The following is a 94,055-nucleotide window of genomic DNA, read 5'->3' as shown; positions in this document are numbered from 1 at the left end:
ATGTGGTACAACAGTAACCGATTGCATTCCTACTTAGGGTATCAAAGCCCAAATGATTTTGAATTTAAAATTAATGAGTTAGAAAAAGTAGCTTAACTAGGGTGACTGAATTTAGTTGACCAGGTCAACTCTCAACAAAGTTATTTTAAATTTTTAATATAAAGCTTTAGTCGCAATAAAATAAAAAGGCAAAAAGAAAAGACCTCTATTTAATCAAAGACTCCAAAAAAAAATAAAAATCTAAATACAATAGCAATTACTAAGATTGATAAACCTAGATAAAAAGCAATTTTAAGTGGAAAAAGAACATTACCTTCATACTTATGTTTACTATAAAAAAATAAAAAAAATGTATTTATAGCAAAAAGCAGAAGATAAATATAAAAATGGCTCTTTAACGTCATCAATAACACCACTAATTGGATTACAAGAAAAAACCAAGCTAAAGCTTTCATAATTATCTCCTTAATTTTTTATTCCTGATCAAATGAATTAGCCCATGAGTCTATTCGAATTGGTTTTAAATCCACAGGAGTAATTCATTTTGCTAAAATGAACTGGTGTCTTAAAAAAGCATCAGGAAAGTATTCACTTTGAATACTAAAATCCCATTGTAATTTTAAGTCGTCTCCCCAATTCAATTTATGCAACTCAACTGTAAGCAGTCTTGCTTGTTGTCCGCAGCCAAGGTAGCTAGCTCCAAAAAAACTTTTTATATTATTAACTACACCACTTCCATCATATTTCTTTCCACCATCAATCATTTCCTGAACTTTAGTTTCAAAGGTATCTTCTAGGGGAAAAGAATAGGGTCGCGTCTTGCCTTTTGCCTGTCAACTATCTTTAAGTAGTAAACTAGAGTAGAAAATATGACACCCGTAGTTAATTGTTAACTTAAACGCAGAGCGATATTTATTATGGGTAATATTAGCAGCAGACTAGGTTACTTAGTTTTATTACTGTGTAATATCAATATTTGACAATGCTGATTTACAGACTACTGTTTTTATATACAGCTATGGTTGTATGGCTAAAATGAATTGTTTTTTGTTAAATAAAGCGTAATTAGTAAAGATAGATAAGAGAAAGCTTTCGAGTAACGCAGGGGTGTAAAATGGATAGCATTCGTATTATTGCAGATGATCGTGAGCGCCGAAGTAATACCCTTAGTGTTTTAGAACAAAGAACAGATATTTTATTGACGGTTGAACGCTTAACTGTTGGTGATTATTTCATTAATAGTTGGTTGCTAATTGAGCGAAAGCAAGTCTGTGATCTTGTTGATTCGCTTATTTCAGGACGGTTATTTAATCAAGCAAATCGTCTTGCTAACTCGGGCTTTAAGACCGCGATTTTAATAGAAGGTAATGCGCGCGATATAGCTAACTATAAAATACACCGGCATTCAATTCTTGGAGCTTTGGTGACGCTAACAATCGTATTTGGAATCTCAATTTTACGTGCAGCTGATAGCCGAGAATCAGTTGCTTTAATGGTTTTTGCAGCACAGCAGCAAGCTAAGCAGTGCAAACTTGACTTACCCCGTTTCGGGCGTAGATCAAAAACAGCTAAAGCTAGGAAGATCTATATTTTGCAGGGGCTACCTAGTGTCGGGCCTGTACTTGCAAAGCGACTTTTGGCTCATTTTGGTTCAGTGAAAGGTGTATTATCAGCTGATGTTGATGCATTACGTGGTGTTGAAGGTGTTGGTAAAGAAATAGCGACTAAAATAGTTGCAGTAATATCTTAGCCGATAATTTAAATAAAGTTGTATGTTATTAAATACTACTATTACTAAGGAGTACTCATTGTGCTCCTTAGTGATATTTAACCTTAGGTATCTTGTTTTTTAGGCACTTCAATTTTAAACAGCACGGTATAAAGTACTGGCACCACGATTAAAGTGAGTATGGTGGCAAAGCCTAAACCAAACATAATCGTCACTGCCATTGACTGGAAGAACACATCAAATAATAATGGGATCATTCCTAAAATAGTGGTGATTGCTGCCATCGCAACAGGGCGCACACGGCTTACACCGGAGTCAAATACTGCTTGATAAGGCTCTTTGCCTTCACTGAGCTCAAGGTTGATTTGATCTACCAACACAATGCCATTTTTAATCAGCATACCGCTTAAGCTTAATAGCCCAAGTAGCGCCATAAAACTAAATGCGGCGTTCATCACTAGCAAGCCGGCGCTAACACCTATGATTGCTAAAGGTACAGTGGCCCAAATAACCAGTGGTTTTTTTACTGAGTTAAATAGCAACACAGTGACTGCAAACATTGCTAAATAGCCCAGAGGTAACGAGCCAAAAATAGCTTTTTTTGCCTTTGTAGATGATTCAAACTCACCACCCCATTGTAATTCATAGCCATTGGGGAGCTTAATTGCTTCAATACTTGGCCTGACTCTTGAAAATAGTTTCGCGGGTGTTTCATCACCTATTACGTCATGATCGGCCATTACTGTGATAGTACGTTTGCGATCGCGGCGCATTATTAGGCTGTCTTCCCACTCTACAACAAACTCATCTACAACTTGAGTAACTGGCACGAATACGCCTAATACTGGGCTGTATATTTGTAGATCACGTAGGCTTTCAACATTAAGACGCTCTTGTGCCGGTGAGCGGGCAATAATAGGGAGCTGTTGAGTACCATCTTTGTAAATGCCGACTTTTTTACCGGAAAAACTAGTTAATAAGAGTTGATCTAAGTCTGTTTTAGCGATGCCCAGACGCCGCGCTTTTTGTTCATTAAGTTGCGGGCGAATGAGTTTTGAACGTTCACGCCAATCATCACGAATATTATAAGCACCGGCATCTTTTGCTAGCACTTCTTTTGCTTGTTTAGCTAATTGGCGAAGCACCACTGGATCAGCCCCCGAAAAACGTGCTTCTATTTTAGCATCAGTAGAAGGTCCTATTTCCATGCGTTTTATTTTAAGCTTGGCATCAAATACGTGGCTGTATTCATAGTCGCGAACTTTTGCAATCATCGCTGCCACTGCTTCTCGGTCTTTTACACGGATAATTAATTGACCATAAGCTGGGTATGATTTTTCAGGTGCGTAGGTCAACATAAACCGTGGTGCGCCTTGGCCTATCGTTGACGTTACTTCTTCGACCAGCTCATCTTTTTGTAAGAATGCTTCGAGTTTAGCTACGCCATCTAAAGTGGCATGAATATCAGCCCCTTGTGTATGCCAATAATCTACGTAAAACATTGGCGTGTTTGAGGCTGGAAAAAACGCTTGTTTAATAAACTTAAAGCCAAAAACAGAGCTAGCTAATAAAACAACCATCAACAATAAAGTGGTTTTACGAAAACGCATTGAGGTGTTTAATAAAGTTTTATATAAATTAAAGATCACACCTTGATATGGGTCTTCATCATGGCTTTGCTGCTTGAGCTCAGTTTCTTTGAACATTAAGTCAGCAAAGAAAGGAGTTAAGGTGATGGCAGTGATCCAGCTTAATAATAATGAGATAAATAATACCCAAAATAAGCTGCCGGCAAATTCACCGCTAGCGTCAGAGCTTAAACCAATTGGCGCAAATGCAGTAATAGCAATCACGGTAGCGCCAAGTAAAGGCCATTTTGTTTGCTCGACTATATTAGCCGCTGCTTTAAGCTTTGTTTGTCCTCGCTTTAGGTTTATTAAAATACCTTCGGTGACTACGATGGCGTTATCAACTAACATCCCTAATGCAATGATCAGCGCACCTAAAGAAATACGTTGTAAATCAATCGCAAACAGTTTCATAAAAATAAATGTACCCAATACGGTCAGCAATAAAATTGCCCCTATCAGTACACCACTTTTAAAGCCCATAAAGACTAGTAGGACAATAATAACAATCGCGACAGCTTCAAGTAAGCTGATGATAAAGCCATTAACTGATTTTTCGACTTCAACAGGTTGGTTATAAACGGTATTTATTTCCATGCCATGGGGGCGCTGATATTCAAGCGATGCCAAATGCGCTTGAATGTTATCGCCTATATCCACCACGTTTACGCCACTACTAAATGATACGCCAACTAGCAAGGTTTGCTGTTGGTTAAAGCGCATTACATTATTAGGCACTTCAGCGTATTCACGAAACACTGTTGCAACGTCACCAAGGTAAATCAGTTCATTTTCACCTGGTTTTGAGATCAGTAAGTTTTCGAGTTCTTTTACGTCTTTGAATTCGCCTGTTGGATGCAGTCTAATTGATTCATCGCCTACGCGTATTTTACCGGCATTAGAGACGGTATTTTGTGATTGCAATAATTGATAAATTCTAGTCGGTGCAATTCCAAGTTGCGCCAGCTTCCGGGTCGATATTTCAACCATCACCTGTGCTTGCTGTTCACCACTGACGGTCACTTTACCTACGCCGTCAACGAGTACCAGTTCACGTTTTAAGTAATCAACATAATCTTTTAGTTCGTCGTAAGAGTAACCATCGCCGGTGATCGCATACATTACGCCGTATACATCGCCAAAATCATCTAAAATGGAACTTGGGTATACACCGCTGGGCAGTGATGAAGCGTTATCGTTAATCTTACGTCGTAGCTCATCCCAAATTTGTCGTAAGTCTTGTTTTCGATAGTTGCTTTTCATTTCAACGGTAATTTGTGATTTACCAGGAGATGAAATGCTGGTTACGTAATCCACATAGGGCAATTGTTGAATTGCATTTTCAATCGGAAAAGTAACTTCATCTTCTACCTGTTGTGGTGAAGCGCCAGGATATAAAGTGATCACCATGGCTTTTTTTATTGTAAATTCAGGATCCTCAAGCTGACCAAGTCCTAAATAAGAAATTACGCCACCGATTAACAGTAATAGTGCGCACATCCAACTGACGACTTTTTGCTTTATGGCAAGTTCAGCAATGCTCATTTTATAAGCCTCGCTCTTTTTGCCATGGGCGTACTTGCATACCTTCTTTGAGGAAGTGAACGCCAGCTGCGACCACAGTTTGACCTTGCTCTAAACCAGCAAGCACTTCAATGCCACGTTGATGTAGTTGGCCAACTTCAACAGCTTGCTTTTTCACTTTGCCAGTCTGTGGCTCGTATAGCCAGACATAGCTGTTATTAGCAGGCTGTGTTGGTTCAGAAAACACCGCTTCAACAGGGAGTAAAATATAGTGTGATTGCGAATGAGTAATCTTGCTTAGATCAATATCTACACTGCCGGTCATGCCTGCCAACAGGTTAAAATCCTTAGGTACTGGTAATGAAAATACCACCTTGTAGGTTAACGTGGCTGGATCTGCTTGGGTGTCGAATTCTTTAATTATTAAGGTATATGATTTATTTGGAAAGCCGTCAAAAACCACGCTTGGCTGATAGTCAATGTCTTTATCAATGCGGGCGATTAGTTTTTCAGGTACTTGAATGATCACATCCATTAAATCACGGGTTTCTAAGCGAAGAATATTTTGTTTTGCTTGGATATTTTCAAAGTTTTTAACAAAAACTTTGGAAACTGTGCCGCTAAAAGGGGCACGTAATTCGCTATTATCTAAGTTGGTTTTTGCAATTTTTAATGCCGACTCAGCTACCTGTTTATTGGCAAGTGCCTGATCAAGTTCGGATTGACTGGTAATTGATTTATTAAATAGCTTTTGTACGCGTTCAAGTTGCGAGTGCGCCAGCTCAAAACGTGCTTTTCGCTCATCATATTGCAGTTGAAAGTCTTCAGGGTCTAATTTGGCAAGGAGCTGACCTTTTTCAACATGTTGACCCGCCAGTACAGGGAACTCTAATAACTCACCGTTAACTCTAAATGCTAAATAAGAGCCTTGATTTGCCACTACTTCTGCCGGAAAACTGCGTATTGTCTGATCTGAGTTAGTATTAATTTCAAATAGTTTTACTGGACGAATGGCTTGCTCGACATGAGTGTCGGTATTTGACTCTTTACAGGCGACTAAACTCAGTATTAATGTTGATATAATTAAAGCTGGCGACAGTTTCATGGTCTTCTCCGTGGCTATGAAAACATAAATTAGGTGCAGCATACGCCGTGAACATATAAAATAAAAATTATTAAATTTTAAAAAGATCATAAATAAAAATTATAATCTTAAATTGGAGTATTATGAACTTAGTACAGTTAAAAATGCTTGATGCCATTGTTCGCACTCAAAGCTTGTCGCAAGCTGCTTTAGCACTGTATAAATCGCAACCCGCTTTAACGCTAGCAATCAAGAAACTTGAAGCTGAGCTTGGTTTTGAGTTGTTAGATCGTAGCCATTATCGATTGCAATTAACTGAAAAAGGTCGTATTTATCACCGCGAAGCGACATTATTATTAGATGCTCAAGCACATTTAGCACAACTGGCCAGTGAGCTTGCACTTGGTAATGAAGCAAATTATAAGATTTGTTATGAGCAGTTATGTCACCAATCACTTTATAACGATATTATTTGCAATGCTTTTATTAAACATACCAGCACCGAGTTTAGTGTAACCAGCGGAAAACGCTTTGTTTCTCTTGAGCAAGTTAATAAAGGGCAAGCTGATTTAGGGATTGGTCCGTGGTTTGATTTATTTCATGCTACAGGCGATTTAGAAAGTTTACCGATTGGCAAGCTCGATATTGGTATCGTTAGTGTGAGCGGATTAGTGCCAGTTCAGGTAACTTATCAACAATTACAGGACTTTCCTTGTTTAGCGATGTTTGAAAGCGATATGAGTTTTGACTCAGATCGTTTATCGTATTCAAAGGGTTCTACGATGATGAAAATTGATGATATCTCAACTTTAAAATCGTTTTTATTATCGGGATCTGGTTGGGCAATGATGAGTTTAGTGCATTGTCAAAATGAGCTTGAAAGTGGTGTATTACAACAAATTAAAATACTAGATAGAGAAAATACATTTAGCGCACAGATCAGAGTTTTTCGACAAAACGCCACTCATCATGGGCCTGTGGCAAGAGCCGTGTGGGAAGATTTTAAACAGTTAAGTAAAACGTTTTTAGGATCGTGAATGCAAGCCAGTAAAGAAGACAAAATTTATACTGTGATGGCGAATATACCGCCAGGAAAAGTAGCCAGTTATGGACAAGTAGCGGCAATGGCAGGGTTACTAAATAATGCTCGGCTAGTAGGGCGGTTATTAAAGTTAATGCCAAAAGATTCCAGTATACCTTGGCATAGAGTGATCAATAGCCAAGGTAAAATTTCTTTTCCTGAAGGGACGGCGCAGTACCAAAAGCAATATCAACTACTGCAAAGTGAAGGGGTAATTTTTAAAAATGGTCGTGTTAATATGCGCCAATTTCAGTGGGACTAATTAATAATTTAACCGACTGTAATAATATAGCGGCTGATTGCAATATAGTGACAAACACAGCCAGCAATCACAAATACATGCCAAAGTGCGTTCACGGGCACATTTAAATAAAGTGGGTTCAACCGACATGAGATACTCATAGTAAAACATTAATATGGATTTGAGTGTACAAGTGCACGCTGAAACTTTCAGTGCTTATTTATTGACTATATTTTGGTTTTTTTAACCACTTTAGATGGTTTTAAAATTTATGACATCAATTGATTATCTGCTTATTTAATTTAAAGTTCATAAAAAACAATCGGTTAAAATTCAATTCATGATTGGCACAACCTTTGATTAAGTAATAGCGACTAACTTAATAACACAATAGGGAATACCATCATGAAAAGCATTATTAAACTATCTGTTGCAGCACTTTTGGTTGTTGGTTCTACACAAGCAAGTGCAAATGACGGTCAATTAGATATTACTCAAACGCTATCAAACAGCATTGCACATTATATTGAAAGTACGAGTGATGAATTACAAAGCAAATTAAAACAGTCATTGTTTAGTGATTCGCAAAAAATGTTAACCGAACTGCTTTCACAGCATAGTGAGCCATCAGCTAAAGTTGCGGAAAATACATCACAACTCGTTGCAACTAGCAATGCAGTAAAAGTTGAGGATTAAGGCAATGAGCAGCGAATTAGGATTATTAGTTTTAATGTTAGCACCTGTAGTGAGCTTATTAAGTGTGTATGCCTCAGTTGAATTATTACGCAACGTAGGGCAGTGGTTAAATATAGGCTAAGGGGATAGCGATAAGTAATAATCAGTAACGTTGATCTTATTTGCTGCGGTGCACGTAACGTAATGCATAGTTAAACTGATGTAGTAAGCCTTATGAAACGTGCAATCTTTCCATTACCGGTATTTATTCTACCAAGCGGGTATACGCGGTTACGTATCTTCGAACCTCGCTATCTTGATATGGTTAAAGAATCACTTAAAAATGATCATGGTTTCGTACTTTGCCAGTACGATGTTGATAGTTATCTCAACGTTCCTAAGTATGGATGCTTAGTTGATATTATTGACTTTTCACAAGATCAACAAGGACAACTATTAATTGATGTGGTGGCCAAATCTATGGTTGAGTTAACTGATATAATTCAAGATAAACAGCAACTGCGTTTCGGTCAGCTATCTGCACCTAAAACATCTCTTTGGTTTGAATACCCTCACAACTTAGCGCGCGATGATTCATATTTAGTAATGGCACTAGAGCAGTTGTTTGCTGCTAATCTAGAGTTAACCGATTTATACCGCCAGACACACTTTGATGATCTGAACTGGGTGCTTGCAAGATGGCTTGAATTATTACCTATCTCAATTGATAAAAAACAACAACTTGCCTTTAAATCTGACTTTGCGAATATTCACTCTTTCCTCCATACTGTGATCAATAACGAATTTTCCTAATTAATATGATCCCTCTGTATTTTTGCAGCGTATTGATCCTGTAAGGAAACTAATAGGAATATTATGATGGTAAGTCAACAACTTTCAACACGTTGTGAACCTAACACAGGTAATTACACTGCCATGCCACAAACGCCAAGCAAAGAACTTGCAGATGCATTATCTGCGGTTGCAGCTAATCGTGATAAACGCGCTTTTGCTTATTTATTTGCGTACTTTTCACCGAAAATAAAACGCTTTGGTATTAAGCAATTTAATTCAGAAGCGCAAGCGATGGAATTAGTGCAAGACACGCTTACCTCAGTGTGGCGAAAAGCACATCTTTATAATAATAATAAAGGTGCAGCTACAACGTGGGTATATACCGTAATGCGCAACGCATCATTTGATATGCTCAGAAAAATGAAAAGTAACAAAGAAGACAATATTAGCGAAGATATTTGGCCGCTAGTTGAGCAACATGATAATGCCGACTATGAATTTAGTGATCATCTTGAAAATCAGCAAATCAAAAATTACCTCGATAAATTACCTCAAGCTCAACGCGATGTTGTTAAAGGCGTTTATTTTCAAGATATGTCACAAGAGCAACTTGCAGATCAATTGAATATTCCAATTGGTACTGTGAAGTCACGTTTACGTTTAGCGTTACAAAAATTACGCAATGAAATGGGAGACCGCAATGATTAAACATCACCCAAGCGATGCGCTATTAGCGCAGTATTGTAATGCGTCATTAGCGTCGAGTATAAGTGTTGCTGTCGCTATTCATCTAGATATGTGTAGTTGCTGTAAAGATAAAGTGAAGCACATTGAAGCACAAAATGCAGACGCGATTTTTACTCAATCTGATTTGTCTATTGATGAAGAACTGAGTGTTGATGCGATGTCATTATTTGATGCAATCACAGCCAGCGATGATGTTGATGATGTATATAAAATGACGCCACAAACTATCCTTGTTAATCAGCAAAGCTATCAATTACCTCGTGCTCTTGCCCGCATTCCACATGGTAAGTTTATGCAAATGGGTAAGTTATCACGTTCTCGGATCAGCCTCGAAGATGGTTCGCTGCGCTCGAGCTTATTGCACATCGATGCAGGCGGCGAGATCCCTGAGCACACCCACACAGGCTTTGAGTTAACTCTATTACTTGATGGCGAGTTTGGTGACGAGGATGGTGATTATGTTGCTGGCGACTTTATGTGGCTCGATGGTCGTCATCAACATACCCCAACGACGAAAGAAGGTTGCTTATGTTACACAGTTGTCAGCAGCGCACTACACTTTAACAAAGGGCTGAGTAAGTTACTCAATCCAATTGGCAATTTGATTTACTAGGAGTGTATATGCAGCAATCGACTATTCAAATAGGTATCAGTGCGTGCCTTGCTGGTGAGAAAGTTCGGTTTGATAGTGGCCATAAAAAATCAAATTTTTGCATGGATGAATTAGCAAAACATGTTGAATATAAGCGTTTTTGTCCTGAAGTGGCGGTAGGTCTACCGATCCCAAGACCAACAATTAGACAGGTTAAAGTAGGCGCAATTATTAAAGTGTGTCGTCCTGACGGCAGTGGTGATGTTGGCCCACAATTGACAGAGTATGGTAAAAAAGTCGCTACAGAGCAGGCTGTACAATTAAGCGGTTTTGTTTTTTGTGCGAAAAGTCCAAGTTGCGGTATGGAACGGATCAAAATATACAATGAAGCAGGCACTGGTAATACATCTGAAGGTGTGGGCTTGTTTGCTGCGCAAATTATGGCTCACAACCCATTGTTACCGTGTGAAGAAAATGGTCGTTTAAATGATATGCACTTGCGTGAAAACTTTGTAATGCGAGTGTTTACTTATAAAAACTGGCAGTTGTTGCGTCAACAAACAGTTACTCTGCATCGGTTAACACAGTTTCATGCGCAATATAAGTACTTGTTAATGGCTCACAATTATCAGGCATATAAAGATCTTGGTAATTTATTGGGCACCTATGTTGGCGATGATTTTGAGCTGCTTGCTGATGATTATATTGCAGGGTTGATGGCAGCGCTGAAAGGACCTGCATCCCGTAAAAATAACAGCAATACATTAATGCACTTACAAGGCTACTTTAAAAAACACTTATCTAAAATTGAAAAACAAGAATTGCGTGATGCGATTGATGAGTACCGTGATGGTTTAGTGCCCTTGTATGTACCGCTGACACTGTTAAAACATCATTTAAAAGTGCATCCAAACGAATACTTAGCAAAGCAGGTGTACTTCAACCCTTATCCAAACGAATTAAAATTACGCTACGGAATTTAATGAACACTGTATTTTGGTTTAGGCGCGATTTGCGCCTTTTTAATAATCATGCCCTTTATCACGCAATCGAGAATGGTTGTAAAGACGCTATATTTTTTATTACTGAGCAACAATGGCAGCGCCATAGCGTTGCTTCAATACAAATTGATTTGTTAAAACGAAGGTTAAACTTCTTAGGTCAATTACTAGCTGATAATGGCATCACCTTGCATATCATTGAAGCGGGTGATTACGCCGAATGTGTGCAGCAGTTAAGTGAGTTCTGCCAGCAACATTCAGTAACGCAGTTATTTGCCAATAAAGAATATGAAATTAATGAAGTTGAGCGCGATAACGCATTTTCACATCATGCTGATGAACTTAAAGTATCAGTTACCTTGTTTGATGGTGACGTGGTTGCACCGCCTGGAACGGTACTGAATCAAAGTGGTGAGATGTTTAAGGTGTTCACCCCTTTTAAAAATGCCTGGCTAAAGCAATATCAAGATACTCATTTTTATTTTCAAGCCCCCCCGACAATGTTTAGCCCAATACCTTGGCAAGGTTCAGGGTTACTTACTGGCGATGATTCTTCACATAAGTGGCCAGTTGATGATGCGTCATTGAGTCAAATCTGTGCCCGCTTTATCAGCGATAAATTACTCAGCTATAAAGATCAGCGAGACATTCCAAGTATTAAAGGCACATCAGGATTAAGCCCGTATTTAGCTTTAGGAATTGTCAGCGTTCACCAATTAATTACTCTTGTACAACAACAATATGTCGATGTGTTAAGTAGCTCTAAAAGTAACTTATTTACTTGGGTTAACGAGTTAGTGTGGCGTGAGTTTTATCGTCACTTAATTGTGGCTTATCCAAAACTTAATAAATATAACAACTTTAATGAGAAATATGACCCAGTAAAGTGGCGTACTAATGAGGCGGATTTTATTGCTTGGTGTGAAGGTAAAACAGGCTACCCGCTTGTTGATGCTGCCATGAGGCAACTTATTCAAACAGGTTGGATGCATAATCGTTTACGTATGGTGGTTGCCAGTTTTCTTACCAAACACTTGTTAATTGATTGGCGTAAAGGTGAGCGTTTCTTTATGCAACATTTGATCGATGGCGATTTAGCGTCTAACAACGGCGGTTGGCAATGGGCTGCAAGTACTGGGTGCGATGCCCAGCCATACTTTAGAATATTCAACCCGATCACTCAAAGTGAACGATTTGATCCTAACGGTCATTTTATTCGTAAGTATATACCGGAGTTGGAAAATGTGCCGAATAAGCAAATTCATTTTCCACATCAATATTTAGCGAAAAGCGGCAAAGCAAAAGTAGTTTATTGGCCTGCAATCGTTGATCATAAAACGGCTCGCTTACGAGCGCTTGATGCATTTAAGGTATGATATGAGCAACCACAGAACAGATAAATTTATCGCGACATACCAAAAGCTTAATAAAGAAAATCTACATTTACTGAGTGATATTTATGCTGCAGACATTCATTTTTCTGATCCATTGCATGAAGTCGATGGTTTAGCTGACTTACATCAATATTTTGCTAAGCTTTATAGTAATGTTATTGAATGCACGTTTGATATCAGTGATGCTGTTAGTGTAGGCGATAATGCCTTTGTTTACTGGACTATGTATTATCGCCATCCAAAGCTTAGCAATGGCCAGCAAATAGCCGTAGCTGGCCATAGCAAGTTAACATTTACTGGTGAAAAAATCAGCCTTCATAAAGACTACTTTGATGTTGGTGCATTACTTTATCGACATATCCCTATTCTCGGTTCAATTATTAAATACATAGATAATAAGGCTGCGGAATAATGATCACGCTTATAACAGGTGCAACATCAGGTATTGGTGAACAACTTGCGAAATTGTATGCGCAAGCCGGGGATACAGTGATCGCTTGTGGGCGTAACCAAGAAAAACTAAACGAACTTGCGCAACTAACGAATATTGAAAGTTGTCAGTTTGACGCTACTGATTTACAAGCTATACGTAGTAGTACTGTTGCTTATACGCAATTTGATCGCGTTATTCTTAATGCTGGCAATTGTGAGTATATCGATGATGCGCATAATTTTGACAGTGCATTGTTTACCCGCGTTGTTACTACTAATTTGCTTTCGATGGGTTATTGTCTTGAGGCTTTACTACCGAGGATAAAGTCTGGTGGTCAGTTGGTGATTGTCAGTTCAAGCGTAACTTATTTACCGTTACCGCGCTCTGAGGCATATGGCGCATCAAAAGCTGGGGTCAGTTACTTAGCAAAAAGTTTAGCCATTGATTTAGCTGATATTGACGTAACCTTAGTGCACCCTGGGTTTGTTAAAACACCGTTGACTCAAAAAAATGATTTTCCAATGCCAATGGCAGTTACTGCAGAAAAAGCGGCAAATTATATTATCAAAGGGGTCGCTAAGCGCCGCAAAGAGGTGCATTTTCCTTATCGTTTCACCCTTATTTTAAAATGTTTACGCATGTTGCCGCTGCCAATTTGGCTCATGCTTGCAAAAGGATTAAGTCGTTGAAAAAAACCGCAATTATAGGTTCTGGTATTGCAGGATTAAGCTGCGCGCATTTATTGCACAAAAAGTATGATATTACGGTATTTGAAAAAAACAACTACATAGGTGGGCACACCGCAACGATAGATATACAGGTTGATGGTGTTAAGCGTGCTATTGATACTGGCTTTATTGTTTTTAATGATCGCACTTACCCTTATTTTGAAAAGCTGTTAAAGCGCATCGGCGTTGAACGTCAACCGACAGAAATGAGTTTCAGCGTACATAATCAGCAAACTGGTTTTGAATACAATGGCCACACCTTTGCCAGTTTGTTTGCTCAAAAGCGCAATATATTTCGTCCGCGTTTTTGGAAGTTACTCAGTGATATTGTACGCTTTAACACCTTGTGTAAAAAACTATATCATGACAACGACTACCAAAGTGAGCAGATGTTAGGTCAGTTGCTCGATAAACACGGTTTTAATGATTTTTTTCGTTACCATTATATTTTGCCAATGGGCGCGGCTATCTGGTCAACAAGTATTAAAGAAATGAGTAATGTAGGCGTTGAGTTTTTTGTCAAATTCTTTTTTAATCATGGCTTATTAGATATTACTAATCGCCCGCAGTGGTATGTTATTCCCGGTGGTTCAAGGGAATATATCAACCCATTGATCAGTGGTTTTAAAGATAGAATAAAATTGAACACGGATATACAGTCTATTTTTCGCACCCCAGATCAGGTGTTGATCCGGCTGAAAAATGGCACCGTTGAGCAGTTTGATCACGTTATTTTTGCTTGTCATTCTGATCAGGCCCTCGCTTTACTTGAAAACCCTAGCACAGATGAAAAAGCAATTTTATCAGCCATCCCTTACACTGAAAATTCAGTGATTTTGCATACTGATACAGCCTTACTGCCAAAACGCAAAGCTGCATGGGCCAGCTGGAATTATCTACTTACCGATAATCTTGATAAAGCGGCCATTGTGACCTACCAAATGAATATTTTGCAAGGCATAACAAGTAAAACGCAATTTTGTGTCACGCTTAATCACCGCCAAGGAATTGATAAAAATAAAATACTTCGAGAATTTACGTATCATCATCCAGTATTCAATAAAACGTCGATTGCTGCTCAGCAGCAAAAACAGCTTATTGATGGGGTTAACAATAGTTATTTTTGTGGCGCTTATTGGTATAACGGATTTCACGAAGACGGCGTGAAAAGTGCTGTAGATGTTGCTCGCAAACTTGGAGTTGATTTTGAATAGTGCACTTTTAGTCGGACATGTTCGCCATCACCGATTAGCAATTAAAGCGCATTGCTTTAATTATCAGTTGTACATGATGTGGGTGGATCTTAATGCTCCTCAGCAACTAGATGGTGTTCACCCTTGGCTTGGAACAACAGGCTTTAAAGCGCTTAAATTCAAACAATCCGATTATCTTAATCGTGATTTAGATACTCAACAACCAATAAAACAACGTGCAATTAATAAAATTGTCGAGCTGGGGATCACTGATCCGTTTAGTAATGTCTACATGCTCGGACAACTGCGCTGTTTTGGAGTGTATTTTAGCCCAGTTAATTTCTTCTTTTATGAAACGGCCGATGGTGATTTTCCCTACATGGTTGCTGAAGTAAGTAATACGCCCTGGAACGAGCGACATTATTACTTGGTTGATTTACACAAGAAAGTGAACTTTCAAAAGGCTTTCTCCGTATCACCATTTATGAATTTAGATATGGATTACCACTGGAAAGTGCGTTTAACAAAGCAAAACACTTTGATCCATATAGAAAATAAAAAAGACAATACGCTATTATTTACTGCCAGTTTGCGTTTACAACGCCAGTCACTCAGCCGGACTGCGGTTACTGCGTTACTGAAACGTTTTCCTGCCATGACCATCACTGTGATGAAAGGAATTTACGTCCAGGCGTTCAAACTATTTTGTAAGCGAGTGCCTTTTTTAGGTCACTCAGGCAAGAATTGATAAGCTAAAATAATGAAGGTCATGAGATGGAAAAAGTATCCAGTTTAGCTGATAACGCATCAAGTAGCTTGTTAAGTAAGCTGTATAAAAAGTTAGTCATTGGTGCGTTTGATAGCATTGAAGTCGGCGCAATTACCCTAGTTGATGGTAACGACGTTCAACACTTTGGTGATCCTCAAAGTCACTTACAGGCTAAAGTAGTTGTTAATAATCCGGCAATGTATAAAGCATTTGCGCTCTCTGGCAGTGTCGGAGCTGGCGAAGCTTATATTTTAGGCCAGTGGGAATGTACTAACTTAACTCCGTTGATTGAAATTTTTGCCATTAATCAGGCTCAACTGGACCAATTTGAACGTAAGTTTGCGTTTATTAGTAATCTTTACAATCGAATAAACCACCGTAAAAACAAAAATTCTGAGCAAGGTTCAAAGAAAAACATTGTTGCTCATTACGATTTAGGCAATGAGTTGTATTCATCATTTTTAAGCACTGAAATGCTTTACTCAAGCGCTGTATACCCATCAAAAGATGCTTCTCTTGAGCAAGCACAAAGCCATAAGCTTGATTTAATCTGCCAACAAGTAGATTTACAACCCGGTGAAACAGTTATTGAAATTGGCACAGGGTGGGGAGCGTTTGCCGTTCATGCTGCAACACATTATGACTGCCACGTTACTACTACAACTATTTCTGATGAGCAACATGCGTTTGTGGCAGAAAAAATTACCCAGTTGGGGCTTGAAGATAAGATAACCTTATTGAAACAAGATTATCGTTTACTCGAAGGCAGTTACGATAAGCTAGTGTCAATAGAAATGATAGAAGCGGTTGGTCATGAATACCTACCCAGCTTTTTCAAAAAATGTAATGACTTACTCAAAGACAGTGGTGCAATGCTGATCCAAGCAATCACAATTGCTGATCAACGCTATCAACATTACCTGAAAAATTCTGATTTTATTCAGCAATATATTTTCCCTGGTGGTTGTTTACCGTGTATTGATGAAATGAATAAGCAAATAAAAAATCAATCAGACATGGTGGTACACAGTATTAGTGATATCGGCGTTCATTATGCAAGAACCTTAGCTGATTGGCGCACCCGGTTTATTGCAAGCTGGCCAGAAATCGACAAAGTTAAGTTCGACCAGCGTTTTTATCGATTGTGGTTATTTTACTTAGCTTACTGTGAAGGCGCATTTAGGGCGCGAGTAACCAGTACAGTGCATTTAGTTGCTCGTAAACCGCGTTTTAACCATTCAAGTGATGACATTGCGCTCAGTTATTAATTTTTTGCTGTTTCAAGGAGTGTGGCTTTTAGCATTATTCCTTGAGCAGCGCGCTATTATACCGATTTTATTAATCATCATACTAATGCTATGCCTGTCGCAGCAAAAGCAACAAGATATGCTGTTACTGTGCTATGGCTTAATGATCTCGTTAAGCTTTGAATATTTGATGGTTGAGGTTGGCTTTTTATCTTTTAGTATATCCCCTTTTCCATTGTGGTTTATATTACTTTGGTGTGCCTTACTCTTAACCATTAATACGTCAATGCAATTTTTGCATCGCACGCCTTGGTATTTAGCGATGTTGCTCTGTGCTGTTTTTGCCCCCGCAAGTTATATTGCTGGTGCGCGTTTTGGGGCGTTAGAGGTTCATCCTGTAGTTTGGCAATTTTGGCTTATATATGGTTTTGCTTGGTCGCTTATGTTCAATTTTATCAGGGTGATAAACACATATAGCAAAAAGTACCTGTTAGTTTCTGAACACAAATGAGCATACAGGTGTAACTATTTAACTTAGAAATTTGGAGTCCGGTAATGATAGCAAGATTAACTAAAGGGCTAATCATTTTAATTGTATTGATATGCAGCCGAAGCTTTGCAGCTGATTTTAAAGTGGTCGGTGAGGCTCGTTTTGAGTATCTATTTTGGGATGTCTATCAGGCGCAGTTAGCAAACCCATCTGGGACCTATCAGTTTGGTAATCATCCCACTAAACTGACATTGACCTATTTACGCGATTTTGCTGCAAAGGACATAATCAAAGCGACAAACGAACAATGGCAGCATTTGGGTAAAAAAGAGATTATTAGTAAATACGATGCACAGTTAGCTGCGCTTTGGCCAGATATCAAAAAAGGTGAATCGCTATCCTTCATTACGGATGAAAATGGTATTGGCACATTTTATTTTAATGGTAAAAAGTTAGGGGCTATAGAGCAAAATGGTTTTGCGGATAACTTCTTAGCTATTTGGCTTGACGCCGATACCTCTGAGCCACAAATGCGAAAACAACTAATAGGGCAATAACATGAAGCGAATTACTACATTATTTTTACTTAGTTGCACATTTTTATTAAGCAGTTGTGCTGCGCCAGATGTTGAGTATTACCAAGGAAGTCAGCCAGAATTTAATTTTAAACAATTTTTTAGTGGCAAATTGAAAGCCTATGGTGTTGTCCAAGACTTTAAAGGTGAAGTAACCCGTAAGATGGTTGTTGACATGAATGCGAGTTGGGATGGCAATAACGGCGTTATAGAGGAAGATTTTGTTTACGATGATGGTGAAACCCAACGCCGAGTGTGGAAAATAACACTCAATACTGACAATACTTTAACTGGCACCGCAGGTGATGTGATAGGTATCGCGAAAGGAAAAAGTAATGGCAGTGTATTTCATTGGCAATATACGCTTAAATTACCTTATGGAGATGACACCATTGAAGTTAATTTAGATGATTGGATGTACCTGGTAACACAATCGCGCTTGATTAACCGTACAGCTATTGATAAGTTTGGCATTGAGGTTGGGGAAGTGACCTTAGTTATCGAAAAAGTTGAATGATAAACAAATTGTCATATTGATTTATTACATATTGCGTAAATTCATTGTTGGTTAATCTTTAAATCAATATTTATTTGGGCAATTATTTAAAATTTACTCATTTTTTAAGAATTTACGCGAAAAAAGCATTTTGCTGTTGCCAATACTTAAAAAATGCATAAAGATAGGTTTTGCGAAGGCAAAATAATAACGAATAGGAATTTAACAAATGAATAAAGCTCAATTAGTTGAAAAAATCGCTACTGATGCAGAAATCTCTAAAGCAGCAGCTACACGCGCACTTGACGCATTCACTGGTGCTGTTACTTCTTCTTTAAAAGAAGGTAATTCAGTTGCACTAGTTGGTTTTGGTACTTTCTCTGTAAAAGAGCGTGCTGCACGTACTGGCCGTAACCCACAAACTGGTGCCGAAATCCAAATTGCAGCGGCAACTATCCCAAGCTTTAAAGCAGGTAAAGGTCTTAAAGATCAAGTTAATCCTTAATCAATTAGATTGGTTAAATAAAAAAGGGCTAATTAGCCCTTTTTTTGTATCTGGTTATTAATCTATGGTTTAAGCTTTTAGTGCTTTATCACCGCGGCCAATACCTACCGCACCAGAGCGTACCACTTCAATTATGTCACTCTCATGGCGTAAGGTATCTAAAAACGATTCAATTTTATCTGTGCTACTAACAAGCTGTAATGTATAGCTGTTGCGACCCATGTCTAAAATAGCGCCTTGGAATACATCTACCACTCGCGTTACTGCAGCACGTTTAGTCTCATCTTGAGCAAATACTTTTACTAATAACAGCTCACGTTCAATATGCACCATTTCAGTGAGATCAATAATTTTTAATACATCAACTAATTTATTGACTTGTTTAGTGATTTGCTCAACCACACGGTCATCACCTAAGGTAGTGATAGTAATACGTGATAAAGAATGATCGTCAGTTGTGCCAACAGTTAAACTATCGATGTTGTAGGCGCGTTGTGAAAACAGGCCAACGATACGCGATAAAGAGCCTGGCTCATTCTCAAGTAGAATAGATAATATACGACGCATTATGCTTTCACTCCTTTACGCAACCACATGTCATCAACTGCCCCTAGTTTAATTTGCATCGGGTAAACATGTTCATTTTCATCAACCAAAATATCTAAAAACACTAAACGATCATTTATCTTCATCGCTTTCTCAATAGCGGGTTGTAGTTCTTCAAGGGTATTAACGCGAATACCTACGTGGCCATAACTTTCAGCAAGTTTGACGAAATCAGGTAATGATTCCATATATGACGACGAGTGACGACCACCATAGACCATATCTTGCCATTGACGCACCATACCCAAAGAGCGGTTATTCAGTGACACCACTTTTACAGCCAAGTTATATTGTAAACATGTCGAAAGCTCTTGAATGTTCATTTGAATCGAACCATCACCGGTGACACACACTGATTCTTTATCAGGAAACGCGAGTTTTACTCCCATAGCCGCTGGCAGACCAAAGCCCATAGTGCCAAGACCCCCTGAGTTGATCCACTGACGAGGATTTTTAAACGGGTAGTACTGCGCTGCAAACATTTGATGCTGACCTACATCAGAGCTTATATAAGCGTCACCATTAGTGGCTTTATAAATTGCTTCAATGACGGCCTGAGGCTTTATTTTATCGCCCGCAGTGCTGTAGCTTAAACATTTTTGTTCACGCCAGCTAATGATTTGACGCCACCAGTCTTCTTGTGCGCTACGATCAATTTTAATAGGGCTTTTATCTATCGCTGTTTGTAATTGCTCAATTACGGTTGATAAGCAACCGACTACTGGAATGTGGGCTTTGATCGTTTTTGAAATAGAGGTTGGATCAACATCAACATGAACAATCGTCGCATTGGGACAAAATTTCTTCACATTATTGGTTACCCTGTCATCAAATCGGGCACCTAGCGCTAAGATCACATCGGCATTTGCCATCGCCTTATTTGCTTCAAGGCTCCCATGCATACCTAGCATACCAATGAAATTAGGGTGAACACCGGAAATACCGCCCAATCCCATTAAGGTATTAGTGATTGGTGCATTGAGTGATTCAACCAAATGAGTCAGTTGCTCTGAGGTGTTAGAAATAATAATCCCGCCACCTGAGTAAATGACCAGTTTTTTGGCTTCTAAAATAGCGGCAACGGCTTTGCGAATTTGCTTTGGGTGGCCTTTGATGTTTGGGCTGTAGGTTCTCAGCTCTGTGGTTGTTGGACACTCAAAATCAAATTTAAGTGCAGGGTTTAACATATCTTTTGGCAGTTCTACGACCACAGGGCCTGGGCGTCCAGTACTTGCAATATAAAATGCTTTAGCCAAAATTGTAGGGATATCTTTTGCGCTACGACAGTTAAAACTGTGCTTTACTATTGGCCGAGAGCAACCGACAATATCAGTTTCTTGAAATGCATCATCACCAATTAAGTTAGTCGGCACTTGACCGGATAGCACTACCATAGGAATCGAATCCATATAGGCTGTAGCGATCCCCGTGATACAGTTTGTCGCACCAGGACCTGATGTTGCTAATACGACGCCCACTTCACCTGTGGCGCGTGCATACCCATCAGCCATATGGGTTGCTGCCTGCTCATGACGAACTAAAATATGTTCAACATCATCTTGCTGAAATAATGCGTCATAAAGATCTAATACAGAGCCACCTGGGTAGCCAAATATATATTTTACCTGTAATGCCCTTAATGCCTGAACAACTAGTTCGGAGCCATTATATTGTTGTGTACTCATCCTCATTCCTCTGCGTGCCTGTTACCTGTTGATTATTGTCATGAGTAATAATGTGCTCTTGCACGCACTCCCCATTTATTCTATGCAATTACCGTGTAATTTAAATGCATAAAAAAACCCCCGCTTAGGGCGGGGGTTTTTAAAAAGCTATTTCACCTTCTAATACATCCCCGCTGGGCTTAAAACTAAGACCAGTACGAGTACAGTGACTAGGTGAAATTGATATTTCATAATATTTTTTCTTCTCGGTAGTTGTTATACAAGCTTTAATGAGTTATTACGTCGTGATAGCCAAACAACACACTAAGTCTACAAATTTAATAGCCTTATTTTTAAATGTTTTGCTAACTAATGTCAACAGTTAAAATGACAGTGCTGCATTAAAATTCCAAATTATTTATTTTTATATTTAAAAGTTGCTTTAAGCTGCGATTTTAACCGAAAAATAAAAGAAATTATGCGTTTTTGAGGTGTTTGCGGTGTCTATATACCCAAGCCACCTCAATATGCAGAATTCAGCGTTTCACAGGGGCTTAATATCAAGGCGTTACTTTTATTATAAGGGACTGATTTTAACTATAGAGTCACTATTACTTGCGATCAATGCCTTGTCTAAATCGCTGTTAATTCCAACGACGCTCGCATCTTGAGATAGTTTGGGTATATATCAGGCGGTCAAGCACCTTATGACTATGCGTGGCAATTAGGTGGTAGCGGCTAGTAAGCATAAATTAAGTTGCAAAAAAGCCAGTAAATACTGACTTTTATTATCATGCTAATAATCTAGGTTTAGTTTATAAACGATCGATAACAGCTTGAGTGAAGTCAGTCGTACCGTGACTGCCACCTAAATCGCGAGTTGTACGATCACCTGATTTAATTACGTCTGCTACAGCGCTGCGGATACGCTCTGCAGTTTCGCCCATTTCTAAATGCTCTAACATTTGAATGGATGCCAAGATAACAGAGGTTGGATTTGCTAGATTTTTACCTGCAATGTCAGGTGCGCTGCCGTGAACGGCTTCAAAGATAGCTGCATTTTCACCGATATTAGCGCCAGGTGCCATACCTAGGCCGCCAACAAGACCCGCACATAAATCTGATAAAATATCACCAAACAGGTTTGTAGTAACGATAACGTCAAATTCTTCTGGGCTCATTACCAGTTTCATACAGGTTGCATCAACAATCATCTCAGTTGATTCAATTTCAGGATAACGTTCCGCAACTTCACGGGCTACTTTTAAGAATAAGCCTGATGTTGACTTTAAGATGTTAGCTTTGTGAACCGCGGTTACTTTTTTACGGCCTTCACGAACAGCTAGTTCGTAAGCAAAAGTAACGATTTTTTCAGCACCTTCACGAGTGATCATAGACATCGCTTGTGCTTCGTTACCATCTTCAGATGTCACTTGGCCTAAACCTGAATACATGCCTTGCGTATTTTCACGTACAGTGATGATATCAATGTCTTCATAACGTGCTTTAGTGCCAACAAATGATTTAACTGGGCGTACATTGGCGTATAAACCAAACTGCTTTCGTAAAGTTACATTGATTGAAGTAAAACCTTCACCAACAGGAGTGGTTAGTGGGCCTTTAAGAGTAATTTTATTACGCGCAATAGTATCAATGGTATCTTGTGGTAATAATTCACCGGTTTTTTCTAAGGCAGCAAGGCCTGCATCAACGAATTCATAATCAAAATCGCACCCTGCGGCTGTTAAGATCTCAAGGGCTGAATCAATAATACTCGGACCGATGCCGTCGCCTTTGATCACTGTGATGGTTTGTTTGGCCATGAACTTTTCCTATTACGAGTTAGAGATGCACGTAAATGTGACGCATTATTAAACTGCGATAATGTGTTAGATTATTTACGTGAATGAGTTTGAAAATATAAGCGGCTTTTATAGCAATTTATTCAACTTTTTGCCAGTAAAACCCACGAAAACGCACTAAATTAGTCACTATGTCTAATAAATATTCATACGCTATTGCTTAAACCTAAGCTTGGTAGCTGAGCATAAAAATCCTCGCAGGACGGCCAATCTAAGCGTTTTAATACTTGCTCAAAAGTGTGTGTTTGCCAACTACTTTGTATTGCGTTGGGTTGATACACCTTAATAACGACGAGTTTTATTGCAACCCATAATTGTGCCTCAGCAGATAAGTGTTGCTTCTTTTGCCGTTCTGCATCTAAGAGCGCTTGTGTCCATGGGTTATCACCAAGCAATTCAAGTAAATAAGCCGATAAATGCTCACTATCGTGAACCGTGACACCGAATAGCCACGCAAAAGGCATGCTGACATCACTTTTAGGTGAGAGTTCATACATTGTTTTACGGCTAATTGTGGTACTACAGTATTCGATCAAATAATTTACGTAACCATAAATAGGCAGAGCTAGGTGCTCGAACTGGTTGTGTTGATCACGACTTACCAGTTGGTTTAATAAATTTATGATTGCCTGTAAGCGCAAGTGTATATGTTGCATTAATGGATGGGCTTGGTAGTTTACTAATTGCTCAAAGAGTACCCGTTGAATGATCGCTGGCGCATTATATAAGCCAACCATTGATAAACAATGGCGTAAGTCTTTGCCTGGTAGCTGCTCTTTATTGTAAGGCTTTACTGCTTCACGAAGTAACTCAATTGTCGCTGGATGATCGTTGAGTAATTTAGCAAGGGCGCTATATGTGTATTCTTTTTGTATTTTAACTTGGCGTATCAACATTAGTAATTGTTGTTTATCAACGTTTTCAATTTCAATAGGAGGGGCTATGTGCTCATTGAACCATACGCTAAACAATAATCGCTGGTCTCTACTTGGTCGTTGTTTTGAATATGATTCTAGCTTTGCTTTGGCACTGTACCATTTAGCTTTTTGCTGTTCATGTAACGCAATTAATAAATCCCGTTGCTGATGGTTTTTACCAATATAAATGAGCTGCTGCTCGCTATAATTTACCAAAGATCCTGGCAGGTAGGGGCCAAAATGACCGATTAATGCTTTTAAGGCTTGTTGAGCAAACAGGTTCGGGGTACGGATATAAATATCAGCCACTGCTTTATAGATATCGATATGATCATGTTGGTTACGGTAGGTGATGTTCATCGCAATAATATTGGCTAACGCAACTAACGTTGTTGGCCCATCATAGATCATGATTTTTGGCGTGCTTAACAAGGCCTGCTTATATTTATTCAAGCGTGCTAAAATACATGTGATATGGTCAGTGAGAACATTAGCAGATTGCAGTAATTTGACTGCTAGCTGATGACGAGATTGCCATTGTTTTTTTTCTTGTTGGGTAAGTGGTTGGCGCAGAGCCAATTTATTGGTTTGTGTTTGCACACATAAATAGTTAGTTAAACAGACACAAATAAGCAATTGGCTGATTTTACTGTCGTAATTTAAACTACGACAAAAAGCGGCGACAATGACACATTGATTGACCACTAAGTTGGTTGTATAACCGTGGGTTTCTACATACAGAGTAAGTTGGGCTTGCATCGCATTTGGATGTGAATTATAGAGTTTATAATATTGCTCAGCGAGTTGTGTCAATAGCGAATAAATTTGTGGCCACTGACTTTTATTATGATAAAGCCTTAATACTTTGTGAGTTTTTTCAAATAGGCTGGTAAGATCTTGTGCGCAGAGTTTATCCATAAGTAATCAATTACCCGCGTTGCTCAAATGCATCAAATGCACTTGGCCCCCACAAAATCAATTCGCCATTTTTAAACAGTAAACCAGTACACTCATCCATAGTCGTGATCCCATCTGATTTGATATGTTGAGTACGGTAAAAAATAACTTGCCATACCTCTTTGTTATCACGTTTAGCGAATGTTAGGTCTGGACTGCCTAAATACTCTAATACAGTGTTTAAGTTAGTCGGTGTTTCGATACTTAATTTAGCGATATAACGCTTATTGAACGCTTCTCGGTCTTGCCAAATCATCGCCTGCGGATCATCTTTGTAAAAAGTAATGACCAAAGTAGCGATCAAGGCGTATACACCTAAACCTAATATGAGATAGCGAAAAACCTTCTTAAACATTGTGCACTCTTACGCTGAGACTTGAATTGAGTATACGCATAGTTCAAATTCAGTGCTACGTGAATGCGATTAATTGAGTCTTAACTGCTTTAAACTAAAGCCTAAGTTAATATCTGTACGTAAACCAACCAAATGTTTAGAGGTAATATAGTCTGCCATGCCAGCTGCCAACTTTTTACGCACCGCTGCAGAGAGCGTCTTATCCTTTACCGCCAATGTTATATCTGCGTGTTTACTAATAATTTCTTGTGCTGTTTTAGTACCAATTCCCTTAATACCCGGGATATCATTCGTTTTATCACCAGCCATTGCCCAAAAATCAATGAGTCGAGCTTGCTCAACGCCAAAACGTTGTACAATGGAGTGATGATCTAAATATTCTTTTTTAAAATAATCATACACATTAATATAATTATTTAAGCTAGGTAAAAACCCTTTATCAGTCGAGACAATTGTACAATACAACTGGTTTTGCGCCATTTTATGGGCTAATGTGGCAATAATATCATCTGCTTCATCGTTTACTGGGGCAAACACTACAATTCCCGTCTGCTCAATCGCCTGTTTAAATTTATCTAATGAATTTTTCAGAGTTTCAGGCATGGGAGCACGACTGCTCTTATACTGAGCGTAGTAATGATATCGCCAGCTTTTATCACCATCAAATACTGCAATAGCATGTGTTGCTTGGGTGATCTTTATGAGTTTTTCACAAGCGTTAGCTACCCGCGCGCAGCAGGTATTTATCATTTGCTCATCACTGCCTTTGTTTTGATTACTATCAACTGCATAAATGCGCCTAATTAAATTAAGCGCATCGATTAAAAGTAACTGACCTGACACGAATACATTAACCCTTATGCTTTGACTTCATAACATGGAACATATTGACTGCCTGGGAGCTTCATTCTTCCTTGCTCAACAAATGCTTGCAGGAGTTTGTCCATGGCTTTCATTAAAGTCGGCTCACCGCTGATGATAAACCGGCCATGTTGTTTAATGGCTTGTATGCCTTCGTCTTTAACATTACCAGCAACAATACCGGAAAATGCACGGCGTAAATTAGCGGCTAGTAATTGTTTTTCTTGATCTAAATGTAAATCAAGCCCAGCCATATTGGCATGAGTTGGTGCGAAAGGTTGCTGAAATTCATGTTCAATTTTTAACGTCCAGTTAAAGTAATAGGCATCACCTTGGCTCTTGCGGTAATCACGTACATTCGCCATTGCAGATTTAAGTTTCATCCCAACTAATTCTGGGTTATCTATAATAACTTCAAATTTATCAAGTGCTTCCTTGCCTAAGGTCATTTCAATAAAGTGACATAATTCGCTAAAGTAATTTTCACTTTCTTTCGGCCCAGTTAAAATAACCGGTAACGACTGTTTGGCATTATCAGGGTGAAGTAAAATGCCAAGTAAATACAATAACTCTTCAGCAGTACCCGCACCGCCAGGAAAAATAATTATCGCGTGGGCGGTGCGAACAAAAGCTTCAAGGCGTTTTTCAATGTCTGGTAAAATAACTAGTTCATTAACTATCGGATTTGGTGGCTCTGCGGCAATAATGCTTGGCTCTGTTAAGCCCAAATAACGGTTATTGGTGTTGCGTTGTTTTGCATGTCCAATGGTTGCACCTTTCATTGGGCCTTTCATGGCTCCTGGGCCACAGCCAGTACAAATATTTAAGCCACGTAAACCAAGCTCGTAACCTACTTGTTTAGTGTATTTATATTCGTTTTCGTTAATTGAATGACCACCCCAGCAGACAATCATACTAGGATCGCTATTAACACGAAGCGCTGCGGCATTACGCAACATATCAAAGACCATATGAGTAATGGCTTTTTGTTCGGTTAAATCTTTTTCGTATTTTTGACAAATAAATAAAATATCACGAATAACAGAGAAAATATGTTCGTGGATCCCGGTGATTATTTCACCATCAACAAAAGCGGTAGTTGGAGGATTGAGTAGCTCAATTTTTATGCCTCGCTCACGACTCAGTAAGCGAATATCAAAATCTTGATATTTATTATAAATCTCTGAACTGGAGTCAGTATGACTACCCACATTGAGAACAGCTAGTGCACAGTTTCTAAATAACTTATAACGTTCACTGGTAGACGATTGCTCTAATAAATCAACTTCGAGCTGCGACAGTAAATCTAACACACCTGTCGGGTTTAACTGTATTAACATAGGCGTTCTCCTTGCTATAAAAAGCACGAGGTCGGTTGCTGTTATTTATTGATATACAAGCGATCACGACCGGTATTTTTTGCTTTGTAGAGGGCGTCATCGGCACGGTCAAAAGCGCCCAAGGGGGTATCGCCTTTTTTAAACTGAGTGGCACCGACGGAAACCGTTATCTCTACTTGTTTATCTTTGAACTTAAACGGAATTCCTTTCACCGCTTTTCTTAGTTTCTCAAGAGGTTTATTGGCATGTTCTAAGGGCATACCCGGCATTAATAAAACAAATTCTTCACCGCCGTAGCGGGCTATAAAATCAGATTTACGAATTGACATTTGCAACGTTTTGGCAATCACTTGTAACGTTTTATCACCTGCGCTGTGACCATACGTATCGTTGATAGACTTGAAGTGATCAACATCAATCACCACTAAGGTGACATCGGATTCTTGTACTGCAAACAAATGAAATTCGTGATGAAAACGTTCGTCAAATGCGGCTCGGTTTGGCAGTTTGGTAAGGCCATCAAGCAAACATTTAAAGCGTTGCTCATGCAGGCGCTTTTTATATTTAGATAATTTAGATTCAAGGCTGCCAATACGGTGATTGATCGCTTGAAAACTGTTTAGCAACATATCGCGATCTTGCTGCTCGAGGCGCTCTTTTTCTATTAAGTCTTCACTTAACGATTGTAATTCGTAATCAACTAACGCTTTTAATGATGAAATTGACGTGGCACTTTGGGTTTGTGCTGTCAGATTATTAATTTTATCTTCAATACGCTTGTTCAATGCAGTAAATTCAGCCCCCATTGCTTCTGAATGTTTACTTGTTGAAACAATTGAATGGTGTAGTTCTTCGAGCGTTTGGTTCAATGACACTAAAAAGCTTTGTGCAGATTGACGCTCTTTACTAATATTACTAGCAATGATGCGAATAATATCGATTGCAGAGGTTAATAAATCATCCACTGAATCGGTTTCAGAGATATTATTTTTTATGGTTTTTACTTGATCTGCAGTTTCATCTTCAAATACTAAATCATTAGCTAAATTTAGTAACTCTTTTGCTAAACTTGGTTGCATGGCACTTTGCTGGCATTCAGGAATAGTCAGTTTTACTTGTAAGGCTTGATGATAAATCGTTACTAGACGATTAAGAAGTGGAATGAAATCCCGTGTAGATTGCACATTATTCAGTTCATGGTCCAGTAAATGGCGCAGTGTTCTGCGGGCATCATCCGGTAACCCTTTGGTTTTTTGCAGTAACTTACCAGCATCAAGGACACTGTTATGAAGTTCACGCTGATGTGAAGCCTGTTGTGCCTCTTGATTTTTTAGCAGTGTGAGAATTTCACCGATCTGAGGAGCAAATAATTCAAAATCCACTCCTTTCGCTAGCGCACTACGAAACTTAGCTAAGCGATTATCAAGTTCAATGTCCATCCCTTTACAACTCAACGATAACTTAGCTGCAAAGTGTGTCAATGTATCTACCTGATGTTTACGTGCATGTTCAACGACCATGCGAGTATCAATGGCTTGTTTAAGTTTTTTGTTTAAAACTTCGAGCTGTTGTGACACTAATAGTTACCGCCATTGAATAAATCTCTATTGCGTAAGTTTACAACAAAATTTACACAAATGTAGTTACTAAGTCAAAAACTAAGTATTTGTTGATGATTTTTATTCATCGAACCTATCTGCACGTGTATTTATCGCTTTTAATTCACATTGCTCATCATCGTTGTTAGGCTCAAACACAAATAAAATGACTTGATAGAAGAATTAAGAGCCTTTATGAAAAAGTTTTTAGCTTTGTCGGTATTAGCTGCTTTATCTCACTCGGCATGGGCCGATGTTAATTATTCACTTACTGTTACTCAACCTGAGCATCATTTGGGCAATGTGAGTGTTGAATTTCCGCAAACTGCGCAGGCACATTTAGACGTAAAATTACCTGCTTGGCGGACCGGCCGTTACGAAATTTTAAATCTTGCCAATGGCGTGCGTTTTTTTGAGGCTAAAGACGAGAATGGCAAAGCATTAAAATGGAAAAAAGTGGATGCCAGTACTTGGCGAGTTCATCTTAATGAACCAACCGAGGTAAATATTGATTACCAAGTTTATGCTAATGAGCTTGGTAAACGTGCACGTCACATCGATGACAGCCACGCTTTTATCGATGCATCGGGCTTTTTTATGTTCAGTGAATCATTTCGTCAAGAGCCTGTTACCGTTAAACTTGATGTGCCAGCAGCATGGCGCTCAGTCTCTGGTATGGATAATGCGGGCTCAAAACATAGCTTTAAGGCCGCAGATTACGATGTATTAGTTGATTCGCCGATTGAAACGGGTGTTAATGAGCTCCGTAAGTTTGCCGTAGATGGCCGCGATTATGAATTAGTGATTTGGGGCGAGGGCAACTACGATGTTGAACAAATGCTTACTGATCTTAAAAAGTTAGTCGCTACTGGCAATATTATTTGGGATGCATACCCATATCAGCGTTATGTATTTATGGTGCACGCGACCTCAGGAGCCGGTGGTGCAACAGAGCATTTAAATTCAACGATTATTCAACGTCCTCGTGATCGTTTTGGCTCACGTAAAGATTACCTTGCGTTTATTAGCACCGCTGCACATGAATTCATCCATACTTGGAACGTAAAAGCATACAGACCTGAAGGTTTAGTTCCTTATGATTACACGCATATTAATTACGATAAACTATTATGGATAGCGGAAGGCTCAACCAGTTATTTTGAAGATCACTTAATGGTGCGTTCAGGGATTGCGACGACGGATGAATTTTTAGACGTGTTAACGAAAACCGTCAACCGTCATTTATCATCACCTGGGCGCGAAGTACAAAGTGCCACCGCAACCAGCTTTGATAAATGGATAAATCAAGGTGGTGACCATGCGCGTAACTACAGTACTAATATTTACTCAGAAGGCGCATTGATTTCGATGGCCCTTGATATTGATTTACTAGAAAAAAGCCAAGGTAAACAGAGCTATCGTGATGTTCATCGTGCACTTTATAATCAATATAAAATGCCGCATGGCTTTACAGCAACTGACGTGAAAACTATTTTAAAACAGTTAACGGGTCGTGATTATGGCAAGTGGTGGGCAAATAATGTTGATGCTCCAGCAGATATTGATTTTGAGGCACTGTTTAAAAAAGTAGGCTTAGTGTTAACGCGTCCACAAGATGCAAAAGCCGTTGCCAGTGTTGATGCGATGGCAAAAAATACTGGTGAGTTATTGGTTCTTACTCATGTACGCCGCGATGGTGCTGCATGGCAAGCGGGTTTGACCACCGATGACAAAATTGTTGCGATTAATAAAAAGCATGTTGGCAAAGATTTAGAATTGAGCTTAGAAACCTTCAAAGCAGGTGATAAAGTAATCATTGACTTTATTCGTCGTGATGCATTGCAAAGTACCACGCTAACGCTAGCACAAAGCTTTGATAAAGATAAAAAGCTGGTTGCGGATAAAAATGCAACAGCTGAACAAATGGCACTATTTAAAGCGTGGATGGGTGTAGAGCATCCAAACCTCGCTAAAAAATAAAGACCATTCGATCATTCTCGATTATGAGTAAAAAGGAGCTACGGCTCCTTTTTTGTACTTAGGATCATCGGGTAAAGCACGCTTAGTCTTTTTGATAAATGCCGCCGTTGCAAAGTGATTATTTACCGCGCTACTGAGTTGCTGATCTTTACGGGCTAAAAACGATTTTTTTACGCGGGCATTGCTACGCGACTTTATATCACTTACTTGCTCACAATCTTGAGAGACTGGATACGGCAGTAATGAATAGCCTGTTACTTGAGTTTCCCATATATGTTGTAGGTCACAATCAACAGGGCGGGCAAATGTCTTAGTAGCTGCTAATAATTGTTTTGCACCTTGATAACTGATTGCAGAAGCACAACATCCTGTCATCAACTTTTTATGGATCACTAATTTTTGCTCAAACTGCAACGGCACTTGATAGGCGATTTTGCGAGTACGGTTTTGATAAGCTGAGAGTTTTATCAGTTGCCAAGTGAGCGGTAATTGTTCAATATTTTTAATTGCACTATTAATACTCGTATCTAAGATAAAGTCATCTTCGAGCACAATTGCGTAATCAAGTTTTCTATCGACAATGGTTTGCCACGCTTTGCGATGGCTCAAGTAACAGCCAATCTGCCCAGCACTGAGCGAGTAATGGTATTTTTGTTTGTTGAGGCTAGGACTGTAATTAATTTCTTTTTGCGCTTGTGAAAGCATGGCGCCATCAATTGCATCTATACGCTCAAAACTTAGCCTATGTGCAGCTAATTGTCGCTGGCTGTTTGCTAATCGCTCCGTTGAACGAGCGAGGTTGATCAAAAAAATAGCAGTCATAATTAGGCCGTGCATTATTAATAATATTTAAATCCTAGCTATTGAAAATGACCAAATGATTGCATTGTTGTGTTGTTTTTATTGCCAATAGAGCTCGAAGAAGTATTTGTTTTCAGTATTTTGTTACACAATAGTGCAGCTATTTTGTCGCAGAAATATTGACCTTGCTAAGGCTGCACGCGTAACCTGTTATAGAAACAATAAAAAGGATAAAAAAATGCGTTTAAAACCACTCATAGCATCACTTGCTATTGTAGTATCGGGCACAACATTTGCTGATGAAGGCATGTGGCAACCACACCAACTTCCTGATCTAGAATCGATTCTAAAAGCCAAAGGATTAGAAATTGATGCAAAATCGATTTCTAAATTAACCGAGTTCCCAATGAATGCAGTGATAAGCCTTGGTGGCTGTACCGCATCATTTGTATCGCCAAAAGGGCTGGTGGTTACTAATCATCACTGTGCATATGGTTCGATCCAATATAACTCAACACCAGAGAACAATATTTTAGAAAATGGCTTTTTAGCAAAAACGCCTGCTGAAGATCTACCAGCTGCACCAGGCTCACGTGTTTATGTAACAGAAACAGTTACCGACGTGACCAAAAAAGTAATAAAAGGCACTGAAAAACTCAGCGCAAAAGCACGCTACGATGCGCTAGAGAAAAACGAAAAAGCGCTAGTCGCCGAGTGTGAAGCTGATAAAAACTACCGCTGTAATGTGTATTCATTTCACGGTGGTTTAGAATTTTATTTGATTAAATCACTCGAGATAAAAGATGTACGTTTAGCGTACGCACCAGCGATGGGCGTAGGCAAATATGGTGGCGATATAGATAACTGGATGTGGCCGCGTCACACGGGTGATTTTTCTTTCTATCGTGCGTATGTAGGTAAAGATGGCAAACCGGCTGAATTTAGCGAAGAAAATGTACCTTATGTGCCTGAGTCATATCTCAGTGTCAGTGCTAAAGGCGTGCAAGAGGGTGACTTTGTAATGGTGACAGGTTACCCAGGGCGGACAAACCGTTACCGCATTGCTGCTGAAGTTGATTATGTATTTAATACCAGCTACCCCAAAGCACGTGAGCATAATTCAAAATATGTCGCTTTGATTGAAGAAAACTCAGAAGATGGCAGTAAAGCGCGTATTGCTTATGAAAGCACTATTGCAGGTTACAACAATTACATTAAAAACTATGGCTCAATGATCGAAAGCTTTAATAAAGGCACTATGTATGAGCGTAAAAAACAGTTTGAACATGATCTAACTGCGTGGATAAACAGCGACCGTAAGCGTAAAAAACACTATGGTTCTGTGTTAAATGATTTATCAACGCTGGTGGCTCAGTCGCAACAGCACAATGAACGTGATCGTATGCTTGGTTATGTGCACCGTTCACAAATGATCAGTACCGCACGTAGTTTATATCGCTTAGCGTATGAGCAACAAAAACCGGATAGTGAGCGTGAATCTGGTTATCAACAGCGTGATTTACCTCGCTTTGAAGCTGGTTTAAAACGTATGAGTAGACGGTTTGATGCAGACGTTGATAAAGCAATTTTACTGCACTTTTTAGAGCTTTATGCTGCATTGCCTAAAGAAGAGCGCTTTGCTGAGGTGGATAAAGCGTTTAACTTACAAAATGGCTTTGATAAAGCCAAGCACAGTGCATTACTATCGAAAATGTATGCTAATTCAACACTTAATGATGAAGACGTTCGCATTGCATTGTCTCAGCAATCATTTACTGAACTTGAACAAAATCAAGACCCATTCATTCAATATGCAAAAGCAATTTTTGCGGTGATGAAAGTAGAAGAAGACGAAAACAAAGCACTTACAGGTAAATTACAAGCAGCACGCCCACAATTAATGGCGGCAATTATTGCTTACAATAAAGCGCAGAATAAACCTGTGTATGCCGATGCTAACAGTACGTTACGGGTAACCTACGGCACCGTTGGTGGTTATTCACCACAAGACGGTTTGGTAGCAACACCGTTTACAACACTTGAAGGGCTACTTGCAAAAAACACCGACGTTGATCCATTTAACGCGCCTGAAAAACTGCAACAGCAAATCAAGGCTAAAATATTTGGTGACTACACCGGTGGTATGAATACCGTACCGGTTAACTTCTTATCGAATGTGGATACTACCGGTGGTAACTCAGGTTCACCTACGCTTAATGGCAAAGCCGAACTGGTAGGCTTACTGTTTGATGGTGTGTACGAAAGCATTATTGGCGACTGGGATTACAACCCAGCACTTAATCGCTCTATCCATGTTGATTCACGTTACATGCTATGGGTGATGGATAAAGTAGACAACGCACAAAACTTATTAGACGAAATGAAAATCGTAAAATAAGTAATGAGTGAAATAGCAGGGCGCTTACCTTAACAGGAAGCGCCTTTTTTGTTCTTATGTAGGTTGGGCTGAGTGTAGCGAAACCCAACTGTGTTTTTTGTCCGTTTAAGCAACTTGATAGTTGCCTTGGATTAATTGCAGTGCTAACATTTGTGAGCACAAACTAATTTTAGGTAACTTATTATGGACACTCGCATTCAATTTAGAGTTGATGAAGAAACAAAACGTTTGGCGCAACAAATGGCCGAAAGCCAAGGCCGTACTCTTAGCGACGCATGCCGAGAACTTACAGAAAGTTTAGCAGAAGAACAGAGAAAAACTATAAGCCATGATACATGGCTATCGGCACAAATAAATGCAGCATTTGACAAGTTTGATAACGGAAAAGCTAATTTTATTGTACATGATCAAGCAAAAACATTAATGGAAGCAAGAAAACAAAAAATCCGTAATAGAGACAAATCATGATCTTTTGGGAAGAAGAGTCACTAAATGATCGTGAAAAAATATTTGAATTTCTTTTTGATTTTAATCCAAGTGCAGCAGAAAAAACGGATCAAACTATTGAAGCTAAAGTTGAGAAGTTAATAGAACACCCACGAATGGGTGTTAAAAGAGACATTTTTCGTGGAAGAGTGCTAATCATTCCTGAAATATCAATGATTGTTTCTTATTGGGTTGATGGTGATACGATTAGAATAATGCGAGTTTTACACCAAAAGCAGAATTTTCCACCAGAATAAAGGCAACTAACGAATGATATGGACTCCCCTTACCAAACGGCATCTATGTGCCATATTGAAAGGTGTTAAAAACATTCAATAAAAGGAGAGTCCATATGTATCCAATTAAAGCACTTGGCATCGATTTAGCCAAATTAGTTTTTAGTATTCATGGTGTTGACGAACATAGCAAGTGTAAATTACGTAAAACTGTTAAAAGAAACAAACTGTTAGCTGAAGTTGCTAAATTACCACCTTGTATCATTGGTATGGAAGCCTGCTCAGGCGCACATTACTGGGCAAGAGAATTCACCAAGTTAGGTCATGATGTACGAATCATGACATCTAAATTTGTTATTCCCTACCGACAAAATGAAAAAAATGACGCCAATGATGCCGAAGCTATTGGTGGGATTCTCGAAGATGCGGAAAATAATTTACCTTTCCTCGCAAGAGAGCTACTTAATGATTTATGGCAAAGCATCAAAAGCTTAAATGAAGAAATACTCAAATACGACCGAAAGCTATACGCACTAGCTAATCAAATGAAAGACGCTAAACGTTTAATGAGTATTCCAGGTATTGGTGAAATCACAGCAACTGCAGTGGTTGCTACGGTAAATGACGCTAAGCACTTTGATACTAGCCGTTCCTTTGCTGCTTGGATTGGTTTAGTTCCAAGGCAATACGCCACAGGCGGCGTTGTTCGGTTAGGTCGCATTAGCAAACGAGGTGAAAAACATATTCGCACCTCACTTATTCATGGCGCAAGAGCCGTTATTGCTAATTGTAAAAATAAAACTGACCGAACCAGTATGTGGGTTAAAGACCTTGTTGAGCGACGAGGATTCAAACGAGCAACTGTGGCATTGGCCGCTAAAAATGCCCGATTAATTTGGGCACTGTTACACTCAGAAAAAGAGTATCAGGTAGATTATGTGAAATGAGTTTCTAGTAGTAAGGTAAGCCGAAACGGTTAACCCCACCGAGTCTGTGCATTAGCAATTGACGATAACACGGTCAGACCGAGAGTAAGAAAGCCTGTTTAATCGGGAAGCCATAAAAGGCTGTCTAACGAATGAGGCATTACTCAAGCGCAAATCATCAGGGCGATAGCGTAGCAAAGCTAATAAACGCCGAATGTAGAGCTGCGTCAGATCTTCTTGTTGTTGGAAGTGCTATTGCTTGACAAAGGGGAGTCCATGTAGTCTCATTAAGCGGCAAAAAACAGTTGGCTATAATGCGCGAGAAACGAGCCGCAGCCAACTATTTTTTGTCCGACTTTAATGATTTGTTATGTGCTTTTCATGTTCAGACAAAGCTGTAATGATCAGGCTTCTATCTATGTTTTTTTCTTTTTCTTGAAGACTTTTTGCAAACTCCAAAGATGTTAAATTTCCTGTAGATTTACTTTTAGCCATTATGTTTGCACCGTGAAGAATAAGAAAATTAACTTTCTTTAAATCGTTATCTAAGATTGCTGATTGCACAGGAGGAAGGTCATAACCAAATTGGCTCTGATATTGATTAATAGCATTAACATTTAAACCTTTTGAAATAAAAAATTCTGCAAGCTCATATTTTTTATCACTTGATAAGTTCAAAATCACTTCTATACCCCCATAAGATAGCTCCTCTATATTAGTAGAGTCACTTTTAAAGCGCTTCATATAAATTTCACAAATATTGCTACTTATATAAAAACCACCATCACCAGCACTACACATTACCATTTCATCAGTTGTCATTTTTGACATGCTGTATAAAAGGGTACTCAAATAAACGAATGTGATTGAAGTTATGCTAAGTACAATCAGTTTTTTGAATTTATTTTTTATCATTTTACCCCCATACCTGACTCAAGTGGCTTGGAGGAGATTGATACGCTAAAAAAGCTCCAAAGTTATTTTCTGGTGTGTTTTTTGCTATGAAAAGAGGTAATTGGGATCTAAATCTAGTAGCAATGAAATCTAGAACAAATTGATATACTTTTACGTTTTGTAAATCATGAGCTTTAGTATTTTTAAACCAGTGAACCGCAGCTTTTTTAGCAAAAGATTTTAAAATTTTTATCGCTCCTTGATTTGGATTTGCGCTAGCTCTAAAAATAGATTCAACATATCCAATTTTATATGATGCATCTATTGCTTCTACTAATAACCCTTGCGCAAAGCTCCTTAATGTATCAGTCATAGTCATCGAATCAATTAACTTATGATCAGTTGCCTTAAAAATAAATTTTAAAATCACTCTTGTTTCTTTCTCATCAAAGAGCAACTCATCTTTACTAAATTTCCGTAATTGTCTAAAACTCATCGTATTTCCTTATTTTAGTTAATGGTAAAAAATTAATTGTGCCACATTTTAGGCACATAACGTCTTAGTATTTATACGTTACGTTGTTTGTATCGTATAAATACCTTGTTGAACGAAGCATACTCCTCACTCAACATTTTTATTGGTATGCTTAATGCTATAGGAATTCTCTTTTTTAGGGAAGTTATTGATTGCAGTTTTATTGGACATCTATTTACCACTAGACGTGTTAATTACTGTTTATTTATTTCATTTTTACGCTTTTTTATATCATTTCTTGCCTGCTGTTATCTTTTTTGCTTATTTTAGGCAGCACCACATCTAAGCTGATCCTCTGTTACACCAACTTAGTTAATGAGTTATTTTTAACAGCTCGACTTACTATTAACCACTATTCATTATGATGCTTCCCGTCGCTAGGCCGTCTATTTCTGCACCCTTTATACAGAGGCTTTTCATTATCAGCCGCCCTTGCTTACATGATGGACACGGCCAATTAACGCTAACCGGCACTGTTGTCTCTGACTTTCCTTGATTTACAGCCTCATACTTACCTGTTTGTGCGCTGATATTGGACAAAATTAGGTTTCTACTCAAAACACAGGAATAAATTTAATTTTTTAATGTCTGCTATTCGCTCTTAGCCGACTTTCATAGCTTAGTTCTAATTGTTTCAATATCCTTTAATATATTTCATGTGCACTTTATAACCAATGAATGCTAGTTTAGTAGCACATTATATTGAAGGAAAAAATTATGAAACTTGAGTCTTTAGCGCTACATCACGGTTATGAATCTGAACCTACAACTAAATCGGCGGCGGTGCCGATTTATAATACCTCATCGTATACGTTTGACGATACACAACACGGTGCTGATTTATTTGATTTAAAAGTACCTGGGAATATTTATACCCGCATTATGAATCCGACCAATGCGGTGCTTGAACAGCGTATTGCGGCCATGGAAGGGGGGATTGGTGCGCTTGCTGTGGCCTCTGGTATGGCGGCCATCACTTACGCAATTCAATGTTTGTGTGAAGTGGGCACTAATATTGTCAGTACTAGCCAAGTGTATGGTGGTACTTATAACTTATTTGCCCATAGTTTACCGCGCCAAGGTATTGAAGCACGAATGATTAAAGCGGATGACCTTGCCGGTTTTGAAAATGCGATTGATGAAAATACGCGCGCAGTATTTTGTGAGTCAATCGGTAACCCTGCAGGAAATATTGTTGATATTGAGCGGTTAGCGCAAATTGCTCACAGTAAAGGCGTGCCGCTGATTGTAGATAATACGGTAGCAACGCCTTATTTATGCCGGCCATTTGAGTTGGGTGCCGATATTGTGGTGCATTCATTGACTAAATATATTAATGGTCATGGTACGGCGATTGGCGGCATGATCGTTGATTCAGGTAAGTTCGATTGGAAAGGCAATGCAACACGGTTTGCAATGATGAATGAACCCGATCCGTCGTATCATAATGTGGTTTATACAGAAGCGTTTGCAGAAGCGGCGTTTATTGGTCGTTGCCGCGTTGTACCACTGAGAAATACTGGCGCAACTCTTGCGCCTAAAAATGCCTCTGACATTTTAATTGGTCTTGAAACACTAGGCCTACGTATGGAGCGCCATTGTGAAAACGCGCAACAACTTGCTGAATATCTAGAGAGTCACCCTAAGGTGCTTTGGGTTAATTACGCGGGGTTAGCGTCAAGTCCCTATAACGCAATGAGTAAAACAACCACTAGTGGCAAAGCGTCAGGTATTTTAAGTTTTGGGATAGCGGGTGGTCTTGAAGCTGGCACTCGCTTTATTGATGCACTCAATATGATTTTACGTTTGGTAAATATAGGTGATGCAAAGTCACTGGCTTGCCACCCAGCATCAACCACGCACCGTCAATTAAATGATGAAGAATTGGCGAATGCAGGCGTTAGCCGCGATTTAATTCGTTTATCTGTGGGTATTGAGAGTATCGACGATATTATTGCCGATGTAAGCCAAGCATTGGATAAAGCCTAAACGAATTAAGAGCAGGGCGCAGCTAAATTGCGCCCGTTTTCTATACGTATTTTTTAATTGCTTGTTTGTCTAAGGCATGCATGGGAGTGTGAAGTATTGCCTGTTTTTCACTTTCAGATAATATTAAGTTACTTGGAAGCAATGGGTTTACCTATTTCTAAGGAAGTAGACCATGGCTTGGAACGAGACATTGTTTTACCAGTATGAATTGAAATAACCGGTGTAGACTCGTCAAGTACAAAGGTAGTACGTAATGAATCAGCAGATTCTTTTTGTTGTTCGTGCCAGTTATTTTGCGCTAAACAAGCTCGGATGAGGTCAACAGCCTTTTGATGAATGGCAACCGCTTGCGTTTGTTCTTGGTAACTATCTTGGCAACGGTAGGTTACAGTATCAGCATCCAGTGTGGTGATTTGGCATGCTTCACCAACAAGATTGTATGTAGCTGTCTAGGTTTCTGCGTACTTTGTATTCACGCGGTTCCGCTTTAACATCTCAAAACGTGAGTCGTAGGCTGCTAATAAACCATTGCATGATTTATATCAAACGTTTTTGATTTTTTACCTTAAAACTAAGTTTTACTTTAAGTAAACGTAATCACTTTACCTAAAGCAAGGCACCCACAGGCCCTTTAGTTAAATAATCTAGTCGCTGGGATCTTACTTTACTCAGACCCCAGCATTTTTGTTTATTTATAAGTCAATCATTTCAATTTTAACCACAACATTTTTCAACCCTGCATTTTCTAAGTCTTTTTTCAGGTTTTCAGCATTGGATTGCTCAATACTTGCAACACTACGCTTACTGCGCTGGTTGCTTGGCAACGAGGTTTCATCACCAAAATATACATTACCAGCAAATTGACTTTCTGCAAAAAAGTGGCCAGTTAACGTTGTTTTTTTAGGTCGTAAAATATTACTTAACTCATATTGCATGGTTGACAAACTTGTTTGCTCTATCATCCAAGGCCAATCCCACTTTTTATTTTCACCGGGAATATATCTATGCACCCATTGATATTGGATGCTTTTTTCTTGACCTGCCCAACGGCCAATTGCAAAGTTTGCATTCCCAGTTGGTCTGTCGTCGGGGTGGCTTAATAAAGCATTCCCGCCCCAACGCATAAAACCACTTATAGTTACATCATATGTAATGTCAGCATTAAACTCATAAGGATAAGATATAGAAGATTTAAATAGATCAACTTTTGCATTTAAGCTGGTATTAGCAGGAATGTTTGTTCTTGCTTGTACAGCAACTCGTTCCCCCTGTGAGCCGCCGTTGCTTTTTCCCCACGCTTGATTTGCAGAAATTGTAACTGATAACGATGTATCAGAGCCTCCTGTGACAGACGGTGATTTCCAGGTGTTTGATAAAGTTACAGATTCAGAAATGCTGTAATCATTTGTTTTTGACCAGTTAGTCGATGCATCATATTCGATAGTGACCACTGATATTTGTTCTACTGAGGTATTATTAACAACTGGTACTGTCAATGTTCGAATAAGTTTTTTATCAGCAGAAACAATATCACCTGTGATTTTATATGATCCGGTATCCATTATATATTCAAAATTAGAAACGAGAATTGAGCTCTTCTCTTCACATCGATATCCTGAACAACTACCACCATTATAACCTTGAATTTTCCATCCAGCTTCTGATTTAGTTACCTCCATATCTTCACCAATGTAATTCGAGCGATTACCGCTTAACCATGCAAAGCCCATATAATATGCAAGGTATGAAAGGGGTTTTATAAACTGTTCTTTTTTATTAACTAAATTCCATTCAATTTGGCTTTGACTACCAGGTGCAATTTTAAGGGCACTTAGTGATGGAATTTCATTGAGCGGATTTTTAGGGTAACACCAAGAATTTGAGGCCGTCCCTTGTTTTATTTCGCCTGCATAGCCAGAGCCCATAATTACCCAGCCACCTGCCAATCCTACTATTTGCCATTTTCCCATTTTCTTAACAATGTCACTTCTATAAACGAGTGCTTCAGATTGGGTGATTAACCTATTGTCAGATGAACAGATCCCAGCCCCTAAACTTTCAAATTGTAACTGATCAGGATAAATTATTGCGGAATTGGCGCTAACGATATTTGTATACCCTAATAGCAAGATTGGTAATATTTTTTTCATTTAAATTACTTCCTTTAAAAAGTTATCTATATATTGAACCCATTTATTAATTTAAAAGTTATTTAACTTTTCACTAATTTTTATTTTAAATAGTTATTTGTTTAATTTATATAGACATAAATGAAAGTTGATTTTTCAAAAATGATAGTCGCTACTTGAAGTACCCACTGGTTAGCTAATATCTATGCAATTCAATCGATAAATGATTAAGATTGAACTATATCTCAATCCCACTGAGTGAGTGCCCTAATAAATCAATTAAATACCGCGTGCTTTTAGGTATTAATTTATCAGGCCAAATTAAGTTAACATCGCGTTTGATAGGCTCAAAGTGCTCTAAAATTTTAACTAAGCTGTTGTTTTTAAAATGAGGTAATAAGCAATACGTAGGTCCATAATAGACACCTCTACCTTCAACAGCGGATAAAGCACACATTTCAATATCATTAGACACAAAATCTGCTTGGGGCTTAAAAATAACCTTTTCGCTGTTAGTCGCTATAAAAGACCAGTTTTCAAATGGAAAACACGATATATGCGGTAATTTAGCTAAACCTTCAAAATTAGTTGGCAGGCCATATTTTTCGATTAAGTTTGGTGAGCAGGCTAAAACAAAATTCATTTGATTGATTACTTTACATATATTTTGAGAATTTTCTAATTGTCCTATTCTGATAGCTAAATCAAACTCTGCTTTTTTTAAATCTAGACGTTCATCAGATAACATCATATGAATTTTGATATTGGGATATAATGTTGTGAATTGGTTTATTATACCAGTAAAGTACACGCTTTTAATAAAATTTTGTGGGACTATTAGTTTGATTGTACCTTTTTTGTTTTTGCTAGCATCCTTGAAATCACATAATATACTTTGTAAGTTTTCAACATGAATAAAGCAATTGCTATAAAAACTTTTTCCTGGTTCTGTTAATCGCAAGCAGCCTTTTTCACGATAAAATAACGCTAAAGATAAATTGTCTTCTAATTTTTTTATTCTTCTGAGTAAGGTGGGTAAAGGAATATTTAGCTTCACAGACGCTTCATGAAATGTTTTATATTGATTAGTCTTAATAAAAAGTGCGATAATATCAAGCAAGAATAAATCTCCTGTAAAAATTGAATGGCAGTGATAAACCGATTCTTATATTTGCAACTTTGTTTTTTACAAACTAGATCATTAATTCAACATACGCAATAGTACTCCTTTTAGCAACAAGAATATCTATGTCACAATGTAAGCATGTTGATATATTTAAAAAAGCGCTAAGCATAACTCAGCGCTAACTACTCTAAAAATCACTTATGGCGGCTTTGCAAACACGCAACCACGTCTTTTAATTCTAAGCCTTGGCGTTGTAGTAACACGATTAGGTGATATAACAAATCGGCAGATTCGTTGGTTAGCTCTTCGTTATCGTGCTTCATCGCAGCAAGGGCGACTTCAACACCTTCTTCACCGACTTTTTGGCAGCTGCGGCTTAAATCTTTAGCAAACAAAGACGCGGTGTAGCTTTTTTCTGGGTCGTCGTTTTTACGCGATACAATCACTTGCTCAAGCTGGGCTAAAAAGCTTAGGCTTGGTTTTGCAGCATCACCAAAACAACTTTGTGTGCCTAAGTGGCAAGTTGGGCCAAGTGGGTTGGCAAGCACTAAAATAGAGTCATAGTCACAATCAGTATGAATCGAGACCACTTCTAAGTAATTCTCTGAGGTTTCGCCTTTGGTCCATAAGCGGTTTTTTGAACGCGAATAAAACGTCACTTTTTGCTTATCAAAGGTGACTTCAAGGGACTGTTGATCCATAAAGCCTTGCATCAAAATAACCCCTGTACGGGCATCTTGCACAATGGCGGGGATCAATTCGCTTTTAGCAAAATCAACATGGGTAAGGTTTTGTTTGGTTAGTTGCATAGTCGCGCCGCCACTTGGTTATCTATTAAATATTGTTTTAATTCGCCTATGTTGATCACATTTTTGTGAAAAACACTCGCTGCCAGTGCGCCATCAACGTGGCTTTGTTTAAATACATCGACAAAATCTTGCATGGTGCCAGCACCGCCTGAGGCGATAAGTGGGATATCACACAAAGCACGCATTTTAGATAACTGCTGGTTATCGTAGCCATTGCGTACGCCATCTTGGTTCATGCAGTTGAGGACGATTTCGCCTGCGCCTAAGTCTTGCACGCGTTTTACCCACTCTTGCGTTTGATAACGGGTGCGGCTTGACGCATTAGGATCGCCAGTAAGCTGATACACTAAATATTCGCCAGTGACTTCATCATAAAAGCTATCAATGCCAACAACGACACATTGCTTACCAAATTCATCGTGTAGTTCTTTGATAAGCTCAGGGCGGGCAATAGCGGGGCTGTTAATACTGATTTTATCTGCGCCGCGCTCTAATACGCGTGCTGCATCAGCGACTGATTTAATGCCACCAGCTACACAAAATGGAATATCAATATGACGGGCAATGCTTTCAACCCAATTTACATCGAGTAGGCGTTTTTCAACGCTTGCGCTAATTTCATAAAAAACCAGTTCGTCTGCGCCTGCTTCACTGTAAGCTTGGGCAAGGGTTAGAATATCGCCGACAATTTCGTGGCCTTTAAACTTAACACCTTTAACGACTTGGCCGTCTTTAACATCTAAACACGGAATTATGCGTTTTGATAACATGCCAACGCCTCCTCAACATTAAATGCCCCATCAAGCAGTGACTTACCTAAAATAACACCGCCCACACCCAGCTCTTTGAGCTTTTTAATATCATCAAGTGAGCTTACACCACCAGAGGCTTGTACTTTAATATCGCTGTTGTGTTTGGTTAAGTCTTCATACAGTGCAAACGAAGGGCCGGTCATGGTGCCATCTTTACTGATGTCCGTGCATAGGAAGTCAATCACACCCAATGCCACATAAAAATCGACTAATTCAAATAAGCCAAATTCAGATCCACTTAACCAGCCGTGCGTCGCTGGTGCCCAGCCGTTGTCGGTTTTATTAACGTCTAGGGCGATAACAAAGTGCTTGGCACCAAATTCTTCAATCCAGCTTTTTACTTCATCACGTTTTTCAACCGCCATAGAGCCAATTACTACTTGGTTAGCACCGGCTTTAAGCCAGTCGCTTACGTCTTGTTTAGTACGAATACCGCCGCCAACTTGATAGGGTACGTTCAGCGCTTTGGTTGCGGCTTGAATATGCTGCCATTGCTTTTTGTTTGGATCGCGTGCGCCTTCTAAATCAACCAGGTGTAATTTACCTGCGCCGCTTTGTGCATATTCTTGTAATCGTGCGCCAAGCTCAAACGGGTAAAATTGTGCGGTATCGTATTTACCTTGATACAAACGCACGATTTGGTTTTGTAATACATCTAATGCTGGAATAATCACGTTAAATTCTCTGTTAATTTTGTTTGCCAGCAGCTTACAGCTGCCAGTCTAAAAAGTTTTGTAATAACCGCGTGCCCACTTTTGCGCTACGCTCGGGGTGAAATTGCATCCCCGCGTAATTGTCGTTGGCTACAATGGCTGAAAATTTTTGCCCGTACTCGCCGCTAACCAGTGTTGCATCATTCACGGTATGAGCAAAACTATGCACAAAATATACTTGCTTGTTTGCATCAAGGCCTTTGGTCAAGGCATGTTCACGATTAACGGTGAGGTTATTCCAACCCATGTGCGGCGAGGTTAAACTACCCACATCAAGTGCTTTAACGTGCCCAGGTATTTTGCCAAGGCATTGCACATTACCTTCTTCGGTGCTGTCGCATAACAACTGCATACCTAAACAAATCCCCATCAGTGGGCGTTGGTAGTCATTTATGGCTTGTTGCCAACCTTCTTCAACTAAGCGCTTCATAGCAACAGAAGCGTGGCCAACGCCGGGTAAAATGGCGCGCTCAAAGTTTTTAAGTTGCTCAGGTGAGGTGATCACCTCTGGCGTTTGCCCTAAGCGCTCAAAAGCAAAGCGTACTGAGTTTATATTGGCACAACCGGTATTGATGATGGCAATCATAAACACCCCTTAGAGCTGGCTGTTTGTTGGCTAGCATCAGCGGCAATCGCCATACGCAGCGCACGAGAAAATGCTTTAAATAACCCTTCAACTTGGTGATGACAGTTACCGTCACTAACCGACAATATTAAGCTGATCGCTGCATTGTCGCTTAAACTTTTGAAAAAGTGCTCAACCATTTGTACGTCTAAATCGCCGGCTTTTTCACGGCTAAAGTGAGCGTTTAATACAAATGACGCACGCCCTGACAAATCAATTTGTGCCTCTGCTTTGCATTCATCCATTGGCAGCGCAAAACCATAGCGAGCAATTTGCGATTTAGCACCAAGGGCTTCTTTTAAAGCAAGGCCAAGTGCGATACCAATATCTTCAACTAAGTGATGCTCATCGATGTGTAAATCACCACTGGCTTGAATATCAAGGCCAATATTGGCGTGAGTGCGAATTTGATCCAGCATGTGATCAAAAAAGCCTAGGCCTGTGCTGATCTCGCCATTTTTACTTTGATCTAAATTGAGTTTTACATCAATTTGCGTTTCTTTAGTGTTGCGAGTCACGCGGCCTTGGCGGTCGGCAGTGGTAAGCTTGGTGACGATTGCGTTCCAATCACCGTCATACAAAATGCCTTCGCAGCATAAATTTTGCGCCAGGCCAATATCTGTTTGGCGGTCACCAATAACAAATGAACGAGCTAAGTCAACTTTACTAGAGCGCATAAGCTCGGTAAGTAAGCCTGTTTTAGGCTTGCGGCAATTACAGTTTTGTTCATCAAAGTGAGGGCAAATTAGCACGTCGTCAAACTTAATCCCTTGGCTAGATAAAATATCCATCATTTTATCTTGGGCGATATCAAAATCAGCCGTTGGGAAGCTGTCTGTGCCTAAGCCATCTTGGTTTGACACCATCACTAAACGGTAACCGGCAGCTTGCAGCTGTAACAGGGCAGGGATCACATTTGGTAAAAATTCTAGTTTTTTTAGGCTGTCTACTTGCTTGTCTGTGATTGGCTCAGCAATGATGGTGCCGTCACGGTCGATAAATAAATACGGGTTGCTCATGATACTTCCTGCCCTTTTTGCGTGGTTGATTGGTTAAGGCAATCTAACCATATTTTTACTTGTTCTAATTCTTGTTCGTTACCAATTGAGATACGTAACCAATTGTTTTCACCGTGTAAGGTAAATGCACGCATCACTAAGCCTTGCTCAAGTGCGATATTAAAGCTGTTTTTATCCGCCAGTTTTAAGGTGACAAAGTTACCCTCACCACTGAGCACTTGTAAAACCGCAGGAGACGCTGCTAACCATTGTTTAAGCTTAGTTTTAAGGGCGTTTAAAATGCTCACTTGACGACGCATAGAGGTAATGGCATTTGGGCTCAGAGCGCTTGCTGCAATACTCGCTACCACAGTTGACACCGGATACGGCGCGATCACTTTACGTATTGGCGCAAGTACCGACTCTTGTGCAAGGGTAAAGCCAGTACGCAGGCCTGCTAACGCAAACGCTTTTGAAAGTGTGCGTAGTACAACCACGTTGGCAAATTCATTTATAAGCTTGCTCGCGCTTTGCTCTGGGCAAAACTCAATATACGCTTCATCAACAATAACCAGAGCTTTACTTTCAAGGGCTGCGGCAATCGCTTTGATTTTATCAAGTGGTGTTAAGCTGCCTGTTGGGTTATTTGGGTTACAAATAAACACTAATTTGCTGTCGCCAACCGCAGTGATTATTTCATCAACTGTTCCTTCGAGTAATAAAGCTTGGTTTAAGCCATTAATAGCTACATTATGAGTATCTGCCGTTACTTTATACATACCATAAGTTGGCAAGAATAAAGTAACTGAATCTTGCATTGGCTGGCAATAGGTGCGAACCAGTAGTTCAATACCTTCATCCGCGCCGCGGGTCATCAATACTTGTTCAGGGGTTAACTGAGCGTAACTTGCATAATGGTCGATAACGCTTGCTGGTTGCGGATCAGGGTAACGATTTAAATCATCAATAGTAATATCAATGTTTTTCACGTACGGGCTTTCATTCGCATTGAGCCATGTTGTGCCGGTGAGTTTTTCACTTTTAGCTGAGCTATATGCTGCTAATGCATCAATATTGGTCGGTAATAAGGGGTTATTACTCATTATTCATTACCTCTATTCATGGCCTCTAAGCGTACTTTTACTGCATTTGCGTGGGCATCAAGTCCTTCAGCATCAGCCAATGGTAGTATTGCTTTTGATAAGTTTTTTAAGCCATTTTGGGTGATTGTTTGTACTGTATACGTGCGGAAAAAATCCAGTAAGTTTAAGCTTGAGTACGTGGCGCTGTAACCATACGTTGGTAATACGTGATTAGTACCCGAGGCGTAATCACCGGCTGACTCAGGGGTATAATCACCAACAAACACAGAGCCGGCATTTTTTACTTTACCTAAATAAGGGTTAGCATCGGCTAGTTGCAAAATTAAGTGCTCAGGGCCATATTGCGCAGAGACATCAAATGCTTGGTCAATTGAATCAACCAATATTAATGATGAGTTGGCCAATGCTTTTGCTGCGATATCTTGGCGCGATAGTTTAGCAAGTTGGCGCTCGATTGCGTGTTGAGTACGTTCGATAGTTAATTCATTATTGCTTAGCAGAATAACTTGAGAGTCAGCACCGTGCTCTGCTTGAGACAATAAATCGGCGGCAATAAACTCAGGATTAGCACGCTCATCAGCAATAACTAAAACCTCTGAAGGACCTGCTGGCATATCAATCGCCATACCGGGTATTGTTTGAGCTACTAATTGCTTAGCCATAGTCACAAAGCTATTACCCGGGCCAAAAATCTTATTCACTTTTGGTACAGAGCCAGTACCATAGGCCATTGCGGCGATTGCACCTGCGCCGCCACTTTCTACGATTGTTGTGATTCCGCATAATTTAGCCGCATATAAAATTGCTGAATTGATTTGCGCGTTACCTTGCACTGGTGTTGCTAAAACGATTGTTTTAGCGCCACTTAATTGGGCTAGTACACCTTGCATGATAACCGATGAAGGCAATGCCGCGCTGCCACCAGGTACATAAAGACCAACAGCTTCAATGGCTTGATATTTTAATTCACATAACACACCCGGTTGGGTGGTCAACTTAATATCTTTTGGTAATTGCGCTTGGTGAAAACGTTTAACATTGGCATACGCCGTATCAATGGCATACCTAAGCTCAGGGCTTAGCTGTTGTACTGCATTATTTATTTCTTCAATAGGCACTAATAATCGTGGCGTTGGGCGATTATCAAATTCTTTTGCCATGGCGAGTAAGGCATCATCACCTTGCTCTTTTACATTCGCCATAATTGTTTGGCAAATTTCTTTTACTTTAACACTTGCACTGACAGCAGGGCGCATTAGCGCCGCTGCTTGTGCATCTGCGGATACCTCATTCCAGCGCAGCATGTGGTTACTCCATCATCTTTTCAATTGGCATTACTAAGATAGAGTTAGCGCCAAGCGCTTTAAGTTGCTCCATCGTTTCCCAAAATAATGTTTCGCTGCTGACCATGTGTAGTGCTACGTATTCATCAGAGCCAGCTAAAGCAAGTAGAGTAGGTTGACCTGTACCTGGTAATAAGTCACAAATCTTATCAAGCTTATCTTTTGGCGCGTGCAGCATAATGTATTTGCTTTCTTTGGCTTGTCTCACGCCGCGTAAGCGTGGCATCAGTTTATTGATCAGCGCTAATTTGTTGGCATCTTGTAAGTCTTTATTTTGAATAAGGCAAGCGTTTGATTCTAAGATAGTATCGCCTTGCATAAGGCCGTTAGCTTCAAGTGTGGCACCGGTAGAGACTAAATCACAAATTGCATCAGCAAGGCCAGCACGAGGTGCAACTTCGACAGAGCCTGTCAGCATGACTGTGCTGGCGTTTATGCCTTCACGCTTTAAATACTGCGTTAAAATTTCAGGGTAGGTGGTAGCAATACGTTTGCCTTCAAACCAGCTTTTATCTTGTTTACCGAGTTCTTGTGGCCATGCAAGTGCTAGGCGACAGTAGCCAAAATCCAGTTTAGACAACTTAGTTACTTCGCTTTGCACGCCTTGACGTTGGCGCTCGGCTTGAACTTCAACCAGTACGTTTTCACCTACTATGCCTAAGTCACATACGCCGTCCATTACCAGCCCTGGGATATCGTCATCGCGCACACGTAATACATCAATTGGCATATTAGTTGAGTGGGCGATTAAGCGTTGTTCACGTAAGTTAAGTTTAACACCTAGCTGTTTTAGTAAGTCTTGGCAATCTTTAGAAAGGCGGCCACCTTTTTGGATGGCGATACGTAGACGGTTGTTATTACTCATTATTCATTTTTCCTTTAATTTAAAAACTAAAAACCCCGAGGGAACCTCAGGGCGAAAAATGAATCATAGTATGTTGACTCGCCAGAGGCTCCTTTTAGGAATAACCTCTGGGCGAAAGACCTGACAGGTTATTCCGGTGAATGGTGGTGATGATGTACTGTTGTCAGGTTTAAGCGCATTATAATATATCCTAAATAACTTTCGTTTTATCATTGCTTCATGTGAACAACTTCATGTAAACAAAAGTGTTTAATCTGTTTAAGTAAATTTCACATATAGGAAAACACATTAGGGGGGAAGCTGGCAAGTTTTTTTTGCGTAAATTAAAGAATAAGCTAAAACGGCCGATGATAAGAGTAACCAAAGGAGGAACGTATGGATATTATGATCCCTTATTTAGGGCAGCTCACTCGTTTGCAACTTGAGTCGAAAGGTGCCTTTCACATTGCGGGGCTAAAAGATTCGAACGCGCAGCGAGTTGAACGTGAAAAGCGGCAAAAGCGCCAGTTGGAGCACAAAGAGCTACTGGCTAAAGAAAAGCTTGAAACAGCTAAAAAAGAGCGCAAAACAGACGAGGAAGACGAAACCCACTTAGACACATGGGCGTAATATTCTTAGGATCTTATGCATAGAAAATGCGTAACTAATTCTAGCACCGTAAGTATTAGCTCGCGGTGCCAGAAGTAAGTTTAAATGTTAACTTTGTTGTTTGGCACTAATGCTACTGTGAATTAACGGCGAAATAGTGAGTCCTTGCACAATAATCGAAAATATCACCACAACGTAGGTAACAATAATAAGCAGGTTGTGTAAATCAGAGCCGCCTACAAATACCTGATCACGAGGAATTGCAGCAGCCATTGCTAAAGCAAGGCCACCGCGCAGTCCACCCCAAGTTAAAATTTTAACTGAGTGCTTGTCGTATTTTCTAAATTTCTTAAAGGCGACAAACGGTGCGCCAACACTAATAAAGCGAGCAAGTAATACTACTGGCACCATCAGTAGACCTAAACCAATTTCAGCTAGGCTGATAGGCATAGTGACAATTAGCATACCGATAATCAAAAATAACAATGCATTCAAAAAGCTATCTGTGGCGTGCCAAAAGTCTTTTACATAGCGAGTGTCTTCAGGCCCGGTGCGCTCTGTCGCTTTAGTACGGGTTATATTACCTAACAATATACCACTTGTTACCATGGCTAAAGCGCCTGATATTTCCCATATATTGGCAGCGGCAAATCCTGCTGTAGGGATAGTTAAAGTGAGTAACAAGCGAATATTTACATCACGACTGTTGATGATTAAATAGTGACCTACTAAGGCAATCACTAAACCAAATGCAATTCCTCCCAGTGCGTCGACAAAGAAGAGCTCTGCAATGCCTGCTGCGCTGGCTTCAGTGTCAAGAAAAGCCACAGCAAAAATAGTGGTAAAAATAACTAAGCCAATACCGTCATTAAATAATGATTCACCTTCAACTTGCACTGAAATGCCTTCAGGGGCACGCATTTGTTTAATAATGGCAAGCACTGCAATTGGATCGGTTGGACTTATTAATGCACCAAACAATAAACAATAAATAAAAGGCACCGCAAAGCCTAACGCGGCAAATAAATAAAAGCTTAAAAAGCCAATGATAAAGGTGGAAGCTAAGGTCGAAAATAACACCAGTACGGTGATTTCGAAACGTTGTTTTTTGAGTGCCGCAAGGTTAATTTCTAATGCGCCTGCAAACAGTAAAAAACCGAGCATGCCTTTGAGTAATAATTGATTGAAATCGATACTTGAGACTATCTGTGTGATCTCCAATGCGGTTGAATCGCCCAATAATTTTACCGCGAGTATTAGTAACAGTGAAATCACTACTGAGCCAGTTGTTATGGCAATAGTGGTTTGCATTTTGAGGATATACTGGTTAGCAAATGCGATAAAAATCGCTAATGCAGATAAAAAACAAATGAGGTACCAAGCATTCATTGTTTGACCTTAAATAATATATTGGAATGAGCAAAAAGGAATGTACTTTCGCGCGGGTATGTTACTCCTGAGGCTTTGAAATGTCACCGCGATAATGCTGTTAATTACACTTTTAATAAACTTATGTGTAACTTATGCAATAATAACAAAATTAGTTGATGGTTTTGTTTAAGGGGTCGTGGGCATTGCTACTTTTAAACGGCAACGGCTTCTTTCTTAATTGTTAATATGTTCAGTTTGTTATCTATAATTACAGCACGATATCATCGGCATCACCGCCAATTCACATAATCACTGCAGTGTATCACATCATAATTTTAGTTAAATTACACGCAGCTCAATGTTAATTTAATGTAAGTAATTATTTACAGGTTTTGGGGTTTTTTGTGGTTTAAATTAACAGGTGTTATTTAAGTTATTGTTTTTAAATGTCTCTATTTCAGTTTTTGTTATTTGTTGTTAATTTTTTGTTTCATTTTTAATTTTAGTAAAAGCAGTCTAGGCTGAACATAAATCGGGACGGGTAGTGTCGGTTTAATACAAAAATATTAAATAACAATCTAAATGGAGCGTAAACGTGAATTTATCTAAAATCACATTAGCAACTCTTGCTGCTTTTGCGGTAACGCAAGCATCAAGTGCAATAGCTGCAAATAAACAATATCTAAATGAACAAGCAGCCCTAACTACAACTTTGCAAAATAGTGCGTCATCGGTACTTATGGCAAGCCCAATACAATTAGTTGGTTTGGATGCTGGTAATGAGTTAGTCGTATTAAAAGAAGTAAAAAGTAACAATGGTGATACGACTCGCCGTTATCAACAACAGTATCAAGGATTACCTGTTATTGGCGACACTGTGAGTTTAACGTTTGATAGTAACGGCCAATTAAAGCGCGCTCATGGCGCCGCTGTGTATGATATTAGTAGTGATGTAAGCTCGGTGATACCAAAACTCAGTAAAAAAATGGCGATTACACAGGGATTAAAACACTCCCCCGCAGCGGTTAAATCAGAGAACCTTAAAAAACACAATGAACAATCGCGTTTGGCGATTTGGCTTGATGCGCAACATGTTGCACGTTTAGTGTATGAAGTATCGTATGTTACTTATGGCGCTAATCCTTCTCGACCTTATCAGATCATTGATGCGAATTCTGGTGAGGTTTTACATAGCTTTGATAACCTTCAACATGCCAATGCTACAGGCCCTGGTGGTAATTTAAAAACAGGGAAATACATTTACGGGACTGATTTTGGTAGTTTAGATGTATCGCAGTCAGGCAACACTTGTACCATGAATAGCACAAACGTTAAAACCGTTAACTTAAATGGTGGCACGAGTGGCTCTTCAGCGTATTCTTTTACTTGCCCCGAAAACACCTTTAAAGAAATAAATGGCGCTTACTCACCATTAAATGACGCCCATTACTTTGGTAATGTCATTTTTAATATGTATAACGACTGGATTGGTACGCCTCCGCTGTCTTTTCAATTGAAAATGCGTGTTCATTACAGCCGTAATTATGAAAATGCTTTTTGGGACGGATCAGCAATGACCTTTGGTGATGGTCAAAATACTTTTTATCCATTAGTTAGTTTAGATGTTTCTGCTCATGAAGTTAGCCATGGTTTTACGGAGCAAAATTCAGGGCTAATTTACAGTGGTAAATCGGGGGGGTTGAACGAAGCGTTTTCTGATATGGCTGGTGAAGCTGCCGAATTTTATATGCTAGGCACTAATGATTGGTTAGTTGGCCAAGAAATTTTTAAAGGCAATGGTGCGTTGCGCTACATGAATAACCCAACCCAAGATGGTAGTTCAATTGATAACCAGTCGGGCTATTATTCAGGTATGGATGTACATCACAGCTCCGGTGTATTTAATAAAGCATTCTATAACTTAGCAACTAAAGCTGGTTGGGATACTAGAAAAGCTTTTGAAGTTATGGCGCGGGCTAATCAACTATATTGGACAGCTAGTACCAATTGGGACTTGGCAGGCAATGGTGTAATGGATGCGGCATGTGATTTGGGTTACAGCCCAGGTGATGTACAAAGCGCACTAGCGGCAGTGGGGGTAACGTCAAATTTAAGCTCTGGTAGTAGCTGTGGAGTAGAACCACCAACTGACGAGCCTCTTAGCAATGGCGTGCCACGTACTGGGATCAGTGGTACAGAAAAACAGCAAATATTCTTTACCTTAGAAGTGCCAGCTAATGCTACTAATTTACAATTTAACACCGTAGGTGGCAGCGGTGATGCAGACTTGTATGTAAAATTTGCGCAAAGGCCAACCCTAAATAGCTTTGACTGTAATAGCACGACTCCAACAAGCACAGAAAGCTGTGCTATCAGTAATGTTCAAGCGGGTACTTACTATGTAATGGTTGAAGCCTGGAACCAAATATCGGGCGTTTCACTCACGGGAAGTTTTGATGGTGGGGATACAGGTACTACACCAATAAACCGTACTGAAACCAATGTAAGTGTTAGCTCAGGTGGTTGGACTCGTTTCAGTCAAGAGCTAAGCGCAGGCTATTCAACATTGAATATTGCTATAGCGGGTGGTTCTGGTGATGCAGACTTGTATGTTAATTTTGGTTCGCCATCATCAAAATTATCTTATCAATGTCGACCATATAAAAAAGGTAACAACGAAAGTTGCGAAATTACTGATCCACAAGCGGGCACTTGGTATATTGATTTACAAGGTTACAACGCTGCAAGTGGCGTAACGTTAACAATAACGGCTAACTAACCCCTTACCTAAGGGAGCATTCGCTCCCTTTTTTTACCCTTATATTTTCAGAGCCTGAATTTGGGTAAGCACAGATAAAAAGGAAACTGTTATGAATATCTTTGCACCAAGCGTACTACTTGGCACTGTATCATTATTGGCAAGTCAGCTGGTAATAGCACAAGAGCCAGATAGTATTTGGGTAAGTATTGACCCTGTAGCAGCTAAACATTACAAATTAAATCAAACAGCTCATAAACACAGTACAGAGCTCCTCGCGCCACAAGCATCCAACTTATCTTCTGTTAACTTTATGCGTATTAAACAGTCTGAAGTTGCTAATTTAAGTGAATTTATGCACGATAACTACCATCGTTGTGGTGGTTTTGTAGCACATGAGTCACTGCTAGAGGCGCAGCTTTATACTGAGCAATTAGCTAAAGTACATAATCAGTCAATTAATAGTTCAGCGATTAACTACACAATAGATAATGCGCAAACGGTACAGACGCTTATCAATAACATTAGTCCTAATGATCTAACCAATACCGTTAATTCATTGAGTGCATTTAATAATCGCTATTATTCAGTACAAAGCGGGGTTGATGCATCACAATGGTTAAAAAATTATTGGCAACAGTTAGCAAGCAACCGAGCTGATATTAGTGTTGATTATTTTAACCATAGTTGGTCGCAATCATCTGTCATTGTAACAATTCAAGGCAGTGAAAAAGCGGATGAAATAGTGGTTGTTGGTGGGCATTTAGATTCAATTAATCAATCGAATCCTAGCAACGGTAGAGCACCCGGTGCGGATGATAATGCCTCTGGTATTGCGGTTTTATCAGAAGTGCTTCAGGCAATCGTAGATACTAACTACCAACCACAAAGAACAATCCAAATTATGGGTTTTGCAGCCGAAGAAGTGGGGCTACGGGGTTCAAAAGCGATTGCAACGGCGTATAAATCACAGGGCAAAAATATGGTAGGCATGGTGCAATTTGATATGACCGGTAACCATGGCAGTAGTGATGATATTGTGATGATGACAGATTATACAAACAGCGCCCAAAATCAGTTTTTGGGACAATTGATCGACACTTATTTACCCACCCTCAGTTATGGTTTTGATCAGTGTGGTTATGGCTGTTCAGATCATGCTTCATGGTATCAGCAAGGTTTTGTCGCCTCAATGCCATTTGAGTCGCGCATGGCTGATATTAACCCGCTTATTCATACTGCAAACGACAGTAATTTTGATGCTGGTCATGCGAGTAAATTTGCCAAGCTTGCAGTGAGCTACTTAGCTGAAATGGCTAAAAATGCCGGCTATGAAGTACCACCCACTGACAATGAACTAGAAAATGGTGTCACAGTGTCTGGAATTAATGCACTTGCTAAAGAGCAAGTTTTTTATACCTTAGCAGTCCCTGCAGGAAGTAGTAATTTAAACTTTACTACAACAGGTGGCAGTGGCGATGCTGATCTATACGTTAAGTTTAGCGCACCGCCTACTTTGCAAGACTTTGACTGCAAAAGCACTAATTCAAACAGTAATGAAGCATGCGCTATTAGTAATATACAATCAGGTACATATCATGTCATGGTTGAAGCATGGAGCGCAATTACCGGTGTTTCCTTAACGGGGAGTTATGATGGTGACAATAATGTACCGACGCCAATTAATCGTACCGAGACGAATGTCAGTGTGCCAACAGGAGGTTGGACTCGCTTTAGTCAAAATATCAGTGTGGGTTACTCGTCGTTAAATATTTCTATTTCAGGTGGTAGTGGGGATGCTGATTTATATGTGAACTTTGGTTCGCCGTCATCAACGTCAACATACCAATGTCGACCTTATAAAAATGGTAATAATGAAAGCTGTACTATTAGCAATCCCCAAGCGGGTGCTTGGTATATTGATTTACAAGGTTACACTGCGGCAAGTGGTATTACGTTGACGATCAACGCGCAATAATAACAATAGCAAAGGTGCATTGCTCCTTTGCTATTTGCTTTGCGTATTCACTTGCCCTTGGGGCTAGGCTTACGTAAAATCCCGCTATTATTTTTAGCAAAGCGATCGCTATTATCAAACAGCTTTTTAGTGCAGCAGGCCCGTTAGCGCAATCTCTAGATGGTTACACTCCTCGGCAACCGCAGATCGATATGGCCGTTGCGGTGAGTGACGCATTAAAAAACCGTTCGCAATTAGTGGTCGAAGCGGGCACAGGGACAGGTAAAACCTACGCTTATTTAGCCCCCGCGCTAAAGTCTAAAGGTAAAACAATAATTTCAACCGGCACGAAAGCGCTGCAAGAACAATTATACCACCGTGATTTACCACAGTTAGTCAAAGCGCTTAGTGCGAGTAAAAAAACCGCGCTACTAAAAGGGCGCAGTAACTATTTATGTACTTACCGGCTTAATCAGCATGTAGCCCATGTACCGACCGATGACTCTGATGTGATGCATCAATTAGCCATGGTGGCCAAATTTGCCAGTGAAACACACACCGGTGATCTGGCTGATTGTATTGGTATCGAAGAAGATGCCAAAGTATTACCTTATGTAAGCTCCACTGTGGATAACTGCCTAGGTAAAGAGTGCCCTGATTTTCAAGATTGCTATATTCGCAAAGCCCGCTTAAAAGCGATGGATGCCGATATAGTAGTGGTTAACCATCATTTGTTTTTTGCTGATATGGCAGTAAAAGATACCGGCTTTGCTGAACTCATCCCTACAGCTGATGCCTATATATTTGATGAAGCACACCAATTAAGTGAAATTGCCAGTGATTACTTTGGTGAGAGTATCAGTACTAAAAAGTTGGTGGACTTAATTAATGATTTACGGGCTATTTATCGCTCTGACATTCCGGATATGCTGCAACTTGGTAAAACTTTAAATAAGCTTGAAACCAGTGTTGCAGACTTACGCTTACAATTTGGCTTAGATGGTAGCCGCGGTGATTGGCGACACATGTTGGCAAGTAAAGAAATTTGCGCCGCGTTACATAGGGTGATCAGCGATTTAGACTTTTTGTATCAAGTACTCAAACATTGTTTAGACCGTAGCGATAAAATAGAACACCCATTTGAGCGTACCTTAGCTTTTAAAGGGCAATTAGAGCGGGTGTTTGATATAAGCCAAACAGGTAACAGTTATTGGTATGAAACAACACGGCGCTATTTAACCGTGCATATAACTCCACTTAACGTATCGGTTAAATTTGCGCAAATGATGGCAGACACCGGGGCTGGCTTTGTATTCACCTCAGCGACCTTGTCGGTCGATAATGAACTGGCGCACTTTAATGCCAGCCTCGGACTGAAACCAGCGCAAAGTATGATGGTTGATAGTCCGTTTGATTATTATCAGCAAGCCTTATTGTGTTTACCGCGTTATTTACCTGAAACACATGCAGCGAATATGCCTCATGCGATTGTTAAGCTTACACTCGATTTAATAAAAGCTGCAAAAGGGCGTTGCTTTGTCTTGTTTACCAGCTATCGGATGATGCATTTAGTCGCCGAAGGGCTAACTACCCAGATTGATTATCCCATTTATATGCAAGGGCAAATGTCTAAACGTATTATTTTAGAAAAATTTACCCGTCATGGTAATGCCGTATTATTAGGTACTGCATCGTTTTGGGAAGGAGTTGATGTCAGGGGTAGCACACTCAGTTGTGTTATTATTGATAAGTTACCCTTTGCGGCACCCGATGATCCACTGCTCCAAGCTAAAATGCAAGATGCGCAATTACAAGGACATGATCCCTTTGCTTATATTCAATTACCACAAGCGGTGATTGCACTAAAACAAGGCGTTGGTCGTTTAATACGTGATAATAAAGACAAAGGAGTTTTAGTGATTTGTGATAATCGTTTAGTGACACGCCAATACGGGCAAGTCTTTTTGAAAAGCTTGCCGCCAATGCGCCGCACACGTAGCCTTCAAGTGGCCAGTGAATTTTTAGAACACATTAACTAGAGAAATAATTACCATGAATAACGCAATCAGTACGAGTGATATTAATCTATTAGCATTTGACGCTTCTACTGAAGCATTGTCTTTAGTGCTCAATTATAATGGTCAGTTATTTCACCATTTTGAAGTATGCCCGCAACAACACAGTCAAAAAATCTTGCCGTTAGTTGATCAATTGTTAGCTAAAGCAAATTGCCGTTTAACTGATTTAGATGTTATTGGTTTTGGCCAAGGTCCAGGTAGCTTCACCGGCGTGCGTATTAGTGTAGCCATTGCGCAAGGTTTAGCTTATGCATGTAAACTGCCACTAGTTGGTGTGTCCACACTACAAATGATGGCACAACAAGCTTATCAACAAACGGGTGAAAAAAGTGTACTTAGTGCAATTGATGCACGTATGGGAGAAATATATTTTGCCCATTATAGACTCAGTGATAATGGTGTGATGACCTTACACGGTGACGAACAAGTATTAAAACCCGCATTATTATCGCTTGCAGACGAACCAGGGATTGCAGTGGGCACTGGCTGGCAAACATACCCTGAGGCACTGGTAGATAGTCCTCAAATTGTTATTAATAACGACATCATATTACCTGATGCCGGCTTTATGTTGGCTACAATTAGTGATGATTTCAGTGCGCAACGTACGGTCAGTGCAGCGCAAGCTCAGCCTAAATATGTACGTGATACAGTCACCTGGAAAAAATTACCTGGACGCGAATAAACTGGTTACTAAAGCAACTTGCAAGGTTATTAAATTTAGCACATAATTTAATAACCTAAGTAACGAGAAGCAACTTTGAATCTATCTATTGGCTCAGGGTTTTACTCGGGAGACATACCCGGTAAAATTACCTCAAGACAGATCAATACTAATAAACCACAGGGTTTATTGGAGCAATCTGCTGCTGATAATAAACAGTCTGCGGAATTTGTTAAATCAAGCCAAGCAGGTATTGCGCTGGCAGATAAGTTACAAAGTGATACTGCTCAGCCACGTTACCGACAAACGATTTATGATCAGCCGACAGCCAAAGTGAGTCGTGCTATTTCAACCTACACCGAGTTTGCTAATTTAGAACGCCGATCTGAAGTACAAAACTTAATTGGTGTGGACATCTACGCTTAACAATTAGGCAATAATTTAACTCTGTATTGATGTGCCAGTATGTGGCAAAAGTTTACCTCCAGCTGTGATTAAAAAAGCCCAGATATATTATGCCTGGGCTTTGTATAATTAACCTTTAATGTTGCAGTTATCTGCTACGCTCAGAAAGCAACATACCAGTTAAACATTACTACTGTTCAATAAAGCCGATCAGTTTATCGGCAATGTCAGTATTGTTTTGTGAGCCGATAAATTTCTCAGCACCTTTACCATGGGCAAATACTTGTACATCAATAGCAGTGTGACCGCCGGTAGTCCAACCAGTGAAGCTGGCTCTACTGATAATATCTTTGATAGCAAGGTTGAGTGGTTTCTCACCTAGTTTTTTTGCTTGTTCAAGCTTGAGCTGGTTTTCGGGAGTGTACTCTATATTCGTGTTAGCAGTCCAAATGGCTTTTAAATCATCAGACTCAGACATTAATTTAGTTAATTTAACTGCTGTGGCTTGCACGCCTTTTACAACCTCGGTTGCCCATTTATATTGACCATGCGAGCCCAAGGTTAAACCACCAGTTGAGTGATCGGCGGTGATCACTAATAAGGTATCCGGGTTTTTATCAACGTAGGCTTTTGCTTGCTCGATTGATTTAGCAAAATCATCCATTTCCGCCATTGCACAGGCAATATCATTCGCATGGCCACACCAATCAATTTGGCTGCCTTCAATCATCACGAAAAAGCCATTTTTTTTATTTTTATCTAGTAACTCAAGTGCTTTATTGGTCATTTGTGCTAAGCGTGTTGGGTTATTATCTAACGCAAAGTCAAGCCCAACGGGAGCAAATAAACCCAAAGCAGGAATTTGCTGGATATCTTTTAACGCACTAAAGTCATCGCTGTATTGATAGCCCGCTTGCTTAAATTCGGCAACTAAATTACGGTCTTCACGGATGTAATATTTAGTACCGCCACCGAGCATTAAATCAACGGGAAGTTTTCCGGCAATTTTATTATCAATGTAATCATTGGCAATATCATCGTAGTTACGACGAGATTCATTATGTGCAGCGAAGCTTGCAGGCGTAGCATGATTGATTTGTGAGGTTGCAACTAATGCGGTGATCATGCCTTTTTGTTTGGCAATTTCGAGCATTGTTTTTACCGGTTTTTTATCGGTATCAACTGCAATTGCACCATTATAGCTTTTATGACCTGAGCTCAAAGCAGTTGCACCAGCGGCACTGTCAGTTACATAAGTATGGTCGTCAGGGTAAGTATGTGCCATGCCTTTAAGAATTGTATCAAACACCGTGCTTTCTATTTCTTTGGTCGACGGATCATCTTTAAAGTAGCGATATGCTGTAGTGTAAGCGGGGCCCATGCCATCACCAATCATATAGATAATGTTTTTTGGTGCTTGCTCTGCGTATGCACTTGCCGAGCATAATAATGCCAAGAGGCTTATTTGTTTCTTCATCTTTGTACCCTGTTTATTATGTAGTGCCATTGTATACGCAATGTAGTATAAATAAATGTCTTTTACGTTAAACAAACTAAAAACAAAGGGGAATTACACTGTGTATCCATTTTCAGTTCAAAGTGGCGCATTAACACTTCATGGCCTAACATTTGGGCAAGGAAAAGAGGTGGTCATTGCATTACATGGTTGGCTTGATAATTGTCATAGTTTTTTACCTATGTTAGAACATAACACCTTAACAGCGACCTGGTATTGCGTGGATTTTCCAGGCCATGGTTTATCAGATTGGCGTGGTAGTGATGCACATTATTACTTCATTGATTATATTGATGATATTTTTAACTTGATCGAACAACTGGGGGTTAATAAAGTACATTTAGTTGGTCATTCAATGGGCGCAATGGCTGCTGGGCTTTTTGCTAGCTGCTTTCCTGATAAAGTAAATACGGTCACTATGATAGAAGGACTGGGAGTTGTCACAACACCCAGTGAAAAAGTGGTTGAGCAGCTTAGAAATGCAATTTTGAATCGACGTCGTGTAAATAAAAAAGCACCCCGACAGTACGAGTCAAAACACATCATATACCAAGCACGAGCGGCACAAAGTGACTTACCTTTGGATTTAATTGCACTTTTGATGGATAGAAATATACGACAAACCGAACAAGGATGGCTGCTAAGGACTGACCCAAAGCTTAAAAATCATTCCGGTTTTAGATTTGATGAGCAACAATGCATAACTGTAATAAGCGAAATAAATGTGCCGTGTCTATTAATTGTAGGCAGTAAAGGGTATCCATTTATTAATGATAATTTAAATAAATATAGTAATTATTACAAAAGTTTAATAGTAAATGAAGTTGAAGGTGGTCACCACTGCCATATGCAAAGTCCTGAACAATGTTTACAGCAGGTTCATGCATTTATGCTGCAAACTGGTGCATGTTAATTGTATATTTGCACAAAATGTGGGAATATTTGTGAATTAGAGTTATTGCTCAATTGTGAAAGTGCCTTACTTAGTTTAAGGTTTAATAAAAATAAATTATAAATAGAACAGGAGCTAAGAGTGGAAAAAATTTGGCTGAAGCGCTACCCAGAAGGTATGCCTGAAACAATCGATCCTGAGCACTACAACTCGTTGTTAGAAGTGTTTGAAAAAAGCTTCACTGACTACAAAGCATTGCCTGCTTTTACCAACATGGGTAAAACATTAAGTTATGATGAAATTGACCAAACAACAAAGCGTGTTGCTGCGTATATTCAACATGATCTGGGGTTGAAAAAAGGCGATAAAGTGGCTGTAATGATGCCAAATTTATTGCAAACACCAGTTTCGATACTCGGTATTTTACGTGCTGGTTGTGTGGTAGTGAATGTTAATCCGCTTTACACAGTACGTGAGCTTGAACATCAATTAAATGATTCGCAAGCATCAGCAATTTTTATACTTGCTAACTTTGCTGACACGCTCGAAAAAGCATTGCCGCATACTAAAGTAAAGCACATCGTTGTTACCCAAGTGGGTGATATGATGGGGGGATTGAAAAAGCATCTGGTTAACTTTGTTGTTAAGCATATTAAAAAAATGGTGCCAAGCTATTCACTGCCTAACCCTATAAAGTTTGAAGCCTTACTTGCAGCGAACGAAAGCGATTACATTAAACCTGCAGTGTGTTTATCTGATATTGCATTTTTACAATATACCGGTGGCACAACGGGTGTCTCTAAAGGCGCAATGCTGACCCATGGCAATATGGTGGGTAACTTAGAGCAGGTTTCTGGTTGCTTAGATCAAGTGCTAGAACGTGGCAAAGAGGTTGTTGTCACAGCTTTACCGCTTTATCATATCTTTGCACTAACAGCGAACTGCTTAACGTTTATGAAGTATGGCGGATTAAATTTATTGATCACCAATCCGCGTGATATGAAAGGCTTTGTGAAAGAATTAGGGCAACATAAATTTACCGCGATCACGGGCGTAAATACATTATTTAATGGCTTGTTAAATACCCCAGGTTTTGCCGAACTTGATTTTTCAAGTTTGAAAATGTCTCTTGGTGGCGGTATGGCTGTACAGCGTCCTGTAGCTGAAAAATGGCAAAAAATCACTAGCAGCAAATTAATGGAAGGGTATGGTTTAACTGAGTGCTCGCCATTAGTTACTGTCAGCCCTTATGATCTAGATTCATACAATGGTTCGATTGGTTTACCTGCACCTAATACTGAGATCAAGTTGATGTTAGATAATGGTGAAGAAGCAGGCAAAGGTGAGCCGGGCGAATTATGGGTTAAAGGTCCACAAGTGATGGTGGGATATTATAATCGTCCTGATGCAACGGCAGAATGTCTGCAAGATGGTTGGTTTGCCACAGGGGATATAGCGACTTATGATGGTGAAGGGTTCTTTTACATTGTTGACCGTAAAAAAGATATGATTATCGTATCTGGCTTTAATGTGTACCCAAATGAGATTGAAGAAGTGATTGCAATGCATGAAGGTGTTTTAGAAGCAGCAGCAATTGGTATCCCTCATGATGTTAGCGGCGAACAAGTTAAAGTTTTTATTGTTAAAAAAGACCCATCTTTAACTGAAAAAGATATAATAAAACACTGTCGTGATAATTTAACTAATTACAAGGTTCCTAAACTGGTTGAGTTTAGGGATGAATTGCCAAAAACAAACGTTGGCAAAATACTCAGACGAGCCTTGAAAGATTAGCAAGCTAAAAAAGCCGACCTATGTCGGCTTTTTTATTGTAGGAGATTAAGTGCAATATCAATTGATCCAAACCCAAAATCAATTAAATGTGTTTGTAGAGCATATCCGTAACAAACCCATCTTAGCAATTGATACAGAATTTATGCGTCGTCGTACTTTGTATCCAGAAGTTGCCCTTATTCAAGTTTATGACGGCGAGCATTTAGCATTAATCGATCCGCTAGCGGAGTTATCATTGTTTGATTTTTGGCAGGTTTTACGTGATCCTGCAGTGTTAAAAGTCTTGCATTCACCGTCGGAAGATATTGAGGTATTTCAAAAATACGCAGGCTTTGTACCAGCCCCTTTATTTGATAGTCAGTTTGCTTTGCAGTTATTAGGCAATGGCAACTGCATGGGCTTTGCTCATATGGTAAAAAATTTACTCGATATTGAAATCGACAAAAGCGAATCACGGACCAATTGGTTACAGCGTCCGCTAACAATTAAACAATTCGATTACGCTGCAGCTGATGTATTTTATTTATTACCGTGCTTTAAAATTATTATTGAACAAATCAACGATGCTGGTTTCTTTGATATTGTGATCAATGAAAGTGAGTTGATTGCACAAAAACGGGCTTATCAAACACCGGATGAACATCTGTATCGAGACATTAAAAATGCTTGGCAATTAAAACCTGCTGATCTTGCTGTATTAAGAGAGCTTGCTGCTTGGCGTCGTAACAAAGCGATACGTAAAAACTTAGCGCTTAACTTTGTATTAAAAGAGCATTGCTTGGTTGAATTGGCAAAACGAAAACCTACGAGTTTAACAACAATGCGTAATGTGCCAGAAGTCGATAGCATAGAAGTTAACCGCTCGGGCGTTGAAATCTTAAAGTGTATTGAAAAAGCTAAAGTGATCCCTGTTGCAGATTTTCCTGAGCCGCTAAGACGACTGATTGACTTTCCAAGTTATAAAAAAGTAGCCAAAGAAATTAAACAAAAAATCACTGCAGTTGCTAAAAAACAGGCTATTCCAGAAGATGTGTTTGCATCTAAAAAGCAAATCAACCAGTTGATCAGTTGGAATTGGAAGTTAACCAGCGCTGAGCGTGAACAGACTCCAAAGCCCGATTTACTTAACTCATGGCGTTATGAATACTTAAAAGACACACTGAAAGAATGGGATGTATAATTATTAAGAGTTCATAGGGACTAAGATAGCTAATGTACTATTGTTAGTCCCTATGGTTTGTGTCAGCGGGGGTAATACCAATCGACTTAAATATTTAACTATTCTAGCGAGCTAAATAAAGCACTAACTGCGTTATAATTTTTCAGGTAGAACAAGGGTATGTCAAAATTTATGCCTTGTTATCACTGTATTGATCTGTCGCTATAAATGGTCAGTAACTTAACACGATTGGTATAATAAGTTATTTTATCAATGATCTAGGTTTACTTTATTTGCTCATTTTAGCGAGGATCTTATCTAAATTAACTTTAGATTTAGCCACGCTTTGCATTGGTGTTAACCCATCGGGATATTCTTCTTGCTCAACGACTAGCCACTGAGTGGCGCCATCAACAATTAGCGTCTCAATTATTTTTTGCCATGGATAATCATTTTCACCTAATATAGGACTTAAACCATCGTTAGGGTGGGTGCGAACTTTTAAGTGGGTTGCCAGTGTTCGTCCTGGGTATTTTTTAATGAAATATTCAGGATCTTTTCCTGCGTAATATACCCAACCTATATCAAGTTGCAGTGGCAGGGTATTTGGCGTATTACTGGCAATAGCGTCCCAGTATGTCGCGTTTTTGAATTGATTAAACTCCTTATTATGGTTGTGAAAACCGATGTGCATAGCATAGCGCTGAGCGATTTCATTAACCTGAATGAGCTGTTCGGTGAGAGAGGTAATTCCTTGTGGCTGCCAAGCTCTTTCATCCCAAGGTACAAATAAAATAGAGACGCCAAGGGTTTTATAAAACAATAATGTGTCTGTTAAGGTGTCATCCGTTAAGGAATCAAAGCCGATATGTGCGCTACTGGCGACTAAATTTAGCTTAGCGAGCTTGTTTTTCAGTGCACTTGGATTGTTTTTATAAGGCCCAAAGTCACCTGCAAATTCCACACCTTGAAAGCCCATATCAGCAAGAGATGAGAGGGTGCCATCAAAATCCGCTTTTAAGGCCTCTTTAACTGACCAAAGCTGAACACTAACGGGGAGTAATTGTTTGTTTGTTTTTGCATAGACAGACAGCGAGTTTAAAACACAAAAAATAAACAGAATTGAAGTAACATAATTAAATGATAATTTGATTTTGAACATAAAAACACCTACAAGAAAAAGCAGGGAATAGTTCCCTGCTTAGGGCTGGGCTAGCTAAAAAATAGCTTTGTGTTAACTGGCTACTGAATCTTGATAAGCATACTCGGTCAAACCCAGTTCAGCTAAAATGCTATCTAAATGGGCCCTAGCTTCGTCAGTAGGTCCAGGGTAATCACCTGCAATAGGCACATTACCTAAATAGCCAATATCTTTACAACCTTGCGGTGTACAAAAGTAGGCACCAAGTACGAGGTTTTTAAAACGTAAAAAAGCATTACCAATACGTTGAAACTGCGGCGGGGTTTCATTATCAAAATAAGCAATATCATTTAAGATGGCTGTTTGTTGCTCTTTTTTCAATGCGACAAATGGTGCTTTATAACGCAGCACTGCTTCATCATCGATCCATGCTAAGCCGTGTAAAATAGTAACGCGGTCTTTTTGTTGACCGTTATAAGGTGAGCTTACCCATTCATCAATTACACTCGGTACATTTACCTCTGTTGCACTGGGATTGTTACCCTCGCTAGGCACGATGTGATCAGCTAATACCGCAACTAAATTTAATTGTGCTTGAGTTAATGTTAATGGCCAAGGTGATTGTGGTGGCATAACCATATTGGGATCAGTACCATAGCCTTTCGCTGTAATGGGTTGTAAGTCTAAATCAGGCCAATGTCCTTTATCACTAATTGTCTCTTCTAGCGCCTTACTACACCCAGCTGAAAGTGATACAGCGGAGCCTGCGGCTAACAAACCAAGCCACTTTAACGATTCACGACGTGTCATGCCGGAAATATATTTATATGAGTCAACACGATCTTCATTATGCATGTTACAGGGCTCCTTGTTCTATTTGTTTGGCTATCCAAGTTGAATTACGCATTGCCAATGTCATGATTGTTAATGTGCAATTTTTATGTGGGTTAGAGGGAAATACTCCAGCATCCATGACAAATAAGTTGTCGCAATCCCATGTTTGACCCCATTGATTGGTTACAGAATCCTTTGCTGAGCTGCCCATGCGAGTGGTGCCTACTTCATGAATGATCTCACCGCCTTTTGAAATTGCTTTTTCAGCAGTAGGTAATTCTCCAATGGTAGCACCCATATTTTCAAGGATCTGTTTCGCTGTTTTTAAGCCGTGCTCAATTTGTTTTAGTTCACGATCAGACCATTTAAAATGAAATTTCGAAACCGGAATACCCCATTTATCTTTAACACTTTCATCAATTTCCATGTAGGTATCATCGTTGGGGAGCATTTCTCCGCGCAGCGCAAAGCCAACATAAGATCCGTAGGCATCACGAACTTGTTGTTTTAGTGCAATACCATAACCACGTTTATCGCCAGATACTCCAGAGCCAGGTTGATTAAAACCACTGCTGATCTCAAAGTGATAACCGCGAGGAAAATCAAGCTCACCTTTAGCATGCGCTTTGTGTCCCCACCAAGGAATAAATAAATGGTTCCCAGTGTGGCCATCTTCGTTATAACGTGGACGACCTTTTAATGCTGGAATTTGCGCACCAAGCCATGCACCGGTTGAATCCATCAAGTTACGACCTACTTGGCCACTTGAGTTAGCTAAACCTTTAGGATGCTTGGCGTGTTTTGAATTTAGCAAAATACGGGCGGATTCACAGGCACTAGCGGCAAGGATCACGATATCTGCTGTCAGTGTTTTTTCAGTTACGGTTTGCTTATCTATATAAGTAACACCCGTTACTTTACCATCATCATTAACAGCCACGGATTTTACCATTGCATCAGTAATTATTTCTAAATTCCCAGTTGCTTTTGCCATTGGCAGTAATGAGGTGGTGGTTTGAAATGCCGCGCCGATAGAGCAACCATGGCCACAAGGTGTTGCATAAAAGCACGCCATACGATCATCTCTGGGCCGAGTTAATACTGCTCTGTGCATAGGCACGGCTGCAATACCCAGTTTTTTCGCACTGGCAGCAATAAGCAATTCAGGAATTCGCGGCGTTGGTGGTGGCTGTAATACCCCCGGAGCTGATGGCGGCATATCATCAAGGCCGGTATTGGTGCCGCAAATACCCACTAGTTCTTCCGTGATGTCGTACCATGGTGCGATATCATCATAGCTGAATGGCCAATCTGCACCGTTGCCATCTTGGCTTTTACCTTTAAAATCATGTTCACTAAAGCGTAATGAGTAACGTCCCCAGTGATTAGTTCTACCGCCTAACATGCGCGCACGCCACCAATAAAAATCAGTGCCTTTGGCGTTAGTATAAGGCTCATCAGGAACTTGCCAGCCCCCATCAATGGTTGCATCGTAAAAGCCAAAGTTTTTGTCTTTATTTCCTGCGCCCATTAAGGGAGCTTCATTGTTACGACGAAACATTGGGCTTTCTTTTTTTGGATCGTAATCGCGGCCCGCTTCAAGTAATAATACCTTATGGCCTAGTTTAGTTAAGGTATAAGCGGCCATTGCGCCACCTGCGCCGGAGCCAACAACCAGTACTTTATGATCAAATGTAGACATGCTTATAATTCCTTAATTTTTATATTTTTAAACCACACTTTGTCACCATGATCCTGTAAACCTATACGACCTTTCTTTGCTGTTGCGAAGTTAGACCAAGTTGCAAATTTACTGTTTTTAACCAAGGTATTCCAAGTACTACTACCCACAACAATACTGGCAGTGCTGACATCATTTTGCCAAACTTGTAAATGATCATTAAGCATTCTAATACGTACCGTGTTCCACTCAGTTGCAGATTTGTGAGCTGAAGTAGGGGGCGTAACTAAATCATAAATAGAGCCAGATAAATGAGAGTCTATTTTCGTATCTGAATGGCGTTCGTTATCTATAATTTGGATTTCAGGGGCGTGCGAGTAAATATATTTCCCTTGCTCATCGGCAAGAACAAAAATACCACTGTTGCCAACTTTGCTAATTTTCCAATCTAGTTTTAAATCAAAATTGCGATAGACTTTTTTAGTGAGTATGTCGCCGCCGCCTTTAGTGAGTAACATTGCGCCATTGTCTATAGTCCATTTTGGACTAAGTGTCTCACTTTTGAAATTGCGCCAGTGCGACATATCTTTGCCGTTGAACAATAATTGCCAGCCAGTTGATTGTTCTTCTTTAGAAAGTTGGTTATCTGGTGTCTTAGCAACAGCACAGCTACTAAAAGCCAGTGCAATTGACAACATCAAGATTGATTTAAGCATATAATACCCCTTATTTTTTGTGTGTTACTTATTGCTATTAAACGTACTTTTTAACGTTTTTACTTTTTGTTATAAACAGATGAAGACCAATAAATATAATGATCAGGACAATTGGAAAAACCAGTAGATTTTGCAATACAGCTTGTCCTGCGAGCACTTCAACTTGTTCTACACTGATACTTTTTGTTTGTGCTTGCGTTCGAGCATTATCAATCCAATGCCCTATAACAGGGTTCCAGATACTCATTGCAAACATGCCGGCTCCACCGATTAATGACATGCCAAGTGCACCTGTTTTTGGGGCATACTCAGCAACACAACCGATCATGGTTGGCCAAAAATAAGTAACGCCAACGGCAAACAGTGCTGCGGCAAGGTAGATGATATTACCTTGAGCTTGGCTCATTAAAAATATCCCTAGTGTTGAAAAAATGGCCGATCCCAGTAGGACACCCGATGGGCTAAAGCGGTGCACAATCGGGCCCGCAAAAAACCGACCTAATGCCATCAATCCGGTGATCAAAGCTAAAATAACCATAGGTGAAGCGCCTGACGAACCAAGGATTTGCTCAATCCATTGCTGTGTGCCAAATTCGGTCACGGCTGTCAGTGTCATGCAAATAATGAGAAATAAATACAGTGGCGAGAGTAAGTGTTTTAAGTTGCTGGAGGTTGAATTTTGCTGTGTATCAAACTGTGGGAATTGCGCTTTAAGCATCATCGCACCATAAATAATGGTGGGCACAAGGATCAGCGAAACTTGCCATTGCCAGCTGAAGCCAACGGATGTCATTGCATTTGAAGCTAATGCACCAATTACGATCCCGCCAGGAAACCAAACATGAAAGCGGTTTAACATAGTGGTGGTATTTTTAGGGAACATTTGGGCGATCAGTGGATTACAACCGGCTTCAACCGATCCATTGGCAAAGCCAATTAAAAAGGTAGAGATCAGTAATCCCCAAAAACCATCAGCAGTGATAGTTAAAATAAGTCCACCTAGGTGACAAATAAACGCTAATGCAACCAACTTTTTAGCGCCAATCGCGTTATAAATGATACCCCCGAGCATGGTCGCAACCGGAAATCCTAAAAATGCCATGGCATTTACCCAGCCTAGCTGTGTACCAGTGAGGCCGAATTGCTCGCCTAGTTGTCCTAACACGCCAGCCCTTATTGCGAAAGTCATTGATGTGACAATTAATGCAATGCAGCAAAGCCGAAAAATAATACGATTATTGTTGTTATTCATTGTGTGTGATCCTGTTTATTAAATACCTAATATCCGCTTATTTCGCTGCACATTTGTGTCCATTGCGCTAAAGTCATCAAATGCTTTAGCCGTAGGGCGGATCAAATGCTCTTTTATAAATTGTGCGCCTTCTTTCGCCCCATCTTCAGGATGTTTAATACAACATTCCCACTCTAGAACTGCCCAGCTATCAAAACCATACTGCGTTAATTTGCTGAAGATACTTTTGAAATCAATTTGACCATCACCCAAGGAGCGAAACCGACCTGGACGGTCTTGCCAATCTTGATAGCCACCATAAATACCGCTGCGACCATTTGGATTAAACTCTGCATCCTTAACGTGAAATGCTTTTATACGTGGATGATAAATATCAATAAAGGATAAATAGTCTAGTTGTTGTAAAATAAAATGGCTGGGATCATAAAGAATATTCACCCGTGGATGATTATTTGTCGCAGCTAAAAATCGCTCAAACGTTACGCCATCATGTAAATCTTCCCCTGGGTGAAGCTCATAGCAAACATCCACATCCATTTCATCAAAGTAGTCGAGAATTGGCAGCCAACGTTTCGCAAGTTCTTGGAACCCTTGCTCTACAAGTCCTTTTGGACGCTGCGGCCAAGGATAAAAAGTATGCCACAGTAGTGCGCCTGAAAAAGTCACATGGCTTTTCAAGCCCAAATTTTTACTGGCTTTAGCGGCCATCATTAACTGATTGATGGCCCATTGCGTTCTGGCTATAGGATCACCGCGTAGTGCTTGAGGGGCAAAATTGTCAAACATTTCATCATACGCCGGATGAACGGCTATAAGCTGCCCTTGTAAATGTGTTGATAATTCTGAAATTGTAAGCCCTGCCTGCGCAGCAATACTAGTCACTTCATCGCAATAATCTTGGCTTTGGGCTGCTTTTTCTAAATCGAAAATACGAGCATTTGAAGTTGGTAGCTGAATAGCTTTATAGCCTAAATTTGCTGCCCACTGACAAATAGTGGTAAAGCTGTTGAAAGGAGCTTCATCGCTGATGAATTGTGCTAAGAAGATCGCTGGACCTTTAATTTGTTTCATTTTTTATCCAATTTTAAATGGGTGCCACTTAGTGTCTTTGCTCGACGCAGCTACAGCATTTTCAATAAATGCCATTCCGCGAATTGCCTCTTTAATACCAGGCACGTCGAATTTACTGTTGGATGCTGAGTATCCGGCTTTTTTTGCGTGAATTTGTTTTGCAAAATTGACATAGATATTGGCAAATGCTTCAAGGTATCCTTCTGGATGACCTGCAGGTGTTCGCAGTGAGTTTTGCGCCGCAGTACTTTTTAGGCCAACACCCGCACGTAATAAAGTGGTTGGCGCGTTATGACTTTTGAGCCATAAACTATTTGGTTCCATTTGTGACCACTCAAGGCTTGCTTGGTCGCCGTAAATACGTAGGTTAAGATTGTTTTCTTCTCCTAATGCAACTTGGCTGGTAAGAAGTACTCCCTTAGAGTCGTTGTTAAAGCGCAGTAAAACGGTGCCGTCGTCGTCGAGAGTTCTGCCTGCAACAACATGGTTCAAGTCAGCGCATAATGCGGTTATTTCAAGGCCGCTCACGTATTCAGCTAAATTTGCAGCATGCACTCCTATATCAGCTATACAACAACTAATACCGGCCTTATCAGCATCTAAACGCCATTTGGCTTGTTTGGCATTTTCATCTTCGCTGGTGGCAAGCCAGCCTTGACTGTACTCAACAATAATTTTACGAATAGTGCCCAGCTCGCCATCAGTAATACGTTGGCGCGCTTCTTTGATCATCGGGTAACCAGTGTAGGTATGAGTTAATCCATATAAACAATCACTGTCTTGCAGAGCTTTTTCTAATAACAGCGCTTGTGCTAAATTTAGGGTGGCTGGCTTATCTGATAAAACGTGAAAACCTGCTTCAATCGCACACTTTGCAATTGGGAAATGTAAATGATTTGGCGTCACAATTGCCACAAAATCAATTCGTTGATCGGCAGGTAACTTAGCTTCTTCGCTAAACATTTGTTGGTAGCTGTCATAGCAACGAGTTGGATTGATCCCTAGCATTACAGCAGTAGCTTGGCTGCGTGTTGGGTCTGAACTAAAGGAGCCTGCGACTAACTCAATTAAGCCATCTAAGCGTGCAGCAATACGATGGATTGCACCGATAAAAGCACCTTGTGCACCACCTACCATCCCCATGCGGATTTTGGCATTATTCATGAATAAAGCTCCATGTCAGTAATCGTCTACTGAGTTTAGTTAATATCATGTTATTGATAATAGGGAATGAACAGCGTAAGGGATAATAAAAATTCGGTTGACAATGCAATAAAATCGGCGTTTTATGTATTATTATAAATTCATATTGATAGAATATATTAATTATGGAAGTGCAAGGGATCATAAATAAAGCGGGCGTAAATCAACTGATCGCGGCATTTGACTTATTACCCGATATTTTGTTTTGGGTGAAGGATTCTGAGAGTAGAATTCTTTATGCAAATCAGCATTTTATTGAGCATCAAGGGTATAAGTCATTAGAGCAAATTTTACTGAAAACTGATTTTGATTTTTCATCTAAACATTTAGCATTTCAATACGTCAATGATGATAAACGTGTAATGAATGGCTATGTAGTTACTGATCGTTTGGAACTAAACCAAACCTCAAATGGTGAATTAGCCTGGTTTTCAACGTCCAAAAAAGCAATTTTAGCTGACGATGGTCAAATACTGGGCACCTATGGCGTTACACGGCATTTACAAAAAACATCAAAGGCTTTGTCGCATGTTAGAGCGATTGAAGAGCCTGTAAATTATATACGTGAACACTATCATCGCAATATCTGTATTGAAGAACTTGCCGAGCTTGCTCATCTATCGGTAAGTGCGTTAGAGCGACGATTTAAAAAACATTTAGCAAAAACACCTAATCAATTTATTAACGAAATACGTTTAGAAAACGCACGGAAGCTACTAGTTGAAACTCGTTTACCAATTTCACAAATAGCCTATCAATGTGGTTTTTCTGAGCCTAGCTATTTTAGTAAACAATTCAGACGCTTATTTGGTGAGATCCCCTCTCAAATGCGCGCCCAAACTGAGCCCTAAGCTAGCCGTTTAGCTAATTGAATAGCGCCTTGTTCGGGCCGGTAGTGCGCATCACATAGATAACCTTGTGCTTTTGTTGATAACCAAGGAGTAATTTTATTGGCTGTGCCTCCCATTAATGTAATGTTGTGATAGCCGTGGCTAACTAAATGATCGATATAACGGGTAATATAGCGCGCAGCTTGCTCTAAAATAATAATGGCCCAAGGGTCATCTTGCATTGCGAAAACTAAAGGCGCAAAACCGGCAAAGTAAGCGGGTTTAGCATTGAGTGCTAATTCAGTCAGTTGGTTACTTGTATCACAATTAAGCTGTGCCAATAAGGTATTTATTAATGGGCTTGAGGGAGATAAGCTATCTAACACCTCTAGCGCATAACGAAATAAAGTTAAACCAATCCAGCCTCCGCTTGCGCCATCACTTAATAATAACCCATGGCCTCCTAATTCAATAACGTTACCGTTTTTTATTGCTCCTGCACAAAAGCCAGTACCTAAAATAATAATCGCACCACAGTTATCACCATGGGCACCTTGGCAGGCAATGTGTAAGTCAGTTGAAAAGTTGAATTGTGCAAATGGATGCTGCCATTGTGCCATCTTTTTATTTGCACCGGCAATGCCTGCGCCAGCGAGTCCCGCATAGGCATAAATTGCACTGAGTGTTGAGAGTCCTAAGCCAGCCTGTTGTAATGCCTGTGTTGCTGCATCAATAATGGATTGCTGCGCGACTTCAACGGAGGTTGCAATATTTGCTGCACCGCTTACTGCCTCAGCAAGTAGGATGCCTTGTGCGTTTTCAAGCCTGACTCGGCATTTTGTGCCGCCGCCATCAATACCTAAATACAGGGGAGATTGAGAGTGGTTAGTCATTTTTAGCCTGCTTGTTAGTTCGTTGATTTAAAATTGCATTAATTAATAACGGATCCACACAGCCATCCTTGTTGTGTACACTGGAGTAGGCATGTAGTGACACTAAATTATTATTGGTAAGTTGCCAAAGTGTACTTGCATTATCTATGGTTACGCCACCACCAATAACAATTTCTATATGATCATTGGCATGGTTAATGATCGTTTGTAAATGATTAAGACCTTGCATAACGCCTTTATTATCAGTCCATTTAGTACCATTTGTGAGGATACGATCAACCCCCAATTCAGTTAATAGGGCAATTGCCTTTTCGCTGTCTTCTATACAATCAAAAGCGCGATGAAATGTCGTTACTAAATTATATTTATGTGCGCAGGCAATGAGCGCTGTGGTAGCCGCAATATCAACGTCATTGGCGTTTAGCGCACCAAATACAACACCGGTAGCACCTGCGTGCGCCGCGTGTGCTATTTGAGTGAGCATTAGCTTCAGTATTGTTGCATCAACAATAAATTGATTAGCAACAGGTCGTATCATGATAAGCAACTCGCCTTGTGAGGGCATTGCATGAGCTGCAATAGTCATTGCTGTTGCACTAGGAGTGAGCCCTTCAAGTTGCATTGTACTGCAAAGTTCAATTCTAGAGGCGCCAGCAGTGAATGCGGTTTTTACATTATCAGCTAACTGAATATGATCATCGGCATTCAAACAGATTTCTAAATTTTTACCCATTGTTTCGTTCCAAAATACCAGCGGTGCTGTTAACAATAAAATATTTAACAATAGTAAACACTATTAGAATAAATAAAACTTAATTATAAATCAGTTGCTTACTTAAAATTTATACATTTTATCAATACAGAAAGTATTTTTATATGCTATGAATTTAAGTAGATGACTATAAACTAGCTCAGCACCGATTGGATCTTTTTTTAACCTTAACGCCGATTTTGTCCTAGAGGCAACCGAATTTCTATTATCACCTTTCTTTAACAGAACCCTATTCTTAAAATGTAGTTTAACAAGCCATTTACCCTCTGCTATATGTTTTGAGTATTACAGAAATCGTTTTTCATGAGGGCTTAATGTCAATAAATTTAACTAAACACACAATAATAAAGGAAATTTACATGAGTAAAACCAAAACCAGTAATGGATCGCGATTTAGTGATAATTTTAAAAAGACAGCACTGTGTATAGCTGTATTATCATCAAGTAACATAGCAATTGCTCAACAGCAAGAGGTTGATAATGAATTTGAAGTAATCGAAGTTCGTGGCATACGCTCATCAGCAGCGCAAAACCTTGCAATTAAGCGTCTTTCAGCTGCAACGGTTGATGCGATAACAGCTGAAGATATTGGTAAATTTCCAGATAAAAACGTCGCAGATTCACTGCAACGGGTGCCCGGTGTACTGATAGACCGTGATGGTGGTGAAGGCAGTCGAGTCAGTATTCGCGGTACATCACCAGATTGGACCCTGACACAGTTAAATGGCAATTATATTGCTTCTTCTGGTGCTGGTGTACCTACTCGAAGTTTTAATTATACATTGTTGCCATCCAGTATGATTAGTAGTGTAGAAGTATTTAAAAGTGCAGAAGCTCGCATTGATGAAGGTGGTATCGGCGGTACTGTAATATTACATACACGAAAACCGTTAGATATGGAGGCGAGCTCAGGCGCACTTAGCTTAGAGGCAACTTATGATGATGTTTCTGAAGACATCAAGCCACAAGTGAATGTGCTATATTCATGGAAAAACGATGATGAAAATTTTGGTGTGCTTGCTGGGTTTACTCGCCAAGATAAAACGGTAACAACTATTACTAATAATGCTTCACACTGGCGCTTTCACTCTGACACTGTTGAAGGGGCAGAGCGCCCAGCTATTGTTGACCAAGCATCTGGTGAAGTTTACAACAATGTATGGGCACCTCGGGCAATGAGTGTTGATAACTCAAAAGAAGATCGCACACGCGATGGGTATCAAGTAGCTATCCAGTGGGCGCCTACAGATAGATTAGACTTAAACCTGAACTATTTTGGTGCAAAATTAGATTATAATTTATCCTCGCAGAGCATAATGTTTGCTGAATGGAATGACAATCACAACCCCTATTACGGTGTTGTATTAGACGGTGATACGGTCGTAGGGTACGGTAATGCAGATAATGGTTTACTTAATGACAATAACTGGGGGGATGCTGATGTCAATGATGGTGAAGCCGTTCGGCGTGGTTTATTGTCTCCTCAATTAACAGGGAGGGAAAGGATTGGTGGGTCTAAATCAGATAGTTTTGATTTTGAAGCCAAATATTATGGGGACATATTTACAGCTACTTTTAAAGTAGGTCATACAGAGGCCGAAGGCGGAACCTCACGGGAAACCTATGCCAATATTGATGCGCGTCAGGGATCTGTAAATAGCTGGTTGTGGTCAATCGAGGGTGGTAAACCAAGCTATGAAGTCTCGACCGATCTAGCGTCAGATAAACAAGCTTATCAATATTATGACTGGTTTGATTCTTACTCTTCTGAAAATAAAGATACTGAAGATTACGCACAAGCCGATCTGCAATATGATATTGATACAGGGATTTTTACCACCTTTTTTGTTGGGGCAAAATACCGTAGTCATGAAATTAAGGGGATTAAAAATGATTTTCGCTGGGATGATGGTATCGCTGACAACGGTGGCTATCGAGGTTATTTATCTGGTAACGAATGGTTCCATAACCCAGATTTTCATCCTGATCCAGAAACGTTAGTAAGCGATAATGTGGTTGATAACAGTGCCGGAAACACGGGCGCTTTTAACTTTTTAGCATTTGATTTTGCAGCATTAGATAGCTATCTACGTAATAACTTTACGCAAACCGTTGTGCCATCGTTAGGCGGGACATATACACTTGAAGAAAATATTTGGTCTGTTTATGCACAAGGTAATTTCCAATGGCAGGACTTTCGAGGCAATCTCGGTGTACGCTATGTCAATACTGATTTAAGTACGCTTACGTATAATGAAGTTATTGGCCAAGATAATAATGACACTACGGCTAATGAACGCAGCAGCGATGATGGTGAGTTACTACCAAGTTTTAATCTTGCTTGGGATGTGAATAATGATGTGGTTGTGCGGTTTGCAGCGGCAAGAACGATGTCGCGTGTAAGCTATTCTGATTTGAGTCAAGCTGAGTCGTATGGCCCACCAGTTAATATTAACTCACCAGATTCATGGACAGGACGAGGGACTGGCACATCTGCAAATACAGGCCTAGATCCAATGATTTCTGATCAGTTTGATTTAGGCATTGAATGGTATTACGGTGAAGGCTCTGCTTTAGGTGCGACCTACTTTACTAAAGATATTGCTAATTTACCTATCTCTATTGTTGAAATAGTTGAGCGAGAACATGATTGTTGTAATGGCCCGATTGAAGTAGAAATGAATACTAAAGTGGGCGGTGGCGAAGCTCAATCAGCAGGTGTAGAGTTGTTTTTTCAACATTCATTCGAGAGTGGCTTTGGGGTGTTAGCAAACTATACTTTTACAGATACAAGCACGAGTCAAGTATCAACCAATGGTCAGAAAACAGATGCTGAAATTCCTGGCACAGCTAAACATCAATACAACTTATCGGTTTATTATGAAAATGATGATTTTAGTATTCGCGCTTCTTACAACTGGAAAGATGATCGCGCTAATGGTATCCATCAAGGTTATAATATGTACACCAAAGATTATGGTCAGTTAGACTTGAATGCGGCTTATAATTTAACTGAACAACTGTCATTAACAGCTTCAGTTGTTAATTTAACAGAAGAAGTTGAACAAGGGTACTGGAAGCAAGAGAATAGGTTTACCTATAATCAGTATTCAGGGCGGAGGTTTTATTTAGGTGCCAATTATAGTTTTTAAATTAAAAAATAACCTGCTTATATTAGCGTGATTATTGTTTGAAAGTGCTACTTTGCTACGCTATTTTGTTAGTTGAGTAGCTATTACAGTAAAAGGTAATGCAAAATGAAAATTAGGCGCTGAGCTAAACACTAAAGGAGAGACCCAATGAGTTATATTGACGGATTTGTCTGTGCAGTTCCCACCAATAGACAAGCTGAATATGCCGAACATGCTGATAAAGCAGCACACGTGTTTAAACAATACGGGGCAATTGAAGTAATTGAAGCTTGGGGGGATGACGTTCCTGATGGAACACATACGTCATTTCTACAAGCAGTAAAATGTGCCGAAAATGAGACCGTGGTATTTTCGTGGGTCAAGTGGCCATCAAAAGCCGCCAGAGATGAAGGCATGGCTAAATTTATGCAGGATCCTATTTGCGATTTACAACAAAACCCATTGCCATTTGACGGTAAGCGACTGATATATGGAAGTTTTAAGGCGATTATTGAGCGCTAGTTGAGCTTGCAAAATATAAAAAGAGCGCTGTAATAGCGCCCCAATTTATTATGATTTTTTCTCTTCATCAGGTAAGGTGACGTTGAGTTCTAATACCGCTAAGTCATCTTCATTTTGATCGAATTGGACTTGTACCGCGTCATTACTGATGTTGACGTATTTACGTATAACATCAAGAATATCCTGTTTCAACTGTGGTAAATAATCAGGTGTACCACGCTGTGAGCGCTCATGCGCAACAATGATCTGCAATCGCTCTTTTGCTAGTGACGCTGTATTTTTCTTTTCTGAGCGGAAGTAGTCAAGTAGTGACACGTTAACCTCCAAATATCCGTTTGAACAAACCTTTCTTTTCTACATCTAAGAAGCGAAATTCGACTGTTTCACCTAATAAGCGATTAATTGCATCGGCGTAGGCTTGCCCAGCATCAGACTCTGCATCTAATATTACTGGCTGGCCTGAGTTTGATGCACTTAGTACCGCTTGTGATTCAGGTATTACACCTAACAATTCGATAGAAAGAATATCTTGCACATCTTCCACTGACAGCATTTCACCACGTGCTACTCGCTCCGGGTTATAGCGAGTCAGTAATAAATGTTCTTTTATGTTTTCAAGCCCTTCTTCAGCACGTTTAGATTTGCTGTGCAAAATACCTAAAATACGGTCTGAATCGCGAACTGAAGATACTTCAGGGTTGGTTGTAACAATTGCTTCGTCCGCAAAGTACATTGCCATCATCGCGCCGGCTTCGATACCTGCCGGTGAATCACAGACGATATAATCAAAATCTTTTTTCAGCTCGTTTAATACGCGTTCAACACCTTCGCGGGTTAAAGCATCTTTATCGCGAGTTTGTGATGCTGGTAATAAAAATAATTTATCTACCCGCTTATCTTTGATCAACGCTTGATTTAAGTTTGCTTCACCGTTAATTACATTAACAAAGTCATAGACGACACGGCGCTCACACCCCATGATCAAATCAAGGTTACGTAGCCCAATATCAAAGTCAATAATGACTGTTTTGTAGCCTTTTAGAGCTAAACCTGTGCCAATAGCAGCACTTGATGTAGTTTTGCCTACACCACCTTTACCTGACGTAACGACAATTACTTTTGCCATAAGATTTATCCTTTAACCAAAGCTGAAATTTCTAATGATTCATTTTTTTGTTGGATTTGTGCAGCGTTGCCCCAGAACTCGCCTTGCAAGGAGTCGCTGATCCAGTAATTGCCATTAATAGAAACAAGTTCTGCTTCTAATTTTTGGCAAAAAATACGGGCTTCGTTGTAACCTTGTGCGCCTGCAATTGCACGGCCGCGTAATGTGCCATAAATATGCACATTCCCGTCAGCAATTACTTCTGCACCATGACTTACCGCACCAAAGACAATTAAGTCGCGGTCTTTTGCATATACTTGCTGACCAGAGCGCACTGTGCCATTGATAACTTGCGCTGGTAAATAAACTGTTTTCTCAACGATAGATGTATTACTTTGTTGTTTAACCTGTTCACTCTTAACGTCTTGTGAATAATTTAAAACAGAAAGCCCAGCGGCCTTGGCTTGTGTATGTTGCTCGTCTGAGCCATTACATACACCTACCGCATTAAAGTTTAAGCGCTCAATCAAGGATTTTAAGTGAACAAAATCTACTTCATTGTTTTTAACTTCAATTAAATTAACAACAATAGGTGCGCCTGCAAAGAATCGAGGAGCTTGGGCTATTTTTATATACAGTTGTTCGGCTAAAAGGTTTATATCAGCACTATAAAGATGTAAAACTGATAACGTAAAAAGATTTCCCTTTAGCTCAAAAATTTGGTCCGACATATACACTCAATTGTATTTTTTGACTAGAAACAAAATTTAAATAAACGCAGGCTGAATAAGGCCTGTGTTTATATGGATAAGGTGAAATTTCTAATCTAAATTTTCTAACTTATTATTAGTCTCATGGTATAGTGTGCGGCACTGTTAAGCAAGATTTTATAGGGTCATAATGCTGACTGCGGTATATAAAAGTAAGAAAAAAGCGGATACCTTCCTTTTTGTAGAAAAAAGGGATGATTTTAGCAAGGTTCCGGAACCATTGATGGCGATGTTTGGTCAACCTCATTACGTCATGTTAATTAATTTAGCAAAACGTACGCATTTAGGCGGGGCTGACTTAAATTTAGTTGAACAAGCATTAACGGATGCTGGGTTTTATCTTCAGTTGCCGCCACCAACAGCTAACTTACTAGCTGAACACAGAAAACAAAATGGAGTTGAAAGTGACTAAACATATCATGACAAAATTGGCTGCAATTTTATGCAGTGCCTGTATTAGTACATCGGCACTGGCCAAGACTCAAGCACAGTTTGACGAATATGTAGCAGGCTTAAAACAAGAAGCAGCACAAAAAGGCTACGATAGTCAGTTAATCGACGATGCCTTTGCGACTGCACATTTTAAAGAAAAGATAATTTCAGCAGATAAAAACCAACCTGAAGTAAAAGAAACGCTAGAAACTTATTTACCAAAACGTGTGCCGCAATGGAAAATTGACCGTGCGCGTAAATTATACGCTGAAAATAAAGACGTGTTAGAACAGGTTGCAAAAGAGTTTGGTGTACAGGCACGGTTTATTGTTGCCCTATGGGGGCTTGAAAGTAACTTTGGTAAAATTCAAGGTGGCCATAATGTTATTTCATCGGTAGTAACCCTGGCCTTTGATGGTCGTCGTGAAACCATGTATAAAAATCAATTATGGGCAGCACTGGATATCCTCAAAGAAGGGCACATTACCTTAGATAAATTTAAAGGCTCATGGGCCGGTGCGATGGGGCAAACGCAATTCATGCCAACCTCATTTAATGCCTACGCGGTAGATTATGATAAAGATGGTCGAAAAGATATTTGGACCACCCAAGTTGATGCTTTTGCCTCAATTGCAAATTACTTAAAACAAGCTGGCTGGAACGACGATTTAACCTGGGGTCGCCAGGTTAAATTACCAGAGGGATTTGATCCAAATTATGTATTACAACGTGGTACTAAAACACGTAAGCAGTGGCTTGAATATTGGGCTAAATCAGAGCGTTCACTTGCTGATTGGCAAGCACTAGGTGTGCGTAAAATGGACGGCACCGATTTACCCAATGTAGATGTTACCGCTGCATTAGTAATGCCAGATGACATGGGCGGCAGAATGTACCTTGCGTATGACAATTACAAAGCACTGATGCACTGGAACCGTTCATACTACTTCGCCACCAGCGTAGGATATTTATCAGACCGTATTGGTTATCCAGCGATTTAATAAGTAATTAGGTGCTAGATTGCTGGGATCTAGGTTCTAGGGTGTTTGTATTAAGCGCGAGTTTATCTCCGCTTTGGTCAGTATATTTTAGTTTTAGAGATATTTTGATCGATATTCATTACAGAAAATGAACCGCCCATTGCACTTTTTGCTAATGAAAAGCGAATGATGGGTGGTGTGGGGGCTGGAGGTGAGAGATCTCCAGCTACCCGATTATAACCGCTACAATAAGCTCTGAAGCTTACTTAGGATAGCCTCAGAATATAACCCAGCTAAAACTGCCCAGTTAATTAGTGCATCCGCATTTCCAGACATTAGTGTCTGTTTTATGATAAAATCTACGGCTGCACCTATCATTCCTCCAGTAGGCACAGCAAAAGCAGAAGGCAATAAAGTTACGCGTGTTGTAGCTGTACGAGTATGTACAACATCATCATCAAGCATATAAGTTGCCTTGAATGAGATATCCATTTTCTTGGATTTTAATAGGTGGGGTGATCTATATGAGAACGGAAAAGTAATTGTACTGTCCACTGGTAGCGAGATACCTTTTGAAAACTTTCTACCTTGAACTTTTTCAAGACGATCCATTACTCTCTTAAGCTTATCTTTGTTTATTGAATAAGCTTTAGGTAAAAATGAGTCCTCGGGTTCAAAGCTTATGACTTCTTTTTCAAGCCTTTCAACATCTTCCCATTCCGTCAATTTTTAATGCCTCCTCTGCCCAATATGGAGTCGTTGGCTGCGCCTTCTTTTTCGAAAAAAGAGATGCGTACACATCTATAGTTTCAACAAGAGTAAATGCAAGAGCCTCTGCGAACGTGGTTTTTTTCCGACGTTTTCGTGCATACGCGCTTTCTACACCTCTCTCTAGCTCCCTGACCAATATTAATTGAGTCAGGATCTTCGCTATTTCTCTTTAGGATTTCTTCCAATAGTCTTAATTCTTGATTCATCGCGGTGATCTCAAAAGTATGTTCGCTTTGTTATGCATGTGTTTCCTCCTGAATCTCAGCCAACAGGTCAGTAACCCCAATATCCACGCCTGCCTGCAATAGCAATGTAGAAACTTGGCCACGATGATGAGTCTGATGGTTAAAAAAAATGAAGAACTAGACTCGAATATCGTTTGGTAGCGGAGATCCCCTTGGTGTTTTGGTAGCTGAGAATGAAATCCAGATCACTTTCAGATAGCTCGGCTGTCCAGTTGATAATAATCCGATCCAACCAAAACCGGTGCTCCGATAAGCTACCAATGTCATTGAAGGCTATGTGATCCAGGCTCTTTGGATTTGGAATATCAGCTACCTCCTGTAAAGACCGCAAGCAGGCTGGATGGGTAGCAAACCGTTTTAGCCAGATAGTATCACCAACAATGATGTGATTAAGAGTTCCGAGAATGGATCCAAAAAAGGCCCCACGGTCTTGGGCCAGATTAGTTGCACAGAGCTGACTCGAAGCCTCATACACCTTTAAATTCATCCGCTGATTATAGGCCGCCAGCAATTCAAAGTGATCTTTCAGGCTCATCATAGATCATTATCATGGTTAATGAGTCTGTAGAATTACTCGTTTTTAATTATCGCTTAAAGGATAAGAAAGCACTACCCTATTGGTACCAAAATCTATTACTGCTTTATATTTTGAAAAAAATGGCGAACCTAATAACCCATGAACACCCTTTTCACCTCCAGCAACCTGAACATGATCTAGATTAAGTGATACAAACTCTGGGTATTCATATAATCTACCTCCCAACTCAATTTCTGGCACCACTATATTTCCCATTTCGTGTTCAGAAGTGCCAAGCCCAGCAGCGCTTTCCTCACTAGAGACTTCTTGGATGCCTAATTCAGCAAGACAAGCCTTATTTAGTACAGATGATCCAGCGGCAGTATCCAATATAAAACGTAATAATTTCCCATTAATTTTTGCTTCAACAATTTGATGGCCAGTTTCTGACATTTCAAACTCAAGAAAAACCTTTCCTTTAACTAAATCCATGAATATTCCTTATTTTAAATTTCATTACTGAATGCTAACGAGGCTGTAGAATAACTCGTTTTTAATTTATTTTTATTGATGGATTAACCATAGCCGAGTTGCTATTTTGATTCAATTGATAACTGACTTTCACGTGAAATATAAAAAGAGTGCTTGGTGCTGTTTTAATTGCATTTTACAAAGGTATTACAGGTGTTTGCGTGGCTTATTTGAGTGAGTAAGGGCTCAAAAAAAGGAATTAACATTGCGCTGGGCAATGAGTACTTAGCTTTACAAGATTTAGCGTCATTGAGAGATATTTGGATCAATATTTATTGCTGGATATGAACCGCCCATTGCACTTATTGCTAATTTTTATTCACCACAGAGAACACAAAGGCGCTTCGCGCTGCACAGAGTTAGAACATTTAACTCTTGTATATTTCTCTGTGATCTCTGTGATCTCGGTGTCCTCTGTGGTTAAAATTTTTAGAACCTAGAACCTCAAATTACTGACGCGATGTAAAACCGCTGCTATGATTTTTTCAATATCTTGTCTTTAAAATCAAGTACTTTACCAATACCTGAGCCTAGCTTCATTAAGCTTTGTAGCTGTTCAGGGCTTAAGCGCTGTAGTTCTGAAGACCACTTGGTGACGGTTTCGAGTAGATCATGAATTTCATGCATTTGTTGCTGGGCAAACTTTTCATCGTCATTGGTTGCAGGCTCTAGCAAGTTATCTCTGAGTAAGCTTAGGGTAGGGTCAATTTCACGCTTTTTACGTTCTTCAAACACGCGGTTCGCCATATCCCAAATACTGCCAGCGGGTGCGTAGTATTCTTTTCTGTCACCTGGAATATGCTGCACTTTAATTAAGCGCCAAGATTGTAATTCTTTGATACCCATACTGACATTACCGCGAGATATACTCAGGGCGTCGGCGATTTCATTCGCTGTCATTGGCTCTTTGGTTATGATCAATAAACCACACATTTGGCCAATGGTGCGATTAAAACCCCAACGACTGCCCATTTCGCCACAGTGCATTACAAAGGCGAAGTTCTTATCTGATAACGTCATTGCTTCTCAAGTTTCAATAAATAATGAAATTAATGCTAGCACGCTGAATATGTTTAGCAAGATTTACTGATAAATACGCTGAATTTTCCTTGGCTGTGTATACCCAAGCAACCTTAATATGCAGAATTCAGTGTTTCACAGAGGCTTAATATCAAGGCGTTATTTTGCAATAATAGCAGTCCCTTTAAGAGTTACATCGCTGAGGGTAGTGTCGCTGAAACGCCCAGCGGGTTGGTTTGGGTATAGTAGTCACTATGTAAACGTAAAAAAGCGCACAAGCATTTTGTGCGCTTTTACAGCTTATAGCTTATAGCTCAAAGTTAGTTTTGCATTACGTTCTTCGCCTGGCATACCACCTAAAAACATTGCTTTGGAGTAATATACTTTATTAAACAAATTATTTAAATTTAGCTGTAAGCCCCATTTATCAGTGTTATAACTCAGCGCTGCATCATAAATAGTATAACTTGGTACATAACCATCAGGAATACCAAATGATGATGCATTGGTACTACGATCATCCACATATTTAACACCTGCACTTAACTTTAGTGGCTGGGCTAGTTCAAACCACTGTGCACTATAGGTTAACCAACTACTTGCGGTAACATAAGGCACACCTTTTTGACGCGCAGCAAATGTGCTCACATTGGGATTCTTCTGATCACGTGCATCTTGGTATACACCATTGATATTAACCTTCCATTGATCATTTAAATAGGCATTTAAATCAAGCTCGACACCACGGGTTTTTTCTTCACCATCAAAGTAATTTTTTGGGATTGATGGATCTGGCTTTGTATCATCATAGGCAGGGTTTGAATATTCTAAGTTAGTGCGTGCAGTGTCAAATACTACTAATGAGGCCAGTAATTGATCATCGAAGGCTTTTACTCTAATACCTAAATCAGTACTAAGCGATTGCGCATCATCACGATCAGCTTCATTGCCTTTTACTGAACCTAACACACTGTACGCGGTGCGGCCTTTAGAGTGGTTTATGAATATAGACAGATCATCGGTCGGTTTGTATGTTGCCCCTAAATTATAGGTTAAACCATTATCCGAGGTACTTGCTTCTGGCGTTGCAGCAGCGGCGCTAGCGCGATAACGGGCATCTATTCCTAGGTGCTCATATTTTTGGGTGATTTCGTTGTATGCAACACCAATACGGGTCGTGAAGGTGTCATTGATATAAGCAACATGTTGCAGCCCTAAGCCCCATGCTTGCACTTTTTTACTATAGTTACTGGTTTTAAGCGGATCATAGTCGCTAAATTGCCCGTCTGACCAAACTGGTGTACGAATATCTAGAATATAGGGTAAAGAGCCTTGATAGGCTACATCGCCATTTTTATCTTTGAGAATATAGTCTTTATCCCAAATAGAATACTGTGTGAAGCGTATATCGCGATCTTCATAATTAGCATTGATCAAAAATTCGTTTTCTATATCACCTAAACTAAAGTCATAACGTAAATCTGCAAAGTATTGCCATGATTTCTCATCCGCTTGTACTTGGCGAAATTCTTGCCTGCGTGCAGCAAATGGATAAAGTACATCATCAACTACCAATGGTGCACGAGGATCAGCATTAATTACCCCTCTACGGTTCCAATACACATAGTTATAGGCACCCGTTTGACGAGAGAAGCTTGACTCATAATTACGGTATTGCAGTTGTTGGTTTAAAAATAAATCATCAGTTAAGTAATAGTTATGCGTTAATTTAAAACGCAGTTCTTCACCTTCGTTATCTTTTGCCATGGGTGAGATAATACCGCGATGACCAAATTTATACGGTGTTAAACCGTCGTTAGCTGCAAGTGAATTAGCGAGTTGTTGGCGTTGTGCATCAGATAATTGCAGCCCTGCAGAGGTTGGATCATTGACTAAATCATCGCCAGTGACTTGGCCGGCGGTTTTGCCATTTACCGACTGTGCATTATAAATACGGATCGGGTGGCCAATTGAATCAACTGCTATGGCATCTTTAATATAAGCGGCTGAGATCATAATATTTTGGCGGTCATTGAACACATATTTTAATGCGCCGTAGATTTCATCACGGTCATCTTTTAAATCGCGGTAACCATCACTACGCGCGGTTTTTGCATTAACTCTGTAAGCCAAATTTTCGGTAATGGCATTGGTGCTATCAATTGATAATGAATAGGTATTCCATTGACCAATTTCAGCTTGTACGTTGTGCTGCTCTGTAAACTGTGGCTTTTTCTCAATCAAGTTAATAACGCCACCTGCGCTGCCCATACCATATAAACCAGTGGCGGGGCCTTTTAATACTTCTACAGCCTCCACATTGGTTAGTGATCGAGTTGGATTGAATGTGTTACCAAGGCCCGCACCGCCATACATACCATCATACGTATAATTTGCACCAAGGCCACGGATCACTAAATTATCACCAATGCCGTAGTTGTTACCTGCTTGCGTTACACCACTAATATTACGGGTTAAGTCTTGTAAATTATCAACGCCTTGTGAGTTTATTAGTTCTTGATCGACAACAACAATTGGAGCCGGGGTTTCCATCAGTGACATATCAGATTTTGTAGCTAAACCCGAGTTTAATACAACTTGGTTTTGCTTTTGGTAAACGGTTATATGTTCAAGATCTGTCTGCTCAGCAGATATTGCATTAAAAGCGGTTAAGCACGCGAGAGTAATTAAAGAAAGTTTATGTGTTGTCATAAATAGTTATCATTTGAAATTTTGTGCAATGATAATGTGTTGTATTTGTATTTCAAGTATTAAATACCCAAAATAGACAATAATTTATTCTGTAAACAATTATGTTACTGGCTGGTTTTTTCTGGTTAACAAATGATGGGTTTTACGTTCTGTGAATAGAGAGCTTTTATTGTCATTTTAGACTATGGGGCTAATGATTAACCCCATAAAGGTCAATATACCCTAATAAACTTCACCTGCTTTCATTACAAACTCAACCTGTTCAAGTTGACTAATATTATCAAGCGGGTTTCCTTTTACGGCGATTATATCAGCCGCAAAGCCAACTTTAATTTGACCTAGGTTGCTGTCTTGTTTAAGTAACTTTGCACTATTTATAGTCGCAGATTGAATGGCTTGTAGTGGCGTCATACCAAACTCAACCATACGTGCAAACTGTTTAGCGTTATCACCATGTGGATAAATAGCAGCATCGGTACCAAACACCATATTGACACCGGCTTTTACGGCACGGCTAAAGCTGTCGCGTTGCTTTTTAGATACTTGACGTTCTTTTGCTAAGTTTTCTTCTGCTACACCATTTTGCTCACCAAACGTGAGCGTATATTCAGTGTTATAAATATCCATTGAAAACCAAGTGCCATGTTTTTTTGCCAGTTTAATTGCTTCATCGTCAACAAAGCTCACATGTTCAACACTGTCTACACCGGCTTTAATGGCTGCGGTAATACCACTTGTACCATGTGCATGTGCAGCAACCGTTAAGCCACGCATATGTGCTTCATCAACAATGGCAGTCATTTCTTCTAATGAATACTGTTGAATTCCTACTTTTGTGCCCTTGGAAAATACTCCGCCAGTGGCGCAAAACTTAATGACATTGGCACCGTACTTGATATTTTCGCGTACTTTTGCACGAACAGCCCATGGGCCATCAGCCACACCTTCGGCAGTGTATTTCATTTCAGGAGGTAGTCGGTTGTTATCACAGTGTCCACCCGTAACCCCTAAAGAGGGACCTGCTGCCCAAATACGTGGGCCAATAATATCGCCAGCATTAATGCCGTCACGTACTGCAATGACACTGTAACCTTCTGCGCCTACGTTACGTAAGGTTGTAAAGCCTGCTTTTAAGGTTTTTTCAGCAAAGTATGCCGCTTTAATCGCTTGGCGTGGCACTGATTGACCAATACGCTCACTTCTTGGCACGGTTGGATCACTGGTTAAATGAACGTGCATATCCATCAACCCTGGCAGAATTGTTAATTCAGGTAGCTCAATATGCTCATCACCTTGTTGTAGCTTAGGAGTTTGTTTGGTAGTGATTTTTGTAATGATCCCATCATCAATTTGGAGCAATGGGGCGTTTATTAATTTACCATTATTAATATCAAGCATTGCTTTCGCACTTATATAAGTGGTTGCTTGAGTATTAAAAGCGCTAACACACAGCAAGCTTAGTGGAACAGCGAGAGATAATTTATTCATTTATGTTCTAATTTTTAATTATTTAATATAGCAATGTAACAAGCAGTTTTTAGGCTGTAAACAAAACGCGATAAGTATCGTATTTTCTTTCTTTAGCTATTTGAAAACTGCATACTTGTGCTTACTACTTATACTCAGGGATCATTATGAAAAAATTTAAGTTAACCTTGCTTGTCGCCGGTGTACTCAGCGCTTTGTCGGCGTGTTCAAATACGGCTAATAATAATTTAAACAAGCCACAATCAGCATTAATAAGTGAAACTGCCAGCGTAACAACACAACAATTAAATCGCCTGGTTGAGCAGTACTTTATGGATTCGTTGCAATTTAGCCCTCTTGATGCCACTTACATTGGCTATAGCCAATACAACAACCAATTTACAGCACCGATTACTGAGCAAAACCGAGCTCAGCAGCTTACTTTTTATAAAGATTATCAGCAACGTTTAGCGGCGCTTGATCAGCAGCAGTTAAGCGGTCAAGCTCTATTAAGTTATGAAATACTGGCACGAGATTTAGCCTTAACAATCGAAGGTTTTCAATTTCCGAGTTACTTATTGCCAATCGATCAAATGTCAGGCGCCCACAATACGTTTGCAGGCTTTGGATCGGCGCAAAGTGCGCAGCCATTTGCAAGCTACCAAGATTATGAAAATTTCATCGCGCGTGCTGAAGGCTTTGTAATTTGGTTAAGCAGTGTGCAAGATGCTATGCAGCAAGGGGTAAATGAAGGTATTGTGTTACCAAAGCCATTAGCTGAAAAGTTATTGCCGCAATTTCAAGCGCATATAGTTACCAGTGCAGAACACTCTTTATTTTACAGCCCGATAAAACAGCTTCCAGAGCAATTCACAGCAGTGCAAAAGCAACAACTCACTGACCAATATAGTGCACTTATTATGGATAAATTGGTCCCAGCGTATACAAAAATGAGCGAGTTTTTAGCGACCACTTATATACCAAATAGCCGTGCAACAGTAGGTTATAGCGATTTACCAAATGGTAAAGCATGGTATGAATACCAAATAAAGAAAAACACCACCTTGAGTTTATCTGCAGATGAAATTCATGAAATTGGTTTAAAAGAAGTATCGCGTATCCTTAACGAGATGAAAACAGTAAAGGAAACCGTTGGTTTTAAAGGCAGTTTAAGTGAGTTTTTTACTCATTTAAGAGATTCTGATGAGTTTTATTTTGATACACCTGAGCAATTAATTGCGGCCTATGAAGCCGTAAAGTTAAAAATTGACGCGCGTGTACCTAAATTATTTAACATTGCCCCCAAAGCTGATTACGTTGTAAAAGCGGTTGAAGATTTTCGTGCTGAGTCTGCGGCAGGAGCATCTTATCAATCACCTGCGCCGGATGGCTCTCGTCCGGGAATTTTTTATATTAATACCTTTAATTTAAAAGCGCAGCCTAAGTTTCTACTCGAAACATTGTCAATCCATGAAGCAGCCCCAGGACACCATTTTCAAATCGCCTTGCAGCAAGAAGTTCAGTCATTACCTGAGTTTCGAAAATTTGGTGGTTACACAGTGTTCGCCGAAGGTTGGGCATTATATGCTGAAAGCTTAGGTAAAGAATTGGGTTTATTTACCGACCCATATATGTGGTATGGCCGTTTATCTGATGAGCAATTACGCGCTATGCGTTTAGTGCTCGATACAGGTTTTCATTCTAAAGGTTGGACTCGTCAACAAGGTATTGATTACATGCTGGCTAATTCCTCAATGGCTTTGAGTGATGTGACCGCAGAAGTTGAGCGCTATATAGCTTGGCCAGGACAAGCATTATCGTATAAATTAGGGCAATTTAAAATTCAAGAACTGCGAGATTATTGTAAACAAGCATTAGGTGATAAATTTGATATTAAAGAGTTTCATACGCAAATTTTAATTGATGGTGCTTTGCCGATGCCAATACTAGAAGCGAAAATTAAACGTTGGGTTGATACGCAGCGCTAATTTTTAAACTTGAAATAGCGCAAAGCTGAATGTGGCTTTGCGCGCGGTGCTCAATTAAGCTAAAATGCGTGCTATTAGGGGCACCGAGTTATACCATGTTTGAAAACCAATTTTGGCTTGAGAAATCACTTGAGCAAATGTCACAAAATGAGTGGGAAGCCATTTGCGATGGCTGTGGAAAATGCTGTTTAAATACCTTTATAGACAGCGAAGATGAAGATGAGTTTACCGCCACAGACCAACTTCGCGATGGTGAAGAGCTCATTTTTACTAATATTGTTTGCCAATACTTAGATAATAATACGTGTGGTTGTAGTGAGTATGAAAATCGCCAAACATTAGTTCCGTCATGTGTAAAATTAACCAAAGAAAACCTCGATAGCATTTTTTTCATGCCGCAAAGTTGTAGTTACCGCCGTTTACATGAAAGCCGTGGTTTAGCGTCTTGGCATCCATTAAATAACGGTGGCAGCAAAGAACTAATGCATACCTTGGGTATTTCTGTAAAAGACAAAACAGTAAAAGATTGTGATGTAGCTTTAGATGACTTTGATCTGTATGAAGCAGATTGGCCAACGAGGGATTGCGATTAATGACTGCGAAAATTGGTTTGATCAATCCTAAAAGTCCCTCTAACGTTGGCGCAGTATTAAGAGCTGCGGGTTGCTATGGGGCTGAACAAGTATTTTTTACTGGTATGCGTTATTTAAATGCTAAAAAGTTTCATACCGACACAAAAAATGTTGTTGAACGCATCCCGCTAACTTGCGTCGATGACTTAGCAACAGCAAAGCCCGCAGGTGCGACCGTGGTGGTGATTGAACTAATAGAAGGTGCAACCCCGTTGCCTGAGTTTGTTCATCCTGAAAACGCACTTTATATTTTTGGCCCTGAAGATGGCTCAATTAGCAAAGATGTACTGAACTGGTGCGATGAAGTGGTGTATATCCCCACAATCGGTTGTATGAATTTAGCAGCTACCTGTAATGTGGTTCTTTACGATCGACAAGCTAAACTCGGTGGAGTGGAAAGCTCTGATCAAACGATCATTAAAAGCCGCGACACCAATAATAAAATGATATGGCAGCAATAGTACAAACTGAATTGAACAATTGAAAAAAGGGGCAATTAATGCCCCTTTTTTCGTTTAACGCCAAAAAAGTTATTATTTTTTAGTAATTTTGATCTCTGAATTAATAACAATCCCTTGATCTTTCATATCTGTTGCAAAATACACAGACATTGTTTGATTTTTTAATTGTTCAAGTTCTTCTGGGATCTCTTGCCCTGTCATTTTAAATACGTCGATGACAGGAGTCATTAATGAACTGAGGTCAACTGCGGTAGTTAAAAATCCATTCTTTTCAAGCGCTTGTTCTGATAATTCATTTGCAATAGCTGCTGACTTTTCACCCGTGAATAAAACAATATGCTTTCCTTTTTTAGCTAACCTTATATCAAGGCCAGCAGGTAAAGGATAAGGAATTACAGCATTGACACTAATTGCATCGCCGTTTTCTGGTATTTCAAGCTCCGCTAATGCGGGTAAAAATCCTTTAGCAGTAAAAAGTAAATTATCAGGATCTGTCGCAGAAAGTGTGATTAGCGCGTCTAAAGCTTTTAGTTGTGGCAGTTGATTTGCATCGGCTTCTAAAGCAAGATCTTGAATACTTACACTGACACCTTGAATACCATTAGCCATAGCGGTCATCATTGATAGTGCCGCTAAATTTGAGTCTTGAGTTTGTTGCTGTAAGTCAACAAGAGGGGCACACTCAAATTCAGCCTTTTTAAATGTACTGGAAAGTATATTTAACAGTGGCGGAATTTTTGAGATATCCGCACCATAAGCAAAGCTTAGCATTTGCCCGTCAAGTTTAGTCGTATGCTCAGGAACAAAACCCCGCACAGATTTTAATGTTTTAATAATATCTGTAGCAGTGCTTTGGAAAATAGCATCTGCTTTAAAATGAGCATCAGAGTTTGTTACTTGTATGTACGTGCTACCGGTTACTGATGCAGGCCAATAACTAACAAGATTGCTGATGTCATTTTGGCACTGTGGTGTTCTAGCTACCTCTAAAGCATTTGGATCACCCAATTCTTTTAATAGTTGATCAAGCATTTCACCTAGGCGTGATGGTGTTTTGGCGGTAATAGCATTAGCAATCTCAACATGGTCTATATACGCAATAGAGTGACCATCAAATGAATAATTAGTAATATAGTTTTCAAGTTTAGCGGTTTGCGTTAATGATTTTGTTGGTTTATCAATTGCTAAAGCAAGACGTAAATCTTTAATTGTATTAAGTTTTGTATCAAACGTGATGGTAGCCCAGTTATCTTTAACAGACACAATTAAGTTTAATGTAATACCGTTCTCAAGTACTAAAGGGTACGTGTTGTAGTCAACACCTTCGATGGTTTTTGTTGT

Annotated in this window: 88 protein-coding genes and 1 pseudogene (1 of these 89 cut by a window edge); 41 read left to right on the top strand and 48 right to left on the bottom strand. The window is 39.7% G+C overall.

What is annotated here, in order from left to right; translation table 11 throughout:
- Positions 1-209 precede the first annotated feature (209 nt).
- Both HHO47_RS02765 and HHO47_RS02760 read right to left on the bottom strand, forming a co-directional pair.
- A complete protein-coding gene (locus HHO47_RS02765) occupies positions 210-455 on the bottom strand; it encodes a hypothetical protein (protein WP_169018667.1) in 246 nt (81 codons plus the stop codon).
- Between the two features lie 84 nt (positions 456-539).
- Complete coding sequence (locus HHO47_RS02760) at positions 540-764, bottom strand: hypothetical protein (protein ID WP_169018665.1); 225 nt, start codon at positions 762-764, stop codon at positions 540-542.
- A gap of 350 nt (positions 765-1,114) precedes the next feature.
- Here HHO47_RS02760 and HHO47_RS02755 point away from each other — a divergent pair, with 350 nt between their 5' ends.
- Complete coding sequence (locus tag HHO47_RS02755) at positions 1,115-1,750, top strand: ERCC4 domain-containing protein (protein ID WP_169018663.1); 636 nt, start codon at positions 1,115-1,117, stop codon at positions 1,748-1,750.
- Positions 1,751-1,833: 83 nt separating this feature from the next.
- Here the strand turns inward: HHO47_RS02755 and HHO47_RS02750 are convergent, their stop codons facing one another.
- Positions 1,834-4,902: an efflux RND transporter permease subunit gene (locus tag HHO47_RS02750; RefSeq protein ID WP_169018661.1), complete on the bottom strand. Its 3,069-nt coding sequence runs from the start codon at positions 4,900-4,902 to the stop codon at positions 1,834-1,836.
- A gap of 1 nt (position 4,903) precedes the next feature.
- Positions 4,904-5,986 carry an efflux RND transporter periplasmic adaptor subunit gene (locus HHO47_RS02745; protein WP_169018659.1) on the bottom strand — a complete coding sequence of 361 codons (1,083 nt, stop codon included), beginning with the start codon at positions 5,984-5,986 and terminating at the stop codon, positions 4,904-4,906.
- A gap of 122 nt (positions 5,987-6,108) precedes the next feature.
- On the opposite strand from HHO47_RS02745, the gene HHO47_RS02740 reads away from it, so the two are divergent.
- The 17 genes from HHO47_RS02740 (at position 6,109) to HHO47_RS02660 (ending at position 18,927) form a co-directional block, all read left to right on the top strand.
- Positions 6,109-7,002: a LysR family transcriptional regulator gene (locus tag HHO47_RS02740; RefSeq protein ID WP_169018658.1), complete on the top strand. Its 894-nt coding sequence runs from the start codon at positions 6,109-6,111 to the stop codon at positions 7,000-7,002.
- Positions 7,003-7,308 (top strand): MGMT family protein, encoded by a 306-nt coding sequence (locus HHO47_RS02735; RefSeq protein WP_145235885.1) that lies wholly within the window; start codon positions 7,003-7,005, stop codon positions 7,306-7,308.
- A 384-nt stretch (positions 7,309-7,692) separates the two neighbouring features.
- The gene (locus HHO47_RS02730; protein ID WP_169018656.1) at positions 7,693-7,983 is read left to right on the top strand and encodes a hypothetical protein; all 291 of its coding nucleotides are present in this window, start codon (positions 7,693-7,695) and stop codon (positions 7,981-7,983) included.
- Positions 7,984-8,196: 213 nt separating this feature from the next.
- On the top strand, positions 8,197-8,775 hold the full coding sequence (locus HHO47_RS02725) for an LON peptidase substrate-binding domain-containing protein (protein ID WP_169018654.1): 579 nt from the start codon (positions 8,197-8,199) through the stop codon (positions 8,773-8,775).
- 66 nt (positions 8,776-8,841) lie between these two features.
- The gene (locus HHO47_RS02720) at positions 8,842-9,465 is read left to right on the top strand and encodes a sigma-70 family RNA polymerase sigma factor (RefSeq protein WP_169018690.1); all 624 of its coding nucleotides are present in this window, start codon (positions 8,842-8,844) and stop codon (positions 9,463-9,465) included.
- Positions 9,458-10,117, top strand: a complete 660-nt coding sequence (locus HHO47_RS02715) for a ChrR family anti-sigma-E factor (protein WP_169018652.1) — start codon at positions 9,458-9,460, stop codon at positions 10,115-10,117. Before HHO47_RS02720 ends, HHO47_RS02715 begins: the two co-directional genes overlap by 8 nt.
- A gap of 8 nt (positions 10,118-10,125) precedes the next feature.
- Entirely contained in the window at positions 10,126-11,079 is a 954-nt protein-coding gene (locus tag HHO47_RS02710; protein WP_169018650.1) for a YbgA family protein, read from the top strand.
- Positions 11,079-12,473 (top strand): deoxyribodipyrimidine photo-lyase, encoded by a 1,395-nt coding sequence (gene phrB, locus HHO47_RS02705; RefSeq protein ID WP_169018648.1) that lies wholly within the window; start codon positions 11,079-11,081, stop codon positions 12,471-12,473. Before HHO47_RS02710 ends, phrB begins: the two co-directional genes overlap by 1 nt.
- A gap of 1 nt (position 12,474) precedes the next feature.
- Positions 12,475-12,903: a nuclear transport factor 2 family protein gene (locus HHO47_RS02700; RefSeq protein ID WP_169018646.1), complete on the top strand. Its 429-nt coding sequence runs from the start codon at positions 12,475-12,477 to the stop codon at positions 12,901-12,903.
- Positions 12,903-13,613: an SDR family NAD(P)-dependent oxidoreductase gene (locus HHO47_RS02695; RefSeq protein ID WP_169018644.1), complete on the top strand. Its 711-nt coding sequence runs from the start codon at positions 12,903-12,905 to the stop codon at positions 13,611-13,613. Before HHO47_RS02700 ends, HHO47_RS02695 begins: the two co-directional genes overlap by 1 nt.
- Positions 13,610-14,866: an NAD(P)/FAD-dependent oxidoreductase gene (locus HHO47_RS02690; RefSeq protein WP_169018642.1), complete on the top strand. Its 1,257-nt coding sequence runs from the start codon at positions 13,610-13,612 to the stop codon at positions 14,864-14,866. The genes HHO47_RS02695 and HHO47_RS02690 overlap by 4 nt, the downstream gene beginning before the upstream one ends.
- A complete protein-coding gene (locus HHO47_RS02685) occupies positions 14,859-15,593 on the top strand; it encodes a DUF1365 domain-containing protein (protein WP_169018641.1) in 735 nt (244 codons plus the stop codon). The genes HHO47_RS02690 and HHO47_RS02685 overlap by 8 nt, the downstream gene beginning before the upstream one ends.
- A 26-nt stretch (positions 15,594-15,619) precedes the next feature.
- Positions 15,620-16,882, top strand: coding sequence for an SAM-dependent methyltransferase (locus HHO47_RS02680; protein WP_169018639.1), 1,263 nt, complete (start codon positions 15,620-15,622; stop codon positions 16,880-16,882).
- Positions 16,860-17,372 (top strand): DUF2878 domain-containing protein, encoded by a 513-nt coding sequence (locus HHO47_RS02675; RefSeq protein WP_169018637.1) that lies wholly within the window; start codon positions 16,860-16,862, stop codon positions 17,370-17,372. The genes HHO47_RS02680 and HHO47_RS02675 overlap by 23 nt, the downstream gene beginning before the upstream one ends.
- 44 nt (positions 17,373-17,416) lie before the next feature.
- The gene (locus tag HHO47_RS02670) at positions 17,417-17,908 is read left to right on the top strand and encodes a chalcone isomerase family protein (RefSeq protein WP_169018635.1); all 492 of its coding nucleotides are present in this window, start codon (positions 17,417-17,419) and stop codon (positions 17,906-17,908) included.
- Position 17,909: 1 nt separating this feature from the next.
- Complete coding sequence (locus HHO47_RS02665) at positions 17,910-18,443, top strand: DUF3833 domain-containing protein (protein WP_169018633.1); 534 nt, start codon at positions 17,910-17,912, stop codon at positions 18,441-18,443.
- A 208-nt stretch (positions 18,444-18,651) separates the two neighbouring features.
- Positions 18,652-18,927 (top strand): HU family DNA-binding protein, encoded by a 276-nt coding sequence (locus HHO47_RS02660; protein WP_004586404.1) that lies wholly within the window; start codon positions 18,652-18,654, stop codon positions 18,925-18,927.
- Positions 18,928-18,996: 69 nt separating this feature from the next.
- On the opposite strand, the gene ilvN is transcribed toward HHO47_RS02660, so the two are convergent.
- The 8 genes from ilvN to HHO47_RS02620 all read right to left on the bottom strand — a co-directional run bounded on the left by ilvN (position 18,997) and on the right by HHO47_RS02620 (position 29,066).
- Positions 18,997-19,494 (bottom strand): acetolactate synthase small subunit, encoded by a 498-nt coding sequence (ilvN, locus tag HHO47_RS02655; protein ID WP_169018631.1) that lies wholly within the window; start codon positions 19,492-19,494, stop codon positions 18,997-18,999.
- Positions 19,494-21,218, bottom strand: coding sequence for an acetolactate synthase 3 large subunit (locus HHO47_RS02650; protein ID WP_169018629.1), 1,725 nt, complete (start codon positions 21,216-21,218; stop codon positions 19,494-19,496). Before HHO47_RS02650 ends, ilvN begins: the two co-directional genes overlap by 1 nt.
- A gap of 794 nt (positions 21,219-22,012) precedes the next feature.
- Positions 22,013-23,020: an isocitrate dehydrogenase gene (locus tag HHO47_RS02645; protein WP_169018627.1), complete on the bottom strand. Its 1,008-nt coding sequence runs from the start codon at positions 23,018-23,020 to the stop codon at positions 22,013-22,015.
- A gap of 185 nt (positions 23,021-23,205) precedes the next feature.
- Positions 23,206-24,894, bottom strand: coding sequence for a hypothetical protein (locus HHO47_RS02640; protein WP_169018625.1), 1,689 nt, complete (start codon positions 24,892-24,894; stop codon positions 23,206-23,208).
- Positions 24,895-24,904: 10 nt separating this feature from the next.
- Positions 24,905-25,288 (bottom strand): DUF3192 domain-containing protein, encoded by a 384-nt coding sequence (locus HHO47_RS02635; protein WP_169018623.1) that lies wholly within the window; start codon positions 25,286-25,288, stop codon positions 24,905-24,907.
- A gap of 69 nt (positions 25,289-25,357) precedes the next feature.
- Positions 25,358-26,131: a flap endonuclease Xni gene (gene xni, locus HHO47_RS02630; protein ID WP_169018621.1), complete on the bottom strand. Its 774-nt coding sequence runs from the start codon at positions 26,129-26,131 to the stop codon at positions 25,358-25,360.
- Between the two features lie 14 nt (positions 26,132-26,145).
- Positions 26,146-27,489, bottom strand: a complete 1,344-nt coding sequence (gene ppnN / locus HHO47_RS02625; protein WP_169018619.1) for a nucleotide 5'-monophosphate nucleosidase PpnN — start codon at positions 27,487-27,489, stop codon at positions 26,146-26,148.
- A 41-nt stretch (positions 27,490-27,530) separates the two neighbouring features.
- Positions 27,531-29,066, bottom strand: coding sequence for a GGDEF domain-containing protein (locus tag HHO47_RS02620; RefSeq protein ID WP_348981628.1), 1,536 nt, complete (start codon positions 29,064-29,066; stop codon positions 27,531-27,533).
- 216 nt (positions 29,067-29,282) lie between these two features.
- Here HHO47_RS02620 and HHO47_RS02615 point away from each other — a divergent pair, with 216 nt between their 5' ends.
- Positions 29,283-31,067 (top strand): M61 family metallopeptidase, encoded by a 1,785-nt coding sequence (locus HHO47_RS02615; protein ID WP_169018617.1) that lies wholly within the window; start codon positions 29,283-29,285, stop codon positions 31,065-31,067.
- 21 nt (positions 31,068-31,088) lie between these two features.
- On the opposite strand, the gene HHO47_RS02610 is transcribed toward HHO47_RS02615, so the two are convergent.
- Entirely contained in the window at positions 31,089-31,889 is an 801-nt protein-coding gene (locus HHO47_RS02610; RefSeq protein WP_169018615.1) for a glycosyltransferase family 25 protein, read from the bottom strand.
- Positions 31,890-32,106: 217 nt separating this feature from the next.
- Between HHO47_RS02610 and HHO47_RS02605 the strand changes: the two genes are divergently transcribed.
- The 4 genes from HHO47_RS02605 (at position 32,107) to HHO47_RS02590 (ending at position 35,935) form a co-directional block, all read left to right on the top strand.
- The gene (locus tag HHO47_RS02605; protein WP_169018613.1) at positions 32,107-34,266 is read left to right on the top strand and encodes a S46 family peptidase; all 2,160 of its coding nucleotides are present in this window, start codon (positions 32,107-32,109) and stop codon (positions 34,264-34,266) included.
- A gap of 183 nt (positions 34,267-34,449) precedes the next feature.
- Positions 34,450-34,734 (top strand): damage-inducible protein J, encoded by a 285-nt coding sequence (locus HHO47_RS02600; protein WP_169018611.1) that lies wholly within the window; start codon positions 34,450-34,452, stop codon positions 34,732-34,734.
- Positions 34,731-35,009 (top strand): type II toxin-antitoxin system RelE/ParE family toxin, encoded by a 279-nt coding sequence (locus HHO47_RS02595; protein WP_169018609.1) that lies wholly within the window; start codon positions 34,731-34,733, stop codon positions 35,007-35,009. Before HHO47_RS02600 ends, HHO47_RS02595 begins: the two co-directional genes overlap by 4 nt.
- 95 nt (positions 35,010-35,104) lie before the next feature.
- Positions 35,105-35,935: an IS110 family transposase gene (locus HHO47_RS02590; protein ID WP_169018607.1), complete on the top strand. Its 831-nt coding sequence runs from the start codon at positions 35,105-35,107 to the stop codon at positions 35,933-35,935.
- A 336-nt stretch (positions 35,936-36,271) separates the two neighbouring features.
- On the opposite strand, the gene HHO47_RS02585 is transcribed toward HHO47_RS02590, so the two are convergent.
- From HHO47_RS02585 to HHO47_RS19720, 3 genes and pseudogenes are all read right to left on the bottom strand, one after another.
- The gene (locus HHO47_RS02585) at positions 36,272-36,829 is read right to left on the bottom strand and encodes a hypothetical protein (protein ID WP_169018605.1); all 558 of its coding nucleotides are present in this window, start codon (positions 36,827-36,829) and stop codon (positions 36,272-36,274) included.
- A gap of 1 nt (position 36,830) precedes the next feature.
- On the bottom strand, positions 36,831-37,304 hold the full coding sequence (locus HHO47_RS02580; protein WP_169018603.1) for a hypothetical protein: 474 nt from the start codon (positions 37,302-37,304) through the stop codon (positions 36,831-36,833).
- A gap of 384 nt (positions 37,305-37,688) precedes the next feature.
- Positions 37,689-37,874: pseudogene (locus tag HHO47_RS19720) on the bottom strand (IS91 family transposase); the annotation flags it as partial.
- A gap of 186 nt (positions 37,875-38,060) precedes the next feature.
- Between HHO47_RS19720 and HHO47_RS02575 the strand changes: the two are divergent.
- Entirely contained in the window at positions 38,061-39,332 is a 1,272-nt protein-coding gene (locus tag HHO47_RS02575) for an O-acetylhomoserine aminocarboxypropyltransferase/cysteine synthase family protein (RefSeq protein ID WP_169018601.1), read from the top strand.
- A 692-nt stretch (positions 39,333-40,024) separates the two neighbouring features.
- Here HHO47_RS02575 and HHO47_RS02570 read toward each other — a convergent pair.
- The 10 genes from HHO47_RS02570 to hisG all read right to left on the bottom strand — a co-directional run bounded on the left by HHO47_RS02570 (position 40,025) and on the right by hisG (position 49,855).
- Positions 40,025-41,482 carry an aerolysin family beta-barrel pore-forming toxin gene (locus HHO47_RS02570; protein ID WP_169018599.1) on the bottom strand — a complete coding sequence of 486 codons (1,458 nt, stop codon included), beginning with the start codon at positions 41,480-41,482 and terminating at the stop codon, positions 40,025-40,027.
- Positions 41,483-41,699: 217 nt separating this feature from the next.
- Positions 41,700-42,581 carry a LysR family transcriptional regulator gene (locus HHO47_RS02565; protein WP_169018597.1) on the bottom strand — a complete coding sequence of 294 codons (882 nt, stop codon included), beginning with the start codon at positions 42,579-42,581 and terminating at the stop codon, positions 41,700-41,702.
- 200 nt (positions 42,582-42,781) lie between these two features.
- Positions 42,782-43,396 (bottom strand): bifunctional phosphoribosyl-AMP cyclohydrolase/phosphoribosyl-ATP diphosphatase HisIE, encoded by a 615-nt coding sequence (hisIE, locus tag HHO47_RS02560; protein WP_169018595.1) that lies wholly within the window; start codon positions 43,394-43,396, stop codon positions 42,782-42,784.
- Positions 43,387-44,166 carry an imidazole glycerol phosphate synthase subunit HisF gene (gene hisF / locus HHO47_RS02555; protein ID WP_169018593.1) on the bottom strand — a complete coding sequence of 260 codons (780 nt, stop codon included), beginning with the start codon at positions 44,164-44,166 and terminating at the stop codon, positions 43,387-43,389. The genes hisIE and hisF overlap by 10 nt, the downstream gene beginning before the upstream one ends.
- Entirely contained in the window at positions 44,148-44,882 is a 735-nt protein-coding gene (locus HHO47_RS02550; RefSeq protein WP_169018591.1) for a HisA/HisF-related TIM barrel protein, read from the bottom strand. The genes hisF and HHO47_RS02550 overlap by 19 nt, the downstream gene beginning before the upstream one ends.
- Before the next feature lie 34 nt (positions 44,883-44,916).
- Positions 44,917-45,507, bottom strand: coding sequence for an imidazole glycerol phosphate synthase subunit HisH (gene hisH, locus HHO47_RS02545; protein ID WP_169018589.1), 591 nt, complete (start codon positions 45,505-45,507; stop codon positions 44,917-44,919).
- Positions 45,504-46,565, bottom strand: a complete 1,062-nt coding sequence (gene hisB / locus HHO47_RS02540) for a bifunctional histidinol-phosphatase/imidazoleglycerol-phosphate dehydratase HisB (protein WP_169018587.1) — start codon at positions 46,563-46,565, stop codon at positions 45,504-45,506. The genes hisH and hisB overlap by 4 nt, the downstream gene beginning before the upstream one ends.
- A complete protein-coding gene (gene hisC / locus HHO47_RS02535) occupies positions 46,562-47,647 on the bottom strand; it encodes a histidinol-phosphate transaminase (RefSeq protein ID WP_169018585.1) in 1,086 nt (361 codons plus the stop codon). Before hisC ends, hisB begins: the two co-directional genes overlap by 4 nt.
- Positions 47,647-48,951 (bottom strand): histidinol dehydrogenase, encoded by a 1,305-nt coding sequence (gene hisD, locus HHO47_RS02530; protein ID WP_169018583.1) that lies wholly within the window; start codon positions 48,949-48,951, stop codon positions 47,647-47,649. The genes hisC and hisD overlap by 1 nt, the downstream gene beginning before the upstream one ends.
- 4 nt (positions 48,952-48,955) lie before the next feature.
- Positions 48,956-49,855 carry an ATP phosphoribosyltransferase gene (hisG, locus tag HHO47_RS02525; protein ID WP_169018581.1) on the bottom strand — a complete coding sequence of 300 codons (900 nt, stop codon included), beginning with the start codon at positions 49,853-49,855 and terminating at the stop codon, positions 48,956-48,958.
- A gap of 375 nt (positions 49,856-50,230) precedes the next feature.
- Between hisG and HHO47_RS02520 the strand changes: the two genes are divergently transcribed.
- A complete protein-coding gene (locus HHO47_RS02520; RefSeq protein ID WP_169018579.1) occupies positions 50,231-50,464 on the top strand; it encodes a hypothetical protein in 234 nt (77 codons plus the stop codon).
- 87 nt (positions 50,465-50,551) lie between these two features.
- Here the strand turns inward: HHO47_RS02520 and HHO47_RS02515 are convergent, their stop codons facing one another.
- Complete coding sequence (locus HHO47_RS02515) at positions 50,552-51,832, bottom strand: cation:proton antiporter (protein WP_169018577.1); 1,281 nt, start codon at positions 51,830-51,832, stop codon at positions 50,552-50,554.
- A gap of 577 nt (positions 51,833-52,409) precedes the next feature.
- Here HHO47_RS02515 and HHO47_RS02510 point away from each other — a divergent pair.
- The 5 genes from HHO47_RS02510 to HHO47_RS02490 all read left to right on the top strand — a co-directional run bounded on the left by HHO47_RS02510 (position 52,410) and on the right by HHO47_RS02490 (position 59,697).
- Entirely contained in the window at positions 52,410-54,593 is a 2,184-nt protein-coding gene (locus tag HHO47_RS02510) for a M4 family metallopeptidase (protein WP_169018575.1), read from the top strand.
- Positions 54,594-54,684: 91 nt separating this feature from the next.
- Positions 54,685-56,550, top strand: coding sequence for a M20/M25/M40 family metallo-hydrolase (locus HHO47_RS02505; RefSeq protein ID WP_169018573.1), 1,866 nt, complete (start codon positions 54,685-54,687; stop codon positions 56,548-56,550).
- Positions 56,551-56,741: 191 nt separating this feature from the next.
- Positions 56,742-58,568 carry an ATP-dependent DNA helicase gene (locus tag HHO47_RS02500; protein WP_211183582.1) on the top strand — a complete coding sequence of 609 codons (1,827 nt, stop codon included), beginning with the start codon at positions 56,742-56,744 and terminating at the stop codon, positions 58,566-58,568.
- A 13-nt stretch (positions 58,569-58,581) separates the two neighbouring features.
- Positions 58,582-59,292, top strand: a complete 711-nt coding sequence (gene tsaB, locus HHO47_RS02495) for a tRNA (adenosine(37)-N6)-threonylcarbamoyltransferase complex dimerization subunit type 1 TsaB (protein ID WP_169018571.1) — start codon at positions 58,582-58,584, stop codon at positions 59,290-59,292.
- A gap of 75 nt (positions 59,293-59,367) precedes the next feature.
- Positions 59,368-59,697: a hypothetical protein gene (locus HHO47_RS02490; RefSeq protein WP_169018569.1), complete on the top strand. Its 330-nt coding sequence runs from the start codon at positions 59,368-59,370 to the stop codon at positions 59,695-59,697.
- A gap of 169 nt (positions 59,698-59,866) precedes the next feature.
- On the opposite strand, the gene HHO47_RS02485 is transcribed toward HHO47_RS02490, so the two are convergent.
- Positions 59,867-61,153 (bottom strand): alkaline phosphatase, encoded by a 1,287-nt coding sequence (locus HHO47_RS02485; RefSeq protein WP_169018567.1) that lies wholly within the window; start codon positions 61,151-61,153, stop codon positions 59,867-59,869.
- A 100-nt stretch (positions 61,154-61,253) separates the two neighbouring features.
- On the opposite strand from HHO47_RS02485, the gene HHO47_RS02480 reads away from it, so the two are divergent.
- The 3 genes from HHO47_RS02480 to rnd all read left to right on the top strand — a co-directional run bounded on the left by HHO47_RS02480 (position 61,254) and on the right by rnd (position 65,058).
- Positions 61,254-62,105 carry an alpha/beta fold hydrolase gene (locus tag HHO47_RS02480; protein ID WP_169018685.1) on the top strand — a complete coding sequence of 284 codons (852 nt, stop codon included), beginning with the start codon at positions 61,254-61,256 and terminating at the stop codon, positions 62,103-62,105.
- Positions 62,106-62,225: 120 nt separating this feature from the next.
- On the top strand, positions 62,226-63,878 hold the full coding sequence (fadD, locus tag HHO47_RS02475; protein WP_169018566.1) for a long-chain-fatty-acid--CoA ligase FadD: 1,653 nt from the start codon (positions 62,226-62,228) through the stop codon (positions 63,876-63,878).
- A gap of 49 nt (positions 63,879-63,927) precedes the next feature.
- Positions 63,928-65,058 carry a ribonuclease D gene (gene rnd, locus HHO47_RS02470; RefSeq protein WP_169018564.1) on the top strand — a complete coding sequence of 377 codons (1,131 nt, stop codon included), beginning with the start codon at positions 63,928-63,930 and terminating at the stop codon, positions 65,056-65,058.
- Between the two features lie 268 nt (positions 65,059-65,326).
- Here the strand turns inward: rnd and HHO47_RS02465 are convergent, their stop codons facing one another.
- The 7 genes from HHO47_RS02465 to HHO47_RS02435 all read right to left on the bottom strand — a co-directional run bounded on the left by HHO47_RS02465 (position 65,327) and on the right by HHO47_RS02435 (position 72,896).
- Positions 65,327-66,199, bottom strand: coding sequence for a sugar phosphate isomerase/epimerase family protein (locus HHO47_RS02465; RefSeq protein ID WP_169018559.1), 873 nt, complete (start codon positions 66,197-66,199; stop codon positions 65,327-65,329).
- Between the two features lie 72 nt (positions 66,200-66,271).
- The gene (locus tag HHO47_RS02460; protein WP_169018557.1) at positions 66,272-67,033 is read right to left on the bottom strand and encodes a gluconate 2-dehydrogenase subunit 3 family protein; all 762 of its coding nucleotides are present in this window, start codon (positions 67,031-67,033) and stop codon (positions 66,272-66,274) included.
- Between the two features lies 1 nt (position 67,034).
- Positions 67,035-68,714 carry a GMC family oxidoreductase gene (locus HHO47_RS02455; RefSeq protein WP_169018556.1) on the bottom strand — a complete coding sequence of 560 codons (1,680 nt, stop codon included), beginning with the start codon at positions 68,712-68,714 and terminating at the stop codon, positions 67,035-67,037.
- 2 nt (positions 68,715-68,716) lie between these two features.
- The gene (locus HHO47_RS02450; RefSeq protein ID WP_169018554.1) at positions 68,717-69,409 is read right to left on the bottom strand and encodes a 3-keto-disaccharide hydrolase; all 693 of its coding nucleotides are present in this window, start codon (positions 69,407-69,409) and stop codon (positions 68,717-68,719) included.
- 37 nt (positions 69,410-69,446) lie between these two features.
- Entirely contained in the window at positions 69,447-70,661 is a 1,215-nt protein-coding gene (locus HHO47_RS02445) for an MFS transporter (RefSeq protein ID WP_169018552.1), read from the bottom strand.
- An 18-nt stretch (positions 70,662-70,679) separates the two neighbouring features.
- Positions 70,680-71,732, bottom strand: a complete 1,053-nt coding sequence (locus tag HHO47_RS02440) for a sugar phosphate isomerase/epimerase family protein (RefSeq protein WP_169018550.1) — start codon at positions 71,730-71,732, stop codon at positions 70,680-70,682.
- Between the two features lie 3 nt (positions 71,733-71,735).
- Positions 71,736-72,896 carry a Gfo/Idh/MocA family protein gene (locus HHO47_RS02435; protein ID WP_169018548.1) on the bottom strand — a complete coding sequence of 387 codons (1,161 nt, stop codon included), beginning with the start codon at positions 72,894-72,896 and terminating at the stop codon, positions 71,736-71,738.
- Positions 72,897-73,060: 164 nt separating this feature from the next.
- Between HHO47_RS02435 and HHO47_RS02430 the strand changes: the two genes are divergently transcribed.
- Entirely contained in the window at positions 73,061-73,786 is a 726-nt protein-coding gene (locus HHO47_RS02430; RefSeq protein WP_169018546.1) for an AraC family transcriptional regulator, read from the top strand.
- Here the strand turns inward: HHO47_RS02430 and HHO47_RS02425 are convergent.
- Entirely contained in the window at positions 73,783-74,658 is an 876-nt protein-coding gene (locus HHO47_RS02425; protein WP_169018544.1) for a BadF/BadG/BcrA/BcrD ATPase family protein, read from the bottom strand. The genes HHO47_RS02430 and HHO47_RS02425 overlap by 4 nt on opposite strands.
- Positions 74,651-75,391 (bottom strand): copper homeostasis protein CutC, encoded by a 741-nt coding sequence (locus tag HHO47_RS02420; RefSeq protein ID WP_169018542.1) that lies wholly within the window; start codon positions 75,389-75,391, stop codon positions 74,651-74,653. Before HHO47_RS02420 ends, HHO47_RS02425 begins: the two co-directional genes overlap by 8 nt.
- 398 nt (positions 75,392-75,789) lie before the next feature.
- On the opposite strand from HHO47_RS02420, the gene HHO47_RS02415 reads away from it, so the two are divergent.
- Both HHO47_RS02415 and HHO47_RS02410 read left to right on the top strand, forming a co-directional pair.
- On the top strand, positions 75,790-78,582 hold the full coding sequence (locus HHO47_RS02415) for a TonB-dependent receptor (RefSeq protein ID WP_169018540.1): 2,793 nt from the start codon (positions 75,790-75,792) through the stop codon (positions 78,580-78,582).
- Positions 78,583-78,729: 147 nt separating this feature from the next.
- A complete protein-coding gene (locus tag HHO47_RS02410; protein ID WP_169018538.1) occupies positions 78,730-79,083 on the top strand; it encodes a DUF1428 domain-containing protein in 354 nt (117 codons plus the stop codon).
- 48 nt (positions 79,084-79,131) lie between these two features.
- Here the strand turns inward: HHO47_RS02410 and minE are convergent, their stop codons facing one another.
- From minE to minC, 3 genes are read right to left on the bottom strand one after another with little or no spacing between them, the layout of a single operon-like run.
- On the bottom strand, positions 79,132-79,398 hold the full coding sequence (gene minE, locus HHO47_RS02405; protein WP_169018536.1) for a cell division topological specificity factor MinE: 267 nt from the start codon (positions 79,396-79,398) through the stop codon (positions 79,132-79,134).
- Between the two features lies 1 nt (position 79,399).
- Entirely contained in the window at positions 79,400-80,209 is an 810-nt protein-coding gene (gene minD, locus HHO47_RS02400) for a septum site-determining protein MinD (protein ID WP_169018534.1), read from the bottom strand.
- Between the two features lie 5 nt (positions 80,210-80,214).
- On the bottom strand, positions 80,215-80,919 hold the full coding sequence (gene minC / locus HHO47_RS02395) for a septum site-determining protein MinC (RefSeq protein WP_169018531.1): 705 nt from the start codon (positions 80,917-80,919) through the stop codon (positions 80,215-80,217).
- Between the two features lie 169 nt (positions 80,920-81,088).
- On the opposite strand from minC, the gene HHO47_RS02390 reads away from it, so the two are divergent.
- Positions 81,089-81,370 (top strand): YcgL domain-containing protein, encoded by a 282-nt coding sequence (locus tag HHO47_RS02390; protein WP_169018529.1) that lies wholly within the window; start codon positions 81,089-81,091, stop codon positions 81,368-81,370.
- A gap of 4 nt (positions 81,371-81,374) precedes the next feature.
- A complete protein-coding gene (locus HHO47_RS02385) occupies positions 81,375-82,391 on the top strand; it encodes a lytic murein transglycosylase (protein ID WP_169018683.1) in 1,017 nt (338 codons plus the stop codon).
- A 222-nt stretch (positions 82,392-82,613) separates the two neighbouring features.
- Here HHO47_RS02385 and HHO47_RS02380 read toward each other — a convergent pair whose 3' ends face one another.
- From HHO47_RS02380 to HHO47_RS02355, 7 genes are all read right to left on the bottom strand, one after another.
- The gene (locus HHO47_RS02380) at positions 82,614-83,096 is read right to left on the bottom strand and encodes a hypothetical protein (protein WP_169018527.1); all 483 of its coding nucleotides are present in this window, start codon (positions 83,094-83,096) and stop codon (positions 82,614-82,616) included.
- Positions 83,097-83,377: 281 nt separating this feature from the next.
- On the bottom strand, positions 83,378-83,452 hold the full coding sequence (locus HHO47_RS19620) for a hypothetical protein (RefSeq protein ID WP_348981630.1): 75 nt from the start codon (positions 83,450-83,452) through the stop codon (positions 83,378-83,380).
- A gap of 34 nt (positions 83,453-83,486) precedes the next feature.
- Positions 83,487-83,924 carry a DinB family protein gene (locus tag HHO47_RS02375; protein WP_348981627.1) on the bottom strand — a complete coding sequence of 146 codons (438 nt, stop codon included), beginning with the start codon at positions 83,922-83,924 and terminating at the stop codon, positions 83,487-83,489.
- Between the two features lie 42 nt (positions 83,925-83,966).
- Complete coding sequence (locus HHO47_RS02370) at positions 83,967-84,395, bottom strand: retropepsin-like aspartic protease (protein WP_169018525.1); 429 nt, start codon at positions 84,393-84,395, stop codon at positions 83,967-83,969.
- A 513-nt stretch (positions 84,396-84,908) separates the two neighbouring features.
- A complete protein-coding gene (locus HHO47_RS02365) occupies positions 84,909-85,454 on the bottom strand; it encodes a GbsR/MarR family transcriptional regulator (protein WP_169018523.1) in 546 nt (181 codons plus the stop codon).
- A 300-nt stretch (positions 85,455-85,754) separates the two neighbouring features.
- Complete coding sequence (locus HHO47_RS02360; protein WP_169018521.1) at positions 85,755-88,166, bottom strand: TonB-dependent receptor; 2,412 nt, start codon at positions 88,164-88,166, stop codon at positions 85,755-85,757.
- Between the two features lie 222 nt (positions 88,167-88,388).
- Positions 88,389-89,654, bottom strand: coding sequence for a metal-dependent hydrolase family protein (locus HHO47_RS02355; RefSeq protein WP_169018519.1), 1,266 nt, complete (start codon positions 89,652-89,654; stop codon positions 88,389-88,391).
- 146 nt (positions 89,655-89,800) lie between these two features.
- On the opposite strand from HHO47_RS02355, the gene HHO47_RS02350 reads away from it, so the two are divergent.
- The 3 genes from HHO47_RS02350 to HHO47_RS02340 all read left to right on the top strand — a co-directional run bounded on the left by HHO47_RS02350 (position 89,801) and on the right by HHO47_RS02340 (position 92,714).
- Positions 89,801-91,621 (top strand): DUF885 domain-containing protein, encoded by a 1,821-nt coding sequence (locus tag HHO47_RS02350; RefSeq protein ID WP_169018517.1) that lies wholly within the window; start codon positions 89,801-89,803, stop codon positions 91,619-91,621.
- A gap of 95 nt (positions 91,622-91,716) precedes the next feature.
- Positions 91,717-92,214: a YcgN family cysteine cluster protein gene (locus HHO47_RS02345; protein ID WP_169018515.1), complete on the top strand. Its 498-nt coding sequence runs from the start codon at positions 91,717-91,719 to the stop codon at positions 92,212-92,214.
- On the top strand, positions 92,214-92,714 hold the full coding sequence (locus tag HHO47_RS02340; RefSeq protein ID WP_169018513.1) for an RNA methyltransferase: 501 nt from the start codon (positions 92,214-92,216) through the stop codon (positions 92,712-92,714). Before HHO47_RS02345 ends, HHO47_RS02340 begins: the two co-directional genes overlap by 1 nt.
- A 72-nt stretch (positions 92,715-92,786) precedes the next feature.
- Here HHO47_RS02340 and HHO47_RS02335 read toward each other — a convergent pair whose 3' ends face one another.
- Positions 92,787-94,055 carry the 3' portion of a hypothetical protein gene (locus HHO47_RS02335; protein WP_169018511.1) on the bottom strand. The gene runs 462 nt beyond the window's last position, so only the last 1,269 of its 1,731 coding nucleotides appear in the window; its start codon lies off the right edge, out of view; the stop codon is at positions 92,787-92,789.

It is taken from the genome of Pseudoalteromonas arctica, from assembly GCF_012927645.1.
GTDB classification, from domain to species: Bacteria; Pseudomonadota; Gammaproteobacteria; order Enterobacterales; family Alteromonadaceae; genus Pseudoalteromonas; species Pseudoalteromonas arctica_A.
This window is presented reverse-complemented; position numbering and strand designations above follow the sequence as displayed.

Excerpts from the sequence above, each read along its gene's own strand:
- HHO47_RS02425 (WP_169018544.1), bottom strand. The coding sequence starts at position 74,658 with ATGACTAACCACTCTCAATCTCCCCTGTATTTAGGTATTGATGGCGGC.
- HHO47_RS02440 (WP_169018550.1), bottom strand. The coding sequence starts at position 71,732 with ATGAAACAAATTAAAGGTCCAGCGATCTTCTTAGCACAATTCATCAGC.
- HHO47_RS02645 (WP_169018627.1), bottom strand. The coding sequence starts at position 23,020 with ATGGCCAAACAAACCATCACAGTGATCAAAGGCGACGGCATCGGTCCG.
- HHO47_RS02695 (WP_169018644.1), top strand. The coding sequence starts at position 12,903 with ATGATCACGCTTATAACAGGTGCAACATCAGGTATTGGTGAACAACTT.
- HHO47_RS02355 (WP_169018519.1), bottom strand. The coding sequence starts at position 89,654 with ATGAATAAATTATCTCTCGCTGTTCCACTAAGCTTGCTGTGTGTTAGC.
- HHO47_RS02730 (WP_169018656.1), top strand. The coding sequence starts at position 7,693 with ATGAAAAGCATTATTAAACTATCTGTTGCAGCACTTTTGGTTGTTGGT.
- HHO47_RS02750 (WP_169018661.1), bottom strand. The coding sequence starts at position 4,902 with ATGAGCATTGCTGAACTTGCCATAAAGCAAAAAGTCGTCAGTTGGATG.
- HHO47_RS02360 (WP_169018521.1), bottom strand. The coding sequence starts at position 88,166 with ATGACAACACATAAACTTTCTTTAATTACTCTCGCGTGCTTAACCGCT.
- HHO47_RS02680 (WP_169018639.1), top strand. The coding sequence starts at position 15,620 with ATGGAAAAAGTATCCAGTTTAGCTGATAACGCATCAAGTAGCTTGTTA.
- HHO47_RS02570 (WP_169018599.1), bottom strand. The coding sequence starts at position 41,482 with ATGAAAAAAATATTACCAATCTTGCTATTAGGGTATACAAATATCGTT.
- minC (WP_169018531.1), bottom strand. The coding sequence starts at position 80,919 with ATGTCGGACCAAATTTTTGAGCTAAAGGGAAATCTTTTTACGTTATCA.
- HHO47_RS02665 (WP_169018633.1), top strand. The coding sequence starts at position 17,910 with ATGAAGCGAATTACTACATTATTTTTACTTAGTTGCACATTTTTATTA.
- HHO47_RS02670 (WP_169018635.1), top strand. The coding sequence starts at position 17,417 with ATGATAGCAAGATTAACTAAAGGGCTAATCATTTTAATTGTATTGATA.
- HHO47_RS02700 (WP_169018646.1), top strand. The coding sequence starts at position 12,475 with ATGAGCAACCACAGAACAGATAAATTTATCGCGACATACCAAAAGCTT.
- HHO47_RS02585 (WP_169018605.1), bottom strand. The coding sequence starts at position 36,829 with ATGATAAAAAATAAATTCAAAAAACTGATTGTACTTAGCATAACTTCA.
- HHO47_RS02435 (WP_169018548.1), bottom strand. The coding sequence starts at position 72,896 with ATGAATAATGCCAAAATCCGCATGGGGATGGTAGGTGGTGCACAAGGT.
- HHO47_RS02600 (WP_169018611.1), top strand. The coding sequence starts at position 34,450 with ATGGACACTCGCATTCAATTTAGAGTTGATGAAGAAACAAAACGTTTG.
- hisD (WP_169018583.1), bottom strand. The coding sequence starts at position 48,951 with ATGCTGCGCTGGAATGAGGTATCCGCAGATGCACAAGCAGCGGCGCTA.
- phrB (WP_169018648.1), top strand. The coding sequence starts at position 11,079 with ATGAACACTGTATTTTGGTTTAGGCGCGATTTGCGCCTTTTTAATAAT.
- HHO47_RS02755 (WP_169018663.1), top strand. The coding sequence starts at position 1,115 with ATGGATAGCATTCGTATTATTGCAGATGATCGTGAGCGCCGAAGTAAT.
- hisH (WP_169018589.1), bottom strand. The coding sequence starts at position 45,507 with ATGATTGCCATCATCAATACCGGTTGTGCCAATATAAACTCAGTACGC.
- tsaB (WP_169018571.1), top strand. The coding sequence starts at position 58,582 with ATGAATAACGCAATCAGTACGAGTGATATTAATCTATTAGCATTTGAC.
- HHO47_RS02445 (WP_169018552.1), bottom strand. The coding sequence starts at position 70,661 with ATGAATAACAACAATAATCGTATTATTTTTCGGCTTTGCTGCATTGCA.
- HHO47_RS02650 (WP_169018629.1), bottom strand. The coding sequence starts at position 21,218 with ATGAGTACACAACAATATAATGGCTCCGAACTAGTTGTTCAGGCATTA.
- hisB (WP_169018587.1), bottom strand. The coding sequence starts at position 46,565 with ATGAGCAACCCGTATTTATTTATCGACCGTGACGGCACCATCATTGCT.
- hisF (WP_169018593.1), bottom strand. The coding sequence starts at position 44,166 with ATGTTATCAAAACGCATAATTCCGTGTTTAGATGTTAAAGACGGCCAA.
- HHO47_RS02415 (WP_169018540.1), top strand. The coding sequence starts at position 75,790 with ATGAGTAAAACCAAAACCAGTAATGGATCGCGATTTAGTGATAATTTT.
- HHO47_RS02590 (WP_169018607.1), top strand. The coding sequence starts at position 35,105 with ATGTATCCAATTAAAGCACTTGGCATCGATTTAGCCAAATTAGTTTTT.
- hisC (WP_169018585.1), bottom strand. The coding sequence starts at position 47,647 with ATGAGTAATAACCCCTTATTACCGACCAATATTGATGCATTAGCAGCA.
- HHO47_RS02460 (WP_169018557.1), bottom strand. The coding sequence starts at position 67,033 with ATGCATAATGAAGATCGTGTTGACTCATATAAATATATTTCCGGCATG.
- ilvN (WP_169018631.1), bottom strand. The coding sequence starts at position 19,494 with ATGCGTCGTATATTATCTATTCTACTTGAGAATGAGCCAGGCTCTTTA.
- HHO47_RS02455 (WP_169018556.1), bottom strand. The coding sequence starts at position 68,714 with ATGTCTACATTTGATCATAAAGTACTGGTTGTTGGCTCCGGCGCAGGT.
- HHO47_RS02660 (WP_004586404.1), top strand. The coding sequence starts at position 18,652 with ATGAATAAAGCTCAATTAGTTGAAAAAATCGCTACTGATGCAGAAATC.
- HHO47_RS02370 (WP_169018525.1), bottom strand. The coding sequence starts at position 84,395 with ATGGATTTAGTTAAAGGAAAGGTTTTTCTTGAGTTTGAAATGTCAGAA.
- HHO47_RS02485 (WP_169018567.1), bottom strand. The coding sequence starts at position 61,153 with ATGAAGAAACAAATAAGCCTCTTGGCATTATTATGCTCGGCAAGTGCA.
- HHO47_RS02715 (WP_169018652.1), top strand. The coding sequence starts at position 9,458 with ATGATTAAACATCACCCAAGCGATGCGCTATTAGCGCAGTATTGTAAT.
- hisG (WP_169018581.1), bottom strand. The coding sequence starts at position 49,855 with ATGAGTAATAACAACCGTCTACGTATCGCCATCCAAAAAGGTGGCCGC.
- HHO47_RS02735 (WP_145235885.1), top strand. The coding sequence starts at position 7,003 with ATGCAAGCCAGTAAAGAAGACAAAATTTATACTGTGATGGCGAATATA.
- HHO47_RS02350 (WP_169018517.1), top strand. The coding sequence starts at position 89,801 with ATGAAAAAATTTAAGTTAACCTTGCTTGTCGCCGGTGTACTCAGCGCT.
- HHO47_RS02605 (WP_169018613.1), top strand. The coding sequence starts at position 32,107 with ATGCGTTTAAAACCACTCATAGCATCACTTGCTATTGTAGTATCGGGC.
- HHO47_RS02575 (WP_169018601.1), top strand. The coding sequence starts at position 38,061 with ATGAAACTTGAGTCTTTAGCGCTACATCACGGTTATGAATCTGAACCT.
- HHO47_RS02615 (WP_169018617.1), top strand. The coding sequence starts at position 29,283 with ATGAAAAAGTTTTTAGCTTTGTCGGTATTAGCTGCTTTATCTCACTCG.
- HHO47_RS02710 (WP_169018650.1), top strand. The coding sequence starts at position 10,126 with ATGCAGCAATCGACTATTCAAATAGGTATCAGTGCGTGCCTTGCTGGT.
- HHO47_RS02340 (WP_169018513.1), top strand. The coding sequence starts at position 92,214 with ATGACTGCGAAAATTGGTTTGATCAATCCTAAAAGTCCCTCTAACGTT.
- ppnN (WP_169018619.1), bottom strand. The coding sequence starts at position 27,489 with ATGTTAATACAGTTAAACCCGACAGGTGTGTTAGATTTACTGTCGCAG.
- HHO47_RS02675 (WP_169018637.1), top strand. The coding sequence starts at position 16,860 with ATGACATTGCGCTCAGTTATTAATTTTTTGCTGTTTCAAGGAGTGTGG.
- minD (WP_169018534.1), bottom strand. The coding sequence starts at position 80,209 with ATGGCAAAAGTAATTGTCGTTACGTCAGGTAAAGGTGGTGTAGGCAAA.
- HHO47_RS02740 (WP_169018658.1), top strand. The coding sequence starts at position 6,109 with ATGAACTTAGTACAGTTAAAAATGCTTGATGCCATTGTTCGCACTCAA.
- HHO47_RS02640 (WP_169018625.1), bottom strand. The coding sequence starts at position 24,894 with ATGGATAAACTCTGCGCACAAGATCTTACCAGCCTATTTGAAAAAACT.
- HHO47_RS02765 (WP_169018667.1), bottom strand. The coding sequence starts at position 455 with ATGAAAGCTTTAGCTTGGTTTTTTCTTGTAATCCAATTAGTGGTGTTA.
- HHO47_RS02580 (WP_169018603.1), bottom strand. The coding sequence starts at position 37,304 with ATGAGTTTTAGACAATTACGGAAATTTAGTAAAGATGAGTTGCTCTTT.
- HHO47_RS02725 (WP_169018654.1), top strand. The coding sequence starts at position 8,197 with ATGAAACGTGCAATCTTTCCATTACCGGTATTTATTCTACCAAGCGGG.
- HHO47_RS02375 (WP_348981627.1), bottom strand. The coding sequence starts at position 83,924 with ATGATGAGCCTGAAAGATCACTTTGAATTGCTGGCGGCCTATAATCAG.
- HHO47_RS02720 (WP_169018690.1), top strand. The coding sequence starts at position 8,842 with ATGGTAAGTCAACAACTTTCAACACGTTGTGAACCTAACACAGGTAAT.
- HHO47_RS02390 (WP_169018529.1), top strand. The coding sequence starts at position 81,089 with ATGCTGACTGCGGTATATAAAAGTAAGAAAAAAGCGGATACCTTCCTT.
- HHO47_RS02505 (WP_169018573.1), top strand. The coding sequence starts at position 54,685 with ATGAATATCTTTGCACCAAGCGTACTACTTGGCACTGTATCATTATTG.
- HHO47_RS02760 (WP_169018665.1), bottom strand. The coding sequence starts at position 764 with ATGATTGATGGTGGAAAGAAATATGATGGAAGTGGTGTAGTTAATAAT.
- HHO47_RS02635 (WP_169018623.1), bottom strand. The coding sequence starts at position 25,288 with ATGTTTAAGAAGGTTTTTCGCTATCTCATATTAGGTTTAGGTGTATAC.
- HHO47_RS02345 (WP_169018515.1), top strand. The coding sequence starts at position 91,717 with ATGTTTGAAAACCAATTTTGGCTTGAGAAATCACTTGAGCAAATGTCA.
- HHO47_RS02745 (WP_169018659.1), bottom strand. The coding sequence starts at position 5,986 with ATGAAACTGTCGCCAGCTTTAATTATATCAACATTAATACTGAGTTTA.
- HHO47_RS02365 (WP_169018523.1), bottom strand. The coding sequence starts at position 85,454 with ATGACGTTATCAGATAAGAACTTCGCCTTTGTAATGCACTGTGGCGAA.
- HHO47_RS02595 (WP_169018609.1), top strand. The coding sequence starts at position 34,731 with ATGATCTTTTGGGAAGAAGAGTCACTAAATGATCGTGAAAAAATATTT.
- HHO47_RS02410 (WP_169018538.1), top strand. The coding sequence starts at position 78,730 with ATGAGTTATATTGACGGATTTGTCTGTGCAGTTCCCACCAATAGACAA.
- hisIE (WP_169018595.1), bottom strand. The coding sequence starts at position 43,396 with ATGCAACTAACCAAACAAAACCTTACCCATGTTGATTTTGCTAAAAGC.
- HHO47_RS02430 (WP_169018546.1), top strand. The coding sequence starts at position 73,061 with ATGGAAGTGCAAGGGATCATAAATAAAGCGGGCGTAAATCAACTGATC.
- HHO47_RS02515 (WP_169018577.1), bottom strand. The coding sequence starts at position 51,832 with ATGAATGCTTGGTACCTCATTTGTTTTTTATCTGCATTAGCGATTTTT.
- HHO47_RS02450 (WP_169018554.1), bottom strand. The coding sequence starts at position 69,409 with ATGCTTAAATCAATCTTGATGTTGTCAATTGCACTGGCTTTTAGTAGC.
- HHO47_RS02520 (WP_169018579.1), top strand. The coding sequence starts at position 50,231 with ATGGATATTATGATCCCTTATTTAGGGCAGCTCACTCGTTTGCAACTT.
- HHO47_RS02610 (WP_169018615.1), bottom strand. The coding sequence starts at position 31,889 with ATGACTGCTATTTTTTTGATCAACCTCGCTCGTTCAACGGAGCGATTA.
- HHO47_RS02465 (WP_169018559.1), bottom strand. The coding sequence starts at position 66,199 with ATGTTCAAAATCAAATTATCATTTAATTATGTTACTTCAATTCTGTTT.
- HHO47_RS02420 (WP_169018542.1), bottom strand. The coding sequence starts at position 75,391 with ATGGGTAAAAATTTAGAAATCTGTTTGAATGCCGATGATCATATTCAG.
- HHO47_RS02500 (WP_211183582.1), top strand. The coding sequence starts at position 56,742 with ATGGCCGTTGCGGTGAGTGACGCATTAAAAAACCGTTCGCAATTAGTG.